The following is a 111,086-nucleotide window of genomic DNA, read 5'->3' on the forward strand; positions in this document are numbered from 1 at the left end:
GGGCCGGGCCATCAGGCCGGGCGCCGGAGGCCAGACTCAGTCCTCGTCGCTCACCGCGGCCACGGCCTTGGGCTTGCGGCCGCGCTTCTTGGGCGCGGGCGCCTCGTCATCGGCCGAAGCCGGTTCGGTGGCCATGCCATCCTCGCGCGAGGCGCCAAGGGCCGGCGGCAGGATCGAGACGTCCAGCCCAACCGGGCCGGCCTCGCCCTCGCCATCCTCGTCGCGGCGACGCGGGCGGCGGTCCTCGCGGCGCGGGCGCAGACCGCGTGACGGACGGTCCGCCCGGACGAAGGGGTTCTCGACCGGCTCGTAGATGCTGGCCGGCTGGTCGTCGGCGCCCTCGGCGCCTTCACCGGCAGGCACGATCTCGGTGGCCTCGTCGCCGCGCGGCTCGCGCTCGCGCCGGGTGTCGCGCTGACGATCCTCGCGCTGACGGTCGTCCCGGGGGCGTTCCTCGCGCTGACGATCCTCGCGCGGCCGATCCTCGCGGTTGCCGCGCTCGGGCCGGTCCGCCCGCTCGGGACGTTCGGCGCGCTCGGTTCGTTCAGCGCGCTCGGGCCGGCCATAACCCTGGTCATAGCCCTGGTAATCGCCGCCCGAATATTCGGTCGTATCCTCGCCCTCGTCGCCCGGCTCCTGCCAGCGCTCGTCGCGGGGGCGGCGCTGTTCTTCGAGGCGGGTGCGCGCATCGGCGATGACGCGGAAATAGTGATCGGCGAACTGGAGGTAATATTCCTCGGTCACCCGGTCACCGTTGAGGTGGGCGTCGTGCGCCAGCTTGCGGTACTTTTCCAGCAACTGGGGGGCATTGCCCCGCGCCCGGCTGTCAATCCGGTTGAGCTGCTGCCCGCCGCCCTGCGGCCGGTTGTTGCCGCGGCCGCGCCGACGGTTATTGCCACGATTATTGTTCAAGGGTGACCGTTCCTTCACCGGTTCGCCGCTCGGCCCCAATCCATGCCGGCCGGCGAATCGCTTGCGCTAAGTACACCGCGCGGCCCGGTTATGGCCTCGGCGGCGTCCCGACATCTGCAAGGTTCGCGGCCACCGTGGCCGTCCTGGGGCAAATGCTGGAGCTTGGACCGGCAGGAGAGGATAGTCCGTCTATCCGCTGGTCTGCGGTCGATTTAGGGGCTTGCCCGGCGATTGCCAAGGCATTTCTTGGTGCAGCGCAGTATTATTCGCGGGTAAATTCCACCACGCGGTCGCGCCCGGCCAGATCGCGGTGCACCCGGGCCGCGAATCCCGCCGCCGCGCCCAGCCCGCTCACCGCCGCCGCCTGGGTGGCCCCGATCTCGACCAGCGCCGCGCCGCCCGGCGCCAGAAGGGCCGGCAGGGCCGGGATCAGCCGGCGATAGTCATCAAGCCCATCGGCCCCGGCAAAGAGCGCGCCGCCCGGTTCGTGATCGCGCACCGATGGCGCAAGCTCGGCGCTGTTCTCCACATAGGGCGGATTGGCCAGGACCAGGTCGCAGCCGCCCAGCCCGGCGTTCCACTTGCCCCGCGTCCAGTCGCGCTGGAGAAAGGCGCTGCGCGCCGCCAGGCCCAGCGTGGCGGCATTGCCCGCCGCCACGGCCAGCGCCGTGGCCGACCGGTCGATCCCCACCCCGCGCGCGCCGCCAAGCCGCGCCAGCACGGCCAGCAACAGCGCGCCCGAACCGGTGCCGCAATCGAGCACCCGGCGCGCAGCGGGCCGCGCCGCCAGCGCCGCCTCGACCAGCGCCTCGCTGTCGCCCCGGGGGATCAGCACCGCCGGGCTGACCCGCAGCGCCAGGCCATGAAAATCCTGCGCGCCCACGATATAGGCCACCGGCTCGTGATCCGCGCGGCGCGCCACCAGCGCGGCAAAGCCGGCGGGCGCCGGCTCGCGCATATGGCGCAGCAGGAGATCGGTGCGCGATGCGCCCAGCGCGTGAGCCATCAGCACCTCGGCATCGAGCCGGGCGGTATCGCTGGTGGCCGAAAGGCGCTCGGCGCCGGCGCGGATGGCTTCGCCAACCAGCATCCTAATCGACCCGTTCGTGTCGAACGGAATGGAACAGGCGGAGGTCACTCATCCATCGCCGCCAGCCGCTTGGCCTGGTCCTCGGCGATCAGCGCGTCGATCAGTTCACCCAGGCCCGTTCCTTCCAGCACTTCGGGCAGGCGGTGGAGGGTGAGGTTGATGCGATGGTCGGTCACCCGGCCTTGCGGGAAATTGTAGGTGCGGATCCGCTCGGAGCGATCGCCGCTGCCGACCATCGCCTTGCGCGCCTCGGCCTCGGCGCCCTGGGCCTCGTCGCGCATCTTCTCGTAGAGCCGGGCGCGCAGCACCTGCATGGCCTTGGCCTTGTTCTTGTGCTGGCTGCGCTCGTCCTGGCAGATCACCACCAGGCCGCTGGGCAGGTGGGTGATCCGCACCGCCGAATCGGTGGTGTTGACGTGCTGCCCGCCCGCGCCCGATGCCCGGTAGATGTCGATCTTGAGGTCCTTGTCCTCGATTCCCACGTCGACCTCGTCCGGTTCCGGCAAGACCGCCACGGTCGCCGCCGAGGTGTGGATGCGCCCGCCGCTTTCGGTGACCGGCACCCGCTGGACCCGGTGCACCCCGCTCTCGAACTTGAGCCGCGCGAACACGCCGGTGCCAGAGATATTGGCGACCACTTCCTTGAAGCCGCCGATCTCGCTCGCATTGGCGCTGATCATCTCCATCCGCCAGCCCTGCTCGGCGGCGAAGCGTTCGTACATCCGGTAGAGATCGGCGGCGAACAGCGCGGCCTCGTCGCCGCCGGTGCCGGCGCGGATTTCCAGCATGGCCGGGCGGCTGTCGGCACTGTCGCGCGGGAGCATGGCGATGGAAAGCGCCCGCTCGGCCTCGGGCAGTTCGGCCTTGAGGCGCGCGATCTCCTCGTCGGCCAGTTCGCGCATTTCAGGATCGTCGAGCGCAGACAGCGAGGCCAGCTCGCCGCGCATGGCCCGCACCTCGGCGGCAGCCCTCGCCACCGGCTCCAGTTCGGCATAGTCGCGGCTGGCGGCGATGAACTCCTTGCCCTCCAGCGTCCCCGAGGCCAGCCGCGCCTCAAGCTCGGCAAACCGCGCGCCGATCTGGGCGAGGCGGGTGTCCGATAGGCTCACTGCTGCTCCGCCGCGAAGGCCGCGAAGACCGCGCCGGCCCGCTCCGCGCCAGCGCTCCCGGCTTCCAGCACCCGGAAGTTTTGAGTGTTCGCCCCATCGCGCACGTCGAGCGAGACGATCGCGCCCGGGGCCAGCTTCCTGGCCCGGTCAAACCGCTTGCGCGGGCTGCCGGTGGCGACCAGTTCCGCCGCCACGCCGGCACGGCGCATCCGCGCCACCAGCGCCAGGGCTTCCACCTCGCGCTCGCCATTCTCGGCAACCACGGCCACGTCCGGCCCGACCTCATCCCGCGCGCCCACCAGCATGGCCAGCCGCTCGATCCCCGCCGCCCAGCCGACCGCCGGGGTATGCGGGCCGCCCAGCGCCTCGATCAGGCCATCGTAGCGGCCGCCGCCCAGCACGGTGCCTTGCGCGCCCAGCCGGTCGGTGATGAACTCGAAGGCGGTGTGGCGGTAATAATCAAGCCCGCGCACCAGCGAGGGGGCGCGGGTCCATTGCACCCCGGCGGCATCCAGCCCTTGCGTGACCTTGCCGAAGAAGTCCTGCGCCTCGCCCGAAAGGTATTCGTCGATCCGGGGCGCAGCGGCGGTGAATGCCTTGTCGCGCGGGTCCTTGGAATCGAGGATCCGCAGCGGGTTCTTCTCCAGCCGCTCCTGCGAATCCTCGCTCAATTCGGCGCGGTGGGCCTGGAAATAGGCGATCAGCGCGAGGCGCCAGGCCTCGCGGCTGGGCGCATCGCCCAGCGTGTTGAGATGCAGCGTCACGCCATCGGCCACGCCCAGTTCGTTGAGCAACTGGTCGGCCATGACCAGCAGCTCCACGTCGGCCTGCGGTTCGGCCGCGCCGATCACCTCGGCGTCGATCTGGTGGAACTGGCGGTAGCGGCCCTTCTGCGGGCGCTCGTAGCGGAACAGCGGGCCGTGGGTGGCGAGCTTGACCGGCGCATATTGCTGCCACCCGTCGGTCAGGTAGGCGCGGGCGAGGCCGGCGGTGAATTCGGGGCGCAGGGTCAGCGATTCCCCGCCGCGATCCTCGAACGAATACATCTCCTTGGAGACGACATCGGTGGTCTCGCCCAGCGAGCGGCTGAACACGGTGGTCTTCTCGAACACCGGCATTTCCACCCGCCGGAAGCGGTAGAGGCGGCGCACGCGCTCGAAGGTTTCGACCACGAAGCCGAAGGCCTCGGCCTCGGCGCCGAAGATGTCCTGGGTGCCGCGGATCGCCTGCGGGGTTTCGATGGCCGACTTGCCGGATTTGCTCTCGCTCATGGGGGGCGCGCTTAGCCGGTTCCGGCCCCGGGGAAAAGCGCCGGTGCAAAGGCACTGCAACCGCCTTGCAAGGCGGGCGCTCGTTGAGCAAACCTTGCCCGATGCAGCTCAAGCCGGTCGTCGCCACCCTTCTTGCCCTTGCCACGCTGGTTCCGGCCGCGCTTCCGGCCCAGACCGCCCCCGTTGCCGGCACGCGGTCGACCCCCATGGCAGCCCCCCTGCCGCCCCCGCTGCCCGAGCCGCGCGACGTGCCCTATCCCGGCACCATCACGCTGGCCATCGATGCCACCGACGTGGCGCGCGGGCTGTTCCGGGTGACCGAGCGCGTGCCCGTGACCGAGGGCGCGCGCGAGCTGACCCTGCTGCTCCCCCGCTGGCTGCCCGGCCACCACGCCCCGCGCGGGACCATGGCCGAGCTGGTCGACCTGCGCTTTGCCGCCGGGGACCGCCCGCTGGCCTGGCGGCGCGATCCGGTGGAGGTCTTCGCCTTCCACCTGGCCCTGCCGCCCGGCACGCGCGAGGTGACCGCCAGCTTCGTCCACACCGCGCCGCGCCTCTCGGCCGAGGGGCGGGTCACGGTCGGCGAGGCGCTGATGAACCTGCAATGGGACCGGATGAGCCTTTACCCGGCCGGCCACTACGTGCGCCAGATCCGCGTGGCGCCCAGCGTCACCTTCCCCGCCGGCTGGCAGGCGTTCACCGCGCTCGACGGGCAGGCGACCACTGGCCCCGCCACCACCTGGGCCGAGACGGACTACGAGACGCTGGTCGATTCGCCGATCTTCGCCGGACTGAACGCGCGCACCTGGGATCTGGGCCATGGGGTGACCCTGGCCGCCGTGGCCGATGAGGCCAAGCTGCTGGCCCTGCCAGAACGCGGCCTTGCCGCCTATCGCGCGCTGGTGGCCGAGGCCGTGGCCACGTTCGCCAGCCGCCACTTCGACCACTACACCGTGCTGCTCGCGCTCACCGACCAGATCGGAGGCATCGGGCTGGAGCACCACCGCTCCTCCGAGAACACGATGGAGCCGACCGCGCTGACCGACTGGGCGGGGATGGACTGGGCGCGCAATGTCATCGCCCACGAGCTGGCCCATAGCTGGGACGGCAAGTTCCGCCGCCCCGAAGGCCTGTGGACCCCGGACTACCGCCAGCCGATGCAGACCGACCTCTTGTGGGTCTATGAAGGCCAGACCCAGTTCTGGGGCCATGTTCTGGCGGCGCGCTCGGGGGTGCAATCGAAGGAGATGGTCCTGGCCCAGCTCGCCTCTACCGCAGGCAACCTGGCCGAAAGCCCGGGCCGGGCCTGGCGCAGCCTGGCCGATACCGCCTACGATCCCGTCTTCGCCGCGCGCAAGCCCAAGCCCTTTGGCTCCATGGCCCGGGGGGAGGACTATTACGGCGAGGGCGCGCTGGTCTGGCTGGAGGCCGACCAGGTGATCCGCGCCGGGACCGGCGGGCGCCGCGGGCTCGATGATTTCGCCCGCGCCTTCTTTGGCCTGCGCGACGGCGACCGGGGCACGCTGACCTATACCCGCGCCGACGTGGTGGCCGCGCTGGGCGCGGTCTATCCGCATGACTGGGGCGGTTTCCTCGCCGAGCGGATCGACCAGCCGGACCGGCCCGCGCCGCTCGCCGGGCTGGAACTGGGCGGCTATCGCCTGGTCTGGCGCGAGGAACCCAATCCCTACGACCGGGGCCGCGCGCTCGACGACAAGAGCGTCAGCCTCGTCCATTCGCTTGGCCTGACGCTGGACAAGGAGGGCCGGATCACCGCCTGCCGCTGGGGCAGCCCGGCCTTCGCCGCCGGGCTGGCGCCGGATGCGAAGATCATCGCGGTCAACGGCACCGCCTGGTCCGAGGCGACCCTGCGCGCCGCGATCACCGCGGCGAAGGCCGCGCCCGAACCGCTGCGGCTGACCGTGCGGCGCGGCGACCGCTTCAGCGAGGTGGCGCTCGATTACCACGGCGGCCTGCGCTATCCTTGGCTCGAACGGATCCCCGGCCAGGGGCCGGCGGGGCTGGACCTGCTGCTGGCGCCCCGGCGCGGCCAGCGCTGAACCGGTCCGGCGCGGCGGGCCATTTGCCCGGAAAACGGGCCGAGCGCCCATAAAAAAGGCCTCCGCTCTGGAAGAACGGAGGCCTTTCGGGATCGTATCACCAGCCGCTTGGACGGGAGGGGGGGTCTCGGCGGTGACATGGAATAAATGTGCATCCCGGCGCTCGGTTCCCCTTTTCGGAACACTTTTGTAAAATTTTTTTCACGCCGGGACGGATGCCCCGGGCGGCGGCCTGCGGGAACCTGTTGCGTTGCTCGCGCGTTCGGGTCCAGTTAGTCATGTCCCGCAGGGAAGGGGTCCCCCGAATGTCGCTTGGCACACAGGTTGCCGCCCAATTGCCCTACCTGCGGCGCTACGCCCGGGCGCTGACCGGATCGCAGCAGACCGGGGATGCCTTCGTTCGCGCCACGCTGGAAGCGGCCCTGGCCGATGCCGAGCTGCAACGCAGCCTCGCCGACGGGCGGGTGCCGCTCTACCGCGCCTTCAACAAGGTCTGGTCGAGCGCCTTTCTCGACCTTGCTGAAGCCGATCAGCCCGAAGCCGGCAGTGGCACGGGCGGCGATCTGGAACTGGCCGCCCGCCAGCGGCTGGCCGCGATCACTCCGCTCAATCGCCAGGCGCTCCTGCTCACCACGCTGGAGGATTTCGCGGTGGAGGATGCCGCCCGGATCATGGACCTTGCCCCCGCCGAGGTGGACCGCCTGATCCAGCAGGCCATCGCCGAGATCGAACGCGAAGCGGCCACCACCGTGCTGATCATCGAGGACGAGCCGCTGATCTCGATGCAGCTGGAAGATCTCGTGCGCTCGCTCGGCCACGACATCTGCGGCACGGCCGCCACCCGCACCCAGGCCCAGCAGGTCGTGGCGGAACATCGCCCCGGGCTGGTCCTGGCCGACATCCAGTTGGCCGACGGGTCATCAGGCCTCGATGCGGTGGACGATATCCTGGCGATCGAGACCGTGCCGGTGATTTTCATCACAGCCTATCCCGAGCGCCTGCTCACCGGCAACCGCCCCGAGCCGACCTACCTGATCACCAAGCCGTTCCAGGAATCGACCGTGCGCGCAGCGATCAGCCAGGCGCTGTTCTTCAATTCCAGCCGGGCGATCGGCTAGGAGCCGCCGGCCGCGCCGCTGGCCGACAGCCCGCCCTATTCCCCGGCCTCGGCGGGCCGGGCGGCGCGGATCTGGAAGGCGGCGGGCGGGCGCACCGGGACAACCAGGGTGCAGCACACCCCATCGCCTTCGAAGCGCAGGTCCACCGGATTTCGCAATTCGTGGGCAACGATCTTCTCGATCAGTTCCGTGCCGAAGCCGCGCCGGCGCTCGGTGGCGACCGGCGGGCCGCCGTGCTCGGACCAGTCGATCCGCGCCAGCTTGTCGGTCAGCATCTCCCAGGAAATCTCCACCCGCCCTCCCGGAACGCTCAACGCGCCATATTTCGAGGCGTTGGTCGCCAGTTCGTGGATCGCCAGGCCCAGCGAGAGCGCATCGTTGGGCGCCAGTTCGACCAGCGGTCCGCGCATCGCCACCGCCCGGTCGGTGCCCTGGGCATAGGGCGCCAGTTCCGCAGCGATCACCGCGCGCACCGGGGTCGTGCCCCATTCCGACTGGGTGAGCAGGTCGTGGGTGGCCGAGAGCGCCCGGACCCGGCCGATCAGGCCGGCCACGAATTCGTCGATATTGCTGGTGCGCCGCCGGGTCAGGGCCACGATCGAGAGGACATTGGCCAGGGTGTTCTTGACCCGGTGGTTGAGTTCGCGGGTCAGCGAGTTGCGGATCGAGGCCTGTTCCTCGAACCAGGCGAGCGCCGCGCGGTCTTCGGCGGCCTGCTGGGTGACCAGCCGGGCAACGATCAGCAGCAGCGCGGCCACCATCATCCCGAACAGCAGCGTCAGCAGGGACAGGTTCGACAGGGTGGCCGGCGCCGGCGGGGAAATCTCGATCCGCATCCGGTGATCGGCCAGGACCACCTCGCGCGTGACCCGCCGGCCGGCGCCGGCCTGTTCGCCGAGCACGGCCAGCGGCTGGGAGCCGGGGCTTTCCGCATCGTGGAGCGCGATGCCATAGTCGGCCAGCCGTTCGCCGGCGAGCGCGTCCCTGAGGAACGAGTGGGCGACGAAGCCCCGGGCGATCACCCCGACCATCCGCCGATGCGCGCCATCGTCGGCATAGACCGGCATGAAGATCCCGAATCCGCTGGAATGGGCCTCGTCGTCATGGCTGATCAGGTCGATCGCGCCCGATGCGGTGGGCCGCCCGGTCCGCATCGCCCGCTCGATCGCGCCGCGCCGCACCGGCTCGCTGAGCATATCGAACCCCAGCCCGCGCCGTCCGACCGCATCGGCGGGATAGACGAAGGCCACCGGCAGCACGTCGCCGCCCAGTGCGCGGGGACGGACCGCATAGCCCTGGTCGCCCGATGCGCGCATCCGCGCCTCGAAGGCGGGCACCTGGTCGGAGGCCATGCGCTCGGCCCAGCCCAGGGTGCCGCCCGAGCGCAGGCTTTCATCGGCGGAGAGCTGGTGGGCGAAGGCCGCGAAATCCCGGCTCGACGGCGCCAGGCCCGGCGAGAGGAGCGCCCCGGCGCGCAGGTAGACCGCATTGGCATTGACCAGCCGCTCGATCGCCGCGGTCACAGTCGTCGCCACCTGGCGGTGCTGGGCCTCGCCGCGCTGGGCCTCGACCTGCTCGATCGCATAGACGCTGAGCGCGGTGATCGCGGAAACCAGCAGGAAGATCGCCACCGGCAGCCCGCGCGGAAACCGGAAATACCATCGCTGCGCCTGGACCCTGCTTGGAACGCTGTTCGCCACGCCTACCCCTGTCTGCCCCGCCGGTTGCCGGCCACCCGCTTTCCGACCGCGTCGGCCGCCTGCCCCTGCGACTGCCCGCCCGTCAGTCGTCACCCGATGGGCCGTTAACCGCCGCTTCCGGCGGCAAATGCCGGACATCGGGCCATTCCCGTCTCTCAGCGGGAACCACAAACCGGCCATTTCGTTCCAGTTGCATCGGTCGCCCGGATTGAGGGCCGGCCGATGGCGTGTATTTGGGGGGGACGCGTTGCCCGAGGCACGGCAACGGGAACAACAGGGACGGCACCCGGCGAGATGACCAACGACAAGGCAACGAAACCGATGCGACCCGCGCCACCGAGGGAGGGGCGGCGCGCCCAGCCCGAATGGGCCGACGGCCTCAAGCAGCTTTACGATGCCGTGCTCGACGAACCCCTGCCCGACAGTTTTGCCGACCTGATCGCCAAGCTGGACGAAAGCGGAAAATGACCGCTGGCCCCACATCGAACGATCCAGCCCGTGTCGGCCCGCCCGCCGAATCCCGAACCGGCAATCCGACCGGACGCCCGGTCCGTTCCGGTTCCGACCGGCCCCGAACCGACCAGGACCGCGGCGCCTTCAAGCGCGAGCTGACCGAGGTCATCCCCCACCTGCGCGCCTTCGCCCGCGGCCTGTGCGGGCGGCCCGACCTCGCCGACGATCTCGTGCAGGAAACCATGCTCAAGGCCTGGGCCGCGCAGGACCGGTTCGAGCCGGGCACCTCGATGCGCGCCTGGACCTTCGTGATCCTGCGGAACGCCTATCTCACCGATATGCGCCGCAACCGCTTTCGCGGCGAATACGACGAGGCCGTGGCCGAGCGCACCCTCACCGCGCCCGCCGGACAGGAAGCCCCGCTGCACCTGGCCGATATGCACCGCGCCCTGCTGACCCTGCCGCCGGAACGGCGCGAGGCCCTGCTGCTGGTCGGCGCGGGCGGCTTCTCATACGAGGAGGCGGCCGAAATCTGCCAATGCGCGGTCGGCACGATCAAGAGCCGGGTCGGCCGCGCCCGCGCCGCGCTGACCCGCCTGATCGAGAGCGGGGAGATGCCCCGCCGCGGCCATGGCGACGAAGAAGCCGCCCATGCCGCGATCATGAAGGATCTCGACCATGTTTCGCACGGCGGCTCGCTGGAATAGCGGGCGCAAGGGCGCGGCATCGACACGGCACCCGGGCTTCCGCAAATGCTTGATCAGGCAGCCGCGAAGCCTAGGATCGCGGCCATGACCGACGCCGACCGCGATCCGCCCCGCCCCCACGCCGCCCGCCATTCCCCCGACCAGCACCAGCCCTTCGCCATGGCCGAAAGCGCCGCGATCGGCAGCAATCCGGCGGTCTTTGCCGCGCAGGAGCTGCGGCTTACCTCGGCGCTGGTCATGCTGCTGGGGATCGGGCTGTTCCTGGCCCTGCCCTTCGTGCTCTCGATCGGCTCGGTGGTGTTCCTGCCGCTGGTCACCGCGCTGATCCTCTCGATCGTGCTGGCGCCGCTGGCCGACCAGTTCCTGCGCGCCGGCCTGCCCAATGGGCTGGCCTCGATGCTCTCGGTGCTGGTGCTGGTCCTGTTCCTGCTGGTGGCGATCACCCTGATCATCCAGCCGGCCCTGGTCCTGGTCGATGACGTGCCGGCGATGGTCTCGCGTGCCACCCAGCAGATCGTCAGGCTGCGCTCCAGCTTCGACTGGCTGAACGACATCAACCGCGCGCTCGCCCGCGTTTCGGGCCGCCCGCCCACGCGCGAGGTGATCGTGGCGGCGCCTTCGCTGATCGAACAACTGGCCGTGGCCACGCCCAGCGTGATCCTGGAAACGCTGCTCACCTTCCTGATGAGCTACTTCATGGTCGAAAGCCGGCTGCGCCTGCGCCGCCACCTGCTGCACGATCGCACCAGCGCCGGCTCGAGCCGCAAGGCGGCGCGGCTGCTGCGCGAGATCCAGGACCGGGTGGGCACCTACATCCTGACCGTCGCCCTGATCAACGTCGGCGTGGGCGCGATCACCGCCACCGGGGCCTGGCTGCTGGGGTGGAACGCGCCGATCATGTGGGGCGGGCTGGCCGCCCTGCTCAATTTCATCCCCTATATCGGACCGCTCTCGCTGATCGGCGTGCTCGCGCTGGTCGGCCTGTCGACCGCCGACACGGTGGGCGGCGGCCTGATCGCGCCGGCCGCCTACCTGTGCCTCCATGCGATCGAGGCCAATGCGATAACCCCGGCGATCCTCGGGCGGCGGTTCACGGTCAACCCGGTGCTGATCCTGTTCTCGTTCTCCTATTTTACCTGGGTCTGGGGCGTGCTGGGCGCGCTGCTTTCGGTGCCGATCCTGATCACGCTGACCGCCGCCTTCGAGCACCTGGGCAAGCCCAACCTGATCGGCTTCATCTTCGGCGAACCGCTGTTCCCGCACCTCCCCGAAACGGCCATGGGGGAGGAGACCGCCGGCGGCGCGCGGGCCGCGCCCGATGCACCCGATGCACCCGATGCGCCCGGCGAGGCGGCCACGACCCCGTCCCCCGCCGCGTGACGGGGTGACATTGCCCGCCGCCTGCGGCATGGCTGGCACGGGACGATCCGGGGCGCTCAGGAGACGATGGCAAGGCATGGGCAAGCAGTATTTCGGCACCGACGGCATCCGCGGGCGGACCAACGCGGGCGCGATGACCGCGGCAACGGCGATGAAGGTCGGTCAGGCCGCCGGCACCCGCTTCCTGCGCGGCGGCCACCGCCACCGGGTGGTGATCGGCAAGGACACTCGCCTTTCGGGCTATATGCTGGAAAACGCGATGGTAGCCGGCTTCACCAGCGTCGGCATGGACGTGGTCCTGCTTGGTCCGATGCCCACGCCCGCCGTGGCCCTGCTCACCCGCGAACTGCGCGCCGATGTCGGCGTGATGATCTCGGCCAGCCACAACCCCTACGAGGACAACGGCATCAAGCTGTTCGGGCCTGACGGGTTCAAGCTGTCCGACGATGACGAACTCGCGATCGAGGCCATGCTCGGCCAGGACATCGCCCTGGCCGATGCGCCCGAGATCGGCCGCGCCCGCCGGATCGACGATGCCCGTGGCCGCTATATCCACGCGGTCAAGACCTCGCTCCCCGAGAACGTGCGGCTCGATGGCCTCAAGATCGTGGTCGATTGCGCCAATGGCGCGGCCTACCAGGTGGCGCCTTCGGCCATCTGGGAACTGGGCGCCGATGTCCACGCCATCGGGATCGAGCCCAATGGCAAGAACATCAATGCGAAATGCGGCTCCACCCACCTCGACCTGGTGCGCGAAACCGTGGTCGCCTCGGGTGCCGACATCGGCATCGCGCTCGATGGCGATGCCGACCGGCTGATCGTCATCGACGAAAAGGGCGCGGTGGTCGATGGCGACCAGATCATGGCCCTGCTTGGCACCCAGATGGCCGCGCGCGGGCACCTGCGTGGCGGCGGGGTGGTGGCCACGGTCATGTCGAACCTGGGCCTCGAACGCTGCCTGGCCAGCCACGGCCTCAGCCTCGAACGCACCGCCGTGGGCGATCGCCACGTGCTCGAGCGGATGCGTTCGGGCGGCTTCAACGTGGGCGGCGAGCAATCGGGCCACATGATCCTGCTTGATCACGCCACGACCGGCGACGGCACGGTGGCCGCGCTCCAGGTACTGGCCGCGCTCGTCCAGTCGGGCAAGCGGGCGAGCGAACTGCTCCACCTCTTCGATCCGGTGCCGCAATTGCTCAGGAACGTGCGCTTCGCCGGGGGCAAGCCGCTCGACAACCCGCGGGTTCGCCAAGTGATCGCCGATGCCGAGGCACAGCTTGTCGGGCGCGGCCGGCTGGTCATCCGTCCGTCCGGCACCGAGCCGGTGATCCGGGTCATGGCCGAAGGCGACGATGCGGCCGAGGTCGAAAGCGTGGTGGCCGCGATCTGCGCCGCCGTGGCGGAAGCCGCCGGCTGATGCTGGCCATGCACCCCGATTGCCAGCGCTGCGGCGGCGACCTGCCCGCCGAAGCGCCCGGCGCCTTCATCTGCAGCCTCGAATGCACCTTCTGCGCCGAGTGCGCCGACGCACTTGATGAGCAATGCCCCAATTGCGGCGGCGAACTGCTTGACCGGCCGGCCCGCGCCAAACGCCTTCACGCCCAGCACCCGCCCGCCACCGCGCGGCGCCACAAGGGCGGCTAGGCGCCGGCCAAGGGGCAGGCCACTCGGCCGGCAGGGCGCGGCCCGTCACATCCCGTGCCGCCAGTCCTCCTGCTCCAGCACGGTATCCAGCAGGCCGGCATAGATCGACGGGCGCCAGTCCGGCTCGCCGGTCAGCGGGTTTTCGCGCAGGATCGGCAATTGCGCGCGCACCCGGTCGCTCTGCGCCAGGTCGATCCGGGCCAGCACGATCGCCTCGCGCCCTTCCACCGGCGCGCCATGATAGCGGGTGTCGATCGGCCCGTCGCCCGGCCCGAGGACCAGCGAGCCGCCGGGGAAGGTCATGTCGCGGTCTTCGCCAACGAGGTTGGCGCTGGCGATGAACAGGCCGTTCTCCACGCCCCGCACCCGCAGCATGGTATAGTAGAAATCCGCCCAGCCCGGCCGGGCCGAAACAGCCGTGGGGTTGAGATAGAGCCGCGCGCCCATGGCCGCGAGATGGCGCGGCACTTCGGGGAACAGGTAGGTATCGTAGCAGATGCCCAGCCCCACCGGACCCCACGGGGTGGCAAACAGGCAGGGCCGATCGCCCTTGGCCGCCCACAGCAATTCGTCCTTGGCGGGGTGGATCTTGCGATAGCAGTCCACCAGCCCATCGGGGCCGGTGACCAGCGCCGAATTATACAGCCGCCCGCTGGCTTCATCGCGTTCGGGCAGGCCGACGACCAGCCAGATGCCCAGCTCCCGCGCGCAGTCCACCAGCCGCGTGGCCGAAGGGCCGCCGCGCGGCTCGGCATCGCGTTGGTGCATGGCGATCGAACCGCCGTCGTGATTGTAGCCGGTGAGCGCGGTCTCGGGGAACAGCACCATGTCCGCGCCCTGCCCGGCGGCCTCGCGGGCAAGACCCAGGATGCGCTCGCAATTGGCGGCCTTCTCGCCCCAGGCCGCATGGAAGTTGACCGCCGCGATCGCCAGCTCGTCCCGATAGGCCATGACTCGCGCTCCTTGCCGCGATTGTCCCCACTTGATAGCGCTGCACGGCCAACCCTGGCAACGCAACAGGCGCCGATAACCCCGATGACCACCCCGCCTCGCATTCTCGTCATCGCCGGGTCCGATTCGTCGGGCGGGGCCGGTGTGCAGGCCGACATCAAGACCATCACCATGCTGGGCGGCTACGCGATGACCGCGATCACCGCGATCACCGCCCAGAACACGCTGGGGGTTACGGCGGTCGAAGCGCTGTCCCCTGATCTCATCGCCGCGCAGATCGATGCCTGCACCAGCGATATCGGGGTCGACGCGGTCAAGATCGGGATGCTCGGCTCGGCCGCCATCGGCCATGTCGTGGCCGACCGGCTGGAGCGCCTGTCCTGCCCGGTGGTGTTCGATCCGGTGATGATCGCCACCAGCGGCGCGGTCCTGGCCGATGCCGCAACCGTGGCCGCCTTCGAGCGGCTGATGGCCCGCGCCACGCTGACCACGCCCAACGTGCCCGAACTCGCCGCGCTGGGCGGCGCGCCGGGCATGGCGGCGCGCGGCGTGGCCTGGCTGGCCAAGGGCGGCGATGCCGAAAGGCCGGTGGTGGAAGACCGGCTGGTGCTGCCCGGCCAGGACCCGGTCATCTGGCGGGCGGCGCGGATCGCCACGCGCCACACCCACGGCACCGGCTGCACGCTGGCCAGCGCGATCGCCACGGGGCTGGGCCAAGGCCTGCCGATCCGCGCGGCGGTCGAACAGGCCCGGGCCTTCGTGCGCGCCGCCTTGCTCGCCGCGCCCGGCTTCGGGGGCGGGGCCGGCCCGCTGGGCCATCAGGCGGTGGTTCAGTCCAGGTCGTAGAACCGGCGGATCACCTCCCAGGCTTCTTCCGCCGTTTCCACCGGCGTGAACAGGCCGATATCCTCGTGGTTGATCACGCCCTCTTCGGCCAGCGCCTCGAAGTTCACGACCTTGCTCCAGAAATCGCCGCCGAACAGCAGGATCGGGATCGGCTTCATCTTGCCGGTCTGGATCAGGCAGAGCAGCTCGAACAATTCGTCGAAGGTGCCAAAGCCCCCGGGGAACACCGCCACGGCGCGCGCGCGCAGCAGGAAGTGCATCTTGCGAAGCGCGAAGTAGTGGAACTGGAACGACAGGCCCGGCGTCACCCAGGTGTTGGGCGCCTGTTCGTGGGGGAGCACGATGTTGAGGCCGATGGTTTCCCCGCCGGCTTCCACCGCGCCGCGATTGGCCGCCTCCATGATCGACGGCCCGCCGCCCGAACACACCACGAACTGGCGCATCCCGTCCTCGACGATGGCCTGGGCGGCGGCGATGTGACCGAGCTTGCGCGCTTCCTCGTAATACTTCGCCTTGGCCACCAGCCGTTCGACCACCGCCCGCCGCTCGGGCGTGGTCGCGGTATGCAGGGCCGCCTCGGCCATGTCGGGCGAAGGGATGCGGGCCGAGCCATAGACCACCAGGGTCGAGCCGATCCGCGCTTCATCGAGCAGCATCTCGGCCTTCAGCAGTTCGAGCTGGAAGCGCACCGGGCGCAATTCCTCGCGCAGGAGGAAGCCGGTGTCGCGGAACGCCAGGCTGTAGGAACTGCTCTGCGTCTGCGGGGTGGTGTGGGGATGGGCGTCGGCGAAGGAGGCTTCCTGCTCCGCCTTGTAGAACTTGCGCCGGGTGAGCCTGCGCGAGGCGTTTTCGTCTGTCATCCCCCTTCCTCGCCCGCCGCGCGGCGTTAGGCAATGGCCGGCTGCGCGCCGCCTAGAGCACCAGGCGCAGGATCAGGAAGGCGGCCGCCCAGATCAGCGCGGCAATGGGCAGGCCGATGAGGATGCCGCGCAGGGGCCGCCCATCCTCGTCATGCCCCGGCGGGGGCAGCGTGGGACTCTCCTCGCCCCACGGCGCGTCGACCGGATCATCATCGGTATCGATGGAGAACTTGTGATGACCGTCCATGTCCACTGCCGCGCTCCGACAATCCCCCGCTTGCCCGGACCCCTATCGTCCGATAGGGCTTCCCACAAGTCATTTCTGTTTTGTTACAACGATATAACACCCACAGCCACGGTTCCGGCCGCGGGCAAATCCGCTGTCGCCTTCCCCGGAACTTCGGCATAAGATTTCCCGGGGCGATGGGGACAAGGCTTATGGATCCGTCCGGCCACGCAGCCGCCATGCCGACCGAACACCGCTTCTGGCTGCGCGCCGAAGGGTCGGCAGCCTCTGCCGGACTGACCGGCGCCGAGGCTCGCCGGCAGCTCCTGCGCGATGGCCCCAACGTGGTGGAGCGCCTGCGCCGTCCTTCGGTGCTGCGCCAGATCCTGCGGCGGCTGGCCGAACCCCTGGTGCTGATCCTGATCGCCGCCGCCGCGATCTCGGCGGCCACCGGCGACATGGCCAGCCTGGTGCTGATCGCCCTGATCGTGGCTGCCTCGATCGGGCTGGAAACCTGGCAGGAACACGGCGCGGAAAAGGCCGCCGAAGCCTTGCGGAATTCCATCGCCCTCACCGTGCGTGTGCTGCGTGACGGGCGCGAGCAGAGCCTGCGCGCCGAGGACATTGTGCGCGGCGACGTGGTGCGGCTGGCGCCCGGCAACCTCGTTCCCGCAGATGGCGTGGTCCTGGCCGCCTCAGGCGCCCACGCCGACGAGGCAATCCTCACCGGCGAACCCTATCCCGTGGCCAAGCGCCCCGGGCCGAGCCGGGCCGAAACCATGGCCGATGCCCACGACGCGCTGTTCGCGGGCACCTCGCTGGTTTCGGGCGAGGCGACCATGCTGGTCTGCGAGACCGGCCTCGCCACGGTGCTCGGCACCATTTCCACCGACCTTGCCGCCGACCAGCCGCCCCCCGCCTTCGAGCGCGGCCTCAGGCGGCTTGGCCTGCTGCTGGTCCGCCTCACCCTCGCGCTGGTCCTGTTCGTGCTGCTTGTCCAGTATGCCCTGCACCGCCCGGTGCTTGAATCCTTCATGTTCGCCGCCGCGCTCGCCGTGGGGCTGACCCCGGAACTCCTGCCGATGGTCACCACCATCACGCTCGCGCGCGGGGCGGTGCGGCTGGCGGCGCGGCGGGTGATCGTCAAGCGGCTGGCCGCGATCCACGACCTGGGCGCGATGGACGTGCTGTGCACCGACAAGACCGGCACCCTCACCGAGGCGCGCATCTCGCTGGCCGTGGCGCTCGGCCCGGACGGGCGCGACGATCCGGCCGTCCTCGCCCTCGCCGCGGTTAACAGCGCGCTCGGCGGCAGCGCGGGCAATCCGCTCGACACCGCGATCCTTGCGGCCGCGCCCGAGGCGGCGTGCGGCTGGAGCGCGCTTGCCGCCCTGCCCTTCGATTTCGAACGCCGCCGGGCCAGCGTGGCGGCCAGCCATGACGGCAAGGCCATGCTGATCGTCAAGGGGGCGCCCGAGGCCGTGCTGGCCGCCTGCGTGGCGGTGGATGGGCCGGGCGGCCCGCAGCCGCTCGATGCCGCGCGGCGCGCCGCGCTGGATGTGATTCACGAGGCCCGCGCCGCCCAGGGCGAACGCCTGCTCGGCCTTGCCTGGCGCGCGCTGCCGGAGGCACCCGCCAGGCTGGCGGTCAGCGACGAGAGCGACCTCGTCTTCGCCGGCTTCTGCGCCTTCCTCGATCCGCCCAAGCCCTCTGCCGCCGAGGCGATCGAGCGGCTGGGCCAGCTTGGCGTGCGGGTGAAGATCATCTCCGGCGATGCCGCCCCGGTCGTCGCCCACCTGGTCGCCCAGCTTGGCCTGCCCGCCGGCCAGGTGCTTTCGGGCGAGGAGATCGCCCGCCTCACCGATGCCGCCCTGCGCCGCCGGGTGGTGGCCACCCGCCTGTTCGCGCGGGTCTCGCCCGACCAGAAGATGCGGATCATCCGCGCCCTGTCCGAGGCCGGCCACACGGTCGGCTTCCTTGGCGACGGGATCAACGATGCCCCGGCGATCCGCGCCGCCGATGCCGGCCTCTCGGTCAACACGGCCACCGACGTGGCCCGCGCCGCAGCCGACCTGATCCTGCTCGACAACGATCTGGGCGTCATCGCCGATGGCATCGCGGAAGGCCGGCGAACCTATGCCAACATCATGAAATACGTGCGGATGGGCACCAGCTCGAACTTCGGCAATATGCTCTCGATGGCGCTGGCCTCGGTGCTGGTCCCGTTCCTGCCGATGACCGCGGTGCAGATCTTGCTCAACAACCTGCTCTACGATGCCTCGCAGATCGGCCTCCCGCTCGACGAGGTCGATGCCGACGACCTGGCCACCCCGCGCAACTGGAGCATCGCCGCGATAGAGCGGTTCACCGCGATCATGGGGCCGCTGTCCTCGCTGTTCGACCTGTCGACCTTCGCCATCCTGCTGCTGGTGTTCCATGCTGGCGCTGCCCAATTCCGCACCGCCTGGTTCGTGGAATCGATGCTGACCCAATTGCTCGTGGTCTTCGTCATCCGCACCCGCGCGCGGCCCTGGCGCAGCCGCCCGGCGCGGGCGCTGGTGGCCACGAGCCTGGGCGCCTGCGCGGCGGCGCTGGCCCTGGCGCTGGGGCCATGGGCAGGCCTGTTCGGCTTCGCCCCGCTGCCCGGCCACCTCCTCGCGCTCGTCGCCGCGCTGGCCGCCGCCTACCTGCTGCTGGCCGAAGCGCTCAAGCGCCATGCCATGGGCCGCGCCCATCGGGCACGGCATCGCGCCCGATCAACCCATGCAGGCTGACGGAAAACCGGGCGATGGTGTGGGAAAGTGGATGCCCCGCGAGGACTATAACCCGCGTCTCGCCGCATCCGCGACCATCCCCAAACATCCCAATAAATCACGGTTTTCCGCAGGTTTTCGGCCCAGCCTTTCCACGCCTGCCTCTTGACGTTCCCGCCAAGCCAGCGCAATGTGTGGGGACCGATGTGGGGACTATCATGGGCAAGCTAACAACGATCAAGGTGCGAGCGGCCAAGCCTGGCGTGTCAGCGGACGGCAAGCCGACAAAGGCGGTCTATCAGGACGGCGAGGGCCTGTTCCTGCTGGTGAAGCCGAGCGGAGCCCGCTTCTGGATGCTTCGGGTCCAGGTGAACGGCAAGCGGCGAGACATCGGGCTCGGCGCGGTGGCGGTCGAAACTGTGGGCGGCGGCGCTTTTGGCGATCACGATCCCGTGGCTGACACGTCACTGATGCTCCGGTCCTCGCTGACGCTGGCGGAAGCCCGGAAGAAGGCGGTGGCCCTGCGGGAACTCGCCAAGGCCGGCGCGAACCCTGTTGCCGAGCGCGATAGGGAGCGGCGCGTCATTCCCACATTCGCCGAGGCTGTTACCGCAACGCATGAAGCACTGTCGGCAGGCAAGTGGGCCGAGCGCACCGCCAAGGCCTTCCTCGCCTCTCTGATCGAACACGCCAACCCCAAGCTCGGCGCCATGCGGGTCGATGCCATCGGCGGGAGCGACATCGTGCTAGCCCTCGCGCCGATCTGGAACGACAAGCCCGTGATGGCGCGCAAGGTCCGCGCCCGGATCGTTCAGGTGCTTGCCTTCGCCAAGGCGCGGGGATGGCGCGCCGACGCACTTCCCGATGCACGGGAGATGCGCTCCGGTTTGTCATCGCAAACGCGGGGCAAGAATTTCGCGGCAATGCCCTTCGCCGTCGTGCCGGACTTCGTTGCCGAGCAACTGAGCAAGGAGCGCGGTGCCAGCCGCATGGCGCTACTGTTCGCCATCCTCACCGCTGCCCGCTCTGGCGAAGTCCGCAATGCAACATGGGCGCAGATCGACTTTGAGGCTCGGACATGGACGCGCTCTGCTGCTGACATGAAGATGGGCGTTCCACACGTGGTCACGCTCAACGACGCCGCGATTGCCATTCTTGAACGCACAGCCCCCGAAGGGCAGCGTACCGGCCTGATCTTCCCCGGCGCAAAGGAGGGGCGCCCCCTCTCCGACATGTCCCTGACCAAGATCATGCGGCTCGCCGGCAGGGCGGAGACGGTCCACGGCTTCCGCTCCGCATTCCGCGATTGGGCCGCCGAGAAGATGCCTACTATCCCCGCTATGGTCGCGGAGATGGCGCTGGCGCACAGTGTCGGCACCGCCACGGAGAAAGCCTATCTCCGCAGCGACCTGCGCGACATGCGCCGCGCGCTCATGGATGCGTGGGGCCGCTTCGCCGCGCCGTCCCTGTCGCCGGGCGGCAACAATGTGATCGAGATGGAGCCGAAGGCCGCCGTGGTGGCCGCATGATGCGCCTTACAGCCGTGGCCGGCCTCTGCACGCGAACCCCCAGAAAGTCGCCAGCGTAGCCAGTCCTTCACTGTCCATCATCAACGTGGGCATCTCATTGATGCCTCAACCCGATAGACATGCGCGTGCCGATAGAAGAGGATCGTTCCCACAACGACCCGAAGGGCGCCTCAATGCAGAGCGAAGCAATGCGGACCAACCTCGGGGAGTGGGAAAACGCGCCCTTCATTCAAGACCAGGTGATCGCCTATGCTGAAAGCCTCGGCTCTTCATTCATCCTGCGAGACATCTACAAGCCGCTGCGCCTGCCGCGCTACACCGTCAGCCGCGTGCTGTGCCGCCTGCACGCGAAAGGTTTCCTGACCCGTCACAAAATCCCGGTGCAACTCCACCGCTTCGATAGCAAAGCGGGCGCGCTCGTTGCAGATGGGGCAGCTCGCCAGTGCTACCTCTATGCCTTGGCGGACGAGGCGACATAGTGAGCCGGATTGCGTTGCTGGGGCCGGACTGCGGAGGTTCCAATGCCCTGCCGGCCCGCGCTGATCGCAGTCGTCCGGTATCGCTTGCGGCCGTCCCCCAAATCCCGCTAGCAAGCGTCCATGTTTGAACAGACCTTCAAGAACATCGACGATATTCTCCACAAGGAAGCCGGCTGCGCGTCTGAACTGGACTACACTGAACAGACCAGCTGGCTGTTGTTTCTCAAGTATCTGGACGATCTGGAAACTGCCCGCGCCACCGAGGCTGAACTGCGCGGCGCGGCTTACACCCCGATCATCGATGCCGCGCACCGCTGGAGCGGCTGGGCCGCGCCGAAGAACGCTGCCGGCAAGCTCGATCACAACGTGGCGCTGACCGGGCCCGATCTGATCGATCACGTCAACAAGGTGCTGTTCCCCTACCTGGAAGGGTTCAAGGAACGCGCCACCGGCCCGGCCACCATTGAATACAAGATCGGCGAAATCTTCGGCGAAATCCGCAACAAGTTCCAATCGGGGTACTCGCTGCGCGATGCCATCGACGCGATCGACGAGCTCTCCTTCGGCAGCCAGGCGCAGAAGCATGAGCTTTCGCATCTGTATGAAGCCAAGATCAAGAACATGGGCAACGCCGGGCGCAACGGCGGGGAATATTACACGCCCCGTCCGCTGATCCGCGCGATGATCCAGGTGGTGAAGCCCCGCATCGGCGAGAAGATTTACGACGGCGCCGCCGGCTCCTGCGGCTTCCTGTGCGAAGCCTATGATTACCTGCTGCCCCAGGCGAAGACGGTGGACGACCGCCGCACGCTTCAGGACCGCACGTTCTACGGCAAGGAGAAGAAGAGCCTCGCCTATGTGATCGGCACGATGAACATGATCCTCCACGGGATCGACGCGCCCAATCTGGTCCACACCAACACCCTGGCCGAACAGGTGCTGGATATCCAGGAGAAGGACCGGTTCGACGTGGTGCTGGCCAACCCGCCGTTCGGCGGCAAGGAGCGCCCGGAAATCCAGCAGAACTTCCCAATCAAGACCGGGGAAACGGCCTACCTGTTCCTGCAACACTTCATCAAGTCGCTGCGCGCGGGCGGCAACGCGGCGGTGGTGATCAAGAACACGTTCCTGTCCAACACCGACAATGCCAGCGTGGCCCTGCGCCGCGAGCTGCTGGAAACCTGCAACCTCCACACCGTGCTGGATATGCCCGGCGGCACCTTCCAGGGCGCGGGAGTGAAAACCGTGGTCCTGTTCTTCGAGCGCGGCGAGGCGACCCGCAAGGTATGGTATTATCAACTCGATCCGGGCCGGACCTTGGGCAAGACTAATCCGCTCAACGATGCGGACATGGCCGATTTCATCGCCACACAGGCGACCTTTGCGAATGGCCCGAATAGCTGGAGCGTGGACGCCAGCGCCATCGATCCCGCCACCTGCGACCTCACCGTGCGCAACCCCAATGCGCCAGAAGCCAAACCCCTGCGCAGCCCGCTGGAAATCCTGGACGAGATCGCCGCGCTAGACGCGGAGAGTGCTCAGGTGCTGGCGCGAGTGAGGGAATTGCTGTGAACGTTGTCCCACTCGGCACGGTCGTGACTATCGACCGTGAACAGCGTCAGTGGAAGAACAGGCCTTATGTCGGGCTCGAGGATATTGAGAGCGGCACTGGCCAGCTGTTGAACGACAAAACGATCACTACGGTAAAAAGCACTACGTTCGGTTTCGGCGCGGATCATGTCCTCTATGGGCGCCTGCGTCCTTATCTGAACAAGGTGCTGTTGCCTGATTTCGAGGGGCACTGCTCTACGGAACTTATCCCCATTCTGCCGAGCCATGCGCTTGATCGGACTTTTCTTTGGTATTGGCTGACCAGTGCTCCCGTGGTTGCGGCAATTGATGCCACCTGCACCGGCGCAAGAATGCCGCGGGCAAATTTGGATCGCGTTCTCGAACAGGAAATCCCCCTCCCGCCGCTGGAAGAACAGCGACGGATTGTGGCGGTGCTGGATGAGGCCTTCGCCGCCATCGCGGTCGCAACCGCCAACGCCGAAAAGAACCTCGCCAACGCGCGGGAGTTGTTCAGTGCTGCCGCTCGCATGGCTTTTTCAAACGGTCTTGCCGAAACACCATTTGAAACCTTGCGAGTGGAGCAACTTGCCCGACCCCACAAGGGCAGCATGCGGACTGGCCCGTTTGGCAGCCAGTTGCTGCACGGCGAATTTGTTGATGAAGGGGTTGCGGTGCTTGGCATCGACAACGCTGTGGCGAACGAGTTTCGTTGGGGCAAACAGCGCTTTATCACCGAGGAAAAGTTTCAATCTCTGTCCCGGTTTCTTGTCCACCCTGGTGATGTCATCATTACGATCATGGGCACCTGTGGCCGCTGCGCCATCGTGCCTGATGACATTCCCAAAGCCATTAATTCTAAACACCTGTTCTGCATATCACTGGAGCAGGGTCGCTGCCTTCCCGGCTATCTTCACGCTTATTTTCTTCACGCGCCCGACGCGCGCGCATACCTTGAAGAACGCGCTCAAGGATCGATTATGGCCGGCCTGAACATGGGTATCATCAAAGAAATGCCCATTCGCTTGCCACCTCTGCCCACGCAGAAGGTGATTGTCGAAGCCATCAACTCCACTCGTTCTGAGGCTGACCGGCTGGCGCGAGTGTATACGGCGAAGTTGCAGAACCTTGCCGCCCTCAAGCAATCTCTTCTCCACCGCGCTTTCGCTGGCGAGTTGACGGCCACCGCGCCGGAAGTCGTCGCCGCATGAACGAAACCGAAAACCGCGGCGCACCGATCGATCCCGCTGCTGGTGCCCGCAGCTCGGGTCTGGCAGAGCGTGACGTGGCGCTTGTGGATGAATTGCGCGGCGGTCACGATGAAAATCAGTGGGTGGAGTTTAAGCGAAGCTTCGATGACGAGGGAATGATCGGCAAACTTTGCTCGGCCATGGCCAACGGTGCCCGTGCGGATGGCAAGGATGTTGCTTATGTCATCTGGGGCGTTGAGGATGGAACCAAGGAAGTGGTGGGCACCACTTTCAACCCCGACACCAAGAAGGTGGGCGGGCAGGCGTTTCAAATGCGGCTGGCGCAATTGCTGAAACCCAGCCCGGCGTTTTCCTTCCGGACGGTGGGCCATCCCGATGGCCGTATCGTGTTGTTGGAAATCCCGGCAGCAACGGTTGCGCCTGTCGAATATGAGGGCACGGCCTATGTCCGCATCGGCAGCGCCACCCCCAAGCTTTCGGACTACCCGGATCGTTATCAAAAGCTGATCACCAATCTGCGGCCCTATGTCTGGGAAAAGGGTGTCGCCAAGGGTTATGTCGATGCGGATGAGGTTTTGCGGCTGCTGGACTTTCCGAAGTATTTTTCGCTGATCGGCCAACCGCTGCCCGATGGCAAGGCCGCCATTCTTGAACGGCTGGCCGCAGAGCAACTGATAGCCAAAGACGTTGGCGGAGCGTGGAACATCACCAATCTTGGCGCGATCCTGTTTGCCAATGATCTGGGGCAGTTCGACGCCAGCCTTGCCAGGAAGGGGGTCCGCTTCGTTGCCTATGGCGGGAGGGGAAAGGCCGATATGGTCACCCATCGGCATGACGGCGTTAAGGGTTACGCGTCCGGGTTTGAGGGCCTGATCGGCTACATCAATGGCCTCCTGCCTGCCAACGAGCATATCGGAGAAGCCCTGCGTCAGAAGCAGCCACTGTTCCCGGAACTCGCCATCCGCGAGCTGGTGGCAAATGCCCTAATTCATCAGGACATGACAATTTCGGGTGCCGGGCCGCAGGTGGAGCTGTTTGCCGACCGGATCGAAATTACCAATCCCGGACGGTCGCTCCTGCCAGCAGATCGGATGATCGACCTTCCACCCAGATCGCGCAATGAGATGCTGGCCTCGCTGATGCGGCGCATGGGCATTTGCGAGGAGCAGGGCAGCGGGCTGGATAAGGTGGTGATGAGCATCGAAGTGTATCAGTTACCGCCGCTCAGGTTGCAGACTTCGGAAGGATCGACACAGGCCATTCTCTTCGGACCGCGAACCTTCGCCGAGATGAGCCGTTCGGAACGGGTGCAGGCCTGCTATCAGCATGCGGTGCTTAAATGGCTTCGTGGCGAGAAAATGCGCAACGTGACATTGTGCGAGCGCTTCGGGATCGACAAGCGGAATGCCGCACAGGTGAGCCAGGTCCTGAACGCAGCATTGAAGGAAAATCGGATCAAGGTCGCCGATCCTGAGCATCCCAAATCTGGCTACTGGCCGTGGTGGGGCTAATGCAAACTCTTGATCCACTCTTGATTGCGGCAGAGTTTTCCACATCGGCCTGCGTCAGCGCGTCCCGGAAATCCTCGGAATTCCTTGCGCCGCTGCCTTGTCAATCTCTTGATCCAGTCTTGTTCCACAGGAACGGTTCAGGAACGAAATGAACGAAGCTGAAACGCGCGCCGAGCTGATAGACCCCGCGCTGCGCAAGGCCGGCTGGGGCGTGGTCGATGGCAGCCGCACGCGGCGGGAGGTGATCGCACCGGGGCGGATCATGGGGAAGGCCAAGCGCGCCAAGCCGCTCTCGTGCGACTATGTGCTGGTCTATCGCAACACGCGGCTCGCCACCATCGAGGCGAAAGCGGCCACCAAGAGCTACACCGATGGTGTTGGTCAGGCGAAGGACTATGCGGAGCGCCTTCTCACCCGCTTTGCCTTCGCCACCAACGGCAAGCAGATCTACCGAATGGACATGGAAACCGGCGCCGAGGCGCTGGTCGATGCTTTCCCCACCCCACAGGACTTGTGGGACGCCACCTTCGCCACCCCGAACGCCTGGCGCGACCGCTTCGCCGCCGTCCCCTATGAAACCGGCGGCGGACGGTTCGAACCGCGCTATTACCAGCACAACGCCATCGAACGCACGCTGGAAGCCATCGCGGCGGGCAAGGACCGCATCCTCCTCACCCTCGCCACCGGCACCGGCAAGACGGCCATCGCCTTCCAGGTCGCGTGGAAGCTGTTTCACGCGCGCTGGAGCCTGTCTGACTGGAAAACCGGTGGCGAGCCCACCCATCGCCCGCGCATCCTGTTCCTAGCCGATCGCAACGGCCTTGCCGATCAGGCCTTCAGCAGCTTCACCGCCTTCGAGGATGCCGCGCTCGCCCGGATCACGCCCGGCGAGGTTCGCAAGAAGGGCGGCGTGCCCAAGAACGCCAGCGTGTTCTTCACGATCTTCCAGACCTTCACCAGCGGCACCGACGCCGATGGCAACCCTGCGCCCTATTTCGGTGATTACCCGTCTGATTTCTTCGACTGCATCATCATCGACGAATGCCATCGCGGCGGCGCCCGGGACGAAAGCGAATGGCGCTCCATCCTCGAATATTTCGCCCCCGCCGTGCAGATCGGCCTAACCGCCACGCCCAAGCGCACTACCAACACCGACACCTACGCCTATTTCGGCGATCCGGTTTACACCTATTCGCTCAAGCAGGGGATCAACGACGGCTACCTGACCCCGTTCAAGGTCCGCCAGATCGGCACCACCATCGATGAATATGTCTTCACCGCCGATGACGTCGTGATTGAAGGCGAGGTGGAAGAGGGCAAGCGCTACACCGAAGGCGATTTCAACCGCACCATCGAAATCCGTGAGCGCGAGGAATATCGCGTGCGGACCTTCATGAGCATGATCGACCAGCGCGAAAAGACGATCGTGTTCTGTGCGTCGCAAACTCACGCCGGCATCGTCCGCGACCTGATCAACCAGGTGAAAACCAGCACCAACCCGCACTACTGCGTGCGGGTGACGGCGGAGGACGGCGCCATCGGTGACCAATGGCTGCGCACCTTCCAGGACAACGACAAGACCATTCCCACGATCCTCACCACGTCGCAGAAGCTTTCCACCGGGGTGGACGCGCGCAACGTGCGCAACATCGTGCTGATGCGCCCGGTCACATCCATGATCGAGTTCAAGCAGATCATCGGACGCGGCACCCGCCTGTTCGATGGCAAGGCCTATTTCACGATCCTGGATTTCGTGAAGGCCTACGAGCACTTCAACGATCCCGAATGGGATGGTGAACCGATGGAGCCGGAACCACCCAAGCCGCCGCGCCCCGATCCGAGGCCGGACGATCCCGGCGGCGATCCGCCCCTACCGCCCGAAGAGCCTGAAACGCCAAAGGCGCGACTGGTGATCAAGCTGGCAGATGGCAAGGAGCGCACCTTCAAGCACATCAGCGCCACCACGTTCTGGGGTGAGGACGGCAAGCCCGTCTCCGCGCAACAGTTCATCGAAGCCCTGTTCGGCAAGCTGCCCGAATTGTTCAAGGATGAGGATGAACTGCGCACCCTGTGGAGCCAGCCGGATACCCGCCGCAAGCTGATCGACGGCCTGGCCGAGCGCGGCTTTGCCGGCGAACAGCTGGATGCCATCCGCACGGCCACCGACGCGCAAGACAGCGACCTGTTTGACGTGCTGGCCTACATCGCGTTCCTGCGCGCGCCCTTGAAGCGGGCCGAACGCGCCGGGGAACGCCGCGACGCCATCCTCTCGCACTATGAACCACGCCAGCGCGAGTTTCTCGATTTTGTGCTGGGGCAATATGTGGCGGTTGGCGAAAGCGAACTAGATACCGATAAGCTGCCCGAACTGCTCGGCTTGAAGTACGGGTCCGCCGCCGACGCCATCGCCGCACTAGGCAGCGTCGCAGAGATCCGGGCGACCTTCCAGGGCTTCCAGAGCGGGTTGTACGACCGGTTGGCGGCGAGGCCTGCGGCAGACCGGCCCTGACCGACGAGCGTTTTCTTGAAGAGATGGCGGCGCGTCGTCTGTCCAACCACTTCACGGCGGCTGACCTGTGCTGTGCCGGGGAGACGTGGCAACGAACGCGGATCATCAATGCGCCGGTCAAACCGGAAAGCTGGGCCGCCCTGACGGCGCTGTGCCAACACATTCTCGAACCGGTATTCGCCCGCTTCGGCAGCCCCACCATCACCTATGGGTTCACCTCGCCGGCCCTTATCCGCTTGATCCCGGCCCATTCCGCCCCGCGCGTCGATCAGCACGCCAGTTGTGAGGTTAACGCCAGGGGCAAGCCGATCTGTGATCGCGGCGGTGCAGCGGTGGATTTCGCGATCGGCGGCCCCTCGTCGCGCGACGTGGCCGTATGGGTGACCGAACACCTGCCGTTCGACCGCCTGTATTTCTACGGCGACGATAGCCCCTTGCACGTCAGCTACGGGCCTGAGCACACAGGTCAGGTCGTGAACATGACGCCGGGACCATCGGGCAGGCGCGTGCCCCGGGTGATCGATTTGGCGCGGTTAAGGTTGGCTGATTGAGAATAGGCTGACGCCGAAGACTTCGGATAAATCCGGCGGCACGCCGCTCGCAGCGTCGCGGGCACTCATCGTCCCCGCTGGCATCCTGCAAGTCTTCAGAGTGCGCGGATGTCCCGTGTAAACGTCGCTTGTGCGTTCGTGCGCCGCCACACCGGAGGCCAAGAACTGCGCGGAGCAGCGGTTCTCTCGAATGGTGACGCAGCACGATCATTCCTGACGCGTTGCTTCCCTCGGCGGTGGCGGCTAAGCCAATAATGCCGGCGCGAGAGCACTGGCGGGGCGTGGAAACCCCGGAATGGAAACAACCGGTCGAGATTATCGGCCGGATGGCGGACGCGTATGTCCAAGGCCTTCCCAGACCCAAAGGCGTCCGCGCCTGTGGGTTTCCTCCAGGTTTCCAACATCCGGCTCTTCGGCCGGAGCCCCGAACGGGGCAGATCAAGTTGTTGGACGCACTTCGAAATCGCGCGGAGAAGAAGGACGGACCGCACGCACTCAGGCCTAAGAGGCTTGCGGTTGCTTGTGTTATTGCTGCTGTGGGCACGTTCTCCATGCCAGTTGGCTGGTTGCTGACATTGGGGTTTTTTCGAACGCGCAAAGGCGGCGCTGTGCTGATGGGGCTGATCCAAGGCCTTCATGGCTTGAACTACGCCTTTTTCCCGCGGCCCTCTGATCAATCTATGATCGAGACCATGAAGGTCCATCCATTCGGCTCGATCGCATTCGAGATTGCAGGCGCCATTGCCGTGGGGACGATCTTCTATTGGATTGGAGCCACACGCGTTGGCCGGTTTTTGTACGACGACGTGGCGGCTAAGCAGACCTAACGGACTTGTCCCGGACATCGATGGGACATGTCCCAAGCGGCAAATGCATGGTTTCCGGGACGGACGGGACAGGGGGTATATACCCTGTCCCACCTGTCCCGCCGCATGAGGCATCATCCGCCGCGCCCGGCTGCGCTGCTGAAGTCCATGGTCTCATCGGAGCTGCCGGCTTCAATGATCGACCACAGGCCATGTTCCATTTCGACCTGTTCCGCGTCCAGAAGGGCCTTCCGACAGCGAACCCACGCCTTGCGCCTCGTCTCGCCCTTGGTGTCCTCAGGAAGCGTGGCTTCCCACTTCTCGCGCCATGCCTTCTCAGTCACCGAAGCACCGCCCGCCTCGCTGATCGCAGCCCCCAGCACATCAAGCGCGTTGCGGGCTGCCTCACCCAGCTTCTTTTTCTTCGCACGAACTACGGCCGGGATCGCCACACCGGCGGCGACAGGATTGCCCTTCTCGTCCTCTCCGAGCGTGATGCTTTCAATGGTAAAGCCGAAGCACTGGCCGGCCTCCCCGTCCTTCTGCTTGGTGACGGTGGCAGTCCGCACGTGATCGACGCCGCCGGTCGGGTCGCCGTCCAGCCGGATGATGGTGTCCACCGCACCCATGAGGCTGCCGTGGCCGCGGGGCGTGTCGTTAAGCTGATCCTTGGGCCGGTGATGCACGGCGACGATCATTGCTCCGAACTCGTCACGCAGCCTGGCAAGGTTGTTGACGTAGGCGAGCATGTCAGACGTGTTCTCGTCGCCGCCGCCGAAGGTTGCTGCCAGCGTGTCAACAACGATGAACCCCGGCGCGCCGCCCAGCCGCTCCGCCTGCATGCGGATACCGTCAATCAGTCGGGCAAGATCGGCACGTGGATCAAGGAGGTTCACGGCGCAGGGGACCGTCACGAACGGCACATCGCCATCGATGCCGTGCCGCTGGCGCCATGCGAACACGCGATGGCGGAAGCCAGTTTGTCCCTCGGCCACGACATAGACCACCGGGCAGGGACGCACGCTGCGCCCGTCGATATCCATGCCAGCTGCGACCCGAGCTGCCAGGTCGAGCATGTAGAAGCTCTTGCCCGAGCCAGGCGATCCGTAGACGAGGCCTAACCCGGTCAGAGGCCAGGTGTTCTGCACGCGCCACATGTTGGTGAGCGACGGCGTGATGTCGCAGAAATACTCAAACGGCAGCTCGGCGGGTAGAGCCGAGGCGAGGACTGGCGGCATCGGCCCGCGCGCCGCCAAGTCCCGCTCATAGAGCGCCTTGAATTCCTGCTCGAACCGCGCCTGCGGCCACGGCGGGACCATATGCGTGAGCATCCAGCCCAAGGTGTTGTGATAGGCGGCTTCGAGCGTCACGCGCCCGGATCGCGCCTCGGCGATCTGGAAGCCGGCCACCTTGGAGAACTCGCCCCAGCGGTTCAGCTCGTCGCCGCCTTCGTGGATGTCGCGGTGCAGCGCATTGATCGCTGTGTCGAACTTCGGCGTGAAGTCCATCCCGCCCACCAGCGACAGAGCCGGCGCGGGAGCCACCAGCTCGATCCCCGGCATCGGCTCCATGCCTTCGATGATGTCGGCCAGCTCGTCCAAGTCGTATTCAACATCGTTGCTCTGGATGATCGAACACTTTCTGGCCTTGCCGTTCTTGGCATGGACCGACCCGGGCACGCGGATGACCTGGGTGGCCCGGCCGAACGACTGATCCCCGCCGACCTTCATCGCCAGCGTCTTGCGCAGCGCGGCCACCCGCTCGACCTCTTCGCTCGGCTCGGTCAGCAGCCAGTAAAGATGCCCCTTCGGGGTGCCGGCCTCTGTCACGCCGCCGCTCGCGACCATCATCGTGGGCTTGCCCAGCCGCTCGATCACATACTTGGCCTTGGCGTTCACATCGCCGCTGTCGATGTCGAGGACGATGGCGGTGAGCGCGGCAACGTCTTCCAGCTTGGCCTCGCCCTTGTCGGCGGCGCTGGCGTGCAGCACGGCGGGGACGACGAAGCCGGCGACATGCCATTGCGCCCACCGCTTGAGGTGCGCGTGCGCGCCGCCCATGAAGGCCGGGGCGATCAGCTTGCGCTCGCGGAACTTGCCTTCCTGCGGCGTGCCCTTCTCGCCGATCCCGAGGATCGAAGCGGACTGGCCCGGCTGCCAATCGACATGGCCGAACAGCATGGCGAAGAACCGATCCGCCTGCGCCTGGTCGTAGAGCGCGCCGTTTTCGGTGATGGGGTAGGCGGGGGCGGGGAGAGCCGTCATACGGCCATCCTTTCCGTGGCCGAATATTGTTCGAACAGCCGAACCCAGCCAGCGAGGGCCTCGCGGAACCGGCGCGCCGGGAAACTCTCGCCACCGGGGCGGGCCTTCAACCGCGCCGCGCGTTGCTGGACCTCGCGAAAGTCAGGCAGAGGATCGTACCCGCCCGCCTGCGAAAATCCCCCCGCAGCAACCGCCACGCCGCAGCCGCTTTCCATCAGGGCATAGGCCTTCAGGCAAGCGGCCTCGACGTTGCGAGCGGCAGCCTTCCCCTTGAGAGCGAGACTGGCGCGACGGAAGAAGTGGCGCGGCTCGCGGCCCTTACCAGGGAAGGCCTCACGGATGATGACCGACCTCGGCCCCCACTGCCCCGGCGGCAGCGCGGCTTGTTCAGCAGCCGAGAGCTCGGTAATGAGCTTCACATCAAGCATGTCGTTAATCTCCTGCGCCCCGCGGCTTTCCCGAGCTGCGGGGCGTTGCTTGTGGGGGTCAGGCGGCGCGCTTAGCGCGCATCGGAGCAAGGTTGCCCAGCCATTCCTCCTGCGAAGAACGGAGAATGAGGGTGCGGCCACGCGCCTTCACGGCAGCAAGGCGGCCTTCGGCGATTTCGCGGTAAATGGTGCTTCGGCCGACACCCAGCCGCGCGCAGGCGGCGGGGATGGGGTCGGCGAGTACATCTGACTTGGGAAGCATCGTTCTGTCCTTTCGGCCCGGAAAGGCGGGCTGAAACGACAGGTGACAGACGGGAATGACCTGGGGCAGCCCCCGGAATTGGCGCTTTGATTATTACCAGCAGGGGTTCTGTTGGAGGAGCCGTCCCGTGCGAGGGTCTATGCCCAGCCGCTGCCGTGCCGCCGCCTGGCGCTGCCTTAGCCAGTTTGTCACCGACGCCTCATCCCGCCGCAGCCGGGTGAGAGCGTGTCGATACGCGCCCCAAGCAGGAGCCTGGCCCGACCCGTTCGTGTCCGATGCTCTAGACGCCCAGCCTTCGAAAGCGGCCTTCTCGCTGTCCCAACTTGGGTTGGCCGCCATTCGGACTATTAGCGCGAACTCGATGGCGAACAGATCAGGGCCGTTGATCGGCCCTATATCATCGGCGCAGCAAAGAGCAGATGGCCAGTGACGAGCCTTCCGCCCAGCGTGCTCTCGCCGGCCACCGCGACAGGCAGGTTCACGGCGGGCAAGCCCCACGCGCTCAAACACCGCATCTTCGGGCAATCCGTTGTCGCTGGCGAATTCGGAAGCCCGCTTACGCCACCAGCTCACCCGTCTGGTAGGGGTGCCCTCGTCAAACTTCGCCACATTTCGGGAAATCTTCTCAAGTTGGTTTCTACGAGCAATGCTCAGGGCGTTGAAATCGAGTTGGGACATTGCGAGACGTATAGAGGCAGGAGTGGTCAACGTAAATATTTGATATTGTGACTACATTTTGTCGCAACTACTGCCCGCAGCCAAAAAATTAGTGCGGGGGGCGGAGATCACAATTCGGCTCGGCGCGCGGGTGGGGCCGGGGGGTGGGGGCTAGCCTCCCGGTCGAAATCGCCAGCCGGCATTCGGCCTGCGGTCATGCCGGCAATAGGAAGCGCCAATGCCCCGTGCAGCCCTGCCCATGCCAGACACGCTGCCTCGCTTGCCGCCCCAGGGGGAAGGTCGGCTGCGCTTCGCCGCCCCCTCGAAAATAAATATTCCGAACGCGGATCAGACAGAACGGAAAGATCGGACGTGCGCCGGCCCGGAATGCGCTTATCGGCGACCGGGCGTCCGTTCTGTCGGGTTCCGTGGCCGGCGGATCGGACAGGCCCGGGGTTGCTGAGGGTTGGTGTCTGGCCATCCTAAGGGCTCCAACCCTGATTGCAGGACACGACATGACCGCCACTATCATCACTTTCCCGACCGTCGCGCGCCGCGCCGAGGGCGAGCTTTACCAGGCTGGCAGCAATCCGCTGGAGCGCGCCATCGACAAGGCCCGCAACATCGCGGCCACGATCATCGCTGACCCGCGCCGCGCGACCCTGCCGGCAGAACTGGAGGAACTGGCCGGGCTGGTCCGCCGGCTGGAACCGTCGCATCCGCTGCACATGGATGACTTGGCCATCATCCCGTTCGGGCCGGGGCCGATCTACTGCCCTCTGCGTGGCGTGCCGGAAATGCTGGCGGGGATACTCGCGGGGCTGATAGCGGCATGACTGCGCGAGGCGGGGGGCGTTTCACGAGGATCGTCCGCCGCAGTCCCTCCCGGTGTCCCGGCAGCTCAACCGCAAAGTGGGGACCAATGTGGGGACGATCCGGACCGTTATGGCCGAACGCCTTGTATTTCCTATGTTTTTATGAAGGTTTTGGATGCCCCGCGAGGATTCGAACCTCGATAGACGGAATCAGAATCCGTAGTCTTACCATTAGACGACGGGGCAACGTGGAGCGGGCGTCTAGTCCGGAGGCATGGACCGGTCAAGCCGATTCGGCCCGGAAATCATGGCCGCATCGCGATCGGCGGATCGGGCGACAGCGCGCCCTCCGGCCAGCAGGGCGGCTCGGCGCCCGGTCAGGACCCGACCTTAGTACCCCGCCTCGATCGCCACCCGGATCGCATCGGCGGTGGTCCGCACGCCCAGCGCGCGCAGCACCGCGCCGCGATGCATCTTCACCGTCCGCTCCGACAGGCCCAGCTCCCAGGCGATCTGCTTGTTGAGCTTGCCGGCCGCCATCTGGACCAGCACCGCGCGCTGGCGGGCGGACAGCGCCTGGACCTTGTCGTGCGCCACGCGCCGGCGCTCGTCGTTGGCGCGGGCCTGCTCGCCCGGGATCTCCACCTGCGAGCCGAGGTAATAGAGCAGTTCGCCGTCGTCGGCGAAGATCGGCGCCACCATCACCGCGTTGCGAAAGGGGCTGCCGTCCTTGCGGTAATTGGTGATCTCCACCATCACCGGCTGGCGGCGGCGGATGCCGCTCCGCAGGGTTTCGGTCAGCCACGGCTCGGTGGCCGGCCCGGCCAGGAACCGGCAGTTGCGGCCGATGATCTCGGCGGCGCTGTAGCCGGTCAGCTCCGCGAAGGCGGCATTGCATTCCACGATCGGATTGTCGGGCAGGCGCGGATTGCTGAGCACCGCGGCGATCTGGCTCTTCTGGAGCATCTCGGGCAAAGGCATCATGCGGTTTGGCCACTCCTCGCGGACGCGGGCAACGTGTCCCTTGGGCCAGTTCCCGGCCTAGGCCCGCATGGCGCCAAGCCTTCGCCCGGACGGGACGGATTGTCCATCCTGATCGTCCCGCGCCGCCGCCGACCGCGCTTGGCGCCCCCGCCCTTGCCGGAACCGCGCCACGCCGCTAGGTTGGCCGCAACACTCCCGCCGACCCGGCGGGCACATGGATCAGAGTATATTGTCATGGCGGAAGCCCTTCCGCCGGCTGGAGGTCTTGGGGAGCAGCAAGGCGGCCTTGCAGGATTGACGGATCGGACGGCCCCCGCGCCTCCCCGCCCTGCACCCGCCGCCCCTCCCGGCCCATTGCCCGGCGGTCCTTCGCCCGAGCCCGCGGTAACGCGCGCGCCGGGCGCAAACGCAGCCTCCGGGCCTGCACCCGGCGCGAGGGCGCCCGGGCGTTCGGGCGCGCTGTCCGGCCCGGCCGGCCAGGCCTATGCCGCGATCGATCTGGGCACCAACAATTGCCGCCTGCTGATCGCGCGGCCCTCGGGCGAGAATTTCATCGTGGTCGATGCCTTCAGCCGCGTCGTGCGGCTCGGCGAAGGCCTCGCGCAGACCGGGCGGCTGAGCGACGCGGCGATGGAACGGGCGCTCGCCGCGCTCCATGTCTGCGCCGAGAAGCTGCGCCGCCGCAACGTCCACCTCGCCCGCTCGGTCGCCACCGAGGCCTGCCGCCGCGCCACCAACGGCGCCGAGTTCATCGAACGGGTGCGCCGCGAAACCGGCATCGTGCTCGATATCATCACCGCCCAGGAAGAAGCCCGCCTCGCGGTCCTTGGCTGCCACATCCTGCTCGAACAGGGCGACGGGCCGGCGATGATCTTCGATATCGGCGGCGGCTCAACCGAGCTCGTCCTGATCGAGACCGGGCCTGCCATCCCCCGCATCCTCGATTGGCAATCGGTGCCTTGGGGCGTGGTCTCGCTCAGCGAAACCTGCGGCCACGAAGGCGCCACCGCGGCGGAACGCGCCGCCCGCTACCATGCGATGCGGACCATGGTGAACGAAAGTTTCGCCCCCTTCGCCACGCGGATCATGGCCGATCACGGCGGCTTCCTCGATCAGCCCCGGCGCCTGCTCGGCACCAGTGGCACGGTCACCACACTGGCCAGCCTCCACCTTGATCTGCCGCACTATGATCGCAGCATGGTCGACGGGCTGATCGTGCCGACCGAGGCCATGCGCGGAATCTCGGCCCGGCTCTCGGGCCTTTCGCCCGAAGAACGACGGCAGGTGCCATGCATCGGCAAGGAGCGCGCGGATCTGGTCGTGGCGGGCTGCGCCATCCTCGAATCGATCCTCGATATCTGGCCGGCCGATCGGCTGGGGGTCGCCGATCGCGGCATCCGCGAGGGCATCCTGCGGAGCCTGATGGCCGCCGGCATCCACGGCGTCGGCACGTTCCGCCGCCCCCGTCACGCGGCCCGATCATGAGCCGCTCGGGCCGCGATCCGGGCGAACGGCTGAAGACCGGGCGCGGGCGAACCGCCAGTTCGGCCCGCTGGCTCCAGCGCCAGCTCAACGATCCCTATGTCCGCAAGGCCCGCGCCGAAGGCTACCGCAGCCGCGCGGCCTTCAAGCTGGCCGAGCTGGACGAACGCTTCGGCCTGCTCAAGGGCGCGAAACGTGTGGTCGATCTGGGCATCGCGCCGGGCGGGTGGAGCCAGGTCGTGCGCGAGAAGGCGCCCTCCGCGAAGATCGTCGGCATCGACCTCCTGCCCACCGAACCGATCGAGGGCGTGACCATCTTCCAGATGGACTTCATGGCCGACGAAGCCCCGGCCGCGCTCGAAGGCGCGCTCGATGGCCCGCCCGATCTCGTCCTCTCCGACATGGCGGCCAATACCGTGGGCCACAAGCAGACCGACCACCTGCGGACCATGGGGCTGGTGGAAACGGCGGTCGACTTCGCCATCACCGCCCTGGCGCCGGGCGGCGCCTTTGTCGCCAAGGTGTTTGCCGGGGGCACCGACCAGGCTTTGCTGACCATCCTCAAGAAGAACTTCACCACGGTGAAACACGCCAAGCCGCCGGCCAGCCGCAAGGATTCCTCGGAATGGTACGTGATCGCGCAAGGGTTCAAGGGGCGCTGAGGCCGGCATCGTCCCCGGCCTGACCGGGGACCGCATCATTCCCCCGCCCGCAGCCGCGCGCGCTGTTCGTCGCTCGGCTCCTCCACCCAGGTGTGCGTCTCGACGATCTGCGCGTTGACGGGGCGGCCCCAGCCGTCGCGCGCGGGGCGGAAGCGGAAGCGTTCGCGGATCAGCCGGCAGGGCACGGGATCAAGCGCGGCGATACCGCTGGACCGGGTCACCACGCAGTCCCCCACCGTGCCATCTGTCAGCACGGTGTAGCGCACCCCCACCGAAGCCTCGGCTCCGGGGGCGAGCAGGCCGTCGGGCAGGTCGCGCTGCGAGAGCCTGCCTCTGATCTGGCGCGGCCGGCTTTCCGGCCCCGGCGCGCGGCCCAGCCCATTGCCACCCAGCCCGCCGCCGCCAAGGCCATTACCAAAGCCACCTGAGCCCTGGCCGGTGCCCGGCAGGTCAGCGGCGCCGTTGCTGGCCGCGGAGCCGTTGTTGGCCAGGGGCGCGGCCACCACGGGCGGCGGCGCCAGCACCACCGGGGCCGGCGGGGCGACCACGGCGGTGGCCCTGGCCCGCAGGGCGGCCGGCGCGGCCTCGCCCCTGGGGGCGCTGGTCCGGGCTGGCGGCGGCGGTGGCGGCTTGCGCGAAGGTTTCGGGGTGGGTGTCGGTTCGGAAAAGGCCACCGCGACAAGATCGCCGGGATGAAGCGCGCGGCGCAAGTCCGGGCGCAGGCCCAGCACCAGCATCACCCCCATGCCCAACAGGATTGCGGCTGAAAGCAGGGCGGAAACGAGGCGTTCACGCCAATCTGTGCGGAGGCGGGCAGTGGCGGTCATCGAGTCACCATCTCACGCCTCCCCGGCAAGGGGACAATCGAGGGCAGGCTGGGATCGATCATGGCATCCGTCAACGTGGGAGCGCGGCCGGCGGTTTCCTGTTCGCGCGCGCCGCGCAAACGAAAAGGGCGGCGCCTTGCGGCACCGCCCTTTCCTGATTCGCATGGAACCCGGCTTACTTCTTGGCCGGCTCCGCCACCGCCGCGCCCGCCGCAGGCAGGGTCAGCTTGCCGCCCTGGCTGTTGAGGTAGGCGATGACGTTGGCGCGTTCCTGCTGGTCGGCAAGGCCGGCGAAGGTCATCTTGGTGCCGGCGGCGAAGGCCTTGGGCGCCTTCAGCCAGGCGTCGAGCGTGGCCGCATCCCAGGTGCCGCCCTTGGCCTTCAGGTCGTCAGAGAAGGCGAATCCGCCACGGCCCTCGGCGACCTTGTCGCCGGCGATGCCGTTGAGGTTCGGGCCGATGCCGTTGGCGCCGCCAGCGTTGATCGTGTGGCACGACTGGCACTTCTTGAACGAGGCTTCGCCCTTCTTGGGATCGGCGGCGGCCAGCGCCGCGTCGATCCCGGCCGGAGCCGCGCCGGCAGCGGCCGCGCCGCCCGCCGGAGCCGCCGGAACGGCGGGAAGCGGCAGGTTCGAGCCCTGCTTGTTGAGATAGAGGATGACGTTGGCGCGATCCATCGGATCAGCCAGGCCGGCGAAGGTCATCTTGGTGCCGGCGGCGAAAGCCTTGGGGTTCTTCAGCCAGGTATCGAGGCTGGCCCAATCCCACTTGCCGCCCTTGGCCTTGAGATCGTCCGAGAAAGCGAACCCGGCCTTGCCCTGGGCAATGGCCTCGCCCACGGTGGCGAACAGGTTCGGGCCAATGCCGTTCGCACCGCCCTGGTTGGCGGTGTGGCACGACTGGCACTTCTTGAACGCGGCTTCGCCCTTGGCGGGATCGCCCTTGGCGAGACGGGCCTCGATGCCCTCTTCCGCGGCGGCGGCGCCGCCTTCGGACGAGACCACGCCCTCGATCTCATAGCCCATCTTTTCGGGGCGTTCGGCCTTGTCGGCCAGGAAATAATGCGCGGAAAGCGAACCGAGGCCCAGTGCCACGATGCCCGAGAACAGCGCCCAACCGCCGATGGTGTTGTTACGATCTTGCATGAATGCCCCGAAGAATAGCTCTTGGCGTACGCCGCTGCGCTCTAGTGAGGGGAACGCGCCCGCGCAAGGGGCATTGCACAGCTTGCGCCACACCGATTGCACGGGGGCGGCTGAAAGCCTAAGCGCGCATTCGCCATGAACAGCTATCCCCAGCCCGCCCTCGCGCTTGTCGAGACGATGACCGCCGCCGCCGCCGCCGCGCCCCACCGCGCGGTTGCCTTCCAGGGCGCGCCGGGCTGCAATTCGCACCGTGCCGCGCTGGAATATGCGCCCGATTGCCTGCCGTTGCCCTGCTTCGCCTTCGAGGACGCGCTCGATGCGGTGAACGAGGGCCGGGCCGAGCGGGCGATGATCCCGATCGAGAATTCGCAGCACGGACGGGTGGCCGATATCCACTTCCTCCTGCCCGAAAGCGGGCTTTATATCGTGGGCGAGCATTTCCTTTCCATCCACCACGACCTGATGGCCCTGCCCCATGCCGATGGCTCGGTCGGCCCGTTCACGGTCGCCTGGTCGCATCCCCAGGCGCTGGGCCAGTCGCGCCGGTTCCTGCGCGAGCGGGGCATCGTGCCGATGAGCTATGCCGATACGGCGGGCGCGGCGGCCTATGTGCGCGAACTGGGCGAGCCCGATGCCGCCGCCATCGCCCCGCGCCTTGCCGCCGAGCTCTACGGCCTCGCCATCGCCGCCGAGCGGGTGGAGGATGCCGAGGACAATACCACCCGCTTCGTGGTCCTGGCGCGCAAGCCGCTCGATCCGGCCACCCTGGCCGGCGTTCCGGCGATCACCACCCTGGTGTTCGAGGTGAAGAACGTCCCCGCCGCGCTCTACAAGGCGCTTGGCGGCCTGGCCACCAACGGGGTCAACATGACCAAGCTGGAAAGCTACCAGAAGGGCGCCAGCTTCGCGGCCACCATGTTCTTCGCCGACATTGTCGGGGCGCCGGGCGATCCGGCGGTGGACCGCGCGCTGGAGGAACTGGCCTTCCACACCAAGGAACTGCGCCTGCTCGGCTCCTACCCGCAGGCCCGCCCCCGGGGCTGATCGGCCGGGCGCAGAAAGCAGGGTTAACCGGCTTGCCGCCGGCCCTGCGCCATGCCAGCAACGGCGCCGTGGAGGCCGCGGCAATCGAACAGAGCCTGTCAGGCGAACAGGGCGCGTCAGGCGCGGGCAGCGCCCCCGGGTCCGATTGGGCGGGGGACTGGCAGGCCGTGCGCGATGCGGCCGATATCCAGTATGCCCCGATGGCCCCCAGCCCGCCCCCGCCAACGCCCGATTGGCTGAAGCGGCTGGGCGAATGGCTGGAGGCGCTGCTGGCCCCGCTTGGCCGCTGGCTTGGCCTGTCGTGGCCGGTCTTCGAGAAAGTGCTGGGCCTGCTTGGCCTGATCGCCCTCGTCGCGCTCGGCTGGGTTCTGGCCCGGCGCTGGCTGGCCGCCCGCCGCGCCCGCCCGCCCCGCCCCGCCCCGGCCTGGACCCCGGATCGAGAGGAAGCCCTGGCCCTGCTCGACGATGCCGATCGCCTCGCCGCCGCCGGCGACCATGCCGGCGCGGTCCACCTGCTCCTGAAGCGCTCGGTCGGCCAGATCGCCGCCGCCCGGCCCGACTGGATCGCGCCCGCCTCCACCGCCCGCGAAATCGCCGCGCTGGAACGCCTCGCACCGCGCGCCCGCACCGCCTTCGTCCGCATCGCCGAGCGGGTCGAACGCAGCCGCTTTGCCTTGCGCGCCCTGTCCGCCGACGATTGGCGCGAGGCTCGCGCGGCCTATGCCGATTTCGCCCTGGCCAGCATCGAGGCGCCGAACCCGGCATGACCCGCGCCTCGCCCTTCTCGCCCGCCGCCGTGCTCGGCCTGGTTGGCCTTGGCACGGCACTGTTCGTGGCGCTGCTGTGGATGATCGGGGCGGGCCTGGTCCACGGCTCGCTCAACGACGGCGGCGCTCACGGCGCGGGCAAGGGTCTCACCGGCTATGCCGCGCTGGCCCGGCTGCTCGAACGCCAGGGCTGGCAGGTGGGCCTTGCCCGCGGCGAGGCGCAACTGGCCCAGCCCGGCCTGCTCGTGCTCACCCCGCCGCAGGAGGCCGACGGCAAGGCGCTGGCCCGCATCGTCCAGCAGCGCCGCCGGATCGGCCCCACCCTGATCATCACCCCCAAGTGGCGCGCCGTGCCTTTGGGCGGCGGCGGACCGCAGGCGCCGGGGGCCAAGGCCGGCTGGATCAGCCTGGCCGGGGCCGCCCCGCCCGAATGGCCCGGCTTCCTCGATGACCTGTCGGTCTCGCTCGCCCCGGCCGAAGGCGCGCGCGAATGGTTCGCGCAAGGCGCGTCGGGCACCCTGCCCGATGGCCGCGCGGTCCTTTCCGGGCACGGCGCGACGCTTGTGCCGCTGGTGGCGCTCAGGCCGGAAGGGCGGGTCCTGGCGGGCTATGTCGCGGGCGACGGCCACTGGCCCGCGCTCGATTCGCTTGCCCTCGCCGGCGATGGCGCGAACGGCGCGGCCGACCTGCTCCCCCACGAAGGCGGCGCCTGGCCGATCGTGATCCTGTTCGAGCCAGACCTTGCCAACAACTACGGCCTCGCCTCCCGCGAAACCGCGCGCGAAGCCCTGCGCCTGGTGGAAGCCAGCGCCGCCAGCGCCCCGCGCCGAGTCACCTTCGATCTCACCCTCAACGGCTTTGCCCGTTCGCCCAACCTGCTCACCCTGGCCTTCACCCCGCCGTTCCTTGCCGCCACCCTGTGCCTGCTGATCGCCGCCCTGCTGGCCGGCTGGCGCGCCTTCCTGCGCTTTGGCCCGGCGCTGGCCCCGGCCGGGCCGGCGCTCGCCTTCGGCAAGCGCCAGCTCGTCGCCAATGCCGCCGGGCTGCTGCGCCGCAGCCGCCGCCTTCACCTGCTGGGGCCGCCCTATGCCGCGCTTGTGCGCGAGCGGCTGGTGCGCGCGCTCGGCCTGCCCCAGCGCGCCGATCCCGCCGCGCGCGAGGCCGCGATCGACCGCGCGCTGGCCCAGCGCGCGCCCGGCAGCGCCCCCTTCTCCACCGTGGCCAATGCCCTGCGCCAAGCCCGCCACCCGGCCGAACTGCTGCGCGCCGCGCAAGCCTTGCGCGCCATCGAAAGGATTCTCGAAAAATGAACGATGCGGCAATGACCGTGGCCGAAGTAGCCGCGCTGGCCGAGGCGATCCGGGGCGAGCTTGGCAAGGCCGTGGTCGGACTTGATGGCACGGTCGATCACCTGCTGGTCGCCCTGCTCGCGGGCGGCCACGTCCTGCTCGAAGGACCGCCGGGCACGGCCAAGACCTTCCTTGCCCAGTGCTTTTCCGCCGCGCTGGGCCGCGATTTCGGCCGCATCCAGTTCACGCCCGATCTGATGCCGGCCGATATCCTCGGCTCCAACCTGTTCAACTTCCAGACCAGCCAGTTCACCCTCACCCGCGGCCCGGTATTCTGCGAGCTGCTGCTGGCCGACGAAATCAACCGCACCCCGCCGAAAACCCAGGCCGCCCTGCTCGAAGCCATGCAGGAAGGCCGCGTTACCCTCGATGGCCAGACCCACGTCCTGCCCGAGCGGTTCATGGTGGTGGCCACCCAGAACCCGATCGAGAGCCAGGGCGTCTATCCCCTGCCCGAAGCCCAGCTGGACCGGTTCCTGTTCAAGCTGCTGGTGCCCTATCCCAGCGCAGCGGAGGAGACGAAGATCGTCGCCCGCTTCGGCCAGCGCTCCGGCCCGCCGCGCGCCGCCGATCTTGGCGTGACGGCCGTGGCCGACCGCGCCGCCCTGGCCGCCGCCGCCGCCGCCGTGCGCGGCGTGACCCTGGCCGACAGCGTGACCGACTATGTCGTGCGGCTGGTGCGCGCCACCCGCACCAGCGCCGATATCGCCGTGGGCGCCAGCCCCCGCGCCGCCGTGCTGCTGGCCGGCGCGGCGCGGGCGCGGGCGGCGCTGGCGGGGCGCGCCTATGTCCTGCCCGACGACGTCAAGGCACTGGCCACCGCCGTCCTGCGCCACCGCCTCCTGCTCAGCCCCGCCGCCGAGATCGAGGGCAAGGAGATCGAGGTGCTGGTCGATGATCTCGTCCAGCAGACCGAGGCGCCGCGTTGAGGTGAACCTCGCCTTCGCCCCGTCCCTGGCCATCGTGCCCACCGCGCGCGCCGCCGTGCTGGTCGCGCTGGCCGCGCCGCTGGCGCTGGTGATCGCCGCCATGGCCCCCGGCGCCTGGCTGGCCGCGCCCGCGCTGGGCCTGGCCGTGCTGGCACTGGTTCTGGCCGATGCCGCGCTGGCGGGGCGGCTGGTGGAACTCAAGGTGATCGCGCCGGCAGATGGCGAAGTGGGCGAACCGGCCAGCCTCGCCGTGCTGGCCGATCTGGCCGGTGGCCGCCCCAGCCGGGTGAGCGCCGCCATTGAATGCGACCCGCGGCTGGCCCCGGGCGGGCGGATCGACCTGGCCCTGGCCCCGGCCGATGGTGCCTGGCAGGCCCGCGCCGCGCTGGTCCCCGGCCGGCGCGGCCCCGCCGCCCTGCCGTGCGCCTGGCTGCGCGTCGCCGGGCCGCTTGGCCTGGGCGCGCGCCAGCACCACCGCGCGCTCGGCCTGGCGCTCAACGTCTGGCCCAGCCTGGCCGCCGCCCGCTCGCCCGCGCTCCAGCTTTACCTGCGCGAAAGCGAGCAGGGCATGATCGCCCGCCGCATCCGCGGCGAGGGCAGCCAGTTCGAAGCCCTGGCCGAATACCAGCCCGGCATGGACCGCCGCCGGATCGACTGGAAGACCTCGGCCCGCCACACCCACCTCTATGCCCGCGAATACGAGGCGGAACGCAACAACCCGATCGTCTTCGCCTTCGATTGCGGCCGGGCCATGTGCGAGCCGGTCGCCGGCCTGCCCCGGATCGACCGCGCGGTGTCCGCCGCCCTCGCCACCGCCTGGGTTGCGCTCAAGGGGGGGGACCGGGTGGCGCTTTATGGCTTTGCCGCAAGGCCGCTCGCCGCCACGCCGTTCGTCGCGGGAACCACGCAATTCCCCCGGCTCCAGCGCGCCGCCGCCACGCTTGATTACCGGGCCGAGGAGCCCAATTTCACCCTCGCCCTGGCCACCCTCGCCCAGCGGCTCCAGCGCCGTTCGCTGGTGGTGGTCTTTTCCGAATTCACCGATCCGGTCAGTGCCGAATTGCTGCTCGAAAGCGTGGGCCGGCTGGCCCGGCGCCATGTCGTCCTGTTCGTCACCCTGGCCGATGAGGAACTGGAAACCATCGCCGCCGAACCGCCCGCCGACATGGCCCGCCTTGCCATGGCGGTCGGGGCCGACAGCCTGCTGCGAACCCGCGGCCTGGTCCTCGCCCGCCTGCGCCAGATGGGGGTGGAGGTGATCGAGGCGCCGCACGAACGGCTCGGCACCCGCCTGCTCGATGCCTACCTCGCCCTGCGCCGCAAGGGGGCGATCGGCTGATGGCCCTGATCGACACCCTGCGCGCGGTGAAGCTGCCGGGCCGCCTGCCCGGCCTGTGGGGCCACGCCCCCGATCCGGCGCAGGACACCGCGATCGCCGCCGCCGCCCTGCGCTCCGACGCTTTTCGCGCCGCCCGCGAGGCCGATTGGCGCCGGCTCGAACGGATCGTCGCGCGGCTCGAAGCCGGGCGCCTGCGCGCCCTCTCGGATGAAGACCTGCTGGCCCTGCCGGTGCTCTATCGCACCGCCGCCTCCAGCCTTTCGGTCGCGCGGGAAACCTCGCTCGATGCCGCCACCCTGGCCTGGCTCGAAACCCTGGTCCAGCGCGCCTGGTTCCAGGTCTATGGCCCCCGGCAAGGGCTGGGCACCTGGCTGGCGCGGTTCCTTGGCGGCGGCTGGCCGGCCGCGGTGCGCGGGCTGGGGATCGACCTTGGCATCGCCTTTGCGGTCATGGTCGCCGGGACCCTTGCCGGCTGGCTGCTGTGTGCCGGCGATCCCACATGGTACGGCGCGCTGTTCCCGGCCGACGGCACGGACCCGCGCGTGCCCGGCGCCACCCGCGCCGTGCTCCACGCCACCCTGTTCGGCCAGCAGGGGCAAACCGGCCTCGGCGCCTTTGCCGCCTACCTGTTCAGCCACAATGCCCAGATCGCGATCCTCGCCTTTGCCCTGGGCTTCGCCTTCGGCGTGCCCTCGCTGCTGCTGCTGATCCAGAACACCGCCACGCTGGGCGCCATGCTCTGGCTCTATCACGGGCAGGGGCTGACCGTGGAGGCGATCGGCTGGCTCTCGGTCCATGGCACGACCGAACTGTTCGCCATCCTCCTTGCCGGAGCCGCCGGCCTCCACGTGGGCCGGGCCATTGCCTTCCCCGGCCAGCGCGCCGTGCTCGATGCCGTGGCCGAGGCGGGGCGCCGCGCGGCGCTGGTCATGGTCGGGGTCGTGCTGATGCTGCTGGTCGCGGGCCTGCTCGAAGGCTTCGCCCGCCAGCTGATCGACGATACCGGCGGGCGCCTGATCCTGGGCTGGTCGGTCCTGGCTCTGTGGTGCGCCTATTTCTTCGGCCTGCGCCGCACCCCCGGGAAACTGCGATGAAGCCCCCCGCCCTGTCGCGCCGCGATCGCCGCCGCCCGGCCGCGATCGATCTCGTGCGCGCCGACCAGGCCCGCCGTCGCCGCACCGTGATCACCCCGGAAGGCGTGCCGCTGGCCTTCATGCTCGCGCCGATCGGCTCGCGGCTCGGCGCCCTGGTCGTCGATTTCCTCCTGATCGGCCTGGTCATGGCGGTCACCAGCGCCGCCCTGCTCTATCTCGGGATCGGCGTGTTCGGCCTTGCCGGCATGGAGCAGCGCCACGATGCGGTCGGCCGCGCGCTGCAATTCGTCTTCGTGGTGTGGATCGTGGCCATGTTCCTCCTGCGTAACGCCTGGTTCGCCTGGTTCGAACTCGGCCCGCGCGGGGCCACCCCGGGCAAGCGTTCGCAGCGCATCCGCGTCGCCGCGCGCGATGGCGGCCGGCTGACCGCGGAAATGATCATCGCCCGCAACCTGTTGCGCGATGTCGAGCTGTTCCTGCCGGTCAGCTTCCTCCTTGCCGCGAAGGACGGCGGCGGCAGCCTTGGCCCGGCGGGCCTGGCCGCCGCCGGCTGGTTCCTGGTCTTCGCGCTGTTCCCGCTGTTCAACCGCGACAATCTGCGCGCTGGCGATCTCGTCGCCGGGACCTGGGTGGTCGAGGCGCCGAAAACCCGGCTCGCCCCGGCCCTGTCGCGCAGCGTCGCCGGGCCATCGGCCACCTACCGCTTCGCCGAGGCCGAGCTTGCGGTCTATGGCGAATACGAATTGCAGGTGCTCGAACGGGTCCTGCGCGAAGACCGCGCCGAAGCCCTCGCCGCGGTCTGCCGGCGCATCTGCGCCAAGATCGGCCGGGAGGCCGACACCGGCGACGAACGCGCCTTCCTCGAAGCCTATTACACCCAGCTGCGCGCCCGGCTCGAAGCGGGGATGCGGCTGGGCCGCCGCAAGGCCGACAAATATGGCTGAACCGCCGCCCCTGATCCTGCGCCCGCCCGTCGCCGCCGACCTGCCGGCGCTTTCGCTGCTGGGCGTGGCCGCCTTCGTCCACAAGTTCGGCGATCTCTACCGCCCTGAAGACCTGCTCCCCTTCCTCGCCGAAACCTACAGCGAGGCGGCGCTGGCCCGCGCGCTGGCCGATCCGGCCAACCGCTTCGCCGTGGCCGAGCGCGGCGGGCTGCTGCTGGGCTGGTGCAAGCTCGCGCAGGCCTGCCCTTTCCCCGAGCACGCGCGCGGGCGCCGCACGATGGAACTGAAGCAGCTCTACACCGCCCCCCGCGCGCAAGGCGGCGGCATCGGCGCCGCGCTGATGGACTGGGCCATGGCGCAATTTTCCGCGCTGGGCGCCGACGAGGTCCAGCTCTCGGTCTGGCAGCACAACCCCGGCGCCCAGAAGTTCTACCGCCGCTACGGCTTCGCCCCCGTCGCCGAGGTCACCTTCCAGGTGGGCGGGCAACTCGACGAGGAATTCCTGTTCGCGCGGATGCTGTGAATGGCCGGACGGGCGCGGCTTGCCCCGCGCGTCGCCCTTTGCCACCATCCCGCAATCGATCCACAGGGGACCTGCCATGACCGATCCGAAAGCCATGATCCAGACGATGATCGCGCTCTCCTCCGCCTCGCTCGGCCTGGTCGCCGCGCTGGCCTGGAACGAGGCGATCAAGGCCACGCTCGCCCGGCTCGGCATGGGCGATGACCTGGCCGGGCTCTATTCCTATGCCATCATCGCCACGGTGCTGGCCGTGGTGGTCCTCACCGTGCTGGGCCGCATTTCGGCGAAGATCGGCGGCGAGGCGGCCTTCGAGCGCGAAGCCGAGGGCTGATTGTCGAGGGCTGAACGCAAGGGCCGAAAACAGGGGCGGGGATGTCCCGCCCCACCCGCAAGCCGCCCGCAAGTCGCCCGCGATTGCCCGAATCTCCGCCCGCGCCTATATCGGCCCCCATGTCCTCCATCAGACCCTGGCGCACCATCGTGCGCCGCCAGAGCCGGCAGATCATGGTCGGCGCCGTGCCCGTGGGCGGCGATGCGCCGATCACGGTCCAGACCATGACCAACACCCCCACCGCCGATGCCGGGGCCACGATCAGCCAGATCCGCCGCTGCGAGGAGGCCGGGGCCGATATCATCCGCGTTTCCTGCCCCGATGAAGCCAGCACCGCGGCCTTCCGCGAAATCGCCCGCGCCGCCACCGTGCCCTTGGTTGCCGACATCCACTTCCACTACAAGCGCGCGCTCGAAGCCGCCGATGCCGGCGCCGCCTGCCTCAGGATCAACCCCGGCAACATCGGCTCATCGGAGCGCGTGGCCGAAGTGGTCCGCGCCGCCAAGGCCAATGGCTGCGCGATCCGCATCGGGGTCAATGCCGGCAGCCTCGAGAAGGACCTGCTCGAAAAATACGGCGAACCCTGCCCGGAAGCCCTGGTGGTGAGCGCGCTCGATCATATCAAGCTGCTGCAGGACCACGATTTCCACGAATACAAGGTGGCCGTGAAGGCCAGCGACGTGTTCCTTGCCGTCGCCGCCTACCAGGCCTTGTCCGAAGCGGTCGATTGCCCGCTGCACCTCGGCATCACCGAGGCCGGCGGCCTCATCGGCGGCACGGTCAAATCATCGATCGGCATCGGCTCGCTGCTGTGGGCCGGGATCGGCGACACCATCCGCGTCTCGCTTTCGGCCGAGCCGGAAGAGGAAGTGCGCGTCGGCTTCGAGATCCTGAAAAGCCTGGGCCTCAGGACACGGGGCGTCCGCATCGTCTCGTGCCCCAGCTGCGCGCGGCAGGGCTTCGACGTGATCCGCACGGTCGAAACGCTCGAAAAGCGGCTCTCCCACATCAAGACCCCGCTCTCGCTCTCGGTGCTGGGCTGCGTGGTCAACGGCCCGGGCGAAGCGCGCGAGACCGACATCGGCCTTACCGGCGGAGGCAACGGCAAGCACATGGTCTACCTTTCGGGGGTGACCGATCATCACGTCCAGTCCGAGGCCATGCTCGATCACATCGTCGCGCTGGTCGAAGCCCGCGCCGAACAGATCGAGGCGGAAACCACCGACGCCGGCAAGTGCGACGCGGTCGCGCTCCAGCCCTCCCCCTGAAATCACCCCTCTCCCAAGGGGGAGGTCCAGGGGCCGCCCTGCGCCTGGCCATTTGCCCGCCGCCCCATTTGCCGGATGGTAACCATCCCCGCCTAGAACGGCGAGCGATGCGGCACATCGTCATCCTCGCGCTCGGCCTGGTCGCCGCGCTCATGCTGGTCGGCCAGTTGCTTTCGCCGGTCCACCCGCTCGACGGGCCGACCGGCGGCGTGGTCCTGGCCACTCCGAAGCCGCTCGCCGCCGCGACCCCGACCCCGTCCGCCTATGCCGGCGGCGAAGGCCTGGTGATCGACCGCGACCCGTCCGGCCAGTTCCACGTCAATGCCGAGATCAACGGCCAGTCCACCCGGTTCCTCGTCGATACCGGCGCCGATGCCGTGGCACTCACCGTGGCCGATGCCGAGGCCGCCGGGATCAGGGTCGATCCCGCCACCTTCCAGCCGATACTCCAGACCGCCTCGGGCGAAGGCTGGGGCACGCTGGTGACCATGGACCGGCTGGTGCTGGGCCGAACCGAACTGCACAATGTCGGCGCGGTCGTGGTCAAGGACCTGGGGGTCAGCCTGCTCGGCCAGTCGGTGCTGGGGCAGATCGGCAAGCTGGAGCTGAAGGGCGACCGCATGGTGCTTGAACCGCTCCACTGAACCGGCGGCGCCCCGGATGGCCTCGCCCCATCTGGAAAACCGGCCCGATCCGCGCTATAATCAACTCATGGACAGACGATCGCTTCTGACCGGCGCCGTCGCCGCTGGCGCATTGGCCGCGATGCCCGGTCGCGCCATCGCGCAACCGTTCGCCCAGGCCTTTGCCCAGCCCTTCACCCTGTCCGAACAGCACCGCAAGATCCTCGCCGTGGCGAAAGACCAGCTGGAGCGCAACCGCGCCCACCTGTGGCGCACCGATCTGGTCGGCGTGGCCGATTTTGCCCTGCCCAGCGCCCTGCCGCGCTTCCATTTCGCCCATCTCGAACAGGGCACGGTCCGCTCGTTCCTGGTCGCCCACGGCAAGGGTTCGGATCCCGAGCATGATGGCTTCCTGAAAACCTTCTCGAACGAGCCGGGCAGCCTTGCCTCCAGCCGCGGCGCCTATGTCACCAACGAATGGTACAAGGGCAAGTATGGCACCTCGATCCGCCTCGCCGGTCTCGATCCTGACAATTCCAACGTGCTCGACCGCGCCATCGTCCTCCACCCGGCGTGGTACGCGAACGAGGATATGCTGACCAAATGGGGCAAGCTCGGCCGCTCCGACGGCTGCTTCGCCATGGGCGAGGCCGATTTCAACGAAGCCCTCTGGCACCTCTCCGGCGGCCGCCTGATCTACGCCGACAAGCTGGGGCTGGGCTGATCAAGCCGTTCCTCCCCGCTCGCGGGGAGGGGGACCGCCGGAACGGTGGTGGAGGGGGCTTTCCGCACACGGAGCGCGAGCCTGACAGCCCCCTCCGTCAGCCTGCGGCTGCCACCTCCCCGCAAGCGGGGAGGAGCGCGCTTCACCCCCGCGCCAGCGCGGGCATGGCCAGTGGCGCGCAGGCTTCGCGCAGCCAGCCCAGCACCACGCCATCCACCTGCGGGCCAACGATTGCCAGCACCCGCGCGTGATAGGCATTCCACCAGGCCACCTCGCCCGGCTCGAGGATCGCGGTGTTGATCAGCGCCCGGTCGATCGGCACGTGGGTCAGCGTGTCGAAGCCCAGGAACGCCCCTTCCGCCCCCTCGATCACGCGCTCTTCCACCAGCAGCAGGTTCTCGATGCGGATGCCCCAGGCGCCGGCCTTGTAGTAGCCCGGCTCGTTGGACAGGATCATGCCGGGCAGCAATTCCTGCTCGGTCCCGCCCTGCCCGCCCGAGCTGCGCGAAATCCGCTGCGGCCCTTCGTGGACCGACAGGAAGGCGCCCACCCCGTGGCCGGTGCCATGGGCATAGTCGATCCCGGCGTGCCACAGGAACTGGCGCGCCAGGGTATCGAGCTGGCTGCCCAGCGTGCCCTTGGGGAACACCGCGCGCGACAGGGCGATGTGGCCCTTGAGCACGCGGGTAAACCGGTCGCGCTCCTCCGCGCCCGCCTCGCCCGGGCCGATCCAGACCGTGCGGGTGATATCGGTGGTGCCATCGGGATATTGCCCGCCCGAATCGACCAGGTACATCGAACCCGGCTCCAGCTTGCGGTTGGTCGCCTCGCTTACCCGGTAATGGACGATCGCCCCGTTCGGCCCGGCCCCGGAAATCGTGTCGAACGAAAGATCGCGCAGGTCGCCCGAGGCCGCGCGCGCGCGGTGCAGCCACTCGGCGGCGGCCAGTTCATCCACGGTGCCGGTCTGCCCCTCGCGGCTCAGCCAGTGGAGGAAATGGACCATGGCCGCTCCGTCGCGGGCCTGGGCCGCGCGGTGGCCGGCGATCTCGGCGGGATTCTTGGTGGCCTTGGGCAGCACCGTCGGGTCCTGCGCCTCCACCACCTCGGCCCCGCCGTCCGCCAGGGCGACGAACACCCCCATCACCGTGCGCTCGGGATCGACCGCCACCTTGCGCCCCGCCAGCCCGGCAAGCGCGCTGGCAAAGTCCGCGCGCGGGCGGATCGCCACGGCATGGCCCAGATGGGCGCGCAAGGCATCGGTCACCTTCTCGGGGGCGATGAACAGTTCCGCGCCGCCATCGTCGCGCACCAGCGCGAAGGCCAGGGCCACCGGGGTCCGCTCGATATCCGTGCCGCGCAGGTTGAACAGCCAGGCCACCGAATCGAGCGCGGAGATCACCACCGCGTCGCAGCCCTTGTCCGTCAGCCATTGCCCGATGGCCGCCCGCTTGGCCGCGCTCGATTGCCCGGCCAGCGCCTCGGGGTGGACCAGCGCCGGGGCCGGCGAAGGCGCCGAGCGGTCGGTCCAGACCGCGTCCACCGGGTTGCGCGCCGCCGGCACGAGGCTTGCCCCCTTCTCGGCCAGCGCCTTGCCCGCCGCATCGGCCCAGCGCTTGCCGTGGAGCCAGGCATCATAGCCCACCTTCAGGCCCGGCCGCGCCTGTTCGCCCAGCCACTTGGCCACCGAGGTCTGCGGCACGCTCTCATAGGCATAGAGCGCGCCATCGACCTCGCCCCGCACCTGCAAGGTATAGCGCCCATCCACGAAGATCGCGGCCCGGTCCTTCAGCACCACCGCCGTCCCCGCCGAACCGCCAAAGCCGGTCAGCCAGGCCAGCCGCTGGGCATAGGCGCCGACATATTCGCTCATGTGCTCGTCGGAGATCGGCACCACGAAGCCGTCCAGCCCCTGCCTTTCCAGTTCCTGGCGCAGGGCATCGAGACGGGCTTGGGGAACTGACATCGGCATGGAACACTCAGCCAAGGTTGCGGGGCGGGCCTGCCCAACATAGATGCGGGTGATGCCCGATAACACCCCCCCGAGCCATCCCCCCATCGCCGCGAAGCAGCCCAGCAGCGTCACCCACCACGGGATCACCGTGACGGACGATTATGCCTGGCTGCGCGATCCGGGCTATCCCGAGGTCAAGGACCCGGAGATTCTCGCCCACCTGGAGGCCGAGAACGCCTGGTTCGAGGCGCGCATGGCCCCCCGCAAGCCCCTCGTCGACAGCCTGTTCACCGAGATGCGCGCCCGCATCAAGGAGGCCGACAGGTCGGTTCCCCAGAAGGATGGCGACTGGCTCTACTGGATCGAATACGAGGAAGGCGCCGAATACAAGAAGTGGTGGCGCAAGCCCGTCACCGGCGGCCCGGACGAATTGATCCTCGACGAGGTCGCACTGGCTGAGGGCCACGACTATTTCCGCCTCGGCGCGCTCTCGGTCAGCAAGGACGGCAGGCTGCTCGCCTGGTCGGTCGACGACAACGGCTCCGAACGCTTTACCGCCCGGATCAAGGTGCTGGCCACCGGCGAGCTCCTGCCCGACGTGATCGAGGGCACGCTCTCGGGCCTGGTCTGGTGCGCCGATGACAAGGCGCTGGTCTATTCGCTCGCCAACGAACAGTGGCGCACCGACAATGCCCGCCTCCACTGGCTGGGCCGCCCGGTGGCCGAGGACGTGGAGCTTTACCACGAGGACGATGAAGGCTTCCGCGTCGGCGCGGGGCTTTCGGCCAACGAGGAATGGCTGGTGATCTCCACCAGCGACCATGAAACCAGCGAGGTCCGCCTGGTCCCCGCCGCCGATCCGCTGGCCGCGCCGCTGCTGGTCCGGCCCCGCAAGCCCGGCGTCGAATACGATGTCGACCTGCGCGGCGAAACGCTGTTCATCCACGCCAACGATACCCACGAGAACTTCCGCCTCGCCACCGCGCCGCTTGCGGCACCCGGCGAATGGACCACGCTGGTCGAAGGCACCGATGCCTTCTACCTTACCGGCTTCGAGCTGTTCCGCGATTTCTACGTGGTCGAAGGGCGCCTTGCCGGCCTCGACCAGATCGAGATCCGCTATTACGATGATCGCGCCCGCATCGAACCCATCGTCTTCCCCGAAGCCAGCTACGATGCCGGCCTGGGCGACAATCCCGAATGGCACACCACCGTCCTGCGCCTCGGGTACGAATCGATGGTCAGCCCGGCCACCACTTATGATTACCACGTGGCCGAACGCCGGCTCGAAGTCCGCAAGGTCCAGGAAATCCCCTCCGGCTACGATGCCTCGCTCTACGTGACCGAGCGGCTGGAAGTGCCGGCGCGCGATGGCACCGCGATCCCGGTCAGCGTGGTTGCGCGCAAGGATCGCAAACCTGGCGGCCCGCTGCACCTCTACGGCTATGGCGCCTATGGCATCGCCATCCCCCCCGGCTTCTCCACCACCCGCCTCAGCCTGGTCGATCGCGGCTTCGCCTATGCCATCGCCCATATCCGCGGCGGCGACGATCTGGGCCGCGCCTGGTACAAGGCCGGCAAGCTGGAACGGCGCACCAACACCTTCCACGATTTCGTCGATGTCGCCCGCGCCCTGGCCGAACGCGGCTATACCGCGCCGGGCCGGATCAGCATTTCCGGCGGCTCGGCCGGCGGCGAGCTGATGGGCGCGGTGATGAACGAGGCGCCCGAGCTGTGGGGCGCGGTCGTCGCCCACGTGCCCTTCGTCGACGTGCTGGCCACCATGCTCGATGAAAGCCTGCCGCTCACGCCCGGCGAATGGCCGGAATGGGGCAATCCGGTGGAAGACCGGGCCGCCTTCGAGCTGATCCGCTCCTACAGCCCCTACGATCAGGTGGAGGCCAAGGCCTATCCCCCGCTGCTGGTCACCGCCGGCCTCAACGATCCGCGCGTCACCTACTGGGAACCGGCCAAGTGGGTCGCCCGCCTGCGCGAACTGAAGACCGACACCAACGAGCTCCTCCTCAAGACCAACATGGGTGCGGGCCACGGCGGCAAGTCGGGCCGGTTCGAGAGCCTGCGGGAGACGGCGGAAGAATTCGCCTTCATCCTCTGGCAGCTCGGACTCGCCGCATGACCCTCCCCGTCCCGTTCGTGTCGAGCGAAGTCGAGACACGCCGCGCACCGCCTCTCGCCGTCACTCGCGGCAAGCGGAGATAGGGCCATGTTTACCCAGACCTTCACCGCCGGCCCCGACGATATCGACGTCCTGGGCCACGTGAACAACGTGGTCTGGGTGAAATGGATGGAGGCGATCGCCACGGCCCATTGGCAGGCGGTTTCCCCGCCCGAACACCAGGCGCGCCATGTCTGGGTCGTCACCCGCCACGAGGTGGATTATCGCGGCAACATCGGCCCGGGCGAAAGCGTGACGGGCGAAACCGAGGTCGACGAAGGCCCGCGCGGCGCACGGATGACCCGCGCGATCCGCTTCCGCAACGCGGCGGGCAAGGTGATCGTCGATGCCCGAACCACCTGGGCGCTGATCGATCCGGCCACCGGCCGCCTCACCCGCGTCCCTCCCGAAGTCGCCGCCCCGTTCTACCGGGCCAGCTAGGTCAGAACGAAGCCGAAAGCCGCGAAGCCCGCGCCGTCGGCGGCGAGCGCCGCGCGCGGCGGGCAGCGTCCTTGCGCCGGGCCGAAGGGCTGGCCCCGCTGTCATGCAATTCCAGCGCGCAGCCCGGCTGGCCGATCCCGTGCCGTTCGCGCAAGTCCGCCTTGAGCGCCTCGATCGCCGCCTCGTCGGGCAGGTCCTGCACCGGATAGCGCGCGATCATCGCTTCCTCGGCAATGTCCACCACGAACAGGAAGCGACCGCCCACCGTCTCGGCCAGGTGCGTCACGTTGAAGCCATCGGCCAGGAACCAGCGCGCCTTGTCCCACGAGACGATCGGCCGCTCGCAGTGGCGGCACCAGCCGGTGTGCGAGCCATCGTCCTCCCGCTGCGCGCGCCCTTCCGGAACGTGCATCCGGGTGAACCAGCATTGCGTAAGAGCCTTCATCGCGTGCCAATCCCGAGAGCCATCGGCAACGATAACGGCCAGAATGGCAGCAATTTAAGCCCTTGCGCCCCTCCCCACCGCGTGGGGAGGTGTCAGCCTGCAAGGCTGACGGAGGGGGGCTTCCGGCAAACGCGGCGCTGCGGCCCACGCCCCCTCCACCGCCGTCCCGGCGGTCCCCCTCCCCGCAAGCGGGGAGGCATCACAGCACATTCCCGTCCTTGTCCCGGTAGATCTCGCGCCGGCCCACGTGGTTCGCCGGGCCGACCAGCCCATCGGCCTCCATCCGTTCGATCCACTTGGAGGCGGTGTTGTAGCCCACGCCCATCTGGCGCTGGATCCAGCTTGCCGAAGCCTTCTGGCTCTCGAACACCAGTTGGCAGACCTGCCGGTACTTGCGTTCTTCGGGTGCGTCGCTGGCCGTGGCATCGAGATCGTCGAAGCCGAAGGGCGAATCCTCCGGTTCCTCGGTTACGGAATCGACGTAGTCCGGCTCGCCCTGGGCGCGCCAGTGATCGGCGATCTTCTCCACCTCCTCGTCGCTCACGAAGGGGCCGTGGACGCGCTTGATCGGGTCGGTGGCCGGCTTGTAGAGCATATCGCCCTTGCCCAGCAGTTGCTCGGCGCCCTGTTCGCCCAGGATGGTGCGGCTGTCGATCCGGCTGGTCACGGCGAAGGAAATGCGGGTCGGCAGGTTGGCCTTGATCACGCCCGTGATGACATCCACCGACGGGCGCTGCGTGGCCATGATCAGGTGGATGCCGGCCGCGCGGCTCTTTTGCGAAAGGCGCTGGATCAGCACCTCGATTTCCTTGCCCACGGTCACCATCAGGTCGGCCAGCTCGTCGACGATCACCACGATCTGCGGCAGGGCCTGGTATTCGAACAGCTGCTCCTCATACAGCTCCTCGCCGGTATCGGGATCGAAGCCGATCGGGATGCGCTTGCCCAGCGGCTTGCCCTTGGCGATCGCGGTGCGGACCTTCTCGTTGAAGCCGGAAATGTTGCGGACCGAGATCTCGCTCATCATCCGGTAGCGCCGCTCCATCTCCTCGACCGCCCATTTCAGCGCGCGCACGGCCTTGGCCGGCTCGGTCACCACGGGCGAGAGCAGGTGGGGGATATTGTCGTAGCTTTTCAGCTCCAGCACCTTGGGATCGACCAGGATCATCCGGCACTCGGCCGGGGTCAGCCGGTAGAGCAGCGAGAGCAGGATGCAGTTGAGGCCAACCGACTTGCCCGAGCCGGTCGTGCCCGCCACCAGCAGGTGGGGCATGGTGGCAAGATCGGCCACGATCGGCTCGCCGGCGATGTCCTTGCCCAGGATGATCGGGAGCAGCCCCTTGGAATTGGCGAACCTGTCGCAGGCCACCAGCTCCTTGAAGCTGACCATCTGGCGATCGGCATTGGGCAGCTCGATGCCCATGACCGTGCGCCCCGGGATCGCGGCGACGCGCGCCGAGATCGCGCTCATGTTGCGGGCGATGTCGTCGGCCAGGCCGATCACCCGGCTGGCCTTGATGCCGGGCGCCGGCTCCAGCTCGTACATGGTTACCACCGGGCCGGTCCGCACCGCCGTGATCTCGCCCTTGACGTTGAAATCGTCGAGCACGGTTTCGAGCAGGCGCGCATTGCGCTCCAGCGCCAGCTTGTCGATCTTCACCTGCGAATTGGGCGGGGGATCGGCCAGCAGGTCAAGGCCGGGCAGTTCGAACTCGTCGAACAGGTCGCCCTGGCGCTTGGGACTGAGGGTCTGGGCTGGCTTGATCGGACGGGTCGGATCACTGATCTCGGTCGCGCGGCGCGGCGCATCCGAAGCCGGTTCGGCCGGCGCCGCGCGCGGTTCGCGCAGCAGCACCTCGCGGGCCGGCTCGATCCCCTGCAACTGGGCCAGCGCCGGGGCCGGGCGGCGGCGGCCAAACACCCGGGGCAGGGCCAGCAGGCTCGCCCAGTCCAGCGCGAAGACCCGCGCCACAAGGCCCGCGCCGGCCACCAGACAGGCCAGAGCCGCGGCCAGGATCGCCCAGCCGCGCACCATGTCGGGCAGGAATTCGGCCAGCGCGCGCAGACCCTTGGCGCCCAGCAGCCCGGCAAGACCGCCCATGGTCGCCGGCAGCTTGCCGCCCGGCGCGGTGAAGGCCAGGGTCAGCACCGTGCCGATCAGCGCCATGGCCAGCAGCAGCACCATGACCGAACGCCACCAGTGACGCCCGCCCCGGGCCGCCCAGGCTTCGTCGGGACCAGGATCCTCGTCGCCCTCCGCGGCCTCGGCGAAGCGCCACAGGCGCCGGCCCCAGGCCACCAGCAGCACCACCAGCAACATCGCGGTCGGCCCGAACAGGAACAGCGCCTGGTCGGCCACGAAGGCGCCGGGCCGGCCCATCCAGTTGAGCACCTCGCCGCCCGCCGCGGTCGAGGCGGATGGGTCGGTCTGGTGATAGGAGGCCAGGGCAAGGGCCAGGAACAGCGCCGCGCCCAGCAGGAGCAGGGCGCCGCCCAGCTCCAGCGCGCGGCGCACCGAGCGGCGCAGCACCAGCCGCCACTTGCCCGAAGGCGCGGGCCGGCGCGCGCCAGCGCCCGGGATTGCCTGTGATGCCATTGGCTGCTTCGCGCCCCTTCCGCCAGAACAGCGCCCATAATGCGCCCTGGGGTGACTCCGCGTCAAGAATCCACAGGATTGGCTCTGGTCCTTCTGCGATGAGCGGAGTGGCGGTCCCCGTCGTCCCGGGCTCGCCCCGGGACCGCTGGGGGTTCTTCAGGCGATCCCTCTCCGGCCGGCCTTGCAGCTTCGCACCGGCCACCGGTCCCGGGTCAGGCCCGGAACGACGACGCCAGCCCATCGATCGCCGCCCAGCCCCAGGCCCGCAGCGCCCGGGCGCGGCGCGCGTCCATCCCGCCCAGCGCCAGGACCGGCACCGGGCTGCGCGCCGCCAGCAGCCGGAACCGCACCGCCCCCAGCCCCGGCGCGCCGGGGTGCGAGCGGGTCGGGAACACCGGCGAAAGCAGCAGGGCGCTGGCCCGCGCCTGCCGGCCCTTGCCGATCTCGGCCAGCGAGTGGGCCGTCACCAGCCGCGCCAGACCCGGCCCGCGCGCCAGCAGCTCTGCCGGGCCATAGCAGGCATCGGCCCCCACCGCGCGCGCCTCGCGGACCGATCCCGCCCAGGCCATGGCCACGCCGCGCCCGCGCGCGGCCCGCGCCAGCGCGCGGAACCGCGCCACGCGCTGCGCCGGCGGCAGGTGATAGTGGCGAAACACCAGCCCGCTCCCGCGCGGCAACCGCGCCAGCGCGGCCTCCAGCCCGGCATCATTGCGCGCGTCGGAAACCAGCCACAATCGCGCGAAGGGCAAGCAAGATGTCTGGCGCGCAAGCATCCCCGCGCTATAGCGCAGCGCGATGGAACAGCCAGAGACCCTGCTCGAAATGGTCCGCGCCCGGATCGCCCATGCCGCCGCCGTGGCCCGCCGCAAGGCCGAGGAGATCACCCTCGTCGCGGTCAGCAAGACCCATGCCGCCGAGGCGATCGCCCCCCTGATCGCCGCCGGCCAGCGCGTCTTCGGGGAAAACCGCGTGCAGGAAGCGCAAGCCAAATGGCCCGCCCTGCGCGAAGCCCATCCCGGCCTCGAACTCCACCTCGTCGGCCAGCTCCAGTCCAACAAGGCCGATGATGCGGTCGCCCTGTTCGATTGCATCCACTCGGTCGATCGCCCCTCGCTGGTTGCCGCGCTGGCGAAAGCGATGGACAAGGCCGGCCGGCAGGTGCCCTGCTTCATCCAGGTCAACATCGGCGCGGAGGAACAGAAAGGCGGCTGCGCCATCGCCGAGCTGCCCACCCTGCTGGCCGAGGCCCGCGCGGCCACTCTGCCGGTCATCGGCCTGATGTGCGTGCCCCCCGCCGGAATCGAGCCGGCCCCGTTCTTCGCCCTGCTCGACAAGCTGGCGGCCGACCACGACCTGCCCGGCCGCTCGATGGGCATGAGCGACGATTTCGAAACCGCGATCCAGCTCGGCGCCACCCACGTCCGGGTCGGCAGCGCCCTGTTCGGCGCGCGCGACTAACCGGAAGGGTCCGCTCCTCCCGAGCTAGTCAAGGGGCTGTTTCGAGCGAAGCGAGAAACCTGGCGACACGACTGGGCGAACCGTCGGCAACCAGTCTCCCGCCTTGGCCCCCGGCCCTCAGTCCTCGCCCTTCTCCAATTCCTGCCCGGTCAGAGTCACCACGTGGAGCAGGTTGGTCGAGCCCGGCACGCCGAAGGGCACGCCGGCGAGCGTCACCAGCTTCGACCCCGCCGCGCCGAAGCCGTGGCGCAGGGCCATGCGCTTGCCCTTGGCGATCATCTCCTCGAATGAGCCGATCTCGCGGGTGTGGACCGCGTGGGCGCCCCACAGCAGGGCCACGCGCCGGGCGGTGCGGGGGCTGGGGGTCAGCACCAGCATCGGCACCGCCGGCCGCTCGCGCGCCACGCGCCGGGCGGTCGAACCGGAGCCGGTGAACACGATGATGCCCGCCAGGGTCACCGTATCGGCGATATTGGCGCAGGCCTGGGCGAGCGCGTCGGCGGTGGTCGCATCGGGGCGCACGTCGGTGAAGTGGATGCGCGCGGCATAGCCCGGATCGGCCTCCACCTGCTTGCCGATGCGGTCCATGATGGTCACCGCTTCCACCGGCCAGGCGCCGCTCGCCGTCTCGGCCGAAAGCATCACCGCGTCGGCCCCGTCGTAAACGGCATTGGCCACGTCGGACACCTCGGCGCGGGTCGGCGCCGGGCTCTCGATCATCGATTCGAGCATCTGCGTCGCCACGATCACCGGCTTGCCCGAACGGCGCGTGGCCTCCACGATCCGCTTCTGCAGCGGGGGCACTTCCTCGGGGTTCAGCTCCACACCCAGATCGCCGCGGGCCACCATGATCCCGTCGGACAGCTCGATGATCTCCTCCAGCCGGTCCACCGCGGCCGGCTTCTCGATCTTGGCGACCAGCGCCGTGCCGGAATTGCCCATCAGCTTGCGCGCCTCGGCCACGTCCTCGGGCCGCTGCACGAAGGACAGGGCGATCCAGTCGGCATGGTGCTCCAGCGCGAAGGCGAGGTCGCGGCGGTCCTTCTCGGTCAGGGCCGGCACCGGCACCACCGCATCGGGCACGTTGACCCCCTTGCGGTCGGAAATCATCCCGCCCACCTCGGCCGTGGTCACGATGGCATCGGCATCGGCGCGGACCACCCGCAGTTGCAGCTTGCCATCATCGATCAGCAGGCGCTGGCCGGGCCGCAGCACGCCGAACAGCTCGGGATGGGGCAGGCAGACCCGCTCCTCGGTGCCCGGCGCGGGATCGCGGTCGAGGGTGAAATGCGCGCCATGACGGATGCGCGCGCGCCCTTCGGCAAAGGTGCCGACCCTGAGCTTCGGCCCCTGCAGGTCGCACAGCACCGCCACCGGCCGGCCGAAGTCCTTCTCCGCCGCGCGGATATGGGCGATGGTCTCGGCATGGGTGGCATGGTCGCCGTGGCTCATGTTGACGCGGAAGGCATCGACCCCGGCGCGCAGCAATCGCGCGATCATTTCGGGCGAACGACTGGCCGGCCCCACGGTGGCGAGGATCTTGACCCGGCGGCCACGGTAGCTTGTCTTGGGATTTGCCACGAATTGTCCTTCCGCTGCGCGCCGCCCCTATGGCACAGAGCGGACAAAACCCAAGGACTGACCATCATGAGCTGCTCCGAGAATACGAATGCACCGGCCGGCGATCCGCTCGACGCGATAGACGATGCCGTTGCCGCCGCCGCCTTCCGCCGCCTGGTGCGCCACCTGCGCCATCGCCACGATGCCCAGAACATCGACCTGATGGGCCTGGCCGGCTTCTGCCGCAACTGCCTGGCCGACTGGATCGTCGACGCCGGCGCCCCCCTCGACAAGGCCCAGGCCCGCGAGGCGATCCACGGCCTGCCCGCCGCGCAATGGAAGGCCCGCTACCAGACCGAAGCCACCCCCGAGCAATTGGCCCGCATGGCCGAAAGCCTGAAACGGAACGGCGGAACGCACTGAATACGTCGTCCCGGACCCGATCCGGGATCGCTGGCGGTTCTTTAGGCGAGTCCCCTCGGGCCGGTACCGCCCAGATCCGCGTCGGCCAGCGGTCCCGGGTCGAGCCCGGGACGACACCCCGCCCGGTCCAACTATCCACAGCCCCACCTTTGCCCGAATCCGCGCAGCCCGCTAATCGGCGCGCCGGTTCACTGATTCTATCCGGAGACTTCATTCCATGGCCGATTCCGCCGACGACCGCCTGCGCCTGCTGATCGAACGCGTCGAACGCCTCGAAGAGGAAAAGAAGGGCATCCAGGACGATATCAAGGACGTCTACGGCGAGGCCAAGGCCACCGGCTACGACGCCAAGATCATGAAGCAGATCGTCCGCATCCGGAAGATGAAGCCGGATGATCGCCGCGAGATGGAAGCCATCCTCCAGACCTACATGAACGCCCTCGGCATCGATTGAGAGTCTTTGATTGATTGGGAAAGCCCATCCGGGCTTCCCCTGCGGCACCGGCCCGAGTCTTTTAGTCGGGTGCGCCTTCGACATCCGTCGTAGGCTTGCGGCACCAGCCCACTCCTCCGCCCGGCCACCCACGCAAGTATACTGGATGGGTGGCCGGGCGGGGGAGTGGGCTGGTGCCGCAAAGGGAAAGGCCGGATGACCTTTCCCCCCCAACCGAAAGACTCACCCATGATTGCCCGATGCCGCGCCATCGGCTAGGGCGCCAGCCAATCGCCACACCCAAGCAAGCGAAGAGCAAATGGCCGGCCATTCCAAATTCAAGAACATCATGCACCGCAAGGGCGCGCAGGACAAAAAGCGTTCCGCGCAGTTCTCCAAGCTCTCCCGCGAGATCACCGTCGCGGCCAAGATGGGGATGCCCGATCCGGACATGAACCCGCGCCTGCGCGCGGCGGTCAACGCCGCCAAGGCCCAGTCGATGCCCAAGGACAACATCCAGCGCGCGATCGACAAGGCCTCCAAGGGCGATGCCGAAAACTACGAGGAAGTGCGCTACGAGGGCTATGGCCCCGGCGGCGTGGCCCTCATCGTCGAGGCGCTGACCGACAACCGCAACCGCACCGCCACCAACGTTCGCACCGCCTTTGCCAAGAACGGCGGCAATCTCGGCGCCTCGGGCGCGGTCAGCCACGGCTTCGAACGCCTTGGCCTGATCGAATATCCGGGCTCGGTCGGCGATGAGGAGAAGGTTCTCGAAGCCGCGATCGAAGCCGGCGCCGACGATGTCGAGAGCGACGGCGAAAGCCACGCGATCTGGGTCGCGATCGAAAACCTCCACCCCGTCGCCCGCGAACTGGAAAAGAGCCTTGGCGAAGCCGAAGGCGTCAAGCTGGCGTGGAAACCCGGCCTCAAGGTCGATGTCGACGAAGGCACCGCCGCCACCCTGCTCAAGCTGATCGACGTGCTGGATGATGACGACGACGTCCAGACCGTCTGGGGCAACTACGAGATCTCCGACGAGGTCATGGAGAAGCTCGGTTGAGCCTGAAGTTCCTCCCCCTCTGGGGGAGGGGGACCATCCGCAGGATGGTGGAGGGGGCATGGCGCAACGCCACCCCCACCGCTCCGATCGCCGGAGCCAACCCGTAATGTGGCAACTCGCCGCCAAGGCCCTGCTTTCCGGCGTGATGATCGTGGCCATCGCGGAAGTGGGCAAGCGCCTGCCCGCCCTGGCCGCGCTTATCGCCTCGCTCCCGCTGGTCTCGGTGCTGGGGATGATCCTGCTGTGGCACGCCCGGCCCGATGCCGAGAACATGGCCGCCCACGCCGAGGCAACCTTCTGGTACGTCCTGCCCAGCCTGCCGATGTTCCTCCTGATCCCCGTGCTGCTGCGCCACGGCGTATCGTTCTGGGGGGCGCTTGTCGCCGGCTGCGCGCTCACGATCCTGCTCTACCTGCTGATGGCCAGCCTCGGCGCCCGCTTCGGCCTTCGCCTGTGATCATCCTCGGCGTCGATCCGGGCCTCACCTGCACCGGCTGGGGCCTGGTCGCCAAGGCCGGCAGCCGCCTTTCCCACGTGGCCAACGGCCAGATCCGCACCGACATCAAGCTGACCATGGCCGAGCGCCTCGTCCAGCTCGATGCCGCGCTGACCGAGGTGATCCTCGCCCACCGGCCCGATAGCGGCGCGGTGGAGGAGGTTTTCGTCAACGTGAACCCGCAATCCACCCTCAAGCTGGGCCAGGCACGCGGCGTCGCCATGCTGTCGCTTGCCCGCTCGGGGATGCCGGTGGCGGAATATCCCACCAAGGTGATCAAGAAGGCGCTGGTCGGCACCGGCGGGGCCGACAAGAAGCAGATCCAGCATATGCTGAAGGTCCTGCTCCCCGGCGTGAAACTGGCCGGCGAAGACGCCTCCGACGCGCTGGCCGTCGCCATCACCCACGCCAATATGCTGGGCAGCCACCGCTGAGCCCTGCCACGGCCCTGCACGCCCCGGGACCGCTCTGGCTCAACCACCCACCGCCCCCCGTTCGTGTCGAGCGAAGTCGAGACACGCCCCCGCCACCACCACCGCCCCTTACCAATCCGTCAGGTCGCCTTCACCCCCCGGCAAGGCCGGCCCACCCACACCCGCCCCATGGAACTCGAACTCAGCGCCGAGGCAAAGGACAAGCGGCTCAACCGCATGGTCGCGATCACGGTCGTCGTGCTCTCGGTCTGGGCCGGGCTGTGCAACATCAAGGACGGCAATGTCGTCCAGGCCATGGAGCAGGCCCAGTCCGCCTCGGTCGATCGCTGGAACGAATACCAGGCCACCCGCACCAAGCTGCACATCGCGGCTGGCGACCGGGCACTGATCGCCACCCTCGGCGCCGATCCGGCCCGCACTGCCACGGCCCTCGCCGCGCTCGACCATGACATCGCCCGCTACCAGGCCGAATCCCCGGGTCTGGCCCGGGCGGCCAAGGCCCAGTCCGCGCAATACGACGCGCTCAACATCCACGACGACCAGTTCGACGCCGCCGACGCTTCGCTTGCCACCGCCATCTCCATCGCCGCCGTCGCCGCCCTTTCCGAAAGCACCTGGGTTCTCGCCACCAGCTGGGCGTTCGGCCTGTTCGGCCTGTTCATGGGCCTGTGCGGCTTCATGGGGCTCCCCTTCCACCCCGACCTCCTCAGCACGATCCTTGGCTGAACACCGCCCCCTTGCCCCCTCCCGCCCCCCGCCGGGGAGCGGCCGGGGATCCCGAAGCAGGCGGCAGGGCGCTGCTGATCCCTTCCTCCCCTCCCGGGCGGGGAGGGGCCGGGGGAGGGGGACCCACCACGCCGCCCAGCCCTCCCTCGCACACCCACCCTTGCGCCGCCGCCCGTCCCCGGGCATAGGAACAAACCATGATCGCGAAGCTGACCGGCCTGCTCGATGACTTCGGCCCCGACTGGGCGGTGATCGACGTGTCCGGCGTCGGCTACCTGGTGTTCTGCTCGGCCCGCACCCTGGCCCACCTCGGGGTGCGCGGCGATGCCTGCACCGTGTTCACCCAGATGCAGGTGAGCGAGACCGACCAGCGCCTGATCGCCTTTGCCTCTGCGGCGGAGCGGGACTGGTTCCGCCTGCTCACCGCGATCCAGGGCGTCGGCAGCAAGGTCGCCCTCGCGATCCTCTCGGCCCTGACGACAGAGGAACTCCAGCGCGCCTGCGCCGCCGGCGATGCCGCAATGGTCGCCCGCGCCCAGGGCGTTGGCCCCAAACTCGCCGCCCGCATCGTGAATGAGCTGAAGGACAAGGCCGGCGCCTTGCCCACCGCAGCCGGCACAACGTCGCTGACCGCCACACCCGCCGGCAGCGCCAACTCCGACGCCGTCTCCGCCCTGCAAAACCTCGGCTTCAAGCCCAACGTGGCGACGGACGCCGTGGCGCGGGCGCTCGATGACCTGGGCGAAGGCGCCGGGCTGAACGACCTCATCCGCGTGGCGCTGAAGAAGGCCGCGGGATGACCGACAACCCCCTCCTAACCCCCCAGCGCGTGGCCGAAGATGCCGACGCCGCCCTGCGCCCCAAAACGCTGGCCGAATTCGTCGGCCAGGCGGCGGCGAAGGACAACCTCTCGGTCTTCATCGAAAGCGCCAAGTCCCGGCGCGACGTGATGGACCACGTGCTGTTCTATGGCCCGCCGGGCCTGGGCAAAACCACGCTCGCCCAGATCGTCGCGCGCGAACTGGGCGTGGGCTTTCGCGCCACCTCCGGGCCGATCATCGCCAAGTCGGGCGATCTGGCCGCGATCCTCACCAATCTCGAACACGGCGACGTCCTGTTCATAGACGAGATCCACCGCCTCAATCCCCAGGTGGAGGAAGTCCTCTACCCCGCGATGGAAGACCGCGCGCTTGATCTGATCATCGGCGAAGGCCCGTCCGCCCGCTCGGTGCGGATCGATCTGCCGCCCTTCACCCTCATCGGCGCCACCACCCGGCAAGGCCTGCTCACCACCCCCTTGCGCGATCGCTTCGGCATTCCCGTGCGCCTCCAGTTCTACACCGTGCCCGAGCTGGAACGCGTGGTCACGCGCGGCGCCGGGCTGCTGGGTATCGGGATCGAGCCGGAAGGCGCGCGCGAGATCGCCCGCCGCGCGCGCGGCACCCCGCGCGTTGCCGGCCGGCTGCTGCGCCGGGTCCGCGATTTCGCCCATGTCGGCGGGTCCGAGGTGATCACCCGCGCCATCGCCGACAATTCGCTCACCCGCCTCGAAGTGGACTCGCTCGGCCTCGACGCGCAGGACCGGCGCTATCTCCACATGATCGCCGATATCTACAAGGGCGGCCCCGTGGGCGTGGAAACCCTGGCGGCGGGCCTCTCCGAACCGCGCGACACCATCGAGGACGTGATCGAGCCCTACCTGATCCAGTTGGGCCTCGTCGCGCGCACCGCGCGCGGGCGCTGCCTCAACGATCGGGCCTGGCAGCACCTGGGAATCGCCCCGCCGATCGCCCCCCTCGCCGGCGGGCAGACCGGGCTGTTCGACCAGGGCGATCCGGCCGGCGATTAAGCAAGCCCCCCCCATTCGGTGCCATAGCGGGACAGGTTGCGCGCCCTGTCCCGCCACGGGGCAGGAAACCGCAAATTCGCGCCTCCAGACTCGGTTAACGCAATTGTCGTAGCGGGCTCTCTCTGCGCTTCTCCACTGCGGGGCAGACGATTGCGGCCGGATTCCCCAGGCCGCCGATCGCATCCGCCCCCGATGACGAGAGAGAGATTTATGTCGGTTCGGACGGCCCTTGTGAAACTCGCGGCAACAGCTGCCGGTGGCGCGCTGCTCGGCGGCGGCGCCGTCCACGTGGCGGAAGCGCCCAAGACCACGAACCCGCAATACGTCAAGCACGCCAAGGGCACCGCGCCGGTCAAGGCCCAGCGCACGATCCCGCACCGCGCCCACCGCATGGCCGCCCCGCGCCAGGTCAAGCGCATCCGCCGCGTGATCACCCGCACCACCACCACCTGCGAGCCCGCGCCGCAGATGGCCATGGCCGCGGTGCCGATGCTCCCGCCTCTCCCCCCGCAGACCGGCGGCGGCGGCGGCACGCCGGTGGTGATCGGCGGCGGCTATGGCGGCGGCTTCGGCGGCGGGTTCTTCGGCGGCTTCTTCGGTGGCGGCGGGTCTTCGGGCGGCAATGTCGTGATCACCTCGACCAGCACCGGCTCCACCAGCACCTCGGGGGGCTCCACCAGCTCGTCGGGCGGGTCCAGCAGCACCAGCAGCGGCGGCAGCTCCTCCTCCACCAGCTCGGGCAATGTCTCGACGAGTTCGGGCAATGTCTCGACCAGCTCCGGCAATGTCTCCACCTCGAGCTCGACCTCAACCTCCTCGGGCAACGTGACGACCTCGACCAGCACCTCGTCGTCCTCGTCAACCTCGTCCTCGTCGTCGACCAGCAGCTCGACCTCCACCTCGTCCTCGACCTCCAGCTCGACCAGCTCGTCCACCTCCAGCTCCAGCGGTGGGCATCACGATCATGGCTCGTCGGGCGGCACCGAAGTGCCCGCGCCGCCGATGCTGGTGCTGTTCGGCGCAGCCGCCGCGGCCATGGTCGGGCGCCGGCGGATCGGGCGCAAGCAAGCCGCCTGAGCGGCGATCGCCTAAACGCTTGGAGGCACTAGCCGTTCGGTTTACACTGCACCCCACTGGGTAAAGTGGGGAGTACCCGAACATGGCAACCGTGGCCGCCGCTCCGGCGCAATCGTCCGTTACGCCGTCCTATGCCGCCAGCCAGCCCTTCTTCGTGAAGCTGGCCTGGCTCCTGTCGGCCATCATCGTCGTGGGCTTCGCGCAGCACGCCGCGCTCGGCCGGGTCAATATCCCCGCCGTGCCGATCTGGGTCCACTTCCACGGCCTGCTGATGCTCTCGTGGCTGGCGCTGTTCATCACCCAGAACCGCCTTGCCGCCAGCGGCAACCTGGCGCTGCACCGCAAGCTGGGCTGGATCGGCGCCTTCCTGATCTGCGCGATCGCCGGCCTGGCCTATTTCACCGGCACGATGAGCTTGGTGCTCCATCGCTACCCGCCGTTCTTCACCGCGCCCTTCTTCCTCGCGCTGACCACGATCGATACCACCGCCTTCGTCGGCCTGGTCCTCGCCGGGATCGTCAACCGCGGCGATACCGAAACCCACCGCCGCCTGATCGCCGGCGGCACGATTCTGATCCTCGAGCCCGCCTTCGGCCGGCTCCTGCCGATGCCGCTCATCGGCGGGGAAACCGGCGAATGGATCGTCATGGCCATCCAGCTCGGCTTCGTCGCCGCCATCGCCCGGCACGATCGCCGCACCCTGGGCCGCATCCACAATGCCACGGTCTCGGTGGCCGTGGTCGTGGTGCTCGCCCACCTGGTGGTCCACTTCGCGGCGCAAAGCGGCCCGGTCATCGCCCTGGCCCAGCGCCTGGGCGGCTGACCCGGCCCGGCCCGCAAATTTCGCTTGGGCTTGGCCGCTCCAGTTCCTATCTGCGCCATTCCGGTCAGGACATCCTGACCCCTCGGGGATTTGCGCCAAGATGACTGCCCAGCCGCTGAACCTGTCCGGCCTTGACCTGCGCGCCGAGATTGATCGCCTGCGCCGGGAGCGCAAGGCCGTCATCCTCGCCCACTATTACCAGCGCCCCGAGATCCAGGACCTGGCGGACTATATCGGCGACAGCCTCGAACTGTCGAAGAAGGCCGCAGCCTCCGATGCCGAGGTGATCGCCTTTTGCGGCGTGAAGTTCATGGCCGAAACCGCCAAGATCCTCGCCCCCGAAAAAACCGTGATCCTGCCCGACGTGAACGCGGGCTGCAGCCTTGAAGACGCCTGCCCGCCCGAAAAGTTCAAGGCCTTCCGCGAGGCCCATCCCGATCACATCGCCCTCACCTACATCAACTGCTCGACCGAGGTGAAGGCGCTGTCCGACGTGATCGTCACCTCCTCCAGCGCCGAAACCATCCTCCAGCAGATCCCGGCCGACCAGAAGATCATCTTCGGACCCGATCGGCACCTGGGCGGCTATCTCAACCGCAAGTTCGGGCGCGATATGCTGCTCTGGCCGGGCGTGTGCATCGTCCACGAAGCCTTCTCGGAAACCGAGCTGCTCAAGCTCAAGGGCCAGCATCCCACGGCGCCGATCGCCGCCCACCCGGAATGCCCGCCGCACATTGTCGACCACGCCGATTATGTCGGCTCCACCAGCGGCATCCTGCAATTCGCCAAGACCATGCCGGGCGATACCCTGATCGTCGCCACCGAGCCGCACATCATCCACCAGATGGAACTGGCCCTGCCGGGCAAGACCTTCATCGGCGCGCCGGGCGCCGACGGCAACTGCAACTGCAACATCTGCCCCTACATGGCGCTCAACACGCTGGAAAAGCTCTATGTCGCCCTGCGCGACCTGACCCCGCAGATCCATATCGAGGAAGGCTTGCGCCTCCAGGCGAAGAAAAGCCTCGACCGGATGCTGGAGATGGCCAGCGGCACGGTGGGCAAGGGCGATCTCGGCCGCGCCTGAGCGCCCCCACCAAGCCGGCGCAGCCGCCTCGCCGCCACCCTCAATCCGCGCCAGCGGTTCCCTCCGCCGCCGGGGCGGCCACGGCGCCGTCGCCGCCGGCCGCTTCCGTCGCCGTCCCCGCCGCCTGCTTGCCCCCCGCGCCGCGCTCGGCACGCGGATCGAGCGGGGGCTGCGAGGTCAGGCGATCCTGCGGCAGCATCGCGTCGCTGGCCGTGCCGGGCAGGATCTCGCCGCCCGCCACTGCCCCGGGCGCGGCCTCGCGCTTGCAAGCCGCCGGCACCAGGGCCAGCGCGATCAGCAGGGGGGCAAGGCGGCGAATGGGCATCAAAACTCTCCGGGCAAAAGCATCATGTTACGGGCAGGGCCGCTCCAGCGCGGCGAGGAAAGCGGGGCCGGCCGCCAGCAGCGCCGCATCCCACTGCGCCGCGCTCACCTCCAGCCCCAGCGCGGCGAGGCTGGTCACCCCGTATTCCTCGATCCCGCAGGGCACGATCCCGGTAAAATGCGTGAGGTCAGGCGACAGGTTCACCGCGAAGCCGTGCATCGTCACCCAGCGGCGCACCCGTACGCCGATGGCGCCGATCTTGGCCTCGCCGCGCGCCGGATCATGGGTCCAGATCCCGATCCGCCCTTCCGCGCGCCAGGCCTCCACCCCGAAGCTGGCCAGCGCGGCGATCACCCAGCCCTCCAGCGCGTGGACGAAACCCTTCACATCGCGCGCGCGGCGCGCGAGATCGAGCAGGACATAGCCCACCCGCTGGCCCGGCCCGTGATAGGTATAGCGCCCGCCGCGCCCGGCGCTGACCACCTCGAAGCGCGGATCGAGCAATTCCGATGGGGCCGCGCTGGTCCCGGCGGTGTAGACGGGGGGATGCTCGAGCAGCCAGACCAGTTCATCGGCCTTGCCCTCGTGGCCAGTCCCCTCGTGGATCGCGGCGTTGCGCGCGGTCATTTCCGCCAGCGCTTCGGCATAGGGGACCAGGCCGCTTTGCGCGCGCCATTCGATGGTGGAAGGCCAGGTTCCGGCAGCCATCGGGGAAATGGACGGGGACAGGTCGGTCATCGCGCGTTGCCTGCGCGCAATCGCTGCGGTTATCAAGGGGCGATGAGGACCAGCCGATGACCGCCGCCCGCCCCCGCCCCCACGTGCCCTTCGACAGCAACCGCGCCTGGACCAGGGCCGCCGCCGCCATTCGCGCCAACCGCGAGGTGGTCTTCGCGCTGGCTGGCGTGTTCTTCCTCCTGCCCAGCCTGGCCCTGGCCCTGCTGTTCCCCCAGCCTGAACCGACCTCGGTTCAGGCGATGATGGCGCAGATGGAGCACCAGCCGCCCCAGCAACTGGCGGTGCAGGTGCTGGTCATGCTGCTCCAGGCCGCCGGCACCCTCGGCCTGCTCACCCTCCTGACCGACCGCGCCCGCCCCACCGTGGGCGAGGCGATCCGCGCCGGCTTCGCCGCGCTCCTCCCCTATATCGCCAGCCAGGTGATCCTGGGCATGGGGCTGGGCATGGTGTTCCTGATCCTCGCCGGCCTGTTCGGCGCCCTTGGCGCGCCGGCCGTGGGCCTCGCCGCCTGCGCGGCGCTCGCCTTGCCGGTGATGATCCGCTTCGCGCTGACCGCCCCGGTGGTCGCCATCGAGAAATGGCGCAATCCGCTGGCCGCGCTGCGCCGCGCCTGGCAGCTCACCAAGGGCAACACCCTGCGCGTGCTGGGCTTCTTCGCGCTGATCCTGCTGGTCTTCGTCGTGGTGATCTCGGTGATCAGCGGCCTGTCGGGGATCGTCCTGGCCCTGCTGCTCCCGGCCACGCTTGCCGCGATCATCGGCAAGGTGATCGCCGCCGCGCTGGGCGCAGGCATGGTCGTGGTCATGGTCGCCTGCCTCGCCGCCACCCACGCGCAGCTCGCCGGCGGCAAGACCGACCCCTTCGACCAGACCTTCGGGTAAGGCTCCCGTTCCCCAACCGGGAACGTCAGTCCCCCGCCACGGTCATCCCGTCGACCCGCAGCGTCGGCACGTTGACCGCGCGATACCACTCCAGGTCATTGGCCGCCCGCAGGCGCCCGAACATGGCGATCAGGTTGCCGGCAATGGTGAACTCGGCCACCGGCCCGGCGATCTGGCCGTTGACGATCCGAAGCCCCGAAGCCCCCCGGCTGTAATCGCCGGTCACCCCGTTGACCCCCATGCCGATCACCTCGGTAACATAGACCCCGTCGGCGATGTCGGCGATCAGCTCGGCCGGGGTCTGCGCGCCCGCGGCAATGTGGGTGTTGCTCACGCCGATGCCGGGGGCGCCGCCGCCGCGCGTGGCGTGGCCGGTCGGCCGCCCGCCCAGTTGGCGCGCCGCCGCCGCGTTCATCAGCCAGCCGGTGAGCCGGCCATTCTCCACCAGCACCCGCCGCGCGGTGGGCAGGCCTTCGCCGTCGAACGGCCGGGAGCGCAGGCCGCGCGGGCGCAGCGGCTCGTCGATGATGGTGATGTCCTCGGGAAAGATCCGCGCGCCATCATGCTCCAGCAGGAAGCTGGCGCGCCGGGCGATCGCGCTGCCGGCCATGGCCGAGACCAGGTGCCCCACCAGCGAACCGCCCACCCGGGGATCGAACACCACCGGCATCGGCCCGCTGGCCAGCCGCCCCGGCGCAAGGCGGGCCACGGCGCGCTCGCCGGCCAGACGGCCGATCTCGTCCACGCTCGGCAGGTCGGCGCGGTGGCGGGCGCTGCGCCAGGCATGGTCGCGCTGCATCCCCGCGCCCTCGCCGGCCACCACGCTGGCCGATAGGCCGTGGCTCGTGGTGAGGTAGCCGCCGACGAAACCGTGGCTGGTGGCCAGCGCCATGACCGTGCGGCCGGCACTGGCGCTGCCGCCCTGGCTGTTGGTCACCCCGGCCACGGCCAGCGCCGCCGCCTCGGCCGCCTCGGCCCATTCGCGCAAGTGCGCGGGGCTGGGCGCGTCATCGTCGGCCAGGTCCAGCTCGGGCAGGGGGCCGCGCGCCAGCATATCTTCTGGCGCCAGCGCGGCATTGGGATCTTCCGGCGCGGCGCGGGCCATGGCCACCGCGCGCGCCGCCAGCTCATCGAGCGCCGCGTCGCCAAGGTCGCTCGACCCGATCGAGGCCGATCCCGTACCGGCAAACACCCTGAGCGAGACGTGCTCGCTCTCCGAGCGCTCCAGGTCCTCCAGCTTGCCCAGCCGCACCGCCACGCTCTCCGAGGCATCGGCATAGTAGACCGCATCGGCGGCATCGGCGCCGGCCTTGCGGGCACGGTCGATCAGGGCGGCGGCGCGGCCTTGCGCGGCGGAAACATCGAGCATCCCCGCGATCTAGCGACCAGAGCGCCCCAGCGGAAGGGGCCGGCGGGAAAATGGCCCGGGAAGGCGCGACCCCCGCGCGATCAGCGCCCGAAAGCCCAGGCCAGCGCCTTGAGCAGCGCGGTCAGCCCGATCGGCAGCCCGATCGCCAGCAGCCACAGGCCGGTGCAGTCGCGGCGGAAGGCCGCAGCCAGCGCCGGATCATGGGATGACGCCTCGTCCAGCGATTGCCAGCGCCGCTCGGTGCAGCGGCAGGCGGGAATGATCGCCACCACCAGCACCACCAGCGCCACATAGGGCAGCAGCGAACTGCGCCGCCCTTCCAGCGCGCCCACGGTGAGGAAGATCTGCAATCCGGTATAGACCAGCAGCGCATAGGCCACCTGGTTGCTCATCCGCCGACGCCAGTCGGGCTGCGGCCGATCGACCGCCTGGGGCTTCGTTCCGACCATGATGCGCCTTCCCTCTCCACGCAGGCGTTTGCGCGCAATAGACCATCGCGCCCGGCATTTGGCAAGCGGTTGCGCGGGCGCGCGCCGGCCCCCGCGCGCCCGGCCATGCATGAAACTTGCCAATCCGCGCGCCAAATGGCCAAACCGGATGGATTGGCCGCTTGAAGTGCCGCCGGGGCCAGCCTAAACCGCCGGTTCAGATGAGTGATATCGCGGAAACCCCCACGGCCTCCGAAGTCGTAAGCGCCATGCAGCCCATCCCCCAGGGCGGGCTGGAAGTGATCTCCATCGCCAAAAGCTATGACAAGCGGGCCGTGCTCTCCGATATCTCGCTCTCGGTCGGCAAGGGCGAAGTGCTCGGCCTGCTCGGCCCCAACGGCGCGGGCAAGACCACGTGCTTCTATTCGATCATGGGCCTGGTTCGCCCCGATTCGGGCCGCATCCTGATGGATGGCGTGGATGTCACCCTGCTGCCGATGTATCGCCGCGCGATCCTCGGCCTGGGCTACCTCCCGCAGGAAACCTCGATCTTCCGCGGGATGACCGTGGAACAGAACATCGCCTGCGTGCTCGAACTGGTCGAACCCGATTCTGATGTGCGCGCCGCCGAACTGGAACGCCTGCTTTCCGAATTCGGCCTCACCCGCCTGCGCTCCAGCGCGGCCATGGCGCTGTCGGGCGGCGAACGGCGCCGCTGCGAAATTGCCCGCGCGCTGGCCGCCAAACCCTCGATCATGCTGCTCGATGAACCGTTCGCCGGGATCGATCCGCTCTCGATCAGCGATATCCGCCACCTCGTGATCGATCTCAAGCAGCGCGGCATCGGCGTGCTGATCACCGATCACAACGTGCGCGAAACGCTCGATATCGTCGATCGCGCCTGCATCATCTATGGCGGCCAGGTGCTCTTTGCCGGCAGCCCCGAAGCGCTGGTGGCCGATGAAAACGTGCGCCGGCTCTATCTCGGCGAAGGCTTTACCCTGTGAAATCCCACGTCATCCCGGCAGCTGCCGGGATCGCTGGCAGGTTTGCGCCGGGCGGCCAGCGGTCCCGGATCAGGTCCGGGACGACGGACTGGTAGAATCATGGCCCTCGGCCCCCGCCTCGATCTCAGGCAAAGCCAATCGCTGGTGATGACCCCGCAGCTCCAGCAGGCGATCAAGCTGCTGGCGCTGTCCAACCTCGAAGTCGAAACCTTCATCGGCGAGGCGCTCGAGGCCAATCCCCTGCTCGATCTGGGCACGCCGGCCCCGGCGCCCGAAGATGCGCCGCCCGCAGACCAGCGCCGCACCACGCTGGAATCCTCCCCGGTCGATCAATTGATCGGCGAAGGCCGCGCTGGCGAAGATCGCCCGCTCGACGTCGATGCCTCCGCCCTCGACCTTGACCGCGATACCGGCGACCTTGCCTTCTCCGCCCAATATTCCAGCGCCGGCCAATCCGCCGCCACCGCCCAGTCCCCCGGCGGCGGCGAAGCGCCCGACATCGCCGAGCGCGGCGGGGCGGGCGAAACCCTCGCCCAGCATCTCCACGCCCAGGTCGGCCCGGCCGCGCGCGATCCGCAGGTGGCCGTCATCGCCCATGCCCTGGTCGATCAGCTTGACGAGGCCGGCTACCTCACCCTGCCGCTGGCCGAAGCGGCCGCCGATCTCGGCGTCTCGCCCGAACAGGCCGAGGTCGCCCTCGCCCTCGTCCAGTCGCTCGATCCCACCGGGGTCGGCGCGCGCAATCTCGCCGAATGCCTCGCCCTCCAGGCCCGCGAGGCCGATCGCCATGATCCGGCCATGGCCCGCCTGCTGGATAACCTCGATCTCCTCGCCCGCGGCGAACTGGCCCGGCTGAAGCGGATGTGCGGGGTGGATGATGAGGATTTCGCCCAGATGCTCGCCGAACTGCGCGGCTACGATCCCCGGCCCGGCCTGCGCTTTGGCGAAGCCACCAGCGAACCCATCGTCCCCGACGTGCTGGTGCGCGCGCGGGTCGATGCCCATGGCCAGCCCGACGGCTGGTCGATCGCCATCAACCAGGCCACCCTGCCCCGCCTCGTCGTCAACCGCTCCTACTATGTCGAACTGCGCGGCGCCTGCGCCGACAAGGCTTCGCGCGGCTGGCTCTCGGAAAAGCTGGCCGATGCCAACTGGCTGCTCAAGGCCTTGGACCAGCGCCAGAAAACCATCCTCAAGGTCACCGCCGAGATCGTGCGCCAGCAGGATGGCTTCTTCCGCCACGGGGTCTCGCACCTCAAGCCCCTCACCCTGCGCGCGGTGGCCGAAACCATCGGGATGCACGAAAGCACGGTCAGCCGCGTCACCTCCAACAAGTACCTCAATTGCGCGCGCGGCACCTATGAACTGAAATACTTCTTCACCTCCGGCGTCGCCCGCACCCCCGCCGCCGGCGGCGGGGCCGAAGGCGAAGGCGGCGCCTCGGCCGAAGCGGTCAAGGCCGCGATCCGCCAGCTGATCGAAGCCGAAGCCCCAACCGCCATCCTGTCGGACGATGCCCTGGTCGACCTCCTGAAAACCAAAGGCTTCGACCTCGCCCGCCGCACCGTCGCCAAATACCGCGAAGCCATCGGCCTCGGCTCCTCGGTCCAGCGCCGGAGGCAGAAGGCGCTGGCGGGGATCCGCTAACCACCGCCCCCCCCAAAAGCCCCTGCCCGTCGGGGAGGGGGTAGGGAGGGGGCTCAACACCAATGCAACCACCAGCACGACCAATGTAGCCCTTGACTACAGCGCGGCCACAAGCTACACCCGCAACAATGCGGCAGGTGACCTATACCAGGGCAGCGCTCAAGGTTCTGCGGCGCCTGCCGGCCAACGTCGCCTTGCGGATCACCGGCAAGGTGGCGGAATATGCGGCCAACCCCGCCACGCTGGCCAACAACGTCACCGCCCTCAAGGGCCGCCCGGGCATCCGGCTTCGCGTCGGCGATTGGCGCGTTATCATGAACGAGGATGGCGTGGTGCTGGCCGTGCTCGAAATCGGTCCTCGCGGCGGGGTCTACGAATAATGGAGATGACCATGGGCGAAATGATCACGATTCCGCTCGAAGAATACCGGGCGCTGCAAGCCGCATCGGAAGATCTCGCCGATCTGCGCGCCTATGACCGCGCCACGGCGGCCCTGTCCGCCGGCGAGGACGAACTGGTCCCCGCCGCCGTGGTCGATCGCCTCCTCGCCGGGCAAAGCCCCTTGCGCGTCTGGCGCGAACACCGCGCCCTCACCCAGTCCGCCCTCGCCGCCACCTCCGGCGTCAACCGCGTCCAGATCGCCGACATCGAGGCCGGCCGCAAGAAAGGCTCGCTAGAAACGGCCAGGAAGCTCGCCGAAGCCCTGGCGATCGCGCTTGACGATCTGGCCTAGCCACCAAAATCACACGTCTGCCGTGATTTTTCGGGGATGTGGCAATTACGGTGACAATTACGGTGACAGCAATTACGGTGACACAATTACGGTGCAATTACGGTGACAGTTTACTAAATCCCCAAACCTGCGTAACCATCCACGAATAAACCGTCGCCCCCTGCCGCTACCGTTGGGCGGGGACACGGAATACCGTGCCCCCGTGTGTCCGCAGCGTCGCCGCGCCCAAAGCCCCCATCAATTCCCGTCGATCAGGTTCCCCAGCCCGCCCAGCAGCGAGCCTTCGCCCCGGTTCTGGCCGCCCATCGGCATGGCCGTGGCGATCACCCGGCCGGCCAGGCGGGCGAAGGGAAGCGACTGGATCCACACCTTGCCCGGTCCGCGCAGGCGGGCGAAGAACACGCCTTCGCCGCCGAAGACCATGGTCTTGACGCTGCCGGCCGAAACCAGGTCGAATTCCACCGAAGGGGTATAGGCGGCCAGGCACCCGGTATCGACGTGCAGTTCCTCGCCGGCGGCCAGCTCGCGCTCCACCACGGTGCCGCCCATCTGGACGAAAACCCAGCCATCGCCTTCCAGGCGCTGCATGATGAAGCCTTCGCCGCCGAACAGCCCGGTCATCACCTTGCGCTGGAAGTGGACCCCGATGGACACGCCCTTGGCGGCGCACAGGAAGGCATCCTTCTGGCAGATCAGGGTGCCGCCCAGCTCGTCCAGCTTCATCGGCAGGATCGCGCCGGGCACCGGCGCGGCGAAGGCCACGCGGGCTTTTCCGCTGCCGTTATGGGTGAACACGGTGGTGAACAGGCTCTCCCCCGTCACCAGCCGCTTGCCCGCGCCCAAGAGCTTGCCCATGAACCCGCCTTCCGCGCCGCGCCCGTCGCCGAACACGGTGGTCATGCCCACGGCGGCATCCTTCCACACCATGGCCCCGGCTTCGGCCACGGCAGACTCGCCCGGATCAAGCTCGATCTCGACGAATTGCAGCTCCTGTCCCTTGATCTCGAAATCGATGTCGTCGGCAAGCGAAGGGTTGCGGGCGTGCGACCAGGGGCTGGCGGTCATGCGATAGGTCTCCAGGGATGTTGCAGTGGCGTTGCAGGGCGGTTGTAGCCGGCGCGGCTCAGGCGTCCAGTTCGACGTCCCAGTAAAGCCAGTCCCGCCAGGTTTCGTGCAGGTAATTGGGCGGAAAACCGCGCCCGCGCTCCTGCAAGTGCCAGGAAGTCGGCCGGATCGGCTCGACCAGCAGGGGCATCTGCGCCTGTCTGGGGGTGCGCCCGCCCTTCCTCATGTTGCACGGCGCGCAAGCCGTCGCCACGTTCTCCCACGAGGTCTTGCCGCCCAGCCGGCGCGGGACCACATGATCGAAGGTGAGGTGCTGGGGGGAGCCGCAATACTGGCAGGAGAACCGATCGCGCAGGAACACGTTGAACCGAGTAAAGGCCGGAAACTCGCTGGTTTTCACGAATTGGCGAAGCGCGATCACCGATGGGATCGGCATGGCGGCGCTGGGCGAATGGACCTCTCGCTCGTAGCTCGCGACAATGTCCACCCGCTCCAGGAACACCGCCTTGATCGCGGTCTGCCAGGGCCACAGGCTCAGCGGATAGTAGGACAGCGGGGTATAGTCGGCATTGAGGACCAGGGCAGGACAATCGGCCAGGTGCCGGGAGGGATCCCCCTCCGCGCTGCGGAACCGGGCCGCGCGCTCGATCAGCTCGCGCTTGAGCATGGCCTCTGGTGGCGCGCGGGCATGGCGGTTTGATGACAGGCGGTTTGCTGACAAGCCATGGGCGAAATCCAGCACTTGCCGCCGCCCGGGTCAAGGCGGCACGCCCGGCGCTATCCACAGCTGGAAACCGCTGCCCGCCTGGGCCAAAGGGAAAGGCGCATGATCGTCACCCGCTTCGCCCCCAGCCCCAACGGGCCGCTGCACCTTGGCCACGCCTATGCTGGCATCGTCGCCCACGATCTGGCCCGGGCGCGGGGCGGGCGCTTCCTGGTGCGGATCGAGGATATCGACGGCAGCCGCAGCCGCGCCGACCTGGCCGACGAATTCCTTGCCGATCTTGCCTGGCTGGGCCTCGCCTGGGATGGCCCGGTGGTGCGCCAGTCCGCCCGGCTGGCGAGCTACGGCGCGGCCGCCGGGCGCCTCAAGGCCATGGGCCTGCTCTACCCGTGCCGCTGCACCCGCGCCGAGATCGCGGCCGCGGCCACCGCGCTCGGCCCGGATGGCCCGGTCTATCCCGGCACCTGCCGCACCCGCTCGGTCGATCCCGAAGGTGCCTCCTGGCGGCTCGATGTCGAAGGGGCCATGGCCCGCACCGGCCCGCTCGAATGGATCGACGAACTGGCCGGGCCGCAAGCCGCCCGCCCCGACCTGCTGGGCGACGTGGTGCTGGTCCGCAAGGATGCCCCGGCCAGCTACCACCTGGCCGCCACGCTCGACGATGCGGCCGACGGGATCACCCTGGTCACCCGGGGGGCCGACCTGTTCGCGGCCAGCCATGTCCACCGCCTGCTCCAGGCGCTGCTTGGCCTGCCGGTGCCCACCTGGCACCACCACGGCCTGCTGGTCGAGGCCGATGCCAATGGCCTCTGGCGCAAGCTGGCCAAGCGCCGCAATGCCCCCTCGCTGGCCGAGCGCCGCCGGGCCGGGGAGGACGGCCCGGCCCTGGCCGATGCCTTGCGCGCGGCGGCGGCGGGGCGCGCGCCGTTCCCCGCTGGCATTTCGCTGGCCCCGGCCCTACATGGGGAACCATGACCTACCTTCTTGCCCCGGTGATCGTCATCCTGATGATCATGGTCGTCGTCAGCCTGGTGCGCGGCATCATGGCCTTCCTCAAGAGCACCCGCACCGATCTCGAGCGCGGCGACGCGCCGGGGGCCAGCGAGATGCAGTTGCTCCAGAACCGGATGATGTTCACCCGCATCAAGTACCAGGCGGCGGCGATCCTCGTCGTCGCGGTGCTGCTGGCCGTGGCCAAGTCCTGACCCGACGCGAGACATCCTCACTTGGTCAAGCTCAACAAGATCTACACCCGCACCGGCGACGATGGCACCACCGGCCTTGTCGATGGCTCGCGCTGCGCCAAGCACGCGGCCCGGATGGAGGCGATCGGCGCGGTTGACGAGGCGAACAGCGCGATCGGCCTCGCGGTTGTCGCGCCGATGGCCGAGCCGCACCGGGCCTTGCTCCTGCGCGTGCAGAACGACCTGTTCGACCTGGGCGCCGACCTGGCCACCCCCGCCGCCTGCGCGGACGAGGACTTTGCCCCCTCGGACATGGTCCTGCGGATCGTGCCGGGGCAGACCGCGGCGATCGAGCAGGCGATCGACGGCTTTACCGCCGCCCTCGCCCCGCTCACCAGCTTCATCCTGCCCGGCGGGACCGAGGCCGCCGCGCGCGTCCACGTGGCCCGCGCCGCCGTGCGCCGGGCCGAGCGGACGATGACCGCGCTGGCCGCCCAAGCTCCGGTCAATCCGGCCGCGCTCGGCTATATCAATCGCCTGTCCGACCTGCTGTTCGTCATGGCCCGGGCGCTCAACGGCAATGGCGCGGGCGATATCCTGTGGACCCCGGGCGCCAATCGCTGAACGGCAAAACGCCGATTTCGCTGGCTTCGCATTCGCAGCATCGCTAGTCAGCGCGCCAACTAAAGGGAAGCGCGAGGGAAGACGCATGGCGACAGTTGCGGTGATCGGGGCTGGTCAGATGGGGTCGGGCATTGCCCAGACCGCCGCCCAGTTTGGCTACAATGTGCTGCTCAGCGACGTGAGCCTGGACCTGGCCCAGAACGCCAAGGCCGGAATCGGCAAGGCGCTGGACAAGCTGGTCGGGCGCGAGAAGATGGGCGCCGCCGAGGCCGTGGCCCTGCTGGACCGAATCACCCCGATCGCTGAATATGCCCCGATGACCGAGGCCGGCCTGATCATCGAGGCCGCCACCGAGCGCGAGGAAATCAAGCGCCGCATCTTCGAGAGCGCCTCGGCCGTGCTGGCCAAGGACGCGATCCTGGCCTCTAACACCAGCTCGATCCCGATCACCCGCATGGCGACCAGCACGCCCGATCCGGCGCGCTTTATCGGGCTCCACTTCTTCAATCCGGTCCCGGTCATGCAGCTGATCGAGATCATCCCGGGCCTGGCCACCGCGCCCGAAACCCTGGCGCGGACCCGCGCCTTCGCCGAATCGCTGGGCAAGCAGGTTGTCCAGAGCGAGGACGAGCCGGGCTTCGTGGTCAACCGCGTGCTGGTGCCGATGCTCAACGAGGCCGCCTTCGTGCTGGGCCAGGGCACGGCCTCGATCGCCGATATCGACAAGGGCTGCCGGCTGGGCCTCAACCACCCGATGGGTCCGCTGGAACTGGCCGATTTCGTCGGGCTGGACACCTGCCTCGACATCATCCGCGTCCTGCACAACACCACCGGCGACAGCAAGTATCGCCCGGCGCCGCTGCTGGTGAAATATGTCGAGGCCGGCTGGCTTGGCCGCAAGACCAAGCGCGGCTTCTACGACTACAACGGCGAGACCCCGGTCCCCACGCGCTAAGGCCCGGCAAGGGCGCGGCCGGGCCGAACCGCTGGGCCTGATTGGCCTAGCCTGGCTGCGCCTGGCCGGGCGGCGCCAGTCCGGCGGGAAAATCCGGGCCGACCGGTTCGCGCCGGGGCGCCACCCCGATTTCAGCCGGGTCCGGCCCCGGCAGCGCGGCGCGGGGCGGCGGGGCCACGGCATGGACCTCGTAAGTGCTCTCATCAGCCGCGAACCAGGCCTTGTGGGTTTCGGCGCCGGCGCGGATCTGCGCCTGGTTGCGCGAAGCCAGTTCCTCGGCCCCGGTGACGGCCGTTTCCGCGACCCCGCCCTCATGGGTGAACATGATCGCCAACACGGCCAGGCCGCCGGCGCCGAGCGCGGTCTTGCGCCAATCGGTGAGGACGTGGGCCATTCAGCGCCCGCCGGTGGGGCTGGCCAAGGCCCAGGGATTGGCGGCCGGCGCGGTGGCCGGCGTAGCCGGCGCCGACGGATCGTCGTCCTGCGCGGGGACCAGCTGCCAGGCGAGCAGCAGGATGCTCGCGCCCCACCACAGGGCGTTCCAGCGGCTGGCGAAGATCCGGGTCAGGCGGGGGCCGAACATGGTCCGCCCATAGCAGCGCCACGGTTAAGGAAGCGCTAGCCCGCGCCGCGCCATTTGCTCGGTCAGTCCGCGCCCTCGTCGGCGGCGCGCTTGAGCGCATAGAGGAGGTCAAGCGCCTCGCGCGGGGACAGGGCATCGACATCGAGTTCGCGCAGGCGCTCGCGCACCGGGTCGGCGGACGGGGATTCCGGCTCGACCACGGCGGCAAACAGCGGCAGGTCGCTCAGCCCGGCGGCCAGCCCGCCGGTTTGCGCGCGGCCCTTTTCCAGCCGGGCCAGCACCGCCTTGGCCCGCGCCAGCACCGGCCCCGGCACGCCCGCCAGCCGCGCCACGGCGAGGCCATAGGAGCGATCGGCCGGGCCATCGGCCAGCTCATGAAGGAGGACCAGATCGCCCTTCCATTCGCGCGCGCGGACATGGTGGAGCGAAAGCGCGCCGCAGCTATCCGCCAGGGCCGCGAGTTCGTGGTAATGGGTGGCGAACAGGCAACGGCAGCGGTTCACCCCGTGGACCGCCTCGGCCACGGCCCAGGCCAAGGCCAGGCCATCATAGGTAGAGGTGCCGCGCCCCACTTCGTCCAGCACGACGAAGCTGCGCTCGGTCGCCTGGGCGAGGATCGCGGCGGTTTCCACCATCTCGACCATGAAGGTGGAACGGCCCCGGGCAAGATTGTCGGAGGCGCCGACCCGGCTGAACAGGCGATCGACCAGCCCGATCCGCGCGGCGCTGGCCGGCACGAAGCTGCCCGCCTGGGCCAGCAGGACGATCAGCGCGTTCTGCCTGAGGAAGGTGGACTTGCCGCCCATGTTCGGCCCGCCGATCAGCCACAGGCGATCCTCGCCGCCCAGCGCGCAATCGTTGGCGACGAAGCGTTCGCCGCGCACCGCCAGCGCCGCCTCGACCACCGGGTGGCGCCCGCCGGAAATCTCCAGGCATGGCTCATCCGCGATCGCGGGCAGGCACCAGCCGCCCTCGAAGGCCCGTTCGGCAAGGCCCGCGGCGACATCGATCCGGGCGAGCGCGGCGGCGGTTTCGGCAATGGCCTGGCGGCTGGCGACGGCGGCGGCGACCAGGTTCTCGAAATGGCGCTCCTCGGCCGCGAGGGCATGGCCGCCGGCCTCGCCGATCCGCGCCGCTTCCTCATGCAGGGCGACCGCGTTGAAGCGCACCGCGCCGGCCATGGTCTGGCGGTGGGTGAAGCCGCTGTCGGGTGCCATCAAGCGGTCGGCCGAGCGGGCCGGGACCTCGATAAAATAGCCCAGCACGCCGTTGTGGCGGATCTTGAGCGCGGCAACCCCGGTTTCCTCGCGGTATTTCGCTTCCAGCGCGGCGATGGCGCGGCGGGCATTGCCGGCGGTTTCGCGCAGGGCATCGAGCGCGTGATCATAGCCCGCCGCGATGAATCCGCCCTGCCCCCGCTCGGTCGGCGGGCTGGGGACGAGGGCGAGGCCGTAGAGATCGGTCAGCGCGGCATGGCCGCCCAGCGCCGGCAGCAGGGTTTCGAGCAGGGCCGGACGATCGGGCCGGCGCAACAGATGGTCGCGCACGCGGCGCGCTTCGGCCAGGCCATCGCGCAACTGGCCCAGATCGCGCGGGGAGCCGCGCCCGGCGACCACCCGGCCCAGCGCCCGGCCGATGTCGGGCAGGGCGCGCAGCACCGCCCGCAGGTCGCCGCGCAGCAGCGAATCCTCGTGCAGCCAGGCGACAAGATCAAGCCGCGCGGCGATGGCCCCGGCGTCGGTCAGCGGCGCGGCGAGATCTTCGGCGAGCTGGCGGGCGCCGGCCCCGGTGACGCAGCGATCGACCGCGTCGAGCAGGCTGCCCTTGCGGCCGCCCCCGCTCGCCTCCAGCACTTCGAGGCTGGTGCGGGTCGCCTCGTCCATCGCCAGGGCGGCATCGCTCGCCCGCGCCACGGGCGGCAGCAGCAGCGGCAGCCTGCCCCGCCCGACATGGTCGAGATAGCCGACCAGCCCGCCCGCCGCCGCCAGCATGGCGCGCGTGAACATCCCGTAGCCATCAAGCGTGGCGACGCCATGCAGGGCGCACAGCCGGGCCTGCCCGGCGTCGCTGCCGAACTCGCGCGCCGGGCGGGCAATCGCCTCGAGCGCGGCCGGCGCCCAGCCTTCCGGGCAGACCAGTTCGCTGGCGCCAAGCCGCGCCAGCACCGCGCCCAGCCGGTCGGGCGGGCATTCCTCCAGCTCCATCCGGCCGGTGGAAATATCGCAGGCCGCCACGCCGACGGCCCCGCGCAGCTCGCAGGCCGCGGCCAGCACATTGGCCCGGCGCGGTTCGAGCAGGGCTTCCTCGGTCAGTGTGCCGGCGGTGACGAAGCGGACGATATCGCGCGCGACCAGCGCCTTGGAGCCGCCGCGCTTCTTCGCTTCCTCGGGCGTTTCCACCTGCTCGGCAATAGCCACCCGGCAGCCGGCGCGGATCAGTCGGGCGAGGTAGCCCTCGGCCGAATGGACCGGCACGCCGCACATCGGGATCGGCTCGCCCTGGTGTTCGCCGCGCGTGGTCAGCGCGATGTCGAGCACCTGGGCGGCCATCCGCGCATCGTCGAAGAACAGCTCGAAAAAGTCGCCCATGCGGTAGAACAGCAGGCAATCGCCGGCCTGGGCCTTGAGCGCGAGGTATTGCGCCATCATCGGCGTGGTCCCGGCCGGGATCGCCGGACCGGCGCCCGCGCTGGCATCGTCGGGGCGGACTGCTGCGTGCATGATCAAGCCATTAGCCCCGCCCGGGCCGCTTTGGGAACGCCGCGCCCGCAGCTTTCCCCTATCGTCTGGCCCCAAGCCGGGTTAGGGGGCACAAGTCAGCGCAAGGAGGCCAGGTTGAGCGAGGAAAACAACGTCCGTTTCACCGAGCGCGAGGCGCTGTTCTACCACAAGACGATTCGCCCCGGTAAGATCGAGATCATCGCCTCCAAGCCGATGGCGACCCAGCGCGACTTGTCCCTTGCCTATTCGCCGGGCGTGGCCGTTCCCGTCCAGGCCATCGCCGACGATCCGGCCACCGCCTACGACTATACCGCCAAGGGCAATCTCGTCGCGGTGGTTTCCAACGGCACGGCGATCCTGGGCATGGGCAACCTCGGCGCGCTCGCCTCCAAGCCGGTGATGGAAGGCAAGGCGGTGCTGTTCAAGCGCTTCGCCGACGTCGATTCGATCGACATCGAGCTGGCCAGCGAAGACCCGGACGCCCTGATCGAGGCCATCGCCATGATGGAGCCGAGCTTCGGCGGCATCAACCTGGAAGACATCAAGGCGCCCGAGTGCTTCATCATCGAGCAGGCGCTGCGCGAACGCATGAAGATCCCGGTCATGCACGATGACCAGCACGGCACCGCGATCATCGCCGCCGCCGGCCTGCTCAACGCCTGCCTGCTGACCAACCGCAAGTTCGAGGACGTCAAGGTCGTGGTCAACGGCGCCGGCGCCTCGGCGCTGGCCTGCACCGCGCTGATCAAGTCGATGGGCGTGCGCCACGAGAACGTGACCGTGTGCGACACCAAGGGCGTGATCTACGTGGGCCGCGAAGGGGTGGACCAGTTCAAGTCGGCCCACGCCATCGCCACCGACAAGCGCACCCTCACCGAAGCCCTGGTCGGCGCCGACATCTTCCTTGGCCTTTCGGCGGCGGGCGCGGTCACCCAGGACATGGTCAAGGCCATGGCCCCGCAGCCGATCATCTTCGCCATGGCCAATCCCGATCCCGAAATCACCCCGCCCGACGTCAAGGCGGTGCGCCCCGATGCGGTCGTCGCCACCGGCCGTTCCGACTATCCCAACCAGGTCAACAATGTCCTGGGCTTCCCCTTCATCTTCCGCGGCGCGCTTGACGTGCGGGCCACCGCGATCAACGAGGAGATGAAGATCGCCGCCGCCCGCGCCATCGCCGAACTGGCCCGCGCCCAGGTGCCCGAGGAAGTGGCCGCCGCCTATGGCATCAACCACGTGTTCGGGCTGGACTATATCATCCCCGCCCCCTTCGATCCGCGCCTGATCGAGGTCGTTTCCTCAGCCGTGGCCAAGGCGGCGATGGAAACCGGCGTGGCCCAGAAGCCGATCGAGGATTTCGAGGCCTATCGCCACGAACTGAAGGCCCGCCTCAATCCGACCACCTCGGTGCTGACCACGGTCTACCAGCAGGTCAAGGAGAACCCCAAGCGGGTGGTCTTCGCCGAAGCCGAGAACGAGGTGGTGCTGCGCGCCGCGATCCAGTTCCGCGATTTCGGCTATGGCACCCCGGTGCTGGTCGGCCGCGACCAGGTGGTGCGCGACAAGCTGGTCGAACTGGGCGTGGAGCATCCCCAGAGCTACGAGATCCACAACGCCGCGATCAGCAACCACGTGCCGGCCATGGTCGACCTGCTCTATGGCAAGCTCCAGCGGCGCGGATTCCTCAAGCGCGACGTGCAGCGCATGGTCAACCAGGACCGCAACGTGTTTGCCGCCGCGCTGGTCAAGCTGGGCATTGCCGATGCGATGATCACCGGCATGACCCGCACCTTCTCGCAATCGATGAAGGAAGTGCGCCAGGTGCTCGACCCCAAGCCTGGCAGCACCCCGTTCGGCGTCCACATGATGGTGGCCAAGAACTACACCGTGTTCCTGGCGGACACGACCGTGAACGAGCGCCCCACCGCCGAGGAACTGGCCCATATCGCCGTGGAGACCGCCGCGGTTGCCCGCCGCATGGGCCACGAGCCGCGCGTCGCCTTCCTTTCGTTCTCCACCTTCGGCAACCCGATGGGCAAGTGGCTGGAGCCGATCCGCGAGGCAGTGGCCATCCTCGATGAGCTGAACCCCGGCTTCGAATACGAGGGCGAAGTGGCCCCCGATGCCGCGCTCAACCCCAAGGTCATGGCCAACTATCCGTTCAGCCGCCTATCGGGCGCGGCCAACGTGCTGATCATGCCGGGGCTGCAATCGGCCAATATCTCGGCCAAGCTGCTGCGCGAACTGGCCGGCAACGCGGTGATCGGACCGATGCTGATCGGCATGGAAAAGCCGGTCCAGATCGCCCCGATGACCGCGATCGCGCCGGATATCCTCACGCTGGCGGTGCTGGCGGCGGGCGGCGTGGTGGGCTGAAGCGGCTTGATCACGGCCGGCTGGCAGGCTAACGCGGCGCCGTCATCTGGGGAGTAGCCAGCCGTTCGGTTCCAGATCGAACGGGCTCATGCGTCAACATACTCGGCCGAGAGGCCGTGGCGCATGGGGGACGGGGAACCGTCCGGGCGAGACCAATGGCGCCGCCGCTTCGCCTGTCCGGGCCGGAGCGCGGTGCTGTTGTGTTTCGCTTGAAGGCCCGGCCGGAGAACAATCTTGGAAGCCCTGCTCACCTCCACCGCCATCGTCGCGCTTGCCGAAATCGGCGACAAGACCCAGCTTCTGGCGATCCTGCTGGCCACCCGCTTCAAGCGGCCCTGGCCGATCGTGGCCGGCATCCTCGTCGCCACCCTGGTCAACCACTTCCTCGCCGCCCTGCTCGGCAGCGAGGTTGCCTCGGTGCTCGACGGCCAGTGGTTCCGCTACGGCGTCGCGATCTCGTTCCTCGCCATGGCCGCCTGGACCCTGGTGCCCGACAAGCTCGATGACGAGGAAGACCACAAGCCCGCCCGCTTCGGGGTCTTCGTCACCACGGCGATCGCCTTCTTCCTGGTGGAAATGGGCGACAAGACCCAGATCGCCACGATCGCGCTGGGCGCCCGCTTCCACGAGGCGCTGTGGGTCACGGCGGGCACCACGCTGGGCATGATGCTGGCCAATGTGCCGGCCGTGTTCCTCGGCAACGAGTTGATCCGCCGCGTGCCGCTGCACGTGGTCCGCTGGATCACCGCCGCGCTGTTCGCGGTGATCGGCGCCTGGCTGCTGCTGCAGACCGCCGGCCTCGCCTGACAGTCCCCGGCCTCCTGCCCTCTTTGCCCGGAGGGCGGGAGCGCCCGGCCTATTTCCGCCGGAAGCGGAAGTACCAGACCTCGTGGCCATAGACCGTGCGGGCCTTGTGCTCGTAGCGGGTTTCCGGCCAGCCACCGGGGCGCTTCTGGAAATCCTGTGGCTTGTCGCACAGCCATTCGAACTGGTCGCGGTGGCGGCGCATCACCATCAGCGCGTGGCGGACATAGACTGCGTGATCGGTGCCGAAGCGGAATTCGCCGCCGGGCTTCAGCTTGGCGGCGAACATATTCACCGGGCCATCGTTCATCATCCGGCGCTTGGCGTGGCGCGCCTTGGGCCAGGGGTCGGGATGGAGCAGGTAGAGGAACGAGAGCGACCCATCGGGAATGCGCTCCAGCACCTCCAGCGCATCGCCGTGATGGATGCGGACATTGCCGAGATGCCCGTCGCGCACGTGGACCAGCGCCTGGGCCACGCCGTTGAGAAACGGCTCGCAACCGATGAAGCCGTGGTCGGGCAGCATATCGGCGCGCGCGGCCATGTGCTCGCCACCGCCGAAGCCGATCTCGAAGTGCAGCGGGCGCGGGCCGAACGCATCCACCCCGAACAGCCCCTGCGCGGTGACCTCGCCTTCACGGGGCACGGCGATCTGCGGCAGGAGCTTGTCGACCAGCTCCTGCTGGCCCGCGCGCAGCGGCTTGCCCTTGGCCCGGCCATAGAGCCGGTGGATGGTGGTGGGATCGCCGTCTTTGTAAGCGGTCATGCTGAAGGGGCCGGCCTGGTTGCGGGGAAACGGGCGCGCGGTGTCCCCGCGCGGCGCCCCCGTTATGACCCTGCCAAAGCCTTGTCCAGCCGATGATCGGCCGCCGCTCCCGCCTCAGCCGGCGCCGCCGGCCACCCGGTTGACCACCAGCACCGCGCTGTCGGGCCGCACCGGGGTCGACCAGTCGTCCGCCAGAACGCCATCGACCGCGATCGCCAGGGTATGCCCGGCCCGGTCCTCGAAACCCGGCCCCAGCGCCTCCAGCGCGTGGATCACGGCGAACAGGGTCTTTCCGGCCACCGCGATCGTCTCGCGCCCGCCGAACAGTTCCTTGGCCAGCGCGGTCGGCAGGGACACGGTCGCCACGCGGTCAGCCCGCGCAGATCGCCGCATGGACGCGGGCGGGGCTGAGCGGCAGGTCGGTCATCCGCTGGCCGATGGCCCGGCTGACCGCATTGCCGACCGCGCCGAGCGGCGGGATGATCCCGGCCTCGCCGACGCCCTTCACCCCATAGGGATGGGCCGGGTTCGGCTTTTCCACCATCACCGCCTCGATCATCGGCAGGTCGGAGGCGACCGGCATCCGGTAGTCAAGGAAGCCCGGGTTATCGACCTGCCCGGCCGCGTTCCAGACATATTCCTCGTTCAGCGCCCAGCCGATCCCCTGGACCGTGCCGCCCTGGATCTGCCCCTCCACATAGTCGGGATGGATCGCGGTGCCGACATCCTGCACGGCGGTGTAGCGGGTGATCGTGGTCACCCCGGTTTCCCGGTCCACGTGGGCATCGCAGATATGGACCGCGATCCCGGGAAGCCAGCCCTGCGCGTTGACCGTGCCATTGGCCGAGATCGGCCCGCCCGAGAAATTGGCCCGGCGGGCGATCTGCGGCAGGGTCAGCGACTGGCCGGCATTGTCGCCCGAACCGCACCAGGCCGCGCCATCGCGCCAGTCCACTTCCTCCGGCTCCACGCCCCAGGTCATCGCGGCGCGGTGGCGCAACTGGGTGATGACCGCCTCGGCGGCCATGACCACGGCCTTGCCGGTGGCAAAGGTCGTGCGGCTGCCGCCGGTGAGCATCGAATAGCCGATCGAATTGGTATCGGCGATCACCACGCGCACCCGGTCATAGGGCACGCCCAGCGTTTCGGCGGCCATCATTGCCATGGCCGCGCGGCTCCCGCCGATATCGGGGCTGCCTTCGGTGACGATCACCGTGCCATCCTCGGCCACGCTGACCTCGGCGGTAGAGGGGCCGCCATAATTGCCCCAGGCCCCGGCCGCGACGCCGCGCCCTTCACCTTCGCCGAGCGGCGCGGTCCAGTGCGGATGGGCCTTGGCCGCCTCGAGCGCCTCGGCAAAACCAACCTCGCCGTGAGGCAGGCCATGATAGCCGGTATCGCCCGGGCGGGCGACGTTACGGAGTCGCAGCTCCAACGGGTCCAGCCCCAAGGCCTGGGCGATCTCGTCCAGCACCGCTTCCACCGGGTAGGAGGCCTGCGGCGCACCGGGCGCGCGATAGGCGTGGCTCTTGGGCATGGTGTTGAAGACCCCGCGCCCGCGGAAATCGAAGTTGGCGATGGCATAGGGCAGGGCCGCCGAAGCCAGCCCGGCATTGACCTCGTCCTGGAAATCGGAGCCGATCAGGAAGGCGAGGTCAATCTCCAGCCCGGCGATCGTGCCATCGGCCATGGCGCCCGCGCGAACCCTGACCTCGGCCCCCGGCGCCGGGCCGCTGGCGCGGAACACGTCGCTCCGGCTCATCGCCAGGCGCACCGGACGACCGGCCTTGCGCGAGAGCAGCATGGCCACCGGTTCGAGATAGACCTTGGTCTTGCCGCCAAAGCCGCCGCCGATCTCCAGCGGCACAACCCTGAGATCGGCCAGCGCAATGCCCAGCACCGTGCCGACATCCCCGCGGATCATGAAGTGGCCCTGGCTGGAGGCCCAGATCTGCCCCTGGCCATCGGCATTCCACTGCGCCACGCAAGCGTGGGGTTCGATATAGCCCTGGTGGACGGGGGGCATGACGAACCGGCGTTCCACCACCAGGTCGGCCCCGGCGATCGCGGCGGCGGCATCGCCGCGCTTGTTGCCGGTGACCAGCGCCAGGTTCGAGGGGCTAGCCACTTCCGGATCGGTTCCGGGGGTGATGTAGTCCTCGTGCACCAGCGGTGCATCGGGGGCCAGCGCCTCGGCCAGGGTCATCACCGGGCGCAGCACTTCGTAATCGACCACGATCAGCGCCAGCGCGGCGGCGGCGACATCCGGGCTGGTCGCGGCGACGGCGGCGACGGCATGGCCATCATACAGGACCTTGCCCCGCGCCATGCTGTGCCGCGCGGTCCGCAGCGCGTTCTTCGAGGGATCGCGGGCCAGCAGGGTCGCATCGTCATCAAAGTCCGCCGCGGTGACCACCGCCTTGACCCCGGGAAGCGCGGCGGCGGCGCGGGTGTCGATGCCCCGGATGCGGGCATGGGCATGGGGGCTTCGCAGGATCGCGCCGTGGAGCATCCCCGCCGCGGCGAAATCGGGGCTGTAGATCGCCTTGCCGGTGACCTTGTCCACCCCGTCGGGACGGACCGGGCGGGTGCCGACGACCCGGTAGGCCGGGGCGTTCTCGAGCTTGCCGGTGGGCGCGTTCATGCCGGGCTCCTTTCCTGGCGCAGGTCGGCGGCGGCGGCGAGCACGGCGCGCACGATCTTGTCATAGCCGGTGCAGCGGCACAGGTTGCCCGCCAGCCAGTAGCGCGCCTCGGTTTCGGTGGGATCGGGGTTGTGATCAAGCAAGGCCTTGGCGGCAACCAGCACGCCCGGCGTGCAGAAGCCGCATTGCAGGGCGCCATGCTTGAGGAACTGCTGTTGCAGCGGGTGCAGGCCATCGCTGCCGGCCATGCCCTCGATCGTGGTGATCCGCCGGCCCTCGGCCTCGGCGGCGAGGACCAGGCAGGAGCAGACCATCTCGCCATCGAGGGTGACGGTGCAGGCACCGCAATCGCCCGAACCGCAGCCTTCCTTGCTGCCGGTGAGGCCGAGCGGCCCGCGCAGGGCATCGAGCAGGGTGGCGCCCGGTTCGCACAGGAATTCCTGCGCGTCGCCGTTGACCGTGGTGGAAATGTGCAGGCGGCTCATCGGTGAGGCTCCGAAATCAGCGAGTGCGGGCGGCCGCGCGCTCGGCGGCCTTGAGAACGGCGCGGCGGGCGATAACCCCGGCCATGGCAATGCGGTAGGCGGCGGTGCCGCGCTTGTCGTCGATCGGGCGGGCAGCCGCCTGGCACGCGGCCGACAGGGCGGCGAGCGCGGCGTCATCGAGCCGGGTGCCGATCAGCGCCGCGCCGGCGGCTTCCACCAGCAGCGCGGTCGGCGCGACGGCGCCCAGCGCCACCCGGGCCGCGGTGCAGGTGCCGTCGGCCGCCAGTTCGAGCCAGGCGCCCGCGCCGACGATGGCGATGTCCATCTCGGTGCGCGGGATCAGACGCAGGTAGGCATCGGCCGCGCCGGCCGGCTGGGGCGGCAGCAGGATCTCGACCACAACTTCGCCCGGGGCCAGGCTGGTGCGCCCGGGAGACACGGGAATTTCGGCCACGGCCACTTCGCGGGTGCCGCCCGGCCCGGCCAGACGGCAGCGCGCGCCGGCGGCGATCATCGCAGGCACGCTGTCGGCAGCGGGCGAGGCATTGCACAGGTTTCCGGCCAGGGTTGCGCGGTTGCGGACCTGGACCGAGCCGATCAGGTTGGCCGCCTCGACCACGCCGGGCCAGGCGGCGACCAGCGCGGCATCGGCCTTGAGCGCGGTGCAGGGCGTGGCCGCGCCGATGGCGAAGCCGCCTTGCGCCGTGCGGCGCACGCCGATCAGCTCGGGAATGCGCTTGAGATCGACCACGCATGGCGCGGAAGCCCGGCCCGACCGCATCTGCACGATGAGATCGGTCCCCCCGCCCAGCGGGCGGGCGCCGGCCTCGGCCAGCAGGCGCACGGCATCGGCAAGGGTGGCGGGCGAATGGAACTGGGCTGTTGTCATGACTCTCCCCGGTGACCTTGCGACTTTCGGGGTTCCTGCCGCAATGTCAACGCCGCTATCGGCCCCCGGTGCCCCGCGGCGGCCCACCCGCGCCGCCGGCGGGCTTGACCGACTGCCGGCGCCCCGGCACTTCCGGACGGCTTGCGCGACGCCGCGCAGCCCGCACGAGGTCAACCCGATGAAGCGCACCCTTGGTGGCCGCAGCGTCAAGGCCATCGGCCTTGGCTGCATGAACCTGAGCCATGCCTATGGCCCGCCCCTGCCGCCCACCCAAGGCGCGCGGGTGCTCGATCGCGCGCTGGAGCTGGGCTACGACCATTTCGACACCTCGCGGCTCTATGGCGGCGGGCGCAACGAGGACCTGGTCGGGCGCGTGCTCAAGGGCCGCCGCGACAGGGTGTTCCTTGCTTCCAAGACCGGCATCCACGTGGCGGACGGCCGCCGCTGGATCGACTGTTCGCCCGCCGCGATCCGCGCCGGGCTGGACCAGAGCCTGACCGCGCTCGGCGTGGACCACATCGATCTCTATTACCTCCACCGGCCCGACTTCACCGTGCCGATCGAGGACTCGGTGGGCGCGCTGGCCGACCAGGTCCGGGCCGGCAAGATTGGCGCCATCGGCCTGTCGGAAATGAACGCGCAGACCCTGCGCCGCGCCCATGCGGTCTACCCGGTGGCGGCGATGCAGACCGAATATTCGCCCTGGACCCGCAATGTCGAGATCGCCGTGCTGGACACCGCCCGCGAACTGGGCGTAGCGCTGGTCGCCTTCTCGCCGCTGGGACGCGGGGCGCTGTGCGGCACGCTGCGCGATCCGGCGAGCCTTGTCGCGGGCGATATGCGCCGCGACATTCCCCGCTTCCAGCCCGATCACTGGCCCCGCAATCTCGTCCTGATCGATCGGCTCGCCGCGCTGGCCGGGGAAGCCGGGGTCAGCGCCGCCCAGCTCTGCCTTGGCTGGGTGCTGTCGCGCGGGGACCATGTCCACGCCATTCCGGGCACGACCCGGCTCGATCACGTCGCAGAAAACCTCGCCCGGGCCGACTGGCGGCCCGACGCCGACCTGGTCGCGCGGGTGGATGCCCTGTTCGATCCCGAGGCCATCTCGGGCGGGCGCTATCCGCCCGTGCTCCAGGCCCAGGTCGAGACCGAGGACTTCCCCGGCTGACCCGCCGCACCCCGGATCAGGACTTGAACACCACGGTCTTGTGGCCGTCGCGGAACACCCGGTCCTCGAGGTGGAGGAGAACGGCGGTCGCCAGGACCCGGCGCTCGATGTCGCGACCCTTGCGGACAAGATCGTCGGGCGTGTCGGCATGACTGATCGCTTCCACATCCTGGTGGATGATCGGCCCCTCGTCGAGATCCTCGGTCACGTAGTGGGCGGTCGCCCCGATCATCTTTACCCCGCGCGCATGGGCCTGGTGATAGGGCTTGGCCCCCTTGAATCCGGGCAGGAACGAGTGGTGGATATTGATGCACCGGCCCGAGAGAAAGGCCGACATCTCATCCGAAAGGATCTGCATATAGCGGGCCAGCACGACCAGCTCGGCCCCGGTTTCCTCCACGATGGCGCGGATCCGGGCTTCCTGCAGCGGCTTGGTTTCGCGGGTGATCGGCAGGTGATGGAACGGGATATCCTCGCCGATCGCGCCGTTCAGCACCTCGCGCGGGTGGTTCGAGACGATCCCCACGATATCCATCGGCAATTCGCCGATGCGGTGGCGATAGATCAGGTCGGTCAGGCAATGGTCGAACTTGCTGACCAGCAGCAGGACCTTCTTGCGCTCGGTCGTGGCGCGCACGGTGAGGTCCATGGCCAGGCGGTCGGCCACCTCGGCGAAGCCGGCGGCGACGCTGGCCGCATCGGCGCCCGCGCAGTCAAACCCGATCCGCATATAGAACCGGCCACTGTCGACCGCGTTGAACTGCTGCGCCTCGCGGATATTCCCGCCGAGCTGGAACAGCCGCCCGGTAACCGCGGCGACCAGCCCCGGACGATCGGGGCAGGCCAGCGTCATGACATAATCGTGGTGCATTTGCGCTCCGGCATATCATCCGTCTGGCGCGGCCATGTCCGATCCGGCCCGCTCCCGCAAGCCGGATCGCGCAGCCGGCGCGCCGGATGAGAGCATGGTCAGGAACCCGGGCCGGGAACCTGGCCGCAAGCTGGAGCGGGGCGTGATGCCGGGTCGGGTCAGCCCTTGATGGCCGGCAGCTCCGCCGCATCGGGGGCAGCGGCTTCGGGCGCGGCGGGGGCATCCACGGTCGCCGCCTGCCCGGTGACGGGGGCGATTCCGGCGCGGTCGAACAGCGGGGCCGGTTCGTCGCGCGGGGCGACCAGGTCGGCAAGGTTGCCGCTGGCCCCGTGATCCTCGCCCTGGCCGAAGCGATGCTCGGCCTCGGGCGCTTCGTCATAGAGCGAGAAGGCGTTGGCAAAGGCGCCATCGGCGAAAGCGGGGGCCGCGGCGTGGGCCTGATGACGGGCAGCGTGGCGGGCCGGGGCGGGCGCATCGGCCGAAGGCAGGGTGGCGGCCAGATGCGCCGGAGCGACCCGCGCCGGATTGGCCGGCACGGGCGCCGCCGCCAGCCGCCGGGGCGCGGAAACGGGAGCCACCGCCAGCGCGGGAGCGGCAACCGGGGCGGCGGAAACCGGAGCCACGGACGCCGGAGCGGCCAGCGACGGAACGGCCAGGGCCAGAGCCGGCGCGGCGACCGGGAAGGTGGGCGCCTGCGGCCCGGCGACGGGGGCGAGCGGTTCGGCATAAGCGAGCTGCTCGGCCTCGGCGGCGGCCCGGTCCATCCGGTGCTGGACATAGTAGATCCCGGCGCAATCCGCCGCAACAAAGGCCAGAACGGCCAGGCGCGCGGCCTGCTTGCGAGTGGTGAGTCCTGCCATGATGCCCTCCGTGCCGGCCCCCTGCCAGCCATGATCCGCCTTGCGGCGACCCCTGATTCGCCCGATCGAGCATAATCTCGCCACGGAATACTGCATAGCGCGGCGAACATACAGTCCCGCACGAAGTATCCCTGGCGAAACGAGCGATCATTCGCCCCGGCAGGACTTCTGCCCGATCCGCCCGCACCGCCACCCGCTCTGCCGTCGGCCCTTCCCATGCGGTCACACGGGTGTAACAATCCCCCGTCCATGCAGGAGCCGCACAAGGTGGGCGGGTTGAAGAAGGCAATGCACGATCTGGCGACAAGCGGCCTGGTGGCCGAAGGGGAACACGCGCGCCATCCCGAGCTGTTCTTCAACCGCGAGCAGAGCTGGCTGGAATTCAACCGCCGCGTCCTCGCCGAGGCGCAGAACCCCAACTATCCCCTGCTCGAACGGCTGCGCTTCCTGTCGATCTCGGGCAGCAACCTTGACGAATTCATGATGGTTCGCGTCGCCGGCATCGCCGGCCAGGTCGCGCGGCGGATCGAGGAAGTCTCGGTCGACGGGCTGACCCCGGGCCAGCAGCTTGCCGCCCTGCGCGAAGGGGTGAGCGCGCTGGTCGCCGCCCAGCAGGCCAGCCTCGAACAGCTCGCCCCCCTGCTGGCCGATGCGGGCGTGTGCATCGCCGGGGAAGGCCACTGCGCCGGACCGGAGGCGCAATGGCTGGCGCGCTACTTCGCCGAACACGTGCTGCCGGTGATCACCCCCCAGGCGATCGACCCGGCCCATCCCTTCCCGTTCATCGCCAACCAGGGCACCGGCATCCTGTTCTCGCTGGAGCGCGTAGCCGATGCGACCCCGATCACCGAGATGGTGCTGATCCCGCCCGCCCTCCCGCGCTATGTCCGCCTGCCCGGCGACCAGCCGGACAGCCGGGCCGTGTGGATCGGCATCGCCGACCTGATCCGCCAGCACGCCACCACCCTGTTTCCCGGCTTCCGGGTGCTGGGCAACGGCATCTTCCGCGTCCTGCGCGACAGCGACATCGAGATCGAGGAGGACGCCGAGGATCTGGTGCGCCACTATCGCTCGGCGATCCAGCGGCGGCGGCGCGGCAAGGTGATCCTGCTCCAGCTTGAACAGGATTTCGACCCGGCCGCCGAAACGCTTTTGCGCGAGCAGCTGGGGCTGGAGAACGCGCTGGTGCTCCAGATGGGCCGCGAGGTCGATTTCACCGGGCTGGCCGCGATCCTTGAAGAACCGCGCCCCGATCTCAAGTTCGCGCCCTATTCCCCGCGCTATCCCGAACGCATCCGCGAACACGACGGCGATTGCTTTGCGGCGATCCGCGAGAAGGACATCGTCATCCACCACCCCTACGAAAGCTTCGAGGTGGTGGTCGATTTCCTGCGCCAGGCGGCGGCCGATCCCGACGTGGTGGCCATCAAGCAGACCCTCTACCGCGCCGGCAAGCAATCGGCGGTGATCGCCGCGCTGATCGCCGCGGCCGAGGCCGGCAAGTCGGTCACCGCCGTGGTCGAGCTGAAGGCCCGCTTCGACGAGGAGCAGAACCTGCTCTGGGCCAGCCAGCTAGAACGCGCCGGGGTCCAGGTGATCTACGGCTTCGTCGAATGGAAGACCCACGCCAAGATCTCGCTGGTGGTGCGCCGCGAAGGGGAGGGCTATCGCACCTATTGCCACTTCGGCACCGGCAATTACCACCCGATCACAGCGCGCATCTATACCGACCTGTCGTTCTTCACCGCCGATCCCAAGGCCGGGCGCGATGCCGGGGCGCTGTTCAACTTCATCACCGGCTATGTCGAGCCCAAGGCGACCGAGTTCCTCGCCATCTCGCCGATCAACCTTCGCAACAAGCTGTATGACTGCATCGATGCCGAGGTCGCCTGCGCCCGCGCCGGCAAGCCGGCGACGATCTGGGCCAAGCTCAACCAGCTCACCGACGAAGGCCTGATCGAGCGGCTCTACGCGGCCAGCCGGGCGGGCGTGGAGGTGCGGCTGGTCGTGCGCGGGATCTGCTGCCTGAGGCCCGGCCTGCCGGGCGTTTCGGAGCGGATCACGGTCAAGTCGATCATCGGCCGGTTCCTTGAGCACAGCCGCATCTGGGCCTTCGGCAATGGCGGCGCCCTGCCCAATGCCCGGGCGCGGGTGTTCATCTCCTCGGCCGACGGGATGAGCCGCAACCTCGATCGCCGGGTGGAAGTGCTGGTGCCGATCCGCAATCCCACGGTCCATGACCAGGTGCTCGACCAGGTCATGCTGGCCAACCTGCTGGATACCGAGCAAAGCTGGGTGCTGGCCGCCGATGGCTCCTATTCTCGGCTGGACCATGGCCCAAAGCCCTTCAACCTCCACAAGTATTTCATGACCAATCCCTCGCTTTCCGGGCGCGGGGCTGCTTTGGCGAGCGGACGCAAGGTGCCGAAGCTGGCGCTGCGCCGGGGTGGAGGCCGATGACGGCCCGGCCCGCGCCGCCCGCTTGGCGATTCTGCTGGAAGTGAAGGGCTGACAAGGCATGGAACGGCACGACGGGCAGCCGGCGGATGAGCCCGCGAAGGACGCCGCGGATTTCCGGGCGAACGAACGGGCGCGCGCGATCATCGACGTCGGCTCCAACACCGTGCGCCTGGTGGTCTATGGCGGCCCGGCCCGCGCGCCGACCGTTCTTCACAACGAAAAGGTCACCGCGCGCCTCGGCCGGGGCGTGGCCGAAACCGGGCGCCTGTCGCGCAAGGCCGTCGCCGCGGCCCTCGCCGCGCTTGCCCGCTACCGCTGCCTGCTCGATCTCCAGGGCGTGCGCGAGGTCGACCTGGTGGCGACTGCCGCCGTGCGCGATGCCGCCGATGGCCCCAAGTTCCTCGAGGACGTGGCCCGGCTCGGCTTCGTCCCGCGCCTACTGGCCGGCGAGGAGGAGGCGCTGGCCAGCGCCATGGGCGTGCTTGGCGCTTTCCCCGGGGCGCATGGCGTTGTTGCCGACCTGGGCGGGGGCAGCCTCGAACTGGTCGACATCGTCGGGGCCGAATGCCGCCACGGGGTCAGCCTGCCGCTGGGCACCCTGCGCCTGGCCGCGCTGCGCGCCGGCACGCCCAAGGCCTTTCTCGACAGGGTCGGCGCCCTGCTCGCCGAGGCGGAATGGGCCGCCCCGCATGGCCCGACCCTGTTTCTCGTGGGCGGCTCGTTCCGCTCCTTCGCCCGCCACGCCATGCAGATGGTCGACTGGCCGAGCGACGATCCCCACGGCTTCGAGCTGACCGCCGACAAGGCCCGCGCCCTGGCCCGCGACCTTGCCGCGACGCCGGCCGAAGCCATGGTCCCGATCCCCGGGGTCAGCGCCGCCCGCCTCGCCGCCCTGCCCGACGCCGCGGCCCTGCTGGGCGCGCTGATCCGGACCATGGCCCCGGCGCGGCTGGTGTTCTCATCGTGGGGGCTGCGCGAAGGGCTGCTGTTCGGCAGCCTCGATCCGGCCACGCGCGCGCAGGATCCGCTGAGCGCCGCCGTGGCCGCCTTTGCCGACCAGGAAGGCTGTTCGCCCGCCGTCGCGCGGATCGTGGCCAAATGGACCGCGCCCGCGGCCAGCCCCGGCGACGAGCGGCTGCGGCTCGCCGCCACCGCCCTCGCCCTTGCCTCGACCTATGCCGAGCCGAACCTGCGCGCCGACCTGGCGGTGGGCTGGGCCATGCGAAAGCGCTGGATCGGCATCGACAGCCGGGGCCGGGCCATGCTGGCCGCCGCGCTCATGGCCAACACCGGCCGGCTCGATGTGCCCAAGGCCTGGCGCGCCTTCGCCCCAGTGGCGGACCTGGCCACGGCGCAAGCCTGGGGTCTGGCCGTGCGCCTGTGCCGCCGGTTCTCGGGCGGGGCCGAAACCGCGCTGGCCGGCAGCCGCATCGCGCTGGATGCCGAGACCCTGCGGCTCAGCGTGAGCCAGCCCTATGCCGCATTGGTCAACGAAGGGGTGCAGCGCGATCTCAAGGCGCTGGCCACCCTGCTCGGCCGCAAGCCGGCCTGGGACATCGCGGACTAGAGTCAGCCCGGCGGCTCGTCGTGGAAGGCCGATTTCGGCACGAGGGTGATCCGGCAGGCCAGATCGGCCTCGCCGGAGGCAACGATGAAATGGTCCCCGGCATCGACGATGCCCGTGGTGAAGACCACGCCGTGCATATACATCATCTCGTCCAGCGGCTCGGTCAGGGCGGGATCGGCTTCCAGCAGCGGCGCCGGGCTGCCGGCGATCGCCCGCCACGGCTCGTGCTCGTCAAGCAGGGTCCAGTAGGTCCGGTAGATGCCGACGATCTCCTTGGGCTCCACCCCGTGCCACAGCGACAGCCAGCCGCGCCGGCCCGCCACTTCGGTAAGGATCGGCGGCGCGCCGCCGCCGAGGCGCGCCGTGGCCAGGGTTCCGGCCCGGGGGCGGATGCCGGGCAGGAGATGGGGTTGCCAGTGCCGGCCATCGGGGCTGGTGGCCAGGTTGATCGACGGCCCCGCCCGCCACGGCGATCCGGGCGGATAGGCGAAATAGAGATCGCCCAGTGGCCGGGTCTGCGCCCAGTACTTGCCGTTCACCAGCCCTTCGAACACCAGCATATCCTTGTTCTGGTGATCGAGCACGATCCCCTCGAAGGTCCAGTCGAGCGCATTGTCCGAGCTGTAGAGCGTGGTCGAATGGCGCTCCGGGCTGACCGAGCAGGTGGTCATCAGGTAACCGCCATCAATCCGGCTGATCCGCGCATCCTCGATCCCGTAGCACTGCCACGGCCCCACCGGCGCGATCGCCCTGGCATAGTGGATATCGACGATCCGCTGCCCGTCGGGCGTCAGCTCCACCGGCAGCAGCCAGGACAGCGAGGTCAGGGCCATGATCCGCCAGCCGCCGCCGTGCAGCTCGAACTTGCGCGGATCGGCAGTATCGGCGAGGTCCACCGGCCAGGCATCGAGCACGTAGCGGGTTTCTTCGTGGCGGATCGCGTGGACCATGCCGTCGCGGATCGGCTCACGCAGCGCCTCGGCCACCCGCACCATCATCAGCAGGTTACCCGAAGGCAGCACGGTCAACCCCGGGTTGAAGGCGCCCAGCACATAGGTTTCCGCGGCCAGGTGCCCGGCCAGCGGCGAGCGGGCGAGATCGATGTGGCGCGGGTTCAGCACCAGGTGGTCGGCCGGGGCCATCGCGGGGTCTCCTTGTCCCCGGCGGAACGCCCCTCGCCCCCGGGCTGTTCCCTCTGTTATCCTGCCCGCGAAAAGGAGTTGCCTCGCCATGGCCGAATACCGAACCGAGAGCGACAGCCTGGGCGAGATCGCGGTGCCCGCCGGCGCCTACTGGGGCGCCCAGACCCAGCGCTCGATGGAGAACTTCCCGTTCGGCCAGTGCGAAAGGATGCCGCTGCCGATCGTCCATGCGCTGGCCCTGATCAAGCAGGCCGCCGCCCGGGTAAACCGTCGCCACGCCCTGGCTCCCGAGCTCGCCCCCGATCTGGCCCCCAATCTGGCCGAAGCGATCGAGACCGCCGCCGCCGAGGTGGCGCGCGGCGCGCATGACGACCAGTTCCCGCTGGCGATCTGGCAGACCGGCTCGGGCACCCAGACCAACATGAACGTCAACGAGGTGATCGCGGGCCGCGCCAACGAACTGCTCGGCGCCGGGCGCGGCGGCAAGGCGCCGGTCCACCCCAACGATCACGTCAATGCCGGGCAGTCCTCCAACGATTGCTTCCCCACCGCGCTCCATGTCGCCGCCGCGCGCGAGGCCAGCCAGCGGCTGATGCCCGCGCTGGCCCGGCTGGAAACGGCGCTGGCCGACAAGGCGGGCGAATGGGCTGCCATCGTCAAGATCGGCCGCACCCACCTGCAGGATGCCACCCCGCTGACCCTAGGCCAGGAGTTTTCCGGCTATGCCGCCCAGCTTTCGCGCTGCCGCGAGCGGTTGGGCCACGCCATCGACGCCGACCTGATGCCGCTGGCCCAAGGGGGCACGGCGGTCGGCACCGGGCTCAACGCCCCGCCCGGCTTCGCCGCCGACATGGCCGCCCAGCTTGCCAGCCTCACCGGCCTGCCCTTCCGCCCCGCGCCCAATGCCTTCGAGGCGCTGGCCAGCCACGATCCGCTGGTCCAGCTTGGCGGCACGCTGACCACCCTGGCGACTGCACTCAACAAGATCGCCAACGATATCCGCCTGCTCGGCTCCGGCCCGCGTTCCGGCCTTGGCGAACTCGACCTGCCGGCCAACGAGCCGGGCAGCTCGATCATGCCGGGCAAGGTCAATCCCACCCAGGCCGAGATGCTGACCATGGTCTGCGCCCAGGTGATCGGCAATGGCCAGGCCATGGCCGTGGGCGGGATGCAGGGCCATTTCGAGCTCAACGCATTCAAGCCGGTGATCGGCGCGGCGCTGCTGCGCTCGATTGACCTGCTCGCCGTGGCCATGGACAGCTTCGCCGCGCGCTGCGTGGAAGGCCTCCAGCCCAACCGCGCGCGGATCGCCGAACTGGTCGGCCGCTCGCTGATGCTGGTCACCGCGCTGGCGCCCCGCATCGGCTACGACCAGGCCGCCCGCATCGCCAGATATGCCCATGCCCAGGGGCTGACCCTGCGCGAGGCGGCCCTGGCGCTCGGCTTGGTCGACGGCGCACAATTCGATGCGCTGGTCCGCCCCGAAAACATGGTCTGACGTGACCCGGCAGCGCCAACCTGCGGAACAGGACGGCGCGCCGATCCTTGGTTGGTCATCCCCCATTTGCGAACGGAAAGACCCCGCCATGTCCATTTTCGACAAGCTCGCCTCCGCGTTGCTCCCGCCCGAATCCGCGCAGGATCGCGCCAATGCCCGCCAGGTGGCCCAGACCTTTGCCGGTGATGGCGACTGGCTCGCCATCATCCTCGAACAACATCGCCAGGTGGAAGCCTTCTTCACCCAGGCCATGGTCGCGCCCGATGGCCCCAGCCGCACGGCCGCGCTGAAGCGGCTGGGCGTCCTGCTCACCGGCCACGCCATCGCCGAGGAATCGGTGATCTATCCGGCCATCGCCGACAGCGAAAAGGGCCACGCCGCCACGGCTTACCACGAACAGGCTGCGGCCAAGGTGGAATTGGCCCATCTCGAACGGCTCGATCCGATGGGCAAGGACTGGCGCGAAAAGCTGGAGCAGATCCAGCGCGCCGTGCTTCACCACGTGTTCGAGGAGGAAGGCACCTGGTTCCCCGAACTCCAGCAGCGCCTTGCCGGCGCGGAACGGACGCGCCTGACCCGCCGGTTCATGGAGGAATTCGAACGCTACACCCGCGGCCCCTCGCAACACCTGGCCCCGATGCAGATGGCTGCCCAGCAGAGCGGCCCCGGCTCGGCGCCAATGGGCAAGTGACCGGCTCGTTCGGGCACCATGTCCTTCGCCGGCTTTCCGGCGCGGCAACACCGCAACGATCCGCACCCTCAGCGGGCGGCCAGCGCGTCCGCGATCTGGCGAGCCATGGCGGCCCAGCTGTAGGTGGCGACGGCATAGTCCGCCATGGCCGGCCGGAGCGAAGAATCAAGCGCGCGGTCGAGCAGGGGCAGGATGCGCTCGGCCGTCCCGGCGGGATCGGCGGGGTCGATCCTGACCGGGCGGAGGAAGCGCCGCGCGCCCGGATCGGCCTCCGCGCTGTCTTCCCCGCAGATCGCCGGCAGGCCGCAGGCCATGGCTTCCTGGATCACCAGCGGATAACCTTCACCCACGCTGGGCAGGAGCAGCACATCGGCCGAGCGCAGCAGCGCGGCCACTTGCGGCGGGTCCAGCGGCCCGGCGACGCACACATTGGCGAGATTCCAGCGGGCCGGGTCGATCGGGCCGCTGCCCGCCAGGACCAAGGTCAGGCCCGGCCGCCGCGCGGCGCATTCCCGCAAGACGGCCAGGCCCTTCTTGGGCACGAAGCGGCCGACGAAGGCCACCAGCGGGCCGGCGGCGGGCAGCGCCAGATCGCGGCGCAGACGCGCGGCCTCGTCGGGGCTGGCGGCGCGGTTGAACAGGGCGGTGTCCACGCCGTTAAACACCAACAGCGGCGCTCGGCGCAGGCCCATGCCGGCAAAGGCATCGCGCACCCGCGCGCTGATGAACACCACCCGGTCGGCAGCACGCAGCATCGGGCGGGTAACCAGCGCGGTTGCCAGCCGCATCAGGGCGCGCATCGAGGCAGAGGCAAATTCCAGCGCCGCGATGTGCTGGATGAGGACCACCGGCCGCCGGTGCCAGCGCGCCGCGACCAGGGCGATGATCGAGGTGAGGTAGAGCGCATCGTGGACGATCACCGCGTCCGCGCCGCGCACGGCCCGGACCAGCGCGGCCAATGCGCGGGGGCCGGGGATCGGCATGGGCAGGCCGGTCAGCCGTTCGGCCGGATCGAGGCAGGCCAGTGGCAGGGCATCGATCCGGGGATCGACCGGCGGCGGATCGGCCGCGCTCGCGGCGAGGCAAACCCGGTGTCCGGTATCGGCCAGGGCGCGCGCCAGATGGCCCGCCACGCGCTCGATCCCGCCGCCGTGGCTTTCGTAGAAGTGCGAAACCATGAGCAGGCGCAGGCCTTCAGCCATGGGCATGGCCCGGCTTCTTCCCCAGCACGGCGGCCAGTTCATCGAACAGCGGGTGGCGCAGGGCACGCAGGGCAGTGGCCCACAGTCCGGCCCCGGCAACGATGGCCACCGCGATCCGCGCCAGCGGCACTTCGGGCGCCCAGCCGGCCAGCGCCATGACGCCCGCCGCCGGGGCAATGGCCGCCACGGTGAGCCACAGGCCGCCGGCATAGGCGCCGCGGACTTCGGCCGCGCTCGCCCCGGCCATCTCGCCCATGCGCGGGCGGTAGACCACATAGCCGAGCAGGACATCGACGATCCGCCCCATGGCCGCCACCGGGAGGCTGACCAGCGCCCCCAGGGCGAAGCCGGCCAGCCCCAGCAGGGCGCGCGCGATCTCGATCCGGGCCTGCCAGCCGGTCCGCCCGGTCAGCACGCACAGCTCCCAGTTCATGGCAAAGCCGATCGCGATGACTTGCCCGATCATCAGGGCCGATAGCGGCAGCGCCGCCCCGGCCCATTGCGGGCCATAGAGCAGGTGGACGACCGGGCCGGATATCACGGCCAGCCCGGCCATGGCCGGCCACATGATCCCGATGAGCAGGCGCGTGGCATGAAGGAAGGTCTGCTTGAGCGTTCCGCGTTCACGCAGTTCGGCGGCCATCTGGATGTAGATCACCCGCGTGGAGAGGCCATAGGCGCCTTCCCAGATCATCGCGGCCAGGCCCGAGGCGCGGGTATAGAGGCCCAGCGCGCCAAGCCCGAGCATCTGCGCCACGACCAGTTCGGCCAGGCGCGGCGCGAGGATGGACACCCCGCCAGCCGACATCATGTGGACCGCGAAGACCGCAAGGGTCCATCCGCCCCGGAGCGAGAGCCGGAAGCTGATATGCCGGAAGCCGACCATGTTGAACGCGACCGCCCCGAAAGCAGCCCCGGCCACGGCGGCAATCGCCGGACTGAGATAGCCCCACCCGGCCTGGGCGAATCCGATCACGGTGATCGCGTTGACCATCGCCTTGCCCAGTTGCACCAGCGAGGTCTGGCCGAACCGCCGATCGCGGATGAGCAGGGTGGCGGGGAGGAATTCGAAGATCCCGATCACCGGGACCAGCGCCAACACGCGCAGGGTGCGGGCGATCGCCGGATCGGAAAAGACCGCCTGCCCGGCCGTGCCCAGCAGCAGGAGCAGCCCACCGGCGGCCAGGCCGACCAGCGCATTGACCGTGAAGCCCACGGCAATGGTCTGGCGCGACAACTCGTGGTCGCGGATGAGGTAATTGGCGAGGCCGAACTGGCTTATGGCGCCCAGCATGGCGGCCACGGCCATGCCCACGCCGAACACGCCCAACTCGCGCGGGGTGAGCAGGCGGGAGACGATCACCGCGCTGGCAAAGCTGACGGCGAAGACGACCAGGTGGGTCCCGTAGGTCCAGGCAAGCGACCGGCGAACCGATCCGCGCGTTTGCGTGGACTGGTCCAAGGCCTAGTACCAGCCGGCCAGGATCAACCCGCGCACGGCGACCTTGCCCAGCGGATCGCGGTGAACGATCTGGTCCGACAAGGCATAGGCCGCCCGGGCCAACCACGAGCGCCTGGTGGCCACCAGGCGTTCCAGGCAGGTCCGATGAATCGCTGGCATCCGGTCGCCGAACAGGCGCAGCAGCTCGCTGGCCTGGGCGTAGATCGGGTAAACCGCTTCGCGTTCGCGCACCAGGCGCACCGCCTGCCGCAGCTTCTGGGCCGCCCAGTTGGCGTGAAGCCCAACCACGTTGCCGCCATGCTGGCGATAGAGCAGGCTCGGTTCGGGATCGTAGATCACGGTCCCCAGGGCGGCGATCACCAGCGCGCACCACCAATCGTGCATCATCACCGCGCCGGACGCCGGCCGGGCGCTGGTGATGAGATCACGCGCGGCCGGGTTCATCACCACCGTGCACCCGGTGGCGATGTTCTCGAAAATAAGGTGGCGCAGGCGCGCATCGCGGTGCGGGGCTGGGGTGCCCAGGACCGCGAGATCGGCATCCACGCAAGTGAAATTGGAACAGTAAAGCGCCGGCCCCTCCACTCCGGCCAGAGCTGCAGCCGCCCGAGCCAGCTTGGTGGGCAGCCAGACGTCGTCCTGGTCGCAGAATGCGAAGTAATCAGCATCGTCCGGCGCGGTCTCGAGCAACCGCAGGAAGCTCGCCGCCGGCCGCAGGTTCTCGCTCGGCGCAAGCGTGGCCAGGGCCGGCCAGCGATCGGCCTGGCCGCGCAGGATGGCACAGGTTTCATCGGTCGATCCATCGTCGCGGGCATGGAGAACCACCGAGACGTCCTGCTGTGCGCGCAGGCTTTCGAGCTGGGCCGGAAGGTAGACCGCGCCGTTGTAGGTCGAGAGGAGGACGGCAATCCGCGGCCGGGCCAGCGCCGGGCGGGGCATTGCCGGTTGGCTCTCCTTCACCGGGAAGTCCCCCGTCTTAGCTCCGGCAAGATTCGGTTCGCGGCCCTGCGCCATGTCAGTCGTTCGCCGGCAGCTCGACGAACCGGCCGCCGTGGCCCGCCAGCAGGGCCAGAAGGAAGCCGGCCAGCATGGTCTGGACGCCAACCGCCCCGGCCACGGTCGCCAGGATCAGCGGGAGCACCGAATGGGGTGCGGCGAAACCGGCCAGCGACCAGTGGACACCGATGGTGACGAGGCCGGCGACCGACAGGAGAACCAGCAGACCACCGAAGACCAGAGAATGTTCAAGCGTCAGCACACGGGCCGCCTTTCGAACCAGGGGTGGAAGGGACCGATGTCCCAGCCGGGCGCTGTAGATGTGCCCGGCCAGCGAGGCCAGGGCGGCGAAATGACCGGTCGTTACCGAGAACGCGCCGACGATCGCCCAGTTCTGGCCGAACCGGACCGGGCCAGGGATCAGGCCGAATGCCCACAGCAGTTCCATGGCCAGGATCACACAGCCCGCGCCGGCCAGCAGGGCCGCCGGCACGCCGAAGGCCCAGGTGGGGCTGAGCATGAACAGGTAGCGCAGGTGCCGCCAGCCGTCGCGCCAGGGGCGCAGGTGGGGGGCGCGGTCGCGCAGGTCGGGGGAGAGCGTGGCCGGGACTTCATCCACCCGGATGCCCTTGAGCGAGGCCTTGATCACCATTTCGCTGGCGAATTCCATGCCGGTGCTTTCCAGCCCCAGCGCCTCGTAGGCCTCGCGCCGGATCGCGCGCAGGCCGCAATGGGCGTCCTCGATCCCTGAGCGAAAGAACAGGTTGAGGATGCCGGTGAGCACCGGATTGCCGATGTAGCGGTTCTTCCAGGGCATGGCGCCCGGCTTGATCCCGCCCTTGAAGCGCGAGCCCATGCACAGGTCCGCGCCATCCACCAGCCGGCCGATCATCCCCACGCTGTCGTTGAAATCGTAGCTGCCATCGGCATCGCCCATGACGAGATAGCGGCCCCGCGCGGCGTTGAAGCCCCCGATCAGCGCCGCGCCATAGCCGCGCGCGGTCACCGGGACCACCCGTGCGCCCATCGCCTCGGCAATCGCCTGGCTGCCATCGATCGAGCCGTTGTCGGCGATGACGATCTCGCCGGCCAGGCCGTGGGCCGCCGCGATCCGCGCAAGCGCCTCGCGGGCATTGGCCACGCAATGGGCAAGCGACTGGGCTTCGTTGAGGCAGGGCATCACGATCGACACGGCGATCGGGCCGGCCGCGGCATGGGCGCCGACGCGCTCGCCGGCGGAAAGGGTATCGATCAGCTGCATACTGGTGGGTTTCCCTAAGCTCCACCGCCATCTCTTAAGCAAAATGGTAAATTAAATCTTTCGCCCACACCAATAGGCGTCCGGATTTATGCCCGGACGCGCTCGCCGCACCCGACCGCGACTGGCGGGGCGGCTGCCGAAAGGCTAGGAAGCGGGCATGGCCAGTCTCGTGCTCAACGACCAGCCGGTGGACATTGCCGCCGATCCCGCGCTGCCGCTGCTGTGGGCGCTGCGCGACCTCGCGGGGCTGACCGGCACCAAATATGGCTGCGGCGTCGGCGAGTGCGGGGCCTGCCTGGTCCTGGTGGACGGCCAGCCGCTGCCCTCCTGCACGCTCACCATGGCCGAGGCCGAGGGGCGCAGCGTCACCACCATCGAGGGGCTGGCCCGCCGCGCGCCCGGCACGGGCCGCCATGTCGTCCTCCAGGCGTTGATCGACGAGCAGGCGATCCAGTGCGGCTTCTGCACGCCCGGGATCGCCATCGCCCTGGCCGGACTGCTCACCCGCAACGCCCGCCCCACCGACGCCGAGATCGCCGAGGCGGTGACCAACCTGTGCCGCTGCGGAGTCTATCCGCGGATCATTCCCGCGGTGCGCCGGATCACCGGCCCGGTGGCCCCGCCCGCGCCGGCCGAAGCGGCACCCGATACACCGACCGACGCACCGGCCGATGATGCCGGGGCGCCCGGCGCGGGCGAGTGACAACGGCCCGGGGACAACGGCCGGTCGGCAAGCGCGCTCGGCTCGCCGCATCGAAGCGGGACAGCCGGCCCCTTCCGGCCGCCTCGCCGCTTGCCAAGTGGCGGCAAATTTGCAATCCGCCGAAATCCCAGACGATTGACCGGGACCGACTGCCCAGATGACCTCTTCCGAGCTTGCCCGCGAGGCGCTGCCGCAATCCATCAAGCGCCGGGTCAAGCGGATGCTGGGGCCGTGGGGCGTGTTTGTCGAAGGATTCCTGCGCCATCCGGTGATGGTCGGCTCGATCATCCCCTCCTCGCGCTTCACCGTCCGCAAGATGCTGGCCCCGGTGGACTGGGACGAATGCCGATTGTTCGTGGAATATGGCCCGGGCGTGGGCACCTTCTGCCGCCCGGTGCTGGATCGCCTGCGCCGCGACGGCCAGTTGATCGTGATCGACACCAACCCGCTCTACATCGACTACCTGCGCCGCACGATCACCGACAGCCGGTTCGTCCCGGTGCTGGGTTCGGCGGCGGACGTGGAGGAAATCGTCCGCGCCCATGGCCACGATCATGCCGACTATGTCCTGTCGGGCCTGCCCTTCTCGACCTTGCCCGAAGGCGTCGGCCCGGCGATCGCGGCGGCCACCCACCGGGTGCTGCGCCCGGGCGGCGCTTTCCTCGTCTACCAGTTCACCGCCAAGGCGCGCGACTTCATGGCCCGCCACTTCCAGCGGATCGACAGCGGATTCGAGTGGCTCAACGTGATGCCCTGCTTCCTGTTCTGGGGATGGAAGCAGGACGGGGAGTAAGACAGGCTGCCGGAAGGCGCCTTTGCCCGCCTGAGTTTTTATCCGGGTGCGCCCCTCGCATCCGTCAGGGGCTTGCGGCACCGGCCCACTCCCCCGGCCCGACCACCCGCCTGGTGTATCCTGTCGGGAGGTCGCGCCGGCGGAGAGGGCCGGTGCCGAGGGAAAGGCCGGATGGCCTTTCCCCCATCAAATCAAGCCGCCTTGGCCTGCTTGGCCCGTTCGATGGCTTCCAGCGTGATGCGCTTGGCATCGTCGGCGCCGCCCCACTTGCCCACGCGCACCCACTTTTCCTTCTCCAGGTCCTTGTAGTGGGTGAAGAAGTGCTCGATCTGCTGGAGCACGATCTCGGGCAGGTCGCCCTTCTCGGCCACGTCGGAATAGTAGGGAAATGTCTTGTCGTCGGGGACGCAGATCAGCTTCTCGTCGCCGCCATGCTCGTCTTCCAGGTTCAGCACGGCGATCGGGCGCGCGCGGACCACGGAGCCGGGGACGAAGGGCGAACGGGCGATCACCAGCGCATCGAGCGGATCGCCATCGGGCGAGAGGGTGTGGGGGATGAAGCCGTAGTTGGCCGGATAGCGCATGGGGGTGTGCAGGATCCGGTCCACGAACAGCGCGCCGCTCGCCTTGTCGAATTCATACTTCACCGGTTCGCCGCCGACCGGCACCTCGATGACCACGTTCAGGCTCTCGGGCGGATTTTCGCCGACGGGAATCATGTCGATGCGCATGGGGTACCTTCACTTGGGGCGGACAGTTCCGCCGATTGGCAGTTGCGGCGGCGCAGCGCGCGGCCGTTTGGAGAGAATCCGGCGCTTAGCCCCGCTCCTGCTGCGCTGCAACAGTGACGAAGGTCCAAATTTGCACCTTCCGGCCGTTCAGCCCGCGCCGCCCAGCACGTTGATGGTGAAGGCGATCACCCCGATGTTGAAGACGAAGGCGGCGAACGAGTGCAGGATCGCGACGGCGCGAATGCGGGTGGCGGTGATCGCCACGTCCGAGGTCTGGAAGGTCATGCCCAGGGTGAAGGCGAAATAGGCGAAATCGCGGTAGCCGGGTTCGGGGGTGCCGGGAAATTCGAGGCCGCCCCGATCGCGCCGGTCGGCGGCGGTCCGGTCGGGCGAGTAGTATTCGTGGGCATAGTGCAGGGTGTAGACCGCATTGGCGAAGAGCCAGATCAGCACCAGGGTGGCGATCAGGCCGGCGATCGCGGCCATATCGCCCGAGCGCGCGCCGGCCAGTTCGCCGGCGATGGCCGCCATCACCACCACGGTCAGCACCGAGCTGACCACCAGCACCACCACCCGGTTGGCATCATTGGCATCGGCGCGGCAGCGGATCGCCTCGGCCTCGTGGCGCAGGACCAGCGGCAGGAGCGAGGCGAGGAACACCCCGGCGGCAACATCGAAGCCCAGCGCCAGCGCGGTCGGCCAGTCGCGGGCGAGCCAGCCGTGGATGGCCCAGGCCGCCGATGGCAGCAGCAGCAGGAACACCAGGAACCGCGGCGGCGCGATCCGCTGGCCCAGGAACAGCCGCAAGGGGTGGCGCGTGTGCTTCATGGCCGGCGGTCCTTGGCTGGGATCAGAGCGGCTTGCCGTAGATCACGTAGGTCTTGTTGATGTGGCTGTCGATCGCATCGGCGATGGCCACCATTCCCTGGTTGTCCTCCAGGATCCAGCCGATCTCACCCCGGGTCGAGCCATAGCGGGTGATCGCGTTGCGGCGGATATATTCGATCATCATGAAGGCCAGCTGGCTGGCCAGGCGCGAGCTTTGCAGCTTCTTGCGGACCCCCATCAGCGGCACCCGCATGGTGCGGGGCTTGGGCTTGCGGAGCCAGGCCAGCAGCTTGATCCAGTTGAACGGCAGCAGCCTGCCGCCCATCGGCTGGATCGCCTCGTTGAGATCGGGCACGGTCATCATGAAGGCCACCGGCTCGCCATCGTATTCGGCGACCATGATCAGGTCCTCGTGGACGATCGGCCTGAACTTCTTGCCGGCATAGCCGATCTCGGTCTCGGTGAAGGGGACGAAGCCCCAGTTGTCCGACCAGGCATCGTTGAGGATGTCGAGGATCAGGCGGGCTTCCTCGCCGAACTTCTTCTTGTTCACGTTGCGGATGCGGATCCGCGCGTTCTTCTCGCCCGACTGGATGATCCGCTGGATTAGCGGCGGGAATTCCTTCGTGATGTCCAGCTCATAGGTGTGGAGCGTCTTGGCCGGCACGTAGCCGGCGGATTCGATCCAGTCGCGGTAGCGTTCCGGCTGGTGGCCCATCATCACCGTGGGCGGATGGTCGAAGCCCATCACCAGCTGGCCCGGCTCCTCCCAGATCGACATGGAAAGCGGCGCCAGCACCCGGGTCATCCCCTTGGCGCGCAGCCAGTCCTCAGCGGTTCGGATGAGGGCATGGGCCGAGGCCTCGTCGGTGGCCTCCAGCATCCCCCAGTTGCCCACGCCCGGCCCCATGCCCTGTTCGGGCGACATGGCGATGGCGAGGTGATCGATATGGGCGGAAATGCGCCCCACCACCGCGCCGCCGCGCCGGGCGAGGAAATACTGGACCGTGGCGTGTTCGAAGAACGGGTTCTTGCCGGGGGTGACCAGCTCCATCGCCTCCATCCGGAGCGGCGGCACCCAGTTGGGATCGGCGGCATTGAGCCGATAGGCGAGATCGACAAAGGTCGCCCGTTCAGCCTTGGTTGTGACCGGAACGATA

General features: G+C 69.0%; 107 protein-coding genes, 1 tRNA gene and 1 riboswitch (1 of these 109 only partly in view). Of the genes, 64 read left to right on the forward strand and 44 right to left on the reverse strand.

Features of this window, described 5'->3' with window-relative positions; translation table 11 throughout:
* Positions 1-36 precede the first annotated feature (36 nt).
* From ACFOD9_RS01360 to hisS, 4 genes are all read right to left on the reverse strand, one after another.
* On the reverse strand, positions 37-912 hold the full coding sequence (locus tag ACFOD9_RS01360; protein ID WP_379508289.1) for a DUF4167 domain-containing protein: 876 nt from the start codon (positions 910-912) through the stop codon (positions 37-39).
* Between the two features lie 262 nt (positions 913-1,174).
* Positions 1,175-2,002: a peptide chain release factor N(5)-glutamine methyltransferase gene (gene prmC / locus ACFOD9_RS01365; RefSeq protein WP_379508290.1), complete on the reverse strand. Its 828-nt coding sequence runs from the start codon at positions 2,000-2,002 to the stop codon at positions 1,175-1,177.
* A gap of 44 nt (positions 2,003-2,046) precedes the next feature.
* Positions 2,047-3,111, reverse strand: coding sequence for a peptide chain release factor 1 (gene prfA / locus ACFOD9_RS01370; protein WP_379508291.1), 1,065 nt, complete (start codon positions 3,109-3,111; stop codon positions 2,047-2,049).
* On the reverse strand, positions 3,108-4,382 hold the full coding sequence (hisS, locus tag ACFOD9_RS01375; RefSeq protein ID WP_379508292.1) for a histidine--tRNA ligase: 1,275 nt from the start codon (positions 4,380-4,382) through the stop codon (positions 3,108-3,110). The genes prfA and hisS overlap by 4 nt, the downstream gene beginning before the upstream one ends.
* A gap of 101 nt (positions 4,383-4,483) precedes the next feature.
* Between hisS and ACFOD9_RS01380 the strand changes: the two genes are divergently transcribed.
* Complete coding sequence (locus tag ACFOD9_RS01380) at positions 4,484-6,442, forward strand: M61 family metallopeptidase (protein ID WP_379508293.1); 1,959 nt, start codon at positions 4,484-4,486, stop codon at positions 6,440-6,442.
* A 305-nt stretch (positions 6,443-6,747) separates the two neighbouring features.
* Positions 6,748-7,560, forward strand: coding sequence for a response regulator (locus tag ACFOD9_RS01385; protein WP_379508294.1), 813 nt, complete (start codon positions 6,748-6,750; stop codon positions 7,558-7,560).
* Between the two features lie 35 nt (positions 7,561-7,595).
* On the opposite strand, the gene ACFOD9_RS01390 is transcribed toward ACFOD9_RS01385, so the two are convergent.
* On the reverse strand, positions 7,596-9,191 hold the full coding sequence (locus ACFOD9_RS01390) for a CHASE domain-containing protein (protein WP_379508295.1): 1,596 nt from the start codon (positions 9,189-9,191) through the stop codon (positions 7,596-7,598).
* A 363-nt stretch (positions 9,192-9,554) separates the two neighbouring features.
* On the opposite strand from ACFOD9_RS01390, the gene ACFOD9_RS01395 reads away from it, so the two are divergent.
* From ACFOD9_RS01395 to ACFOD9_RS01415, 5 genes are all read left to right on the forward strand, one after another.
* Complete coding sequence (locus ACFOD9_RS01395) at positions 9,555-9,728, forward strand: NepR family anti-sigma factor (protein ID WP_379508296.1); 174 nt, start codon at positions 9,555-9,557, stop codon at positions 9,726-9,728.
* Entirely contained in the window at positions 9,725-10,420 is a 696-nt protein-coding gene (locus ACFOD9_RS01400; protein WP_379508297.1) for a sigma-70 family RNA polymerase sigma factor, read from the forward strand. Before ACFOD9_RS01395 ends, ACFOD9_RS01400 begins: the two co-directional genes overlap by 4 nt.
* A gap of 84 nt (positions 10,421-10,504) precedes the next feature.
* The gene (locus ACFOD9_RS01405; RefSeq protein ID WP_379508298.1) at positions 10,505-11,800 is read left to right on the forward strand and encodes an AI-2E family transporter; all 1,296 of its coding nucleotides are present in this window, start codon (positions 10,505-10,507) and stop codon (positions 11,798-11,800) included.
* A 76-nt stretch (positions 11,801-11,876) separates the two neighbouring features.
* The gene (gene glmM, locus ACFOD9_RS01410; protein WP_379508299.1) at positions 11,877-13,217 is read left to right on the forward strand and encodes a phosphoglucosamine mutase; all 1,341 of its coding nucleotides are present in this window, start codon (positions 11,877-11,879) and stop codon (positions 13,215-13,217) included.
* The gene (locus ACFOD9_RS01415; RefSeq protein WP_379508300.1) at positions 13,217-13,444 is read left to right on the forward strand and encodes a DUF1272 domain-containing protein; all 228 of its coding nucleotides are present in this window, start codon (positions 13,217-13,219) and stop codon (positions 13,442-13,444) included. Before glmM ends, ACFOD9_RS01415 begins: the two co-directional genes overlap by 1 nt.
* Before the next feature lie 45 nt (positions 13,445-13,489).
* Here the strand turns inward: ACFOD9_RS01415 and ACFOD9_RS01420 are convergent, their stop codons facing one another.
* Positions 13,490-14,395 carry a carbon-nitrogen hydrolase family protein gene (locus ACFOD9_RS01420; RefSeq protein ID WP_379508301.1) on the reverse strand — a complete coding sequence of 302 codons (906 nt, stop codon included), beginning with the start codon at positions 14,393-14,395 and terminating at the stop codon, positions 13,490-13,492.
* Between the two features lie 84 nt (positions 14,396-14,479).
* On the opposite strand from ACFOD9_RS01420, the gene thiD reads away from it, so the two are divergent.
* Entirely contained in the window at positions 14,480-15,241 is a 762-nt protein-coding gene (gene thiD, locus ACFOD9_RS01425; RefSeq protein ID WP_379508302.1) for a bifunctional hydroxymethylpyrimidine kinase/phosphomethylpyrimidine kinase, read from the forward strand.
* Here the strand turns inward: thiD and ACFOD9_RS01430 are convergent.
* Positions 15,226-16,101 (reverse strand): LOG family protein, encoded by an 876-nt coding sequence (locus tag ACFOD9_RS01430; RefSeq protein WP_379508303.1) that lies wholly within the window; start codon positions 16,099-16,101, stop codon positions 15,226-15,228. The genes thiD and ACFOD9_RS01430 overlap by 16 nt on opposite strands.
* A 52-nt stretch (positions 16,102-16,153) precedes the next feature.
* Entirely contained in the window at positions 16,154-16,348 is a 195-nt protein-coding gene (locus ACFOD9_RS01435) for a hypothetical protein (protein ID WP_379508304.1), read from the reverse strand.
* 191 nt (positions 16,349-16,539) lie between these two features.
* On the opposite strand from ACFOD9_RS01435, the gene mgtA reads away from it, so the two are divergent.
* The 9 genes from mgtA to ACFOD9_RS01480 all read left to right on the forward strand — a co-directional run bounded on the left by mgtA (position 16,540) and on the right by ACFOD9_RS01480 (position 29,266).
* Positions 16,540-19,101 (forward strand): magnesium-translocating P-type ATPase, encoded by a 2,562-nt coding sequence (gene mgtA, locus ACFOD9_RS01440; protein ID WP_379508305.1) that lies wholly within the window; start codon positions 16,540-16,542, stop codon positions 19,099-19,101.
* Between the two features lie 197 nt (positions 19,102-19,298).
* Entirely contained in the window at positions 19,299-20,609 is a 1,311-nt protein-coding gene (locus tag ACFOD9_RS01445) for a tyrosine-type recombinase/integrase (protein WP_379508306.1), read from the forward strand.
* Positions 20,610-20,782: 173 nt separating this feature from the next.
* Complete coding sequence (locus ACFOD9_RS01450) at positions 20,783-21,088, forward strand: hypothetical protein (protein WP_379508307.1); 306 nt, start codon at positions 20,783-20,785, stop codon at positions 21,086-21,088.
* A gap of 120 nt (positions 21,089-21,208) precedes the next feature.
* Positions 21,209-22,660, forward strand: coding sequence for a class I SAM-dependent DNA methyltransferase (locus ACFOD9_RS01455; RefSeq protein WP_379508308.1), 1,452 nt, complete (start codon positions 21,209-21,211; stop codon positions 22,658-22,660).
* Positions 22,661-22,683: 23 nt separating this feature from the next.
* Entirely contained in the window at positions 22,684-23,868 is a 1,185-nt protein-coding gene (locus ACFOD9_RS01460; RefSeq protein ID WP_379508309.1) for a restriction endonuclease subunit S, read from the forward strand.
* Positions 23,865-25,379 (forward strand): ATP-binding protein, encoded by a 1,515-nt coding sequence (locus ACFOD9_RS01465; RefSeq protein ID WP_379508310.1) that lies wholly within the window; start codon positions 23,865-23,867, stop codon positions 25,377-25,379. The genes ACFOD9_RS01460 and ACFOD9_RS01465 overlap by 4 nt, the downstream gene beginning before the upstream one ends.
* 148 nt (positions 25,380-25,527) lie before the next feature.
* The gene (gene hsdR / locus ACFOD9_RS01470; RefSeq protein ID WP_379508311.1) at positions 25,528-27,888 is read left to right on the forward strand and encodes an EcoAI/FtnUII family type I restriction enzme subunit R; all 2,361 of its coding nucleotides are present in this window, start codon (positions 25,528-25,530) and stop codon (positions 27,886-27,888) included.
* Positions 27,889-27,911: 23 nt separating this feature from the next.
* Positions 27,912-28,439, forward strand: coding sequence for a hypothetical protein (locus ACFOD9_RS01475; protein ID WP_379508312.1), 528 nt, complete (start codon positions 27,912-27,914; stop codon positions 28,437-28,439).
* A 281-nt stretch (positions 28,440-28,720) separates the two neighbouring features.
* Positions 28,721-29,266 (forward strand): hypothetical protein, encoded by a 546-nt coding sequence (locus tag ACFOD9_RS01480; RefSeq protein WP_379508313.1) that lies wholly within the window; start codon positions 28,721-28,723, stop codon positions 29,264-29,266.
* A gap of 113 nt (positions 29,267-29,379) precedes the next feature.
* Here ACFOD9_RS01480 and ACFOD9_RS01485 read toward each other — a convergent pair whose 3' ends face one another.
* From ACFOD9_RS01485 to ACFOD9_RS01495, 3 genes are read right to left on the reverse strand one after another with little or no spacing between them, the layout of a single operon-like run.
* Positions 29,380-31,509 carry an AAA family ATPase gene (locus ACFOD9_RS01485; protein WP_379508314.1) on the reverse strand — a complete coding sequence of 710 codons (2,130 nt, stop codon included), beginning with the start codon at positions 31,507-31,509 and terminating at the stop codon, positions 29,380-29,382.
* Positions 31,506-31,937 carry a hypothetical protein gene (locus ACFOD9_RS01490; protein WP_379508315.1) on the reverse strand — a complete coding sequence of 144 codons (432 nt, stop codon included), beginning with the start codon at positions 31,935-31,937 and terminating at the stop codon, positions 31,506-31,508. The genes ACFOD9_RS01485 and ACFOD9_RS01490 overlap by 4 nt, the downstream gene beginning before the upstream one ends.
* Before the next feature lie 58 nt (positions 31,938-31,995).
* Complete coding sequence (locus ACFOD9_RS01495; RefSeq protein ID WP_379508316.1) at positions 31,996-32,199, reverse strand: helix-turn-helix domain-containing protein; 204 nt, start codon at positions 32,197-32,199, stop codon at positions 31,996-31,998.
* Positions 32,200-33,371: 1,172 nt separating this feature from the next.
* Between ACFOD9_RS01495 and ACFOD9_RS01500 the strand changes: the two genes are divergently transcribed.
* Complete coding sequence (locus ACFOD9_RS01500) at positions 33,372-33,692, forward strand: hypothetical protein (protein WP_379508317.1); 321 nt, start codon at positions 33,372-33,374, stop codon at positions 33,690-33,692.
* A 151-nt stretch (positions 33,693-33,843) separates the two neighbouring features.
* Here ACFOD9_RS01500 and ACFOD9_RS01505 read toward each other — a convergent pair.
* Positions 33,844-33,917, reverse strand: a tRNA-Gln gene (locus ACFOD9_RS01505).
* A gap of 144 nt (positions 33,918-34,061) precedes the next feature.
* Positions 34,062-34,652 (reverse strand): PAS domain-containing protein, encoded by a 591-nt coding sequence (locus ACFOD9_RS01510; protein ID WP_379508446.1) that lies wholly within the window; start codon positions 34,650-34,652, stop codon positions 34,062-34,064.
* Positions 34,653-34,889: 237 nt separating this feature from the next.
* On the opposite strand from ACFOD9_RS01510, the gene ACFOD9_RS01515 reads away from it, so the two are divergent.
* Both ACFOD9_RS01515 and ACFOD9_RS01520 read left to right on the forward strand, forming a co-directional pair.
* Positions 34,890-36,140 carry a Ppx/GppA phosphatase family protein gene (locus tag ACFOD9_RS01515; protein WP_379508318.1) on the forward strand — a complete coding sequence of 417 codons (1,251 nt, stop codon included), beginning with the start codon at positions 34,890-34,892 and terminating at the stop codon, positions 36,138-36,140.
* On the forward strand, positions 36,137-36,799 hold the full coding sequence (locus ACFOD9_RS01520) for an RlmE family RNA methyltransferase (protein WP_379508319.1): 663 nt from the start codon (positions 36,137-36,139) through the stop codon (positions 36,797-36,799). Before ACFOD9_RS01515 ends, ACFOD9_RS01520 begins: the two co-directional genes overlap by 4 nt.
* A 35-nt stretch (positions 36,800-36,834) precedes the next feature.
* On the opposite strand, the gene ACFOD9_RS01525 is transcribed toward ACFOD9_RS01520, so the two are convergent.
* Positions 36,835-37,626 (reverse strand): energy transducer TonB, encoded by a 792-nt coding sequence (locus tag ACFOD9_RS01525; RefSeq protein ID WP_379508320.1) that lies wholly within the window; start codon positions 37,624-37,626, stop codon positions 36,835-36,837.
* 175 nt (positions 37,627-37,801) lie between these two features.
* Positions 37,802-38,770 carry a c-type cytochrome gene (locus tag ACFOD9_RS14780; protein WP_449290019.1) on the reverse strand — a complete coding sequence of 323 codons (969 nt, stop codon included), beginning with the start codon at positions 38,768-38,770 and terminating at the stop codon, positions 37,802-37,804.
* A 135-nt stretch (positions 38,771-38,905) separates the two neighbouring features.
* On the opposite strand from ACFOD9_RS14780, the gene ACFOD9_RS01540 reads away from it, so the two are divergent.
* The 12 genes from ACFOD9_RS01540 (at position 38,906) to ACFOD9_RS01595 (ending at position 49,705) form a co-directional block, all read left to right on the forward strand.
* The gene (locus ACFOD9_RS01540) at positions 38,906-39,814 is read left to right on the forward strand and encodes a prephenate dehydratase (RefSeq protein WP_379508321.1); all 909 of its coding nucleotides are present in this window, start codon (positions 38,906-38,908) and stop codon (positions 39,812-39,814) included.
* A gap of 68 nt (positions 39,815-39,882) precedes the next feature.
* Complete coding sequence (locus ACFOD9_RS01545) at positions 39,883-40,581, forward strand: hypothetical protein (RefSeq protein ID WP_379508322.1); 699 nt, start codon at positions 39,883-39,885, stop codon at positions 40,579-40,581.
* Positions 40,578-41,891 carry a DUF4350 domain-containing protein gene (locus ACFOD9_RS01550; RefSeq protein ID WP_379508323.1) on the forward strand — a complete coding sequence of 438 codons (1,314 nt, stop codon included), beginning with the start codon at positions 40,578-40,580 and terminating at the stop codon, positions 41,889-41,891. Before ACFOD9_RS01545 ends, ACFOD9_RS01550 begins: the two co-directional genes overlap by 4 nt.
* Before the next feature lie 11 nt (positions 41,892-41,902).
* The gene (locus tag ACFOD9_RS01555; RefSeq protein WP_379508448.1) at positions 41,903-42,859 is read left to right on the forward strand and encodes an AAA family ATPase; all 957 of its coding nucleotides are present in this window, start codon (positions 41,903-41,905) and stop codon (positions 42,857-42,859) included.
* A 1-nt stretch (position 42,860) separates the two neighbouring features.
* Positions 42,861-44,198 carry a DUF58 domain-containing protein gene (locus ACFOD9_RS01560; RefSeq protein ID WP_379508324.1) on the forward strand — a complete coding sequence of 446 codons (1,338 nt, stop codon included), beginning with the start codon at positions 42,861-42,863 and terminating at the stop codon, positions 44,196-44,198.
* Entirely contained in the window at positions 44,198-45,292 is a 1,095-nt protein-coding gene (locus ACFOD9_RS01565) for a stage II sporulation protein M (RefSeq protein WP_379508325.1), read from the forward strand. Before ACFOD9_RS01560 ends, ACFOD9_RS01565 begins: the two co-directional genes overlap by 1 nt.
* On the forward strand, positions 45,289-46,236 hold the full coding sequence (locus ACFOD9_RS01570) for an RDD family protein (RefSeq protein WP_379508326.1): 948 nt from the start codon (positions 45,289-45,291) through the stop codon (positions 46,234-46,236). The genes ACFOD9_RS01565 and ACFOD9_RS01570 overlap by 4 nt, the downstream gene beginning before the upstream one ends.
* Positions 46,229-46,759, forward strand: coding sequence for a GNAT family N-acetyltransferase (locus tag ACFOD9_RS01575; RefSeq protein ID WP_379508327.1), 531 nt, complete (start codon positions 46,229-46,231; stop codon positions 46,757-46,759). The genes ACFOD9_RS01570 and ACFOD9_RS01575 overlap by 8 nt, the downstream gene beginning before the upstream one ends.
* Before the next feature lie 76 nt (positions 46,760-46,835).
* Positions 46,836-47,090, forward strand: coding sequence for a DUF5654 family protein (locus tag ACFOD9_RS01580; RefSeq protein ID WP_379508328.1), 255 nt, complete (start codon positions 46,836-46,838; stop codon positions 47,088-47,090).
* Between the two features lie 119 nt (positions 47,091-47,209).
* Entirely contained in the window at positions 47,210-48,358 is a 1,149-nt protein-coding gene (ispG, locus tag ACFOD9_RS01585; protein ID WP_379508329.1) for a flavodoxin-dependent (E)-4-hydroxy-3-methylbut-2-enyl-diphosphate synthase, read from the forward strand.
* A 107-nt stretch (positions 48,359-48,465) separates the two neighbouring features.
* A complete protein-coding gene (locus tag ACFOD9_RS01590; RefSeq protein ID WP_379508330.1) occupies positions 48,466-49,002 on the forward strand; it encodes a retropepsin-like aspartic protease family protein in 537 nt (178 codons plus the stop codon).
* 67 nt (positions 49,003-49,069) lie between these two features.
* The gene (locus ACFOD9_RS01595; protein WP_379508331.1) at positions 49,070-49,705 is read left to right on the forward strand and encodes a murein L,D-transpeptidase catalytic domain-containing protein; all 636 of its coding nucleotides are present in this window, start codon (positions 49,070-49,072) and stop codon (positions 49,703-49,705) included.
* Between the two features lie 142 nt (positions 49,706-49,847).
* On the opposite strand, the gene ACFOD9_RS01600 is transcribed toward ACFOD9_RS01595, so the two are convergent.
* The gene (locus ACFOD9_RS01600; protein WP_379508332.1) at positions 49,848-51,671 is read right to left on the reverse strand and encodes an aminopeptidase P family protein; all 1,824 of its coding nucleotides are present in this window, start codon (positions 51,669-51,671) and stop codon (positions 49,848-49,850) included.
* A gap of 49 nt (positions 51,672-51,720) precedes the next feature.
* Between ACFOD9_RS01600 and ACFOD9_RS01605 the strand changes: the two genes are divergently transcribed.
* Positions 51,721-53,796 carry a S9 family peptidase gene (locus tag ACFOD9_RS01605; protein WP_379508333.1) on the forward strand — a complete coding sequence of 692 codons (2,076 nt, stop codon included), beginning with the start codon at positions 51,721-51,723 and terminating at the stop codon, positions 53,794-53,796.
* Positions 53,797-53,883: 87 nt separating this feature from the next.
* Positions 53,884-54,276 carry an acyl-CoA thioesterase gene (locus ACFOD9_RS01610; RefSeq protein ID WP_379508334.1) on the forward strand — a complete coding sequence of 131 codons (393 nt, stop codon included), beginning with the start codon at positions 53,884-53,886 and terminating at the stop codon, positions 54,274-54,276.
* Between the two features lies 1 nt (position 54,277).
* Here ACFOD9_RS01610 and ACFOD9_RS01615 read toward each other — a convergent pair whose 3' ends face one another.
* The 3 genes from ACFOD9_RS01615 to ACFOD9_RS01625 form a co-directional block, all read right to left on the reverse strand.
* Positions 54,278-54,721, reverse strand: coding sequence for a hypothetical protein (locus tag ACFOD9_RS01615; protein ID WP_379508335.1), 444 nt, complete (start codon positions 54,719-54,721; stop codon positions 54,278-54,280).
* Positions 54,722-54,920: 199 nt separating this feature from the next.
* Positions 54,921-57,317 carry an FtsK/SpoIIIE family DNA translocase gene (locus ACFOD9_RS01620; RefSeq protein WP_379508336.1) on the reverse strand — a complete coding sequence of 799 codons (2,397 nt, stop codon included), beginning with the start codon at positions 57,315-57,317 and terminating at the stop codon, positions 54,921-54,923.
* Between the two features lie 212 nt (positions 57,318-57,529).
* Positions 57,530-58,051 carry a thiamine phosphate synthase gene (locus ACFOD9_RS01625; protein ID WP_379508337.1) on the reverse strand — a complete coding sequence of 174 codons (522 nt, stop codon included), beginning with the start codon at positions 58,049-58,051 and terminating at the stop codon, positions 57,530-57,532.
* Positions 58,052-58,112: 61 nt separating this feature from the next.
* Between ACFOD9_RS01625 and ACFOD9_RS01630 the strand changes: the two genes are divergently transcribed.
* Positions 58,113-58,775: a YggS family pyridoxal phosphate-dependent enzyme gene (locus tag ACFOD9_RS01630; protein WP_379508338.1), complete on the forward strand. Its 663-nt coding sequence runs from the start codon at positions 58,113-58,115 to the stop codon at positions 58,773-58,775.
* Between the two features lie 117 nt (positions 58,776-58,892).
* Here ACFOD9_RS01630 and pyk read toward each other — a convergent pair whose 3' ends face one another.
* Positions 58,893-60,356, reverse strand: a complete 1,464-nt coding sequence (gene pyk, locus ACFOD9_RS01635) for a pyruvate kinase (RefSeq protein ID WP_379508339.1) — start codon at positions 60,354-60,356, stop codon at positions 58,893-58,895.
* 66 nt (positions 60,357-60,422) lie between these two features.
* Here pyk and ACFOD9_RS01640 point away from each other — a divergent pair, with 66 nt between their 5' ends.
* From ACFOD9_RS01640 to nadA, 11 genes are all read left to right on the forward strand, one after another.
* Positions 60,423-60,758 carry a DUF1244 domain-containing protein gene (locus tag ACFOD9_RS01640; protein ID WP_379508340.1) on the forward strand — a complete coding sequence of 112 codons (336 nt, stop codon included), beginning with the start codon at positions 60,423-60,425 and terminating at the stop codon, positions 60,756-60,758.
* Between the two features lie 217 nt (positions 60,759-60,975).
* Positions 60,976-61,212 (forward strand): DUF2312 domain-containing protein, encoded by a 237-nt coding sequence (locus ACFOD9_RS01645; protein ID WP_379508341.1) that lies wholly within the window; start codon positions 60,976-60,978, stop codon positions 61,210-61,212.
* Positions 61,213-61,510: 298 nt separating this feature from the next.
* Entirely contained in the window at positions 61,511-62,254 is a 744-nt protein-coding gene (locus tag ACFOD9_RS01650; protein ID WP_379508342.1) for a YebC/PmpR family DNA-binding transcriptional regulator, read from the forward strand.
* A 106-nt stretch (positions 62,255-62,360) separates the two neighbouring features.
* Complete coding sequence (locus ACFOD9_RS01655) at positions 62,361-62,711, forward strand: DUF3147 family protein (RefSeq protein WP_379508343.1); 351 nt, start codon at positions 62,361-62,363, stop codon at positions 62,709-62,711.
* On the forward strand, positions 62,708-63,184 hold the full coding sequence (gene ruvC / locus ACFOD9_RS01660; RefSeq protein ID WP_379508344.1) for a crossover junction endodeoxyribonuclease RuvC: 477 nt from the start codon (positions 62,708-62,710) through the stop codon (positions 63,182-63,184). The genes ACFOD9_RS01655 and ruvC overlap by 4 nt, the downstream gene beginning before the upstream one ends.
* A 168-nt stretch (positions 63,185-63,352) precedes the next feature.
* Positions 63,353-63,910 carry a DUF4337 domain-containing protein gene (locus ACFOD9_RS01665; RefSeq protein WP_379508345.1) on the forward strand — a complete coding sequence of 186 codons (558 nt, stop codon included), beginning with the start codon at positions 63,353-63,355 and terminating at the stop codon, positions 63,908-63,910.
* A 197-nt stretch (positions 63,911-64,107) separates the two neighbouring features.
* Entirely contained in the window at positions 64,108-64,710 is a 603-nt protein-coding gene (gene ruvA, locus ACFOD9_RS01670; RefSeq protein ID WP_379508346.1) for a Holliday junction branch migration protein RuvA, read from the forward strand.
* Positions 64,707-65,759, forward strand: a complete 1,053-nt coding sequence (gene ruvB, locus ACFOD9_RS01675; RefSeq protein ID WP_379508347.1) for a Holliday junction branch migration DNA helicase RuvB — start codon at positions 64,707-64,709, stop codon at positions 65,757-65,759. Before ruvA ends, ruvB begins: the two co-directional genes overlap by 4 nt.
* A 231-nt stretch (positions 65,760-65,990) precedes the next feature.
* Positions 65,991-66,836 carry a PEP-CTERM sorting domain-containing protein gene (locus ACFOD9_RS01680; protein ID WP_379508348.1) on the forward strand — a complete coding sequence of 282 codons (846 nt, stop codon included), beginning with the start codon at positions 65,991-65,993 and terminating at the stop codon, positions 66,834-66,836.
* A gap of 82 nt (positions 66,837-66,918) precedes the next feature.
* On the forward strand, positions 66,919-67,659 hold the full coding sequence (locus ACFOD9_RS01685) for an adenylate cyclase (protein ID WP_379508349.1): 741 nt from the start codon (positions 66,919-66,921) through the stop codon (positions 67,657-67,659).
* Between the two features lie 100 nt (positions 67,660-67,759).
* Positions 67,760-68,746: a quinolinate synthase NadA gene (gene nadA, locus ACFOD9_RS01690; RefSeq protein WP_379508350.1), complete on the forward strand. Its 987-nt coding sequence runs from the start codon at positions 67,760-67,762 to the stop codon at positions 68,744-68,746.
* 40 nt (positions 68,747-68,786) lie between these two features.
* Here nadA and ACFOD9_RS01695 read toward each other — a convergent pair whose 3' ends face one another.
* Both ACFOD9_RS01695 and lipB read right to left on the reverse strand, forming a co-directional pair.
* Positions 68,787-69,071 carry a hypothetical protein gene (locus tag ACFOD9_RS01695; protein WP_379508351.1) on the reverse strand — a complete coding sequence of 95 codons (285 nt, stop codon included), beginning with the start codon at positions 69,069-69,071 and terminating at the stop codon, positions 68,787-68,789.
* Positions 69,072-69,098: 27 nt separating this feature from the next.
* Positions 69,099-69,809 (reverse strand): lipoyl(octanoyl) transferase LipB, encoded by a 711-nt coding sequence (gene lipB / locus ACFOD9_RS01700; RefSeq protein ID WP_379508352.1) that lies wholly within the window; start codon positions 69,807-69,809, stop codon positions 69,099-69,101.
* Between the two features lie 56 nt (positions 69,810-69,865).
* Between lipB and ACFOD9_RS01705 the strand changes: the two genes are divergently transcribed.
* Positions 69,866-70,690 (forward strand): hypothetical protein, encoded by an 825-nt coding sequence (locus ACFOD9_RS01705; RefSeq protein WP_379508353.1) that lies wholly within the window; start codon positions 69,866-69,868, stop codon positions 70,688-70,690.
* A gap of 25 nt (positions 70,691-70,715) precedes the next feature.
* Here the strand turns inward: ACFOD9_RS01705 and ACFOD9_RS01710 are convergent, their stop codons facing one another.
* Together ACFOD9_RS01710 and ACFOD9_RS01715 are read right to left on the reverse strand one after the other, a co-directional pair.
* Positions 70,716-72,059 (reverse strand): TldD/PmbA family protein, encoded by a 1,344-nt coding sequence (locus ACFOD9_RS01710; RefSeq protein ID WP_379508354.1) that lies wholly within the window; start codon positions 72,057-72,059, stop codon positions 70,716-70,718.
* A gap of 80 nt (positions 72,060-72,139) precedes the next feature.
* Positions 72,140-72,508, reverse strand: coding sequence for a hypothetical protein (locus ACFOD9_RS01715; protein ID WP_379508355.1), 369 nt, complete (start codon positions 72,506-72,508; stop codon positions 72,140-72,142).
* 200 nt (positions 72,509-72,708) lie between these two features.
* Between ACFOD9_RS01715 and lptB the strand changes: the two genes are divergently transcribed.
* The 4 genes from lptB to ACFOD9_RS01735 all read left to right on the forward strand — a co-directional run bounded on the left by lptB (position 72,709) and on the right by ACFOD9_RS01735 (position 75,874).
* A complete protein-coding gene (gene lptB, locus ACFOD9_RS01720) occupies positions 72,709-73,494 on the forward strand; it encodes an LPS export ABC transporter ATP-binding protein (protein ID WP_379508356.1) in 786 nt (261 codons plus the stop codon).
* Between the two features lie 99 nt (positions 73,495-73,593).
* On the forward strand, positions 73,594-75,141 hold the full coding sequence (rpoN, locus tag ACFOD9_RS01725) for an RNA polymerase factor sigma-54 (protein ID WP_379508357.1): 1,548 nt from the start codon (positions 73,594-73,596) through the stop codon (positions 75,139-75,141).
* Positions 75,142-75,269: 128 nt separating this feature from the next.
* Entirely contained in the window at positions 75,270-75,521 is a 252-nt protein-coding gene (locus ACFOD9_RS01730; RefSeq protein ID WP_379508358.1) for a type II toxin-antitoxin system RelE family toxin, read from the forward strand.
* A gap of 11 nt (positions 75,522-75,532) precedes the next feature.
* Positions 75,533-75,874, forward strand: coding sequence for a helix-turn-helix transcriptional regulator (locus ACFOD9_RS01735; RefSeq protein ID WP_379508359.1), 342 nt, complete (start codon positions 75,533-75,535; stop codon positions 75,872-75,874).
* 237 nt (positions 75,875-76,111) lie between these two features.
* Here ACFOD9_RS01735 and ACFOD9_RS01740 read toward each other — a convergent pair whose 3' ends face one another.
* Complete coding sequence (locus ACFOD9_RS01740) at positions 76,112-76,939, reverse strand: TIGR00266 family protein (RefSeq protein ID WP_379508360.1); 828 nt, start codon at positions 76,937-76,939, stop codon at positions 76,112-76,114.
* A gap of 58 nt (positions 76,940-76,997) precedes the next feature.
* Positions 76,998-77,606: an HNH endonuclease gene (locus tag ACFOD9_RS01745; RefSeq protein ID WP_379508449.1), complete on the reverse strand. Its 609-nt coding sequence runs from the start codon at positions 77,604-77,606 to the stop codon at positions 76,998-77,000.
* Positions 77,607-77,765: 159 nt separating this feature from the next.
* Here ACFOD9_RS01745 and gluQRS point away from each other — a divergent pair, with 159 nt between their 5' ends.
* The 4 genes from gluQRS (at position 77,766) to ACFOD9_RS01765 (ending at position 80,426) form a co-directional block, all read left to right on the forward strand.
* Positions 77,766-78,638: a tRNA glutamyl-Q(34) synthetase GluQRS gene (gene gluQRS, locus ACFOD9_RS01750; protein ID WP_379508361.1), complete on the forward strand. Its 873-nt coding sequence runs from the start codon at positions 77,766-77,768 to the stop codon at positions 78,636-78,638.
* Complete coding sequence (locus ACFOD9_RS01755) at positions 78,635-78,868, forward strand: hypothetical protein (RefSeq protein ID WP_379508362.1); 234 nt, start codon at positions 78,635-78,637, stop codon at positions 78,866-78,868. The genes gluQRS and ACFOD9_RS01755 overlap by 4 nt, the downstream gene beginning before the upstream one ends.
* 21 nt (positions 78,869-78,889) lie before the next feature.
* The gene (locus ACFOD9_RS01760) at positions 78,890-79,471 is read left to right on the forward strand and encodes a cob(I)yrinic acid a,c-diamide adenosyltransferase (RefSeq protein ID WP_379508363.1); all 582 of its coding nucleotides are present in this window, start codon (positions 78,890-78,892) and stop codon (positions 79,469-79,471) included.
* Positions 79,472-79,556: 85 nt separating this feature from the next.
* The gene (locus ACFOD9_RS01765) at positions 79,557-80,426 is read left to right on the forward strand and encodes a 3-hydroxyacyl-CoA dehydrogenase NAD-binding domain-containing protein (protein WP_379508364.1); all 870 of its coding nucleotides are present in this window, start codon (positions 79,557-79,559) and stop codon (positions 80,424-80,426) included.
* Between the two features lie 46 nt (positions 80,427-80,472).
* Here ACFOD9_RS01765 and ACFOD9_RS01770 read toward each other — a convergent pair whose 3' ends face one another.
* The 3 genes from ACFOD9_RS01770 to mutS all read right to left on the reverse strand — a co-directional run bounded on the left by ACFOD9_RS01770 (position 80,473) and on the right by mutS (position 83,657).
* On the reverse strand, positions 80,473-80,820 hold the full coding sequence (locus tag ACFOD9_RS01770; RefSeq protein ID WP_379508365.1) for a hypothetical protein: 348 nt from the start codon (positions 80,818-80,820) through the stop codon (positions 80,473-80,475).
* On the reverse strand, positions 80,821-81,009 hold the full coding sequence (locus ACFOD9_RS01775; RefSeq protein WP_379508366.1) for a hypothetical protein: 189 nt from the start codon (positions 81,007-81,009) through the stop codon (positions 80,821-80,823).
* 62 nt (positions 81,010-81,071) lie between these two features.
* Positions 81,072-83,657, reverse strand: a complete 2,586-nt coding sequence (gene mutS, locus ACFOD9_RS01780; RefSeq protein ID WP_379508450.1) for a DNA mismatch repair protein MutS — start codon at positions 83,655-83,657, stop codon at positions 81,072-81,074.
* A gap of 186 nt (positions 83,658-83,843) precedes the next feature.
* On the opposite strand from mutS, the gene ACFOD9_RS01785 reads away from it, so the two are divergent.
* Together ACFOD9_RS01785 and ACFOD9_RS01790 are read left to right on the forward strand one after the other, a co-directional pair.
* On the forward strand, positions 83,844-86,105 hold the full coding sequence (locus ACFOD9_RS01785) for an NADP-dependent malic enzyme (protein WP_379508367.1): 2,262 nt from the start codon (positions 83,844-83,846) through the stop codon (positions 86,103-86,105).
* A 28-nt stretch (positions 86,106-86,133) separates the two neighbouring features.
* Positions 86,134-86,328: riboswitch (yybP-ykoY riboswitch) on the forward strand.
* 11 nt (positions 86,329-86,339) lie between these two features.
* Positions 86,340-86,912: a TMEM165/GDT1 family protein gene (locus tag ACFOD9_RS01790; protein ID WP_379508368.1), complete on the forward strand. Its 573-nt coding sequence runs from the start codon at positions 86,340-86,342 to the stop codon at positions 86,910-86,912.
* Between the two features lie 49 nt (positions 86,913-86,961).
* On the opposite strand, the gene trmB is transcribed toward ACFOD9_RS01790, so the two are convergent.
* From trmB to ACFOD9_RS01815, 5 genes are all read right to left on the reverse strand, one after another.
* Complete coding sequence (gene trmB / locus ACFOD9_RS01795; RefSeq protein WP_379508369.1) at positions 86,962-87,675, reverse strand: tRNA (guanine(46)-N(7))-methyltransferase TrmB; 714 nt, start codon at positions 87,673-87,675, stop codon at positions 86,962-86,964.
* A 114-nt stretch (positions 87,676-87,789) separates the two neighbouring features.
* Positions 87,790-88,041 (reverse strand): hypothetical protein, encoded by a 252-nt coding sequence (locus ACFOD9_RS01800; RefSeq protein ID WP_379508370.1) that lies wholly within the window; start codon positions 88,039-88,041, stop codon positions 87,790-87,792.
* A gap of 4 nt (positions 88,042-88,045) precedes the next feature.
* The gene (locus ACFOD9_RS01805) at positions 88,046-90,319 is read right to left on the reverse strand and encodes a xanthine dehydrogenase family protein molybdopterin-binding subunit (protein WP_379508371.1); all 2,274 of its coding nucleotides are present in this window, start codon (positions 90,317-90,319) and stop codon (positions 88,046-88,048) included.
* On the reverse strand, positions 90,316-90,804 hold the full coding sequence (locus ACFOD9_RS01810; protein ID WP_379508372.1) for a (2Fe-2S)-binding protein: 489 nt from the start codon (positions 90,802-90,804) through the stop codon (positions 90,316-90,318). The genes ACFOD9_RS01805 and ACFOD9_RS01810 overlap by 4 nt, the downstream gene beginning before the upstream one ends.
* Positions 90,805-90,820: 16 nt before the next feature.
* Positions 90,821-91,693: an FAD binding domain-containing protein gene (locus tag ACFOD9_RS01815; protein WP_379508373.1), complete on the reverse strand. Its 873-nt coding sequence runs from the start codon at positions 91,691-91,693 to the stop codon at positions 90,821-90,823.
* A 178-nt stretch (positions 91,694-91,871) separates the two neighbouring features.
* Between ACFOD9_RS01815 and ACFOD9_RS01820 the strand changes: the two genes are divergently transcribed.
* Positions 91,872-92,861 carry an aldo/keto reductase gene (locus ACFOD9_RS01820; protein WP_379508374.1) on the forward strand — a complete coding sequence of 330 codons (990 nt, stop codon included), beginning with the start codon at positions 91,872-91,874 and terminating at the stop codon, positions 92,859-92,861.
* Positions 92,862-92,877: 16 nt separating this feature from the next.
* Here ACFOD9_RS01820 and purU read toward each other — a convergent pair whose 3' ends face one another.
* Both purU and ACFOD9_RS01830 read right to left on the reverse strand, forming a co-directional pair.
* Entirely contained in the window at positions 92,878-93,732 is an 855-nt protein-coding gene (gene purU, locus ACFOD9_RS01825) for a formyltetrahydrofolate deformylase (RefSeq protein ID WP_379508375.1), read from the reverse strand.
* A 158-nt stretch (positions 93,733-93,890) separates the two neighbouring features.
* Positions 93,891-94,592: a hypothetical protein gene (locus tag ACFOD9_RS01830; RefSeq protein ID WP_379508376.1), complete on the reverse strand. Its 702-nt coding sequence runs from the start codon at positions 94,590-94,592 to the stop codon at positions 93,891-93,893.
* A gap of 288 nt (positions 94,593-94,880) precedes the next feature.
* Here ACFOD9_RS01830 and ACFOD9_RS01835 point away from each other — a divergent pair, with 288 nt between their 5' ends.
* Both ACFOD9_RS01835 and ACFOD9_RS01840 read left to right on the forward strand, forming a co-directional pair.
* Positions 94,881-97,052 (forward strand): RNA degradosome polyphosphate kinase, encoded by a 2,172-nt coding sequence (locus tag ACFOD9_RS01835; RefSeq protein ID WP_379508451.1) that lies wholly within the window; start codon positions 94,881-94,883, stop codon positions 97,050-97,052.
* Between the two features lie 58 nt (positions 97,053-97,110).
* Positions 97,111-98,619, forward strand: coding sequence for a Ppx/GppA phosphatase family protein (locus ACFOD9_RS01840; RefSeq protein WP_379508377.1), 1,509 nt, complete (start codon positions 97,111-97,113; stop codon positions 98,617-98,619).
* Positions 98,620-98,621: 2 nt separating this feature from the next.
* On the opposite strand, the gene ACFOD9_RS01845 is transcribed toward ACFOD9_RS01840, so the two are convergent.
* Complete coding sequence (locus ACFOD9_RS01845; RefSeq protein ID WP_379508378.1) at positions 98,622-99,761, reverse strand: glycoside hydrolase family 130 protein; 1,140 nt, start codon at positions 99,759-99,761, stop codon at positions 98,622-98,624.
* A gap of 88 nt (positions 99,762-99,849) precedes the next feature.
* On the opposite strand from ACFOD9_RS01845, the gene fumC reads away from it, so the two are divergent.
* Together fumC and ACFOD9_RS01855 are read left to right on the forward strand one after the other, a co-directional pair.
* On the forward strand, positions 99,850-101,259 hold the full coding sequence (gene fumC / locus ACFOD9_RS01850; protein WP_379508379.1) for a class II fumarate hydratase: 1,410 nt from the start codon (positions 99,850-99,852) through the stop codon (positions 101,257-101,259).
* 88 nt (positions 101,260-101,347) lie between these two features.
* The gene (locus ACFOD9_RS01855) at positions 101,348-101,950 is read left to right on the forward strand and encodes a hemerythrin domain-containing protein (protein ID WP_379508380.1); all 603 of its coding nucleotides are present in this window, start codon (positions 101,348-101,350) and stop codon (positions 101,948-101,950) included.
* 68 nt (positions 101,951-102,018) lie between these two features.
* Here ACFOD9_RS01855 and ACFOD9_RS01860 read toward each other — a convergent pair whose 3' ends face one another.
* The 4 genes from ACFOD9_RS01860 to ACFOD9_RS01875 all read right to left on the reverse strand — a co-directional run bounded on the left by ACFOD9_RS01860 (position 102,019) and on the right by ACFOD9_RS01875 (position 106,871).
* Positions 102,019-103,152, reverse strand: a complete 1,134-nt coding sequence (locus tag ACFOD9_RS01860; RefSeq protein WP_379508381.1) for a glycosyltransferase family 4 protein — start codon at positions 103,150-103,152, stop codon at positions 102,019-102,021.
* On the reverse strand, positions 103,145-104,614 hold the full coding sequence (locus ACFOD9_RS01865; protein WP_379508382.1) for an oligosaccharide flippase family protein: 1,470 nt from the start codon (positions 104,612-104,614) through the stop codon (positions 103,145-103,147). The genes ACFOD9_RS01860 and ACFOD9_RS01865 overlap by 8 nt, the downstream gene beginning before the upstream one ends.
* 3 nt (positions 104,615-104,617) lie before the next feature.
* The gene (locus tag ACFOD9_RS01870; RefSeq protein ID WP_379508383.1) at positions 104,618-105,553 is read right to left on the reverse strand and encodes a glycosyltransferase family 2 protein; all 936 of its coding nucleotides are present in this window, start codon (positions 105,551-105,553) and stop codon (positions 104,618-104,620) included.
* A 76-nt stretch (positions 105,554-105,629) separates the two neighbouring features.
* Positions 105,630-106,871 (reverse strand): glycosyltransferase family 2 protein, encoded by a 1,242-nt coding sequence (locus ACFOD9_RS01875; RefSeq protein ID WP_379508384.1) that lies wholly within the window; start codon positions 106,869-106,871, stop codon positions 105,630-105,632.
* Positions 106,872-107,028: 157 nt separating this feature from the next.
* Between ACFOD9_RS01875 and ACFOD9_RS01880 the strand changes: the two genes are divergently transcribed.
* Together ACFOD9_RS01880 and ACFOD9_RS01885 are read left to right on the forward strand one after the other, a co-directional pair.
* A complete protein-coding gene (locus ACFOD9_RS01880) occupies positions 107,029-107,574 on the forward strand; it encodes a (2Fe-2S)-binding protein (protein WP_379508385.1) in 546 nt (181 codons plus the stop codon).
* A gap of 157 nt (positions 107,575-107,731) precedes the next feature.
* Entirely contained in the window at positions 107,732-108,367 is a 636-nt protein-coding gene (locus ACFOD9_RS01885) for a class I SAM-dependent methyltransferase (protein ID WP_379508386.1), read from the forward strand.
* Positions 108,368-108,558: 191 nt separating this feature from the next.
* Here the strand turns inward: ACFOD9_RS01885 and ppa are convergent, their stop codons facing one another.
* The 3 genes from ppa to ACFOD9_RS01900 form a co-directional block, all read right to left on the reverse strand.
* On the reverse strand, positions 108,559-109,098 hold the full coding sequence (ppa, locus tag ACFOD9_RS01890) for an inorganic diphosphatase (RefSeq protein WP_379508387.1): 540 nt from the start codon (positions 109,096-109,098) through the stop codon (positions 108,559-108,561).
* A gap of 147 nt (positions 109,099-109,245) precedes the next feature.
* A complete protein-coding gene (locus ACFOD9_RS01895; protein ID WP_379508388.1) occupies positions 109,246-109,926 on the reverse strand; it encodes a DUF1345 domain-containing protein in 681 nt (226 codons plus the stop codon).
* 22 nt (positions 109,927-109,948) lie between these two features.
* Positions 109,949-111,086, reverse strand: the 3' portion of a protein-coding gene (locus ACFOD9_RS01900; protein ID WP_379508389.1) for an N-acetyltransferase. 20 nt of this gene lie beyond the right edge of the window; the window shows 1,138 of its 1,158 coding nt (coding positions 21-1,158); its start codon lies off the right edge, out of view — the gene reads right to left on this strand; the stop codon is at positions 109,949-109,951.

Origin of the sequence: Novosphingobium bradum (assembly GCF_042646485.1) — a bacterium.
In the GTDB taxonomy this organism is placed as follows: Bacteria; Pseudomonadota; Alphaproteobacteria; order Sphingomonadales; family Sphingomonadaceae; genus Novosphingobium; species Novosphingobium bradum.

Excerpts from the sequence above, each read along its gene's own strand:
- prmC (WP_379508290.1), bottom strand. The coding sequence starts at position 2,002 with ATGCTGGTTGGCGAAGCCATCCGCGCCGGCGCCGAGCGCCTTTCGGCC.
- hisS (WP_379508292.1), bottom strand. The coding sequence starts at position 4,382 with ATGAGCGAGAGCAAATCCGGCAAGTCGGCCATCGAAACCCCGCAGGCG.
- ACFOD9_RS01380 (WP_379508293.1), top strand. The coding sequence starts at position 4,484 with ATGCAGCTCAAGCCGGTCGTCGCCACCCTTCTTGCCCTTGCCACGCTG.
- ACFOD9_RS01385 (WP_379508294.1), top strand. The coding sequence starts at position 6,748 with ATGTCGCTTGGCACACAGGTTGCCGCCCAATTGCCCTACCTGCGGCGC.
- ACFOD9_RS01395 (WP_379508296.1), top strand. The coding sequence starts at position 9,555 with ATGACCAACGACAAGGCAACGAAACCGATGCGACCCGCGCCACCGAGG.
- ACFOD9_RS01400 (WP_379508297.1), top strand. The coding sequence starts at position 9,725 with ATGACCGCTGGCCCCACATCGAACGATCCAGCCCGTGTCGGCCCGCCC.
- ACFOD9_RS01405 (WP_379508298.1), top strand. The coding sequence starts at position 10,505 with ATGACCGACGCCGACCGCGATCCGCCCCGCCCCCACGCCGCCCGCCAT.
- glmM (WP_379508299.1), top strand. The coding sequence starts at position 11,877 with ATGGGCAAGCAGTATTTCGGCACCGACGGCATCCGCGGGCGGACCAAC.
- ACFOD9_RS01415 (WP_379508300.1), top strand. The coding sequence starts at position 13,217 with ATGCTGGCCATGCACCCCGATTGCCAGCGCTGCGGCGGCGACCTGCCC.
- ACFOD9_RS01420 (WP_379508301.1), bottom strand. The coding sequence starts at position 14,395 with ATGGCCTATCGGGACGAGCTGGCGATCGCGGCGGTCAACTTCCATGCG.
- thiD (WP_379508302.1), top strand. The coding sequence starts at position 14,480 with ATGACCACCCCGCCTCGCATTCTCGTCATCGCCGGGTCCGATTCGTCG.
- ACFOD9_RS01430 (WP_379508303.1), bottom strand. The coding sequence starts at position 16,101 with ATGACAGACGAAAACGCCTCGCGCAGGCTCACCCGGCGCAAGTTCTAC.
- ACFOD9_RS01435 (WP_379508304.1), bottom strand. The coding sequence starts at position 16,348 with ATGGACGGTCATCACAAGTTCTCCATCGATACCGATGATGATCCGGTC.
- mgtA (WP_379508305.1), top strand. The coding sequence starts at position 16,540 with ATGGATCCGTCCGGCCACGCAGCCGCCATGCCGACCGAACACCGCTTC.
- ACFOD9_RS01445 (WP_379508306.1), top strand. The coding sequence starts at position 19,299 with ATGGGCAAGCTAACAACGATCAAGGTGCGAGCGGCCAAGCCTGGCGTG.
- ACFOD9_RS01450 (WP_379508307.1), top strand. The coding sequence starts at position 20,783 with ATGCAGAGCGAAGCAATGCGGACCAACCTCGGGGAGTGGGAAAACGCG.
- ACFOD9_RS01455 (WP_379508308.1), top strand. The coding sequence starts at position 21,209 with ATGTTTGAACAGACCTTCAAGAACATCGACGATATTCTCCACAAGGAA.
- ACFOD9_RS01465 (WP_379508310.1), top strand. The coding sequence starts at position 23,865 with ATGAACGAAACCGAAAACCGCGGCGCACCGATCGATCCCGCTGCTGGT.
- hsdR (WP_379508311.1), top strand. The coding sequence starts at position 25,528 with ATGAACGAAGCTGAAACGCGCGCCGAGCTGATAGACCCCGCGCTGCGC.
- ACFOD9_RS01475 (WP_379508312.1), top strand. The coding sequence starts at position 27,912 with ATGGCGGCGCGTCGTCTGTCCAACCACTTCACGGCGGCTGACCTGTGC.
- ACFOD9_RS01485 (WP_379508314.1), bottom strand. The coding sequence starts at position 31,509 with ATGACGGCTCTCCCCGCCCCCGCCTACCCCATCACCGAAAACGGCGCG.
- ACFOD9_RS01490 (WP_379508315.1), bottom strand. The coding sequence starts at position 31,937 with ATGCTTGATGTGAAGCTCATTACCGAGCTCTCGGCTGCTGAACAAGCC.
- ACFOD9_RS01495 (WP_379508316.1), bottom strand. The coding sequence starts at position 32,199 with ATGCTTCCCAAGTCAGATGTACTCGCCGACCCCATCCCCGCCGCCTGC.
- ACFOD9_RS01500 (WP_379508317.1), top strand. The coding sequence starts at position 33,372 with ATGACCGCCACTATCATCACTTTCCCGACCGTCGCGCGCCGCGCCGAG.
- ACFOD9_RS01510 (WP_379508446.1), bottom strand. The coding sequence starts at position 34,652 with ATGCCTTTGCCCGAGATGCTCCAGAAGAGCCAGATCGCCGCGGTGCTC.
- ACFOD9_RS01515 (WP_379508318.1), top strand. The coding sequence starts at position 34,890 with ATGGCGGAAGCCCTTCCGCCGGCTGGAGGTCTTGGGGAGCAGCAAGGC.
- ACFOD9_RS01520 (WP_379508319.1), top strand. The coding sequence starts at position 36,137 with ATGAGCCGCTCGGGCCGCGATCCGGGCGAACGGCTGAAGACCGGGCGC.
- ACFOD9_RS01525 (WP_379508320.1), bottom strand. The coding sequence starts at position 37,626 with ATGACCGCCACTGCCCGCCTCCGCACAGATTGGCGTGAACGCCTCGTT.
- ACFOD9_RS14780 (WP_449290019.1), bottom strand. The coding sequence starts at position 38,770 with ATGCAAGATCGTAACAACACCATCGGCGGTTGGGCGCTGTTCTCGGGC.
- ACFOD9_RS01540 (WP_379508321.1), top strand. The coding sequence starts at position 38,906 with ATGAACAGCTATCCCCAGCCCGCCCTCGCGCTTGTCGAGACGATGACC.
- ACFOD9_RS01550 (WP_379508323.1), top strand. The coding sequence starts at position 40,578 with ATGACCCGCGCCTCGCCCTTCTCGCCCGCCGCCGTGCTCGGCCTGGTT.
- ACFOD9_RS01555 (WP_379508448.1), top strand. The coding sequence starts at position 41,903 with ATGACCGTGGCCGAAGTAGCCGCGCTGGCCGAGGCGATCCGGGGCGAG.
- ACFOD9_RS01565 (WP_379508325.1), top strand. The coding sequence starts at position 44,198 with ATGGCCCTGATCGACACCCTGCGCGCGGTGAAGCTGCCGGGCCGCCTG.
- ACFOD9_RS01570 (WP_379508326.1), top strand. The coding sequence starts at position 45,289 with ATGAAGCCCCCCGCCCTGTCGCGCCGCGATCGCCGCCGCCCGGCCGCG.
- ACFOD9_RS01575 (WP_379508327.1), top strand. The coding sequence starts at position 46,229 with ATGGCTGAACCGCCGCCCCTGATCCTGCGCCCGCCCGTCGCCGCCGAC.
- ACFOD9_RS01580 (WP_379508328.1), top strand. The coding sequence starts at position 46,836 with ATGACCGATCCGAAAGCCATGATCCAGACGATGATCGCGCTCTCCTCC.
- ispG (WP_379508329.1), top strand. The coding sequence starts at position 47,210 with ATGTCCTCCATCAGACCCTGGCGCACCATCGTGCGCCGCCAGAGCCGG.
- ACFOD9_RS01590 (WP_379508330.1), top strand. The coding sequence starts at position 48,466 with ATGCGGCACATCGTCATCCTCGCGCTCGGCCTGGTCGCCGCGCTCATG.
- ACFOD9_RS01595 (WP_379508331.1), top strand. The coding sequence starts at position 49,070 with ATGGACAGACGATCGCTTCTGACCGGCGCCGTCGCCGCTGGCGCATTG.
- ACFOD9_RS01600 (WP_379508332.1), bottom strand. The coding sequence starts at position 51,671 with ATGTCAGTTCCCCAAGCCCGTCTCGATGCCCTGCGCCAGGAACTGGAA.
- ACFOD9_RS01605 (WP_379508333.1), top strand. The coding sequence starts at position 51,721 with ATGCGGGTGATGCCCGATAACACCCCCCCGAGCCATCCCCCCATCGCC.
- ACFOD9_RS01610 (WP_379508334.1), top strand. The coding sequence starts at position 53,884 with ATGTTTACCCAGACCTTCACCGCCGGCCCCGACGATATCGACGTCCTG.
- ACFOD9_RS01615 (WP_379508335.1), bottom strand. The coding sequence starts at position 54,721 with ATGAAGGCTCTTACGCAATGCTGGTTCACCCGGATGCACGTTCCGGAA.
- ACFOD9_RS01620 (WP_379508336.1), bottom strand. The coding sequence starts at position 57,317 with ATGGCATCACAGGCAATCCCGGGCGCTGGCGCGCGCCGGCCCGCGCCT.
- ACFOD9_RS01630 (WP_379508338.1), top strand. The coding sequence starts at position 58,113 with ATGGAACAGCCAGAGACCCTGCTCGAAATGGTCCGCGCCCGGATCGCC.
- ACFOD9_RS01640 (WP_379508340.1), top strand. The coding sequence starts at position 60,423 with ATGAGCTGCTCCGAGAATACGAATGCACCGGCCGGCGATCCGCTCGAC.
- ACFOD9_RS01645 (WP_379508341.1), top strand. The coding sequence starts at position 60,976 with ATGGCCGATTCCGCCGACGACCGCCTGCGCCTGCTGATCGAACGCGTC.
- ACFOD9_RS01650 (WP_379508342.1), top strand. The coding sequence starts at position 61,511 with ATGGCCGGCCATTCCAAATTCAAGAACATCATGCACCGCAAGGGCGCG.
- ACFOD9_RS01655 (WP_379508343.1), top strand. The coding sequence starts at position 62,361 with ATGTGGCAACTCGCCGCCAAGGCCCTGCTTTCCGGCGTGATGATCGTG.
- ACFOD9_RS01665 (WP_379508345.1), top strand. The coding sequence starts at position 63,353 with ATGGAACTCGAACTCAGCGCCGAGGCAAAGGACAAGCGGCTCAACCGC.
- ruvA (WP_379508346.1), top strand. The coding sequence starts at position 64,108 with ATGATCGCGAAGCTGACCGGCCTGCTCGATGACTTCGGCCCCGACTGG.
- ruvB (WP_379508347.1), top strand. The coding sequence starts at position 64,707 with ATGACCGACAACCCCCTCCTAACCCCCCAGCGCGTGGCCGAAGATGCC.
- ACFOD9_RS01685 (WP_379508349.1), top strand. The coding sequence starts at position 66,919 with ATGGCAACCGTGGCCGCCGCTCCGGCGCAATCGTCCGTTACGCCGTCC.
- nadA (WP_379508350.1), top strand. The coding sequence starts at position 67,760 with ATGACTGCCCAGCCGCTGAACCTGTCCGGCCTTGACCTGCGCGCCGAG.
- ACFOD9_RS01695 (WP_379508351.1), bottom strand. The coding sequence starts at position 69,071 with ATGCCCATTCGCCGCCTTGCCCCCCTGCTGATCGCGCTGGCCCTGGTG.
- lipB (WP_379508352.1), bottom strand. The coding sequence starts at position 69,809 with ATGACCGACCTGTCCCCGTCCATTTCCCCGATGGCTGCCGGAACCTGG.
- ACFOD9_RS01705 (WP_379508353.1), top strand. The coding sequence starts at position 69,866 with ATGACCGCCGCCCGCCCCCGCCCCCACGTGCCCTTCGACAGCAACCGC.
- ACFOD9_RS01710 (WP_379508354.1), bottom strand. The coding sequence starts at position 72,059 with ATGCTCGATGTTTCCGCCGCGCAAGGCCGCGCCGCCGCCCTGATCGAC.
- ACFOD9_RS01715 (WP_379508355.1), bottom strand. The coding sequence starts at position 72,508 with ATGGTCGGAACGAAGCCCCAGGCGGTCGATCGGCCGCAGCCCGACTGG.
- lptB (WP_379508356.1), top strand. The coding sequence starts at position 72,709 with ATGAGTGATATCGCGGAAACCCCCACGGCCTCCGAAGTCGTAAGCGCC.
- rpoN (WP_379508357.1), top strand. The coding sequence starts at position 73,594 with ATGGCCCTCGGCCCCCGCCTCGATCTCAGGCAAAGCCAATCGCTGGTG.
- ACFOD9_RS01730 (WP_379508358.1), top strand. The coding sequence starts at position 75,270 with ATGCGGCAGGTGACCTATACCAGGGCAGCGCTCAAGGTTCTGCGGCGC.
- ACFOD9_RS01735 (WP_379508359.1), top strand. The coding sequence starts at position 75,533 with ATGGGCGAAATGATCACGATTCCGCTCGAAGAATACCGGGCGCTGCAA.
- ACFOD9_RS01740 (WP_379508360.1), bottom strand. The coding sequence starts at position 76,939 with ATGACCGCCAGCCCCTGGTCGCACGCCCGCAACCCTTCGCTTGCCGAC.
- ACFOD9_RS01745 (WP_379508449.1), bottom strand. The coding sequence starts at position 77,606 with ATGCTCAAGCGCGAGCTGATCGAGCGCGCGGCCCGGTTCCGCAGCGCG.
- gluQRS (WP_379508361.1), top strand. The coding sequence starts at position 77,766 with ATGATCGTCACCCGCTTCGCCCCCAGCCCCAACGGGCCGCTGCACCTT.
- ACFOD9_RS01755 (WP_379508362.1), top strand. The coding sequence starts at position 78,635 with ATGACCTACCTTCTTGCCCCGGTGATCGTCATCCTGATGATCATGGTC.
- ACFOD9_RS01765 (WP_379508364.1), top strand. The coding sequence starts at position 79,557 with ATGGCGACAGTTGCGGTGATCGGGGCTGGTCAGATGGGGTCGGGCATT.
- ACFOD9_RS01770 (WP_379508365.1), bottom strand. The coding sequence starts at position 80,820 with ATGGCCCACGTCCTCACCGATTGGCGCAAGACCGCGCTCGGCGCCGGC.
- ACFOD9_RS01775 (WP_379508366.1), bottom strand. The coding sequence starts at position 81,009 with ATGTTCGGCCCCCGCCTGACCCGGATCTTCGCCAGCCGCTGGAACGCC.
- mutS (WP_379508450.1), bottom strand. The coding sequence starts at position 83,657 with ATGATGGCGCAATACCTCGCGCTCAAGGCCCAGGCCGGCGATTGCCTG.
- trmB (WP_379508369.1), bottom strand. The coding sequence starts at position 87,675 with ATGACCGCTTACAAAGACGGCGATCCCACCACCATCCACCGGCTCTAT.
- ACFOD9_RS01805 (WP_379508371.1), bottom strand. The coding sequence starts at position 90,319 with ATGAACGCGCCCACCGGCAAGCTCGAGAACGCCCCGGCCTACCGGGTC.
- ACFOD9_RS01810 (WP_379508372.1), bottom strand. The coding sequence starts at position 90,804 with ATGAGCCGCCTGCACATTTCCACCACGGTCAACGGCGACGCGCAGGAA.
- ACFOD9_RS01815 (WP_379508373.1), bottom strand. The coding sequence starts at position 91,693 with ATGACAACAGCCCAGTTCCATTCGCCCGCCACCCTTGCCGATGCCGTG.
- ACFOD9_RS01820 (WP_379508374.1), top strand. The coding sequence starts at position 91,872 with ATGAAGCGCACCCTTGGTGGCCGCAGCGTCAAGGCCATCGGCCTTGGC.
- purU (WP_379508375.1), bottom strand. The coding sequence starts at position 93,732 with ATGCACCACGATTATGTCATGACGCTGGCCTGCCCCGATCGTCCGGGG.
- ACFOD9_RS01830 (WP_379508376.1), bottom strand. The coding sequence starts at position 94,592 with ATGGCAGGACTCACCACTCGCAAGCAGGCCGCGCGCCTGGCCGTTCTG.
- ACFOD9_RS01835 (WP_379508451.1), top strand. The coding sequence starts at position 94,881 with ATGCACGATCTGGCGACAAGCGGCCTGGTGGCCGAAGGGGAACACGCG.
- ACFOD9_RS01840 (WP_379508377.1), top strand. The coding sequence starts at position 97,111 with ATGGAACGGCACGACGGGCAGCCGGCGGATGAGCCCGCGAAGGACGCC.
- ACFOD9_RS01845 (WP_379508378.1), bottom strand. The coding sequence starts at position 99,761 with ATGGCCCCGGCCGACCACCTGGTGCTGAACCCGCGCCACATCGATCTC.
- fumC (WP_379508379.1), top strand. The coding sequence starts at position 99,850 with ATGGCCGAATACCGAACCGAGAGCGACAGCCTGGGCGAGATCGCGGTG.
- ACFOD9_RS01855 (WP_379508380.1), top strand. The coding sequence starts at position 101,348 with ATGTCCATTTTCGACAAGCTCGCCTCCGCGTTGCTCCCGCCCGAATCC.
- ACFOD9_RS01860 (WP_379508381.1), bottom strand. The coding sequence starts at position 103,152 with ATGGCTGAAGGCCTGCGCCTGCTCATGGTTTCGCACTTCTACGAAAGC.
- ACFOD9_RS01870 (WP_379508383.1), bottom strand. The coding sequence starts at position 105,553 with ATGCCCCGCCCGGCGCTGGCCCGGCCGCGGATTGCCGTCCTCCTCTCG.
- ACFOD9_RS01875 (WP_379508384.1), bottom strand. The coding sequence starts at position 106,871 with ATGCAGCTGATCGATACCCTTTCCGCCGGCGAGCGCGTCGGCGCCCAT.
- ACFOD9_RS01880 (WP_379508385.1), top strand. The coding sequence starts at position 107,029 with ATGGCCAGTCTCGTGCTCAACGACCAGCCGGTGGACATTGCCGCCGAT.
- ACFOD9_RS01885 (WP_379508386.1), top strand. The coding sequence starts at position 107,732 with ATGACCTCTTCCGAGCTTGCCCGCGAGGCGCTGCCGCAATCCATCAAG.
- ppa (WP_379508387.1), bottom strand. The coding sequence starts at position 109,098 with ATGCGCATCGACATGATTCCCGTCGGCGAAAATCCGCCCGAGAGCCTG.
- ACFOD9_RS01895 (WP_379508388.1), bottom strand. The coding sequence starts at position 109,926 with ATGAAGCACACGCGCCACCCCTTGCGGCTGTTCCTGGGCCAGCGGATC.